Annotated in this window: 106 protein-coding genes and 2 tRNA genes (1 of these 108 cut by a window edge); 81 read left to right on the top strand and 27 right to left on the bottom strand. The window is 73.2% G+C overall.

All coding sequences use genetic code 11. The features are described from left to right. Positions 1–91 carry the final stretch of an LCP family protein gene (locus H7344_RS10585; RefSeq protein ID WP_186346001.1) on the top strand. It extends 830 nt beyond the left edge of the window, so 91 of the gene's 921 nt are visible here — the last part of the coding sequence; the start codon falls outside the window, past its left edge; the stop codon is at positions 89–91. A gap of 423 nt (positions 92–514) precedes the next feature. Here H7344_RS10585 and H7344_RS10580 read toward each other — a convergent pair whose 3' ends face one another. Both H7344_RS10580 and H7344_RS10575 read right to left on the bottom strand, forming a co-directional pair. Beyond that, positions 515–1,957 (bottom strand): hypothetical protein, encoded by a 1,443-nt coding sequence (locus H7344_RS10580; protein WP_186346000.1) that lies wholly within the window; start codon positions 1,955–1,957, stop codon positions 515–517. A 302-nt stretch (positions 1,958–2,259) separates the two neighbouring features. Then, positions 2,260–2,332: transfer RNA gene (locus H7344_RS10575), tRNA-Arg, on the bottom strand. A 92-nt stretch (positions 2,333–2,424) separates the two neighbouring features. Between H7344_RS10575 and argS the strand changes: the two genes are divergently transcribed. The 26 genes from argS to H7344_RS10445 all read left to right on the top strand — a co-directional run bounded on the left by argS (position 2,425) and on the right by H7344_RS10445 (position 27,626). Continuing rightward, positions 2,425–4,080: an arginine--tRNA ligase gene (argS, locus tag H7344_RS10570; protein ID WP_186345999.1), complete on the top strand. Its 1,656-nt coding sequence runs from the start codon at positions 2,425–2,427 to the stop codon at positions 4,078–4,080. Between the two features lie 10 nt (positions 4,081–4,090). Next, the gene (lysA, locus tag H7344_RS10565) at positions 4,091–5,491 is read left to right on the top strand and encodes a diaminopimelate decarboxylase (RefSeq protein ID WP_186345998.1); all 1,401 of its coding nucleotides are present in this window, start codon (positions 4,091–4,093) and stop codon (positions 5,489–5,491) included. Further along, on the top strand, positions 5,491–6,810 hold the full coding sequence (locus tag H7344_RS10560; RefSeq protein ID WP_186345997.1) for a homoserine dehydrogenase: 1,320 nt from the start codon (positions 5,491–5,493) through the stop codon (positions 6,808–6,810). Before lysA ends, H7344_RS10560 begins: the two co-directional genes overlap by 1 nt. Further along, the gene (gene thrC, locus H7344_RS10555) at positions 6,807–7,898 is read left to right on the top strand and encodes a threonine synthase (protein ID WP_186345996.1); all 1,092 of its coding nucleotides are present in this window, start codon (positions 6,807–6,809) and stop codon (positions 7,896–7,898) included. Before H7344_RS10560 ends, thrC begins: the two co-directional genes overlap by 4 nt. Further along, a complete protein-coding gene (gene thrB / locus H7344_RS10550; protein WP_186345995.1) occupies positions 7,895–8,800 on the top strand; it encodes a homoserine kinase in 906 nt (301 codons plus the stop codon). Before thrC ends, thrB begins: the two co-directional genes overlap by 4 nt. A 479-nt stretch (positions 8,801–9,279) precedes the next feature. Continuing rightward, complete coding sequence (gene rho, locus H7344_RS10545; RefSeq protein WP_222130550.1) at positions 9,280–11,313, top strand: transcription termination factor Rho; 2,034 nt, start codon at positions 9,280–9,282, stop codon at positions 11,311–11,313. 147 nt (positions 11,314–11,460) lie between these two features. Next, positions 11,461–11,832, top strand: coding sequence for a response regulator transcription factor (locus H7344_RS10540; protein ID WP_166191166.1), 372 nt, complete (start codon positions 11,461–11,463; stop codon positions 11,830–11,832). Positions 11,833–11,851: 19 nt separating this feature from the next. After that, positions 11,852–13,510, top strand: a complete 1,659-nt coding sequence (locus H7344_RS10535; RefSeq protein WP_186345993.1) for a sensor histidine kinase — start codon at positions 11,852–11,854, stop codon at positions 13,508–13,510. 116 nt (positions 13,511–13,626) lie between these two features. Continuing rightward, positions 13,627–13,842, top strand: coding sequence for a 50S ribosomal protein L31 (rpmE, locus tag H7344_RS10530; RefSeq protein ID WP_166191162.1), 216 nt, complete (start codon positions 13,627–13,629; stop codon positions 13,840–13,842). A gap of 114 nt (positions 13,843–13,956) precedes the next feature. After that, positions 13,957–15,030: a peptide chain release factor 1 gene (gene prfA, locus H7344_RS10525; protein WP_186345992.1), complete on the top strand. Its 1,074-nt coding sequence runs from the start codon at positions 13,957–13,959 to the stop codon at positions 15,028–15,030. Beyond that, entirely contained in the window at positions 15,027–15,881 is an 855-nt protein-coding gene (gene prmC, locus H7344_RS10520) for a peptide chain release factor N(5)-glutamine methyltransferase (RefSeq protein ID WP_186345991.1), read from the top strand. Before prfA ends, prmC begins: the two co-directional genes overlap by 4 nt. A gap of 4 nt (positions 15,882–15,885) precedes the next feature. Then, positions 15,886–16,557 carry an L-threonylcarbamoyladenylate synthase gene (locus tag H7344_RS10515; RefSeq protein ID WP_186345990.1) on the top strand — a complete coding sequence of 224 codons (672 nt, stop codon included), beginning with the start codon at positions 15,886–15,888 and terminating at the stop codon, positions 16,555–16,557. After that, the gene (locus tag H7344_RS10510) at positions 16,557–17,714 is read left to right on the top strand and encodes an MraY family glycosyltransferase (RefSeq protein WP_186345989.1); all 1,158 of its coding nucleotides are present in this window, start codon (positions 16,557–16,559) and stop codon (positions 17,712–17,714) included. The genes H7344_RS10515 and H7344_RS10510 overlap by 1 nt, the downstream gene beginning before the upstream one ends. Before the next feature lie 67 nt (positions 17,715–17,781). Next, positions 17,782–18,255, top strand: a complete 474-nt coding sequence (locus H7344_RS10505; protein WP_186345988.1) for a hypothetical protein — start codon at positions 17,782–17,784, stop codon at positions 18,253–18,255. A 29-nt stretch (positions 18,256–18,284) separates the two neighbouring features. Continuing rightward, positions 18,285–18,521: an AtpZ/AtpI family protein gene (locus H7344_RS10500; protein WP_222130581.1), complete on the top strand. Its 237-nt coding sequence runs from the start codon at positions 18,285–18,287 to the stop codon at positions 18,519–18,521. Positions 18,522–18,543: 22 nt separating this feature from the next. After that, on the top strand, positions 18,544–19,350 hold the full coding sequence (gene atpB, locus H7344_RS10495; RefSeq protein ID WP_229707137.1) for a F0F1 ATP synthase subunit A: 807 nt from the start codon (positions 18,544–18,546) through the stop codon (positions 19,348–19,350). Between the two features lie 84 nt (positions 19,351–19,434). Next, complete coding sequence (locus H7344_RS10490; RefSeq protein ID WP_153324497.1) at positions 19,435–19,653, top strand: ATP synthase F0 subunit C; 219 nt, start codon at positions 19,435–19,437, stop codon at positions 19,651–19,653. 27 nt (positions 19,654–19,680) lie between these two features. After that, entirely contained in the window at positions 19,681–20,220 is a 540-nt protein-coding gene (locus tag H7344_RS10485) for a F0F1 ATP synthase subunit B (protein ID WP_166191148.1), read from the top strand. A 13-nt stretch (positions 20,221–20,233) separates the two neighbouring features. Then, positions 20,234–21,052, top strand: a complete 819-nt coding sequence (locus tag H7344_RS10480; RefSeq protein ID WP_186345987.1) for a F0F1 ATP synthase subunit delta — start codon at positions 20,234–20,236, stop codon at positions 21,050–21,052. 48 nt (positions 21,053–21,100) lie between these two features. After that, positions 21,101–22,738, top strand: a complete 1,638-nt coding sequence (gene atpA / locus H7344_RS10475) for a F0F1 ATP synthase subunit alpha (RefSeq protein ID WP_166191144.1) — start codon at positions 21,101–21,103, stop codon at positions 22,736–22,738. A gap of 3 nt (positions 22,739–22,741) precedes the next feature. Next, positions 22,742–23,671, top strand: a complete 930-nt coding sequence (locus H7344_RS10470) for a F0F1 ATP synthase subunit gamma (RefSeq protein WP_186345986.1) — start codon at positions 22,742–22,744, stop codon at positions 23,669–23,671. A gap of 17 nt (positions 23,672–23,688) precedes the next feature. Next, entirely contained in the window at positions 23,689–25,146 is a 1,458-nt protein-coding gene (atpD, locus tag H7344_RS10465; RefSeq protein ID WP_186345985.1) for a F0F1 ATP synthase subunit beta, read from the top strand. Positions 25,147–25,156: 10 nt separating this feature from the next. After that, the gene (locus H7344_RS10460; protein WP_186345984.1) at positions 25,157–25,549 is read left to right on the top strand and encodes a F0F1 ATP synthase subunit epsilon; all 393 of its coding nucleotides are present in this window, start codon (positions 25,157–25,159) and stop codon (positions 25,547–25,549) included. 142 nt (positions 25,550–25,691) lie between these two features. After that, positions 25,692–26,135: a DUF2550 domain-containing protein gene (locus tag H7344_RS10455; protein WP_186345983.1), complete on the top strand. Its 444-nt coding sequence runs from the start codon at positions 25,692–25,694 to the stop codon at positions 26,133–26,135. After that, complete coding sequence (locus H7344_RS10450) at positions 26,128–27,330, top strand: MFS transporter (RefSeq protein ID WP_186345982.1); 1,203 nt, start codon at positions 26,128–26,130, stop codon at positions 27,328–27,330. Before H7344_RS10455 ends, H7344_RS10450 begins: the two co-directional genes overlap by 8 nt. Then, entirely contained in the window at positions 27,327–27,626 is a 300-nt protein-coding gene (locus H7344_RS10445) for a SelT/SelW/SelH family protein (protein ID WP_186345981.1), read from the top strand. Before H7344_RS10450 ends, H7344_RS10445 begins: the two co-directional genes overlap by 4 nt. Here the strand turns inward: H7344_RS10445 and H7344_RS10440 are convergent. Further along, a complete protein-coding gene (locus tag H7344_RS10440) occupies positions 27,623–28,207 on the bottom strand; it encodes a cob(I)yrinic acid a,c-diamide adenosyltransferase (RefSeq protein WP_186345980.1) in 585 nt (194 codons plus the stop codon). The genes H7344_RS10445 and H7344_RS10440 overlap by 4 nt on opposite strands. A 43-nt stretch (positions 28,208–28,250) precedes the next feature. Here H7344_RS10440 and H7344_RS10435 point away from each other — a divergent pair, with 43 nt between their 5' ends. The 3 genes from H7344_RS10435 (at position 28,251) to H7344_RS10425 (ending at position 31,417) form a co-directional block, all read left to right on the top strand. Next, a complete protein-coding gene (locus H7344_RS10435; RefSeq protein WP_186345979.1) occupies positions 28,251–28,856 on the top strand; it encodes a hypothetical protein in 606 nt (201 codons plus the stop codon). Between the two features lie 142 nt (positions 28,857–28,998). Beyond that, positions 28,999–29,304 (top strand): STAS domain-containing protein, encoded by a 306-nt coding sequence (locus H7344_RS10430; protein ID WP_186345978.1) that lies wholly within the window; start codon positions 28,999–29,001, stop codon positions 29,302–29,304. A gap of 94 nt (positions 29,305–29,398) precedes the next feature. Continuing rightward, on the top strand, positions 29,399–31,417 hold the full coding sequence (locus H7344_RS10425; protein WP_186345977.1) for a protein meaA: 2,019 nt from the start codon (positions 29,399–29,401) through the stop codon (positions 31,415–31,417). A gap of 109 nt (positions 31,418–31,526) precedes the next feature. Here H7344_RS10425 and H7344_RS10420 read toward each other — a convergent pair whose 3' ends face one another. Continuing rightward, positions 31,527–32,417, bottom strand: a complete 891-nt coding sequence (locus H7344_RS10420; RefSeq protein WP_229707136.1) for a DUF72 domain-containing protein — start codon at positions 32,415–32,417, stop codon at positions 31,527–31,529. A 25-nt stretch (positions 32,418–32,442) separates the two neighbouring features. On the opposite strand from H7344_RS10420, the gene H7344_RS10415 reads away from it, so the two are divergent. From H7344_RS10415 to H7344_RS10400, 4 genes are all read left to right on the top strand, one after another. Beyond that, positions 32,443–32,706, top strand: coding sequence for a hypothetical protein (locus tag H7344_RS10415; protein ID WP_222130580.1), 264 nt, complete (start codon positions 32,443–32,445; stop codon positions 32,704–32,706). Next, positions 32,706–33,230, top strand: a complete 525-nt coding sequence (locus H7344_RS10410) for a ferritin (protein WP_186345976.1) — start codon at positions 32,706–32,708, stop codon at positions 33,228–33,230. Before H7344_RS10415 ends, H7344_RS10410 begins: the two co-directional genes overlap by 1 nt. Before the next feature lie 68 nt (positions 33,231–33,298). Beyond that, positions 33,299–34,264, top strand: a complete 966-nt coding sequence (locus H7344_RS10405) for an FAD-dependent oxidoreductase (RefSeq protein ID WP_186345975.1) — start codon at positions 33,299–33,301, stop codon at positions 34,262–34,264. A 10-nt stretch (positions 34,265–34,274) separates the two neighbouring features. Beyond that, positions 34,275–35,741 (top strand): PAS domain-containing sensor histidine kinase, encoded by a 1,467-nt coding sequence (locus H7344_RS10400; protein ID WP_186345974.1) that lies wholly within the window; start codon positions 34,275–34,277, stop codon positions 35,739–35,741. Here H7344_RS10400 and H7344_RS10395 read toward each other — a convergent pair. Beyond that, positions 35,716–36,282: a DUF952 domain-containing protein gene (locus H7344_RS10395; protein ID WP_186345973.1), complete on the bottom strand. Its 567-nt coding sequence runs from the start codon at positions 36,280–36,282 to the stop codon at positions 35,716–35,718. The genes H7344_RS10400 and H7344_RS10395 overlap by 26 nt on opposite strands. A 17-nt stretch (positions 36,283–36,299) precedes the next feature. Beyond that, complete coding sequence (gene nucS / locus H7344_RS10390; protein ID WP_186345972.1) at positions 36,300–36,977, bottom strand: endonuclease NucS; 678 nt, start codon at positions 36,975–36,977, stop codon at positions 36,300–36,302. Positions 36,978–37,044: 67 nt separating this feature from the next. On the opposite strand from nucS, the gene H7344_RS10385 reads away from it, so the two are divergent. From H7344_RS10385 to H7344_RS10370, 4 genes are all read left to right on the top strand, one after another. After that, positions 37,045–38,592, top strand: coding sequence for an alanine/glycine:cation symporter family protein (locus H7344_RS10385; RefSeq protein WP_186345971.1), 1,548 nt, complete (start codon positions 37,045–37,047; stop codon positions 38,590–38,592). A gap of 110 nt (positions 38,593–38,702) precedes the next feature. After that, entirely contained in the window at positions 38,703–39,875 is a 1,173-nt protein-coding gene (locus tag H7344_RS10380; protein WP_186345970.1) for a 3-hydroxyacyl-CoA dehydrogenase NAD-binding domain-containing protein, read from the top strand. 279 nt (positions 39,876–40,154) lie between these two features. Next, positions 40,155–40,913, top strand: coding sequence for a hypothetical protein (locus tag H7344_RS10375; RefSeq protein WP_186345969.1), 759 nt, complete (start codon positions 40,155–40,157; stop codon positions 40,911–40,913). A gap of 5 nt (positions 40,914–40,918) precedes the next feature. After that, positions 40,919–41,692 carry an endo alpha-1,4 polygalactosaminidase gene (locus H7344_RS10370; RefSeq protein WP_222130514.1) on the top strand — a complete coding sequence of 258 codons (774 nt, stop codon included), beginning with the start codon at positions 40,919–40,921 and terminating at the stop codon, positions 41,690–41,692. Positions 41,693–41,696: 4 nt separating this feature from the next. Here H7344_RS10370 and H7344_RS10365 read toward each other — a convergent pair whose 3' ends face one another. Further along, positions 41,697–42,236 carry a CGNR zinc finger domain-containing protein gene (locus H7344_RS10365; protein WP_186345968.1) on the bottom strand — a complete coding sequence of 180 codons (540 nt, stop codon included), beginning with the start codon at positions 42,234–42,236 and terminating at the stop codon, positions 41,697–41,699. A 38-nt stretch (positions 42,237–42,274) separates the two neighbouring features. Between H7344_RS10365 and H7344_RS10360 the strand changes: the two genes are divergently transcribed. Then, the gene (locus tag H7344_RS10360; RefSeq protein ID WP_186345967.1) at positions 42,275–43,243 is read left to right on the top strand and encodes an EamA family transporter; all 969 of its coding nucleotides are present in this window, start codon (positions 42,275–42,277) and stop codon (positions 43,241–43,243) included. 1 nt (position 43,244) lies between these two features. Here the strand turns inward: H7344_RS10360 and H7344_RS10355 are convergent, their stop codons facing one another. From H7344_RS10355 to mce, 4 genes are all read right to left on the bottom strand, one after another. After that, positions 43,245–44,354 carry a DNA glycosylase AlkZ-like family protein gene (locus H7344_RS10355; RefSeq protein WP_229707135.1) on the bottom strand — a complete coding sequence of 370 codons (1,110 nt, stop codon included), beginning with the start codon at positions 44,352–44,354 and terminating at the stop codon, positions 43,245–43,247. A gap of 36 nt (positions 44,355–44,390) precedes the next feature. Continuing rightward, positions 44,391–45,629, bottom strand: coding sequence for a coiled-coil domain-containing protein (locus H7344_RS10350; RefSeq protein WP_186345966.1), 1,239 nt, complete (start codon positions 45,627–45,629; stop codon positions 44,391–44,393). Between the two features lie 202 nt (positions 45,630–45,831). Continuing rightward, on the bottom strand, positions 45,832–47,172 hold the full coding sequence (gene ccrA, locus H7344_RS10345; RefSeq protein WP_186345965.1) for a crotonyl-CoA carboxylase/reductase: 1,341 nt from the start codon (positions 47,170–47,172) through the stop codon (positions 45,832–45,834). 111 nt (positions 47,173–47,283) lie between these two features. Continuing rightward, complete coding sequence (gene mce, locus H7344_RS10340) at positions 47,284–47,757, bottom strand: methylmalonyl-CoA epimerase (RefSeq protein WP_222130513.1); 474 nt, start codon at positions 47,755–47,757, stop codon at positions 47,284–47,286. 168 nt (positions 47,758–47,925) lie between these two features. On the opposite strand from mce, the gene H7344_RS10335 reads away from it, so the two are divergent. From H7344_RS10335 to H7344_RS10305, 7 genes are all read left to right on the top strand, one after another. After that, positions 47,926–49,116: an acetyl-CoA C-acetyltransferase gene (locus H7344_RS10335; RefSeq protein ID WP_186345963.1), complete on the top strand. Its 1,191-nt coding sequence runs from the start codon at positions 47,926–47,928 to the stop codon at positions 49,114–49,116. After that, the gene (gene meaB / locus H7344_RS10330; RefSeq protein WP_186345962.1) at positions 49,116–50,099 is read left to right on the top strand and encodes a methylmalonyl Co-A mutase-associated GTPase MeaB; all 984 of its coding nucleotides are present in this window, start codon (positions 49,116–49,118) and stop codon (positions 50,097–50,099) included. The genes H7344_RS10335 and meaB overlap by 1 nt, the downstream gene beginning before the upstream one ends. A gap of 136 nt (positions 50,100–50,235) precedes the next feature. Further along, positions 50,236–50,397 carry a hypothetical protein gene (locus tag H7344_RS10325; protein ID WP_186345961.1) on the top strand — a complete coding sequence of 54 codons (162 nt, stop codon included), beginning with the start codon at positions 50,236–50,238 and terminating at the stop codon, positions 50,395–50,397. Positions 50,398–50,401: 4 nt separating this feature from the next. After that, positions 50,402–50,923: a PH domain-containing protein gene (locus H7344_RS10320; RefSeq protein ID WP_186345960.1), complete on the top strand. Its 522-nt coding sequence runs from the start codon at positions 50,402–50,404 to the stop codon at positions 50,921–50,923. A gap of 24 nt (positions 50,924–50,947) precedes the next feature. Continuing rightward, the gene (locus tag H7344_RS10315; protein ID WP_186345959.1) at positions 50,948–52,165 is read left to right on the top strand and encodes an acetyl-CoA hydrolase/transferase family protein; all 1,218 of its coding nucleotides are present in this window, start codon (positions 50,948–50,950) and stop codon (positions 52,163–52,165) included. 10 nt (positions 52,166–52,175) lie between these two features. Further along, complete coding sequence (locus H7344_RS10310; protein WP_186345958.1) at positions 52,176–53,162, top strand: co-chaperone YbbN; 987 nt, start codon at positions 52,176–52,178, stop codon at positions 53,160–53,162. Positions 53,163–53,298: 136 nt separating this feature from the next. Continuing rightward, positions 53,299–54,204 carry a glycerophosphodiester phosphodiesterase gene (locus H7344_RS10305; protein WP_186345957.1) on the top strand — a complete coding sequence of 302 codons (906 nt, stop codon included), beginning with the start codon at positions 53,299–53,301 and terminating at the stop codon, positions 54,202–54,204. A 39-nt stretch (positions 54,205–54,243) separates the two neighbouring features. Here the strand turns inward: H7344_RS10305 and H7344_RS10300 are convergent, their stop codons facing one another. Genes H7344_RS10300 through H7344_RS10280 form a run of 5 tightly spaced genes read right to left on the bottom strand, consistent with a single transcriptional unit; the run spans position 54,244 to position 62,602 of the window. Further along, positions 54,244–55,002, bottom strand: a complete 759-nt coding sequence (locus tag H7344_RS10300) for an NUDIX hydrolase (RefSeq protein ID WP_186345956.1) — start codon at positions 55,000–55,002, stop codon at positions 54,244–54,246. Positions 55,003–55,054: 52 nt separating this feature from the next. Further along, positions 55,055–57,367 (bottom strand): 1,4-alpha-glucan branching protein GlgB, encoded by a 2,313-nt coding sequence (gene glgB / locus H7344_RS10295; protein ID WP_186345955.1) that lies wholly within the window; start codon positions 57,365–57,367, stop codon positions 55,055–55,057. Continuing rightward, the gene (locus H7344_RS10290) at positions 57,364–58,809 is read right to left on the bottom strand and encodes a maltokinase N-terminal cap-like domain-containing protein (RefSeq protein ID WP_229707134.1); all 1,446 of its coding nucleotides are present in this window, start codon (positions 58,807–58,809) and stop codon (positions 57,364–57,366) included. Before H7344_RS10290 ends, glgB begins: the two co-directional genes overlap by 4 nt. Continuing rightward, the gene (gene treS / locus H7344_RS10285) at positions 58,806–60,617 is read right to left on the bottom strand and encodes a maltose alpha-D-glucosyltransferase (RefSeq protein WP_444544114.1); all 1,812 of its coding nucleotides are present in this window, start codon (positions 60,615–60,617) and stop codon (positions 58,806–58,808) included. Before treS ends, H7344_RS10290 begins: the two co-directional genes overlap by 4 nt. After that, positions 60,614–62,602 (bottom strand): alpha-1,4-glucan--maltose-1-phosphate maltosyltransferase, encoded by a 1,989-nt coding sequence (locus tag H7344_RS10280; protein ID WP_186345954.1) that lies wholly within the window; start codon positions 62,600–62,602, stop codon positions 60,614–60,616. Before H7344_RS10280 ends, treS begins: the two co-directional genes overlap by 4 nt. 170 nt (positions 62,603–62,772) lie before the next feature. Between H7344_RS10280 and glgP the strand changes: the two genes are divergently transcribed. Then, on the top strand, positions 62,773–65,349 hold the full coding sequence (gene glgP, locus H7344_RS10275; protein ID WP_186345953.1) for an alpha-glucan family phosphorylase: 2,577 nt from the start codon (positions 62,773–62,775) through the stop codon (positions 65,347–65,349). An 18-nt stretch (positions 65,350–65,367) separates the two neighbouring features. Here the strand turns inward: glgP and glgX are convergent, their stop codons facing one another. Then, the gene (gene glgX / locus H7344_RS10270; protein ID WP_186345952.1) at positions 65,368–67,521 is read right to left on the bottom strand and encodes a glycogen debranching protein GlgX; all 2,154 of its coding nucleotides are present in this window, start codon (positions 67,519–67,521) and stop codon (positions 65,368–65,370) included. A gap of 92 nt (positions 67,522–67,613) precedes the next feature. Here glgX and H7344_RS10265 point away from each other — a divergent pair, with 92 nt between their 5' ends. From H7344_RS10265 to H7344_RS10255, 3 genes are all read left to right on the top strand, one after another. Continuing rightward, positions 67,614–67,940 (top strand): hypothetical protein, encoded by a 327-nt coding sequence (locus tag H7344_RS10265; RefSeq protein WP_186345951.1) that lies wholly within the window; start codon positions 67,614–67,616, stop codon positions 67,938–67,940. A 145-nt stretch (positions 67,941–68,085) separates the two neighbouring features. Then, a complete protein-coding gene (locus H7344_RS10260) occupies positions 68,086–68,862 on the top strand; it encodes an electron transfer flavoprotein subunit beta/FixA family protein (RefSeq protein WP_229707133.1) in 777 nt (258 codons plus the stop codon). A gap of 19 nt (positions 68,863–68,881) precedes the next feature. After that, on the top strand, positions 68,882–69,835 hold the full coding sequence (locus H7344_RS10255; RefSeq protein ID WP_186345949.1) for an electron transfer flavoprotein subunit alpha/FixB family protein: 954 nt from the start codon (positions 68,882–68,884) through the stop codon (positions 69,833–69,835). Between the two features lie 8 nt (positions 69,836–69,843). Here H7344_RS10255 and H7344_RS10250 read toward each other — a convergent pair whose 3' ends face one another. After that, entirely contained in the window at positions 69,844–70,716 is an 873-nt protein-coding gene (locus tag H7344_RS10250) for a hypothetical protein (RefSeq protein WP_186345948.1), read from the bottom strand. 172 nt (positions 70,717–70,888) lie between these two features. On the opposite strand from H7344_RS10250, the gene H7344_RS10245 reads away from it, so the two are divergent. From H7344_RS10245 to H7344_RS10175, 15 genes are all read left to right on the top strand, one after another. Then, positions 70,889–71,392, top strand: a complete 504-nt coding sequence (locus tag H7344_RS10245; RefSeq protein WP_186345947.1) for a hypothetical protein — start codon at positions 70,889–70,891, stop codon at positions 71,390–71,392. A gap of 60 nt (positions 71,393–71,452) precedes the next feature. Beyond that, positions 71,453–72,973: a flotillin family protein gene (locus tag H7344_RS10240; RefSeq protein WP_186345946.1), complete on the top strand. Its 1,521-nt coding sequence runs from the start codon at positions 71,453–71,455 to the stop codon at positions 72,971–72,973. 111 nt (positions 72,974–73,084) lie between these two features. Further along, positions 73,085–74,362 carry a glutamate-5-semialdehyde dehydrogenase gene (locus tag H7344_RS10235; protein ID WP_260989457.1) on the top strand — a complete coding sequence of 426 codons (1,278 nt, stop codon included), beginning with the start codon at positions 73,085–73,087 and terminating at the stop codon, positions 74,360–74,362. 30 nt (positions 74,363–74,392) lie between these two features. Continuing rightward, positions 74,393–74,548: a hypothetical protein gene (locus H7344_RS10230; protein WP_166191958.1), complete on the top strand. Its 156-nt coding sequence runs from the start codon at positions 74,393–74,395 to the stop codon at positions 74,546–74,548. A 5-nt stretch (positions 74,549–74,553) separates the two neighbouring features. Continuing rightward, the gene (gene nadD, locus H7344_RS10225) at positions 74,554–75,201 is read left to right on the top strand and encodes a nicotinate-nucleotide adenylyltransferase (RefSeq protein WP_186345944.1); all 648 of its coding nucleotides are present in this window, start codon (positions 74,554–74,556) and stop codon (positions 75,199–75,201) included. Continuing rightward, positions 75,198–75,575 carry a ribosome silencing factor gene (rsfS, locus tag H7344_RS10220; protein ID WP_186345943.1) on the top strand — a complete coding sequence of 126 codons (378 nt, stop codon included), beginning with the start codon at positions 75,198–75,200 and terminating at the stop codon, positions 75,573–75,575. The genes nadD and rsfS overlap by 4 nt, the downstream gene beginning before the upstream one ends. After that, positions 75,565–76,200 (top strand): histidine phosphatase family protein, encoded by a 636-nt coding sequence (locus H7344_RS10215; protein ID WP_186345942.1) that lies wholly within the window; start codon positions 75,565–75,567, stop codon positions 76,198–76,200. The genes rsfS and H7344_RS10215 overlap by 11 nt, the downstream gene beginning before the upstream one ends. Positions 76,201–76,249: 49 nt before the next feature. Beyond that, positions 76,250–76,325, top strand: a tRNA-Ala gene (locus tag H7344_RS10210). Between the two features lie 556 nt (positions 76,326–76,881). Continuing rightward, positions 76,882–77,235, top strand: coding sequence for a hypothetical protein (locus H7344_RS10205; RefSeq protein WP_186345941.1), 354 nt, complete (start codon positions 76,882–76,884; stop codon positions 77,233–77,235). After that, the gene (locus H7344_RS10200) at positions 77,232–78,176 is read left to right on the top strand and encodes a hypothetical protein (protein ID WP_186345940.1); all 945 of its coding nucleotides are present in this window, start codon (positions 77,232–77,234) and stop codon (positions 78,174–78,176) included. Before H7344_RS10205 ends, H7344_RS10200 begins: the two co-directional genes overlap by 4 nt. Beyond that, a complete protein-coding gene (locus H7344_RS10195; protein WP_186345939.1) occupies positions 78,169–78,723 on the top strand; it encodes a YbaB/EbfC family nucleoid-associated protein in 555 nt (184 codons plus the stop codon). The genes H7344_RS10200 and H7344_RS10195 overlap by 8 nt, the downstream gene beginning before the upstream one ends. Next, positions 78,720–79,691 (top strand): hypothetical protein, encoded by a 972-nt coding sequence (locus H7344_RS10190; protein ID WP_186345938.1) that lies wholly within the window; start codon positions 78,720–78,722, stop codon positions 79,689–79,691. The genes H7344_RS10195 and H7344_RS10190 overlap by 4 nt, the downstream gene beginning before the upstream one ends. Before the next feature lie 27 nt (positions 79,692–79,718). Continuing rightward, entirely contained in the window at positions 79,719–81,083 is a 1,365-nt protein-coding gene (locus H7344_RS10185) for a hypothetical protein (protein WP_186345937.1), read from the top strand. Continuing rightward, positions 81,073–82,407, top strand: a complete 1,335-nt coding sequence (gene murD / locus H7344_RS10180; RefSeq protein WP_186345936.1) for a UDP-N-acetylmuramoyl-L-alanine--D-glutamate ligase — start codon at positions 81,073–81,075, stop codon at positions 82,405–82,407. Before H7344_RS10185 ends, murD begins: the two co-directional genes overlap by 11 nt. Positions 82,408–82,416: 9 nt before the next feature. Next, the gene (locus tag H7344_RS10175) at positions 82,417–84,066 is read left to right on the top strand and encodes a dolichyl-phosphate-mannose--protein mannosyltransferase (RefSeq protein ID WP_186345935.1); all 1,650 of its coding nucleotides are present in this window, start codon (positions 82,417–82,419) and stop codon (positions 84,064–84,066) included. Between the two features lie 129 nt (positions 84,067–84,195). Here H7344_RS10175 and H7344_RS10170 read toward each other — a convergent pair whose 3' ends face one another. Next, the gene (locus tag H7344_RS10170; RefSeq protein WP_186345934.1) at positions 84,196–84,651 is read right to left on the bottom strand and encodes a hypothetical protein; all 456 of its coding nucleotides are present in this window, start codon (positions 84,649–84,651) and stop codon (positions 84,196–84,198) included. 144 nt (positions 84,652–84,795) lie between these two features. Here H7344_RS10170 and H7344_RS10165 point away from each other — a divergent pair, with 144 nt between their 5' ends. Next, positions 84,796–86,466 (top strand): acyl-CoA synthetase, encoded by a 1,671-nt coding sequence (locus H7344_RS10165; RefSeq protein WP_186345933.1) that lies wholly within the window; start codon positions 84,796–84,798, stop codon positions 86,464–86,466. A gap of 74 nt (positions 86,467–86,540) precedes the next feature. Further along, on the top strand, positions 86,541–87,068 hold the full coding sequence (locus H7344_RS10160; protein WP_166191920.1) for a Dps family protein: 528 nt from the start codon (positions 86,541–86,543) through the stop codon (positions 87,066–87,068). Between the two features lie 28 nt (positions 87,069–87,096). Here the strand turns inward: H7344_RS10160 and H7344_RS10155 are convergent, their stop codons facing one another. Then, positions 87,097–88,569: a flavin-containing monooxygenase gene (locus H7344_RS10155; RefSeq protein ID WP_186345932.1), complete on the bottom strand. Its 1,473-nt coding sequence runs from the start codon at positions 88,567–88,569 to the stop codon at positions 87,097–87,099. A gap of 70 nt (positions 88,570–88,639) precedes the next feature. Between H7344_RS10155 and H7344_RS10150 the strand changes: the two genes are divergently transcribed. Next, positions 88,640–89,623, top strand: a complete 984-nt coding sequence (locus tag H7344_RS10150; protein WP_186345931.1) for an AraC family transcriptional regulator — start codon at positions 88,640–88,642, stop codon at positions 89,621–89,623. Here the strand turns inward: H7344_RS10150 and H7344_RS10145 are convergent. Both H7344_RS10145 and H7344_RS10140 read right to left on the bottom strand, forming a co-directional pair. Then, positions 89,616–90,377, bottom strand: coding sequence for an SDR family NAD(P)-dependent oxidoreductase (locus tag H7344_RS10145; protein WP_186345930.1), 762 nt, complete (start codon positions 90,375–90,377; stop codon positions 89,616–89,618). The genes H7344_RS10150 and H7344_RS10145 overlap by 8 nt on opposite strands. A gap of 10 nt (positions 90,378–90,387) precedes the next feature. Then, the gene (locus H7344_RS10140; protein ID WP_186345929.1) at positions 90,388–91,422 is read right to left on the bottom strand and encodes an NAD-dependent epimerase/dehydratase family protein; all 1,035 of its coding nucleotides are present in this window, start codon (positions 91,420–91,422) and stop codon (positions 90,388–90,390) included. 221 nt (positions 91,423–91,643) lie between these two features. Here H7344_RS10140 and leuS point away from each other — a divergent pair, with 221 nt between their 5' ends. The 5 genes from leuS (at position 91,644) to holA (ending at position 99,678) form a co-directional block, all read left to right on the top strand. Beyond that, on the top strand, positions 91,644–94,139 hold the full coding sequence (leuS, locus tag H7344_RS10135; protein WP_186345928.1) for a leucine--tRNA ligase: 2,496 nt from the start codon (positions 91,644–91,646) through the stop codon (positions 94,137–94,139). Positions 94,140–94,143: 4 nt separating this feature from the next. Beyond that, positions 94,144–95,016: a DegV family protein gene (locus H7344_RS10130; RefSeq protein WP_186345927.1), complete on the top strand. Its 873-nt coding sequence runs from the start codon at positions 94,144–94,146 to the stop codon at positions 95,014–95,016. A gap of 307 nt (positions 95,017–95,323) precedes the next feature. Beyond that, the gene (locus tag H7344_RS10125; protein WP_186345926.1) at positions 95,324–96,346 is read left to right on the top strand and encodes a helix-hairpin-helix domain-containing protein; all 1,023 of its coding nucleotides are present in this window, start codon (positions 95,324–95,326) and stop codon (positions 96,344–96,346) included. After that, on the top strand, positions 96,339–98,636 hold the full coding sequence (locus H7344_RS10120) for a ComEC/Rec2 family competence protein (protein WP_268238559.1): 2,298 nt from the start codon (positions 96,339–96,341) through the stop codon (positions 98,634–98,636). Before H7344_RS10125 ends, H7344_RS10120 begins: the two co-directional genes overlap by 8 nt. 103 nt (positions 98,637–98,739) lie before the next feature. Then, a complete protein-coding gene (holA, locus tag H7344_RS10115; RefSeq protein WP_229707201.1) occupies positions 98,740–99,678 on the top strand; it encodes a DNA polymerase III subunit delta in 939 nt (312 codons plus the stop codon). A gap of 107 nt (positions 99,679–99,785) precedes the next feature. On the opposite strand, the gene rpsT is transcribed toward holA, so the two are convergent. From rpsT to H7344_RS10100, 3 genes are all read right to left on the bottom strand, one after another. After that, positions 99,786–100,046: a 30S ribosomal protein S20 gene (gene rpsT / locus H7344_RS10110; protein ID WP_186345924.1), complete on the bottom strand. Its 261-nt coding sequence runs from the start codon at positions 100,044–100,046 to the stop codon at positions 99,786–99,788. Between the two features lie 176 nt (positions 100,047–100,222). Continuing rightward, the gene (locus H7344_RS10105) at positions 100,223–101,188 is read right to left on the bottom strand and encodes a phosphotransferase family protein (protein ID WP_186345923.1); all 966 of its coding nucleotides are present in this window, start codon (positions 101,186–101,188) and stop codon (positions 100,223–100,225) included. Between the two features lie 39 nt (positions 101,189–101,227). Then, positions 101,228–102,175 (bottom strand): sterol desaturase family protein, encoded by a 948-nt coding sequence (locus H7344_RS10100; protein WP_229707202.1) that lies wholly within the window; start codon positions 102,173–102,175, stop codon positions 101,228–101,230. A 98-nt stretch (positions 102,176–102,273) separates the two neighbouring features. Between H7344_RS10100 and lepA the strand changes: the two genes are divergently transcribed. Both lepA and H7344_RS10090 read left to right on the top strand, forming a co-directional pair. Next, positions 102,274–104,148 (top strand): translation elongation factor 4, encoded by a 1,875-nt coding sequence (gene lepA / locus H7344_RS10095; protein WP_186345921.1) that lies wholly within the window; start codon positions 102,274–102,276, stop codon positions 104,146–104,148. A gap of 80 nt (positions 104,149–104,228) precedes the next feature. Then, positions 104,229–105,071 carry a JmjC domain-containing protein gene (locus H7344_RS10090; RefSeq protein ID WP_186345920.1) on the top strand — a complete coding sequence of 281 codons (843 nt, stop codon included), beginning with the start codon at positions 104,229–104,231 and terminating at the stop codon, positions 105,069–105,071. Here the strand turns inward: H7344_RS10090 and H7344_RS21175 are convergent. Continuing rightward, positions 105,049–106,059 (bottom strand): GNAT family N-acetyltransferase, encoded by a 1,011-nt coding sequence (locus tag H7344_RS21175; protein ID WP_186345919.1) that lies wholly within the window; start codon positions 106,057–106,059, stop codon positions 105,049–105,051. The genes H7344_RS10090 and H7344_RS21175 overlap by 23 nt on opposite strands. 108 nt (positions 106,060–106,167) lie before the next feature. Between H7344_RS21175 and H7344_RS10080 the strand changes: the two genes are divergently transcribed. Then, positions 106,168–107,190: an ATP synthase F0 subunit B gene (locus tag H7344_RS10080; RefSeq protein WP_186345918.1), complete on the top strand. Its 1,023-nt coding sequence runs from the start codon at positions 106,168–106,170 to the stop codon at positions 107,188–107,190. Here H7344_RS10080 and H7344_RS10075 read toward each other — a convergent pair. After that, a complete protein-coding gene (locus H7344_RS10075; RefSeq protein ID WP_186345917.1) occupies positions 107,187–107,936 on the bottom strand; it encodes a hypothetical protein in 750 nt (249 codons plus the stop codon). The genes H7344_RS10080 and H7344_RS10075 overlap by 4 nt on opposite strands. A gap of 21 nt (positions 107,937–107,957) precedes the next feature. Between H7344_RS10075 and H7344_RS10070 the strand changes: the two genes are divergently transcribed. From H7344_RS10070 to H7344_RS10050, 5 genes are all read left to right on the top strand, one after another. Next, on the top strand, positions 107,958–110,789 hold the full coding sequence (locus tag H7344_RS10070; protein WP_186345916.1) for an oligosaccharide flippase family protein: 2,832 nt from the start codon (positions 107,958–107,960) through the stop codon (positions 110,787–110,789). Next, positions 110,786–111,625: a polysaccharide deacetylase family protein gene (locus tag H7344_RS10065; RefSeq protein ID WP_186345915.1), complete on the top strand. Its 840-nt coding sequence runs from the start codon at positions 110,786–110,788 to the stop codon at positions 111,623–111,625. The genes H7344_RS10070 and H7344_RS10065 overlap by 4 nt, the downstream gene beginning before the upstream one ends. Next, positions 111,622–112,980, top strand: coding sequence for an O-antigen ligase family protein (locus H7344_RS21170; protein WP_186345914.1), 1,359 nt, complete (start codon positions 111,622–111,624; stop codon positions 112,978–112,980). The genes H7344_RS10065 and H7344_RS21170 overlap by 4 nt, the downstream gene beginning before the upstream one ends. Then, positions 112,977–114,089, top strand: coding sequence for a glycosyltransferase family 4 protein (locus tag H7344_RS10055; protein WP_186345913.1), 1,113 nt, complete (start codon positions 112,977–112,979; stop codon positions 114,087–114,089). Before H7344_RS21170 ends, H7344_RS10055 begins: the two co-directional genes overlap by 4 nt. Further along, the coding region (locus H7344_RS10050) for a hypothetical protein (protein WP_222130511.1) at positions 114,086–114,316 on the top strand (231 nt) is incomplete at its 3' end. The genes H7344_RS10055 and H7344_RS10050, both read left to right, overlap by 4 nt.

The raw sequence follows: 114,316 nt of genomic DNA, 5'->3' as shown, positions 1-114,316 counted from the left end.
CCGCGGCGCCTCCATCGTCCGCCCGAACGTTGCCCAGGCCCGCCGCTACGGCGCCGCCGCCCGCTCCGACGCCTTCCTCCGCCGCTGCTGACCAACGCCCGCCCACCGGCTGGTTGAGCAGCGAAGGCCGCCAAGGCCTGAGCGTGTCGAGACCCCGTGAGCCCACCGGGGCCTGTGCCACGGCTGCGGGTCGGGGATGCGCCGTGTGGGGGTCGGGGCCTGCGGCGTCCGCCTGCGGTCCGGGGCCGCCCGGCTCACTTGCTCCCGAGGGGGCCTTCCCCCGGCTTCGCTCCTCCAGGCCGTCGGGGTCGCCTTGACGTTCGCCGGGGCGCCCCCTCCCTCCGGCGGCCGCCTCCGGCCCCGACCCGCGCGGCGTACCGGGTCCGCGGCCGTCCTCCGGCGCGGCGGCGGCCGGGGGACTCGAGCGAAACGGCCACCGGGCCAGCCCCTCGAGGGAGGGACCGGCCCGGTGTGCCGTGGATCGGTGGAGCGTGGAGCAGGTGGTGCGGTGACGTCAGCGGGGGAAGATGCGGCCCGAGGACGACGCCAGGTCGAGCAGGCCGATGCCCGCGAGGTTCAGCTGCAGGCCGTGGACGCCGGTGCCGTGGAAGGTCCGGTCGAACAGCTTCCGGAAGTTCAGGAAGTTGTCGTCGCCCAGGTCGTACTGTTCGCCGGCCTTGAGCGTGACCGGCTTGCCGTTGTGCACGATGTCCAGGTACTTCGTGGTGACGGTCGGCTTGACCTTGGCGGACTTCGCCGATCGCTTGAGGTTCACCAGCGAGGACAGACCCTTCACCTCGAGGTTGAGGGTCGGGACGGTGATGGTGCCGAGGTCGGTGCCGATGAGCGCGCGGGCGGCCTTGCCCTTGCCGTACTTGCCCATGGTCTTGTAGGTCACGCCGGTGACGTTGACCAGGCCGCCGAGCAGGCTGTAGTCCGCGGCCTTGGTGGTCTGCACCTTGCCGTTGGTGCCACCGCACGGGATGGAGCGCTGGCCGAGGTTGCCGACGTTGAGCAGCGGGATGTCGCCGAGGATGTTCGCTCCGGTGGCGGTGCCGCGGAAGACGCCCGCGGGGCCGGCCTTGGAGATCGCGGTGCGGGCCCGACCGAGCTGCAGCATGGTGTTGTTGCCGGTGGCGTTGATGAGGACCTTGAGGGCGTACGCCTCGGAGATGCCCTGCTTGCCGTTCGCCTTGCCGGACGAGGAGCCGAGGCCGATGCCGCCGAGGCCAGGGATCTCGATCATGCCGCCGGGGCCGAGGCTCCGCAGCAGGCCGATGACCTGGTTGACGATCTGGGAGACCGGCGCGGTGACCTGGTTGAGGATGTCGAGCAGCATCGCCAGCGGGGTGCCCTCGACGACCGAGCCCTCGTAGTCCAGCGAGATGCCCTTGAAGCCGAAGGACTCCTCGTGACCGAACTTGCCGTTGGCGTGGAACGCGTCGGCGACCGACTGGAGGCCCTCGATCTTCAGCTTGGGCAGCTTGCCGAGGCCCGGCAGCTCGAGGCCGCCGATGGTCACGTCGCCGACGGTGCTGACGCCGCGGACGCCGGTGCGGTTGCCCTGCTTGTAGGTCTCGGAGGTCTGCTTGGTGACCGAGAGGTCGATGAGGCCCTCGGGCAGGAGGCCGTCGGTGATCTCGTCGAGCGGCGCGAGGATGGAGCGCTTCTCGGCGACGCGACCGGCCATCGTGGTGCAGCGCTGCTGGGCGTAGCCGCCCTTGAGCGCACGGAGCTCGACGCCCTCGAGCAGCAGCTTGGTGCCGAAGACGTCGGCCTTGTAGCCGAAGCCGGTCTTCTCGAGGCGGCCGGAGTCGGTGAGCTTGCCGGCGGGGGCGGAGACGGCGGCTCGGGAGCCGGTCTCGGCGGTGGCCGTGGGGGTCACGGCGAGGGTGCCGGCGAGGCCGGCCGCGCTGACCGCGGTGACCGCGATCGCCCTGCTCAGGGTCTTGTTCACGTTTCCTGCTTTCGTAGCTCGCGCCGCTCGACCCTCCCCGGCCGGGCGACGTCGGATCCTGGTGGCGGGACCGCAGGGGTCCGTGGCCGGGGGACCAGCCGGGGCCTGCCCTCCGAGAGACGGCCCGGGGAAGCCGCCTCACGCCTGCAACGGGGAGCGTGCGCCTTTGTTACGTCGGTCATGCCTGTGACGTCGATGTGTCTAGACAGCGAGGTCCGAGGTGGCCGGGAACGGCGGTCGGAGACGACGAAACGGCCCCTCGGACGATGCCGGGAGGCCGTTCCTGTGCTAGGTCGTGCGGGCGCCTCCGGCAGGATTCGAACCTGCGACACCTGGTACCGGAAACCAGTGCTCTATCCCCTGAGCTACGGAGGCATCGCGCCACCGGCGTCGCCGGCGTGCGCGGTGGAACCGTACCCGCCCCCGGCCGTGCGGGAGAAACCGGTGCCCGCCGATAGGCTTGGACGGTGACTCCGGCGCAGCTCTCCACGACCATCGTCGACGGCCTGACGGCCCTCGTCGAGCAGGGCGACCTCGCCCTGCCCGACGGCGTACCCAGCGAGGTCACCGTCGAGCGGCCGCGCCAGAAGGGCCACGGCGACTACGCCACCAACGTCGCGCTGCAGCTGGCGAAGAAGGCCGGCACCAACCCGCGCGCCCTGGGCGAGCTGCTCGCCGAGCGGCTGCGCGCCTCCGACGGCATCGGCGGCGTGGAGGTCGCGGGCCCGGGCTTCCTCAACATCACCGTCGAGGCCGGTGCCCAGGGCCAGGTGGCGGCCGAGATCGTCGCGGCGGGGGAGCGGTACGGCGCCTCCGACGCGTTCCGCGGGGAGCGGATCAACCTCGAGTTCGTCTCGGCCAACCCCACCGGTCCGATTCACATCGGCGGCGTGCGGTGGGCTGCGGTCGGTGACGCGCTCGGGCGGATCTTCACGATGACCGGCGCGCAGGTCACCCGGGAGTACTACTTCAACGACCACGGCAGCCAGATCGACCGGTTCAGCGGCTCGCTGCTCGCGGCGGCCAAGGGCGAGCCGACGCCGGAGGACGGCTACGGCGGGCAGTACATCCACGACATCGCGCGCGCCATCGTCGAGCAGCGCCCCGACGTCCTCGGGCTGGGCGACGAGGAGGCGCAGGAGGTCTTCCGCGCGGTCGGCGTCGACATGATGTTCGAGGAGATCAAGAAGAGCCTCCACGAGTTCGGCGTGGACTTCGACGTCTTCTTCCACGAGGACGAGCTGCACCGCAGTGGCGCGGTCGACCGGGCGGTCGCGCGGCTGCGCGAGCTCGGCAACGTCTACGAGCAGGACGGCGCCGTGTGGCTGGCCACCGAGAAGTTCGGTGACGACAAGGACCGGGTGATCATCAAGTCCGACGGCCAGGGCGCCTACCTGTCCGGCGACCTCGCCTACTACCTCGACAAGCGCGAGCGCGGCTTCGACCGCTGCCTGATCATGCTCGGCGCGGACCACCACGGCTACGTCGGCCGGATGAACGCGATGTGCGCCGCCTTCGGTGACCAGCCGGGCACGAACCTCGAGATCCTCATCGGCCAGATGGTCAACCTGCTCCGCGACGGCCAGCCGATGCGGATGTCGAAGCGGGCCGGCACGGTCGTGACCATCGACGACCTGGTCGAGGCGATCGGGGTGGACGCCGCGCGCTACGCGCTGGCCCGCTACAGCTCGGACTCCAACATCGACCTCGACCTGGACCTGTGGGCCAAGGCGACCAACGACAACCCGGTGTTCACGGTGCAGTACGCCCACGCCCGGGTCTCGAGCCTGCTGCGCAACGCCGCCGACCTCGGCGTCGAGGCGGCCTCGCACCCCGAGCTGCTGACCCACGAGAAGGAGGGCGTGCTGCTGCGCGCCCTCGCGGAGTTCCCGCGGGTGGTGACCGCGGCCGCCGAGCTGCGCGGACCGCACCGCGTCGCCCGCTACCTCGAGGAGCTGGCCGGCACCTACCACCGCTTCTACGACAGCTGCCGCGTCCTGCCGATGGGCGACGAGGAGACCACCGACCTGCACCGGGCGCGCCTGCTGCTGGTCCAGGCGACGCGCACGGTCCTGGCCAACGGCCTGGGCCTGCTCGGCGTGTCCGCCCCCGAGCGCATGTGAGGACGACCCGATGACGCACGAAGCAGGGTGGGCGCACGCGCCCGGAGCCTTCCGCGGCCCTTCGTGGCTGCGCACGCCCGCCGACCCCAACGACCTGGTGCCCCAGCTGTGGTCGACCACCGCGCACAAGGACGACGCGGGGGTCCTGACCGTCGGCGGAGTGCCGCTGACCGAGCTGGTCGCCGAGCACGGTTCGCCGGCGTACGTCCTGGACGAGGACGACTTCCGGACCCGGGCCCGCGCCTTCCGCGACGCGTTCGCGGCGTACGACGTCTACTACGCCGGCAAGGCGTTCCTCTCCGTCGCCGTCGCGCGCTGGATCGCGGAGGAGGGGCTCTCCCTCGACGTCTGCAGCGGTGGCGAGCTGACGGTCGCCGAGCGCGCGGGGTTCCCGATGGACCGCGTCGAGTTCCACGGCAACAACAAGTCCGAGGGCGAGCTGCGCCGCGCCGTGCGCAACGGCGTCGGCCGGGTCGTCGTCGACTCCTTCACCGAGATCGAGCGGCTGGCGCGGATCGCGGCGGAGGAGGGCGCGCGCGTGCCGGTGATGGTTCGGGTGACGGCCGGCGTCGAGGCGCACACCCACGAGTACATCGCCACCGCCCACGAGGACCAGAAGTTCGGGTTCTCGATCACCGCCGGCCACGGTCTCGAGGCGGTACGCCGCGTGGCGGCCGCGGAGGCGCTCGAGCTGCGGGGCCTGCACTCCCACATCGGCAGCCAGATCTTCGACTCGTCGGGCTTCGAGGTGGCCGCGCGTCGCGTGCTGGCGCTCCACGCGCGGGTGTCGGAGGAGCTCGGCGTGGAGATGCCGGAGATGGACCTCGGCGGCGGCTTCGGCATCGCCTACACGACCCAGGACGACCCGGCGGACCCCGCGCAGCTGGCGACCGAGATGACCAAGATCGTCGAGCACGAGTGCCGGGCACTCGGCATCGCGCAGCCCGCACTGTCGATCGAGCCGGGCCGGGCGATCGTCGGACCGTCGATGTGCACGGTCTACGAGGTCGGCACGGTCAAGGACGTCAGCCTCGACGGCGGCGCCTCGCGCACCTACGTCTCGGTCGACGGCGGCATGAGCGACAACATCCGCACCGCGCTCTACGACGCCGACTACTCCTGCACGCTCGCCTCGCGCCGCTCCGACGCCGAGCCGGTGCTCGGCCGGGTGGTGGGCAAGCACTGCGAGGCCGGCGACATCGTGGTCAAGGACGAGTTCGTGCCGGGCGACCTCGCCCCGGGCGACCTCGTCGCGGTGCCCGGCACGGGCGCCTACTGCCGCTCGATGGCCTCCAACTACAACCACCTCCTGCGCCCGCCGGTGATCGCGGTGCGGGACGGGGCGTCGCGCGTCCTCGTCCGGCGGGAGACTGAGGACGACCTGTTGGCGACTGACGTGGGTGATCTGTGATGGAGGGCGACAAGCGACCCGACAAGCTCCGGGTGGCGGTGCTCGGCTGCGGCTCGGTCGGCTCCCAGGTGGTGCGGCTGCTGCAGGAGCAGTCCGGCGACCTGGCGGCCCGGGTGGGCGTGCCGGTCGAGCTGGCGGGCGTCGCGGTGCGGCGGCTGGACGCGCCGCGCGAGGTGGAGGTCCCCGCGGACCTGCTGACGACCGACGCGACGGGGCTGGTGACCCGCGACGACGTCGACCTGGTCGTCGAGGTCATCGGCGGGATCGAGCCGGCGCGCTCGCTGATCCTGGCCGCGCTGGAGAACGGCGCCAGCGTCGTCTCCGCCAACAAGGCGCTGCTCGCCGAGGACGGCCCGACGCTCTTCGAGGCCGCCGAGAAGGCCGGGCGCGACCTCTACTACGAGGCCGCCGTCGCCGGGGCCATCCCGATCCTGCGCCCGCTGCGCGAGTCGCTCGCCGGCGACCGGGTCACCCGGGTGCTCGGCATCGTCAACGGCACCACGAACTTCATCCTCGACAAGATGGACACCTCCGGCGCCGGCTTCGCCGAGGCGCTCGAGGAGGCCCAGGAGCTGGGGTACGCCGAGGCCGACCCGACTGCCGACGTCGAGGGCTTCGACGCGGCCGCGAAGGCCGCGATCCTCGCCTCGCTTGCGTTCCACTCCCGGGTCACCGCCTCCGACGTGCACCGCGAGGGCATCTCCGAGGTGACGGCGGCCGACGTGCAGTCGGCCCGCGACATGGGCGCGGTCGTCAAGCTCCTGGCGATCTGCGAGCTGCGCGCGGACGACCGCGGCGAGGAGGCCGTGGCCGTCCGTGTCCACCCCGCGATGATCCCGCGCTCGCACCCGCTGGCGTCGGTCCGCGAGGCCTACAACGCGGTCTTCGTCGAGTCCGAGGCCGCCGGCCAGCTGATGTTCTACGGTCCCGGCGCGGGCGGCTCGCCCACCGCGTCCGCGGTCCTCGGCGACCTCGTGACCGTCGCCCGCAACCGCCTCGCGCGGACCCGCGGCGCCGGGGAGTCGGCGTACGCCGACCGCGCCGTGCTGCCGATGGGGGAGACCCGGACGCGCTACCACGTGGCGATCGACGTCGACGACCGCGCCGGCGTGCTGGCGACGGTCGCCGCGGCGTTCGCCGAGCACGGCGTCTCGATCCAGACGGTCCGCCAGGAGGGCCGCGACGACGACGCCCAGCTCGTGGTGGTCTCGCATGAGGCGACCGACGCGCAGCTGAGCGCGACCGTGGAGCACCTGAGGGGCATGGACATCGTCCGCGAGGTCACGTCGACCATGCGGGTGGAAGGGGAGCAGGAGTGAGCACGCGCACGGCCACCCACCAGTGGCGGGGGGTCATCGAGGAGTACCGCGACCTGCTGGAGATCCCCGAGGGCACGCCCGCGGTCACGCTCCGCGAGGGCGGCACCCCGCTGGTCCACTCGGCGTGGCTCTCCGGCCTCACCGGGGCCGAGGTCTGGCTCAAGGTCGAGGGCAGCAACCCCACCGGCTCCTTCAAGGACCGCGGCATGACCGCCGCGATCTCGGTCGCCAAGGCCGACGGCGCCGAGGCGGTCGTCTGCGCCTCGACCGGCAACACGTCGGCGTCGATGGCGGCGTACGCCGCCAAGGCCGGCCTCAAGCCGCTCGTGCTCGTGCCCGAGGGCAAGATCGCCGCCGGCAAGATGGCGCAGGCGATCATGCACGGCGGGCAGGTCGTCATGGTGCGCGGCAACTTCGACGACTGCCTCGCGCTGGCCCGCCAGCTCGCCTGGGACTACCCGGTCGCCCTGGTCAACTCGGTCAACCCGGTCCGCCTCGAGGGGCAGAAGACCGCGGCGTTCGAGATCGTCGACTTCCTCGGCGACGCGCCCGACTACCACCTACTGCCGGTCGGCAACGCCGGCAACGTCTCGGCGTACTGGCTCGGCTACAACCAGTACGCCGACCTCGGCATGGCCACCAAACGGCCGGTCATGCGCGGCTTCCAGGCCGAGGGCGCGGCGCCGCTGGTGACCGGCGAGCCGTTCCCCGATCCCGAGACCAAGGCCACCGCGATCCGGATCGGCAACCCCGCCTCGTGGAAGCTCGCCGAGGCGGCGCGCGACGAGTCCGGTGGCCGCTTCGCCGCGGTCAGCGACGACGCGATCCTCGCCGCCCAGCGCGAGCTCGCCGCGCGCGACGGCGTCTTCGTCGAGCCCGCCTCGGCGGCCGGCATCGCCGGGCTGCTGCAGGAGCTCGCGGGCGGGGAGTCGTACGCCGGCAGCACGGTCGCCATCACCGTCACCGGCCACGGGCTCAAGGACACCGCCACCGCGCTCGAGGGGTACGCCGCCAGCGGGCAGAGCGTCGTCGACACCGTCATCGACGCGGACGTGACCGCGGCGGCCGAGGCCGCCGGACTGCGGTGACCTCGTTCGTCGCGGGGCCGGTCCGGGTGACCGTGCCGGCCACGTCGGCGAACCTCGGTCCCGGCTACGACAGCCTCGGGCTCGCACTCGAGCTGCGCGACGAGCTCGAGGGCGAGGTCGCCGGCGACGGGCTGGTCGTCGAGGTGGTCGGTGCGGGGGAGGGCTCGGTCCCGCTCGACGAGTCGCACCTCGTCGTCTCCGCGATGCGGGCCGCGTTCGACGCGCTCGGTGGGCAGCCGCCGGGCCTGCGGCTGCGGTGCACGAACGTCGTCCCGCACGCCCGCGGCCTCGGCTCGTCCTCCGCGGCGATCGTCGGCGGCCTGGTGCTCGCCCGCGCGCTCGTCGCCGGTGGCTCGCTGGTCCTCGACGACGCCGCGCTCTTCGAGCTGGCCGCCCGGATGGAGGGCCACCCCGACAACGTCTCCCCGGCGCTGCACGGCGGCTTCACCATCTCCGGGCACGACGACGACGGCTTCTGGACGACCGGCTCGCCGGTCGACCCGCGGGTCGCCGTGGTCGTCTTCGTGCCGCCCGACGGGGTCTCCACGGAGGTCGCCCGCGGGCTGCTGCCCAGCCAGGTCCCGCACGCGGACGCGGCCGCGGACGCCGCTCGCACGGCGCTGCTCGTCGCCGCCCTCGCCGGCCGGCCCGAGCACCTGCTGCGCGCCACCCGCGACTACCTCCACCAGGAGCAGCGCCGGCCCGCCATGCCGGCCTCGCTCGCCCTGGTCGACGCCCTGCGCGCCGACGACGTGCCCGCCGTCGTCTCCGGCGCCGGGCCGACCGTGCTCGCCTTCGTCGACGGCCCGGCCGGCGGCGAGCGGCTCCTCGCCCGCTGCCCCGACGGCTGGGCCGCCCACGTCCTTGCCGTCAGCACCACCGGCGCGCGCGTCCTCGACTGAGGGCATCGAGTCCGGCGGCTGGCGGAGGCGTTCGCCCTGGCCGTGAGGTTCATCGGGGCGCCGATGAACCTCACGGTCAACGTACGAAGTTTCACCGGGGGACCGTGAGGTTCACCGGGTGCCCGATAAAGCTCCCGTCCGCCGCGCCGATCGGACGGGCCGCCGACGAGCCGTTCACGCCGGTGATACATTGACCGCGCGCCGTACCACCAGGCGTGCACCCGATCGTGACCCCCGGGCCAGTCCGGACCCGCCGGGTGCCTCACTCCCTCTCGTTCGTCGCGGAGATCCTCCGCGTACCGATCCGTCCTCACCTGCCGGTGACGCCGGGTCGGGAGCCGGGAGCCCTGACGAGCAGCCGGTCGACCGCGGGAAGCGGCCCCGGCACGACGACGTGGGAAGGACCCCCTCACGTGACCGAGACGATCGAACCGACCTCCGGCGGAGCGGCACGCAAGCGAGGCGGTGGTCTCAGCTCGATGCTCATCGCCGACCTGCGCACGATGGCCAGCGGGATGGGCATCGCCGAGGCCGGCATGATGAAGAAGGTCCAGCTCGTCGAGGCCATCAAGGCCGCGCAGGGCGCCGGCCGTCCGGCGTCGGGCGGTACGACGCCCGCGACCGCGCCCGCCGAGCAGACCGGCTCGCAGGCCACCGACCGGACCGCCGAGCCCGCCGAGCAGCCCGCCGAGCAGCCCGCCGAGCGCCCCATCCGGTCGCGCCGCCGGCGTGCCGCCGCGGCCGAGCAGCAGCCCCAGCAGGCCACTGAGCAGACCGCCGAGCAGAGCACCGAGCAGAGCACCGAGCAGAGCACCGAGCAGAGCACCGAGCAGAGCACCGAGCGCTCGGCCGAGACTCAGCCCGAGCCGACCGGCGACCAGGACGACCGGTCCGCCGGCCAGGACGGCGAGCGTCGCCGCGAGCGCAACCAGGACCGGCAGGACCGGCAGGACCGGCAGGACCGCCAGCAGCGCCAGGGCCGCAACCGGCAGCAGGACGGCCCCACCGACAAGCAGGACAAGCAGCAGGACAAGCAGGACAAGCAGCAGGACGGCGGCCAGTCCAAGCAGGACCGCAACCGCGACCAGCAGCGCGACCAGCAGCAGCGGGACCAGCAGCGCGAGCGGGACCGCGAGGCCCAGCGCGAGCGCGACCGCGCCCAGCAGCGGGAGCGCGACCGCGAGCAGCAGCGCGACCGCGACCAGAACCGCGACCAGAACCCGAACCGAGACCGGGACCGCGACCGGGACCAGTACCGCGACGAGCAGGACGACGACCAGGACGGCACCGGGCGCAACCGGCGTCGTCGCGGCCGCGACCGCGACCGCACGCGCGGCCAGCGGGGTGAGCCGGACACCACGATCCTCGAGGACGACGTGCTCGTGCCGGCGGCCGGCATCCTCGACGTGCTCGACAACTACGCCTTCGTGCGGACCAGCGGCTACCTGCCGGGCCCGGACGACGTCTACCTGTCGCTGTCGATGGTCCGGAAGTTCGGCCTGCGGCGTGGCGACGCGATCGTCGGCCAGGTGCGCCAGCCCCGCGAGGGCGAGCGGCGCGAGAAGTTCAACCCGATGGTGCGCGTCGACAGCGTCAACGGCGCGGACCCGGAGGCGGGCAAGCACCGCGTCGAGTTCGCGAAGCTGACCCCGCTCTACCCCGACGAGCGGCTGCGCCTGGAGACCGGCCCGGACAACCTCGTCGGCCGGCTCATCGACATCGCCGCGCCGATCGGCAAGGGGCAGCGCGGCCTGATCGTCTCGCCCGCGAAGGCCGGCAAGACGATGGTGCTCCAGTCGATCGCGAACTCGATCACCACCAACAACCCCGAGTGCCACCTGATGGTCGTGCTGGTCGACGAGCGGCCCGAGGAGGTCACCGACTTCGAGCGCTCGGTCAAGGGCGAGGTCATCTCCTCGACGTTCGACCGGCCGCCGGCCGACCACACGACGGTCGCGGAGCTGGCCATCGAGCGGGCCAAGCGCCTCGTCGAGCTCGGCCACGACGTCGTCGTGCTGCTCGACGGCATCACCCGCCTCGGCCGCGCCTACAACCTGTCGGCACCCGCGAGCGGGCGGATCCTCTCCGGCGGGGTCGACTCGGCCGCGCTCTACCCGCCGAAGCGGTTCTTCGGCGCCGCCCGCAACATCGAGAACGGCGGCTCGCTGACGATCCTCGCGACCGCGCTGGTCGAGAGCGGCTCGAAGATGGACGAGGTCATCTTCGAGGAGTTCAAGGGCACCGGGAACATGGAGATCCGGCTGCGCCGCGAGTTCGCGGAGAAGCGGCTGTTCCCCGCCATCGACGCCGTCGCGTCGGGCACCCGTCGCGAGGAGCTGCTGCTGTCGAAGGAGGAGCTCGCGATCGTCTGGAAGCTCCGCCGCGTGATGGCGAACCTCGAGAGCCAGCAGGCGCTCGAGCTGCTGCTCGAGCGGCTGCGGAAGTCGCAGACCAACATCGAGTTCCTCATGCAGGTCCAGAAGACGACGCCGACGGCCGGCGGCGACGACTGACCGCCTGCTCAGCAGGGCCGGCGCGGCTCCCGGGAACGATCTCGGGAAGCCGCGCCGGAGCGGGCGCCGGACCCCGTAGGCTGACCCGGCACGGCGCGGGGACGACCCGGTCCGGCACCGAACGACGTACTCCGGGGAGGGACGAACGTGGCACGCATCCTGGTCGCTGACGACGACGTCGACATCCGGGAGCTGGTCGAGTTCAAGCTCTCGACGCTCGGCCACGACATCGTCGCGGTGTCCGACGGAGCGGCCGCGGTGGAGGCCTGCCAGGCGCAGCGCCCCGACCTCGCCGTCCTCGACGTGATGATGCCGGGCTTCTCCGGGCTCGACGCGATCCGCGTGATCCGGGCCGACCCGGCCCTGGCCGACCTCCCGGTCATCCTGCTCACAGCGCGGGCCCAGGAGTCGGACGTCGAGACCGGCTTCGACTCCGGTGCCGACGACTACATCACCAAGCCGTTCAGCCCCCGCGAGCTCGCTTCCCGGGTCGAGGCCCTGCTCGCCCGGTCACTCTGAGCCGGGAGCACCCACGCAGATGAGGACCCCGGCGGCCCGTTCGGGCACCCGTCCGGTCGGCGGCACGCCGCCACCCGGCGGCGGACAGCCGGTCTCGCGCCTGGTCGCGCCGGTGCTCGCCCGGATGGGCCTGCTGCTCGCCCTGATGGCGGCGATCTGCGTGGGCGGGGTGCTCGCCTCGACGCAGGCGCTCGACCACCTCACCGGCCGGTTGCTGCCAGCGGCGACGGCGAACGAGGACGTCCTCCAGGACCTCACCGACATGGACGCCGCGGTCGGCGCCTACGCCCGCAGCGGCGAGCAGGAGGCGATCGACGACTACGAGCAGGCGATGCAGCGGCTGCCGGGCCACGAGCGCCCGGTGCGCGAGTTCGCCCGCGGCGACGCCGAGCTCGAGCTGCTCGTGACGCGTCAGCAGGACGCGGCCGACGCCTGGGTGGAGCGGTACGCCGAGCCCCGCGTCGACGCGCCGGGCGGGCCGGGGACCTTCCAGCAGCAGCGCTACGACCGCGGTCAGCGGCTCTTCGACGAGCTGCAGGAGGCGCACCTCGCCACCCACGAGGAGTTCGACCGGCGTCAGCGGGAGGCCAGCTCCGACGCGCAGTGGCGGTTCCGGGCGACGATCCTCGCGGTCGTCGTGCTCGGCCTGGTCGGCTGGTTCCTGGTCGGGCGGTCGCGCCGTCGCCTGGACCGTGAGCTGTCGGCCCCGCTGCTGGCGATCGAGGCGACCGTGCAGCGGGTCGCGCGCGCCGAGGCCGACGTCCGCGCCGAGGTGGCCGGGCCGCGCGAGGTGCGCGCGGTCGCCGCCGCCCTCAACGAGCTGGTCGAGCAGCAGTCCCGCGCGCGCGCCGTCGAGACCCGGATCCAGTCCGAGCTGCGGGCGCTCGACACCGCCCGCGACGACTTCGTCTCGAACGTCTCCCACGAGCTGCGCACGCCGCTGACCACCATCAGCGGCTACCTCGAGTTGATCGCCGAGGAGTTCGAGGACGGCATGGCCCCGCGCCACGAGCGGATGCTCGAGGCCACGCGTCGCAACGTCAGCCGGCTCAAGACGCTGATCGACGACCTGCTGACGCTGTCCAAGGCGGAGAACCGCGGCACCGACCTCGAGCAGGTCGACCTCGACCAGGTGGTCCGCGACGCCGCGACCGACGTACGCATCACCGCTGCTCGCCGCGGCATCGTCGTGACCGTGACCGCTCCCGGCCACCCGCTGCCCGTCCTGGCCGACCGCGCCATGCTCAACCGCGCGTTCCTCAACGTGCTCAGCAACGCGGTGAAGTTCAGCAGGGACGGCGACCCGGTCGAGGTCGAGGTGACCGAGTCGATGGGACAGGTGCAGGTGGCCGTCCGCGACCACGGGATCGGCATCCCCGCCGGCGAGCTCGAGCGGCTCGGCACCCGGTTCTTCCGCGCCTCGAACGCGGTCCACAACGAGATCGCGGGCACCGGCCTCGGCGTCCGGATCGTCCAGACGATCATCGACAAGCACGACGGCCGGGTGCTCTTCGAGTCCGAGGAGGGCGCGGGCACCACGGTGACCATCTCGCTGCGCCTCCAGGGCGACCGGGTGCCACCCGCACCGGCCCCGGCCGAGCTCGCCGACCCGACCCCGGACCCGACCCCGGACCAGACCCCGGAGCAGGACCTGCAGCAGGACCGCCAAGACGCCTGAGCGCGGGAACAACCACGATTGGGCCGGCGTTCTGACCGGTGGCACAATTCCGTGCTGGTTCCGGTTCACGTGTTGCCGCAGGGCGCGGCGGACGACCCGGCGACTGAGAGGACACCATGAAGAAGGACATCCACCCCGAGTACGTCGAGACCACGGTGACCTGCACCTGCGGGGCCGAGTTCACGACCCGCAGCACTGTCACGTCGGGCCAGATCCGCTCCGACGTCTGCTCGCAGTGCCACCCGTTCTACACCGGCAAGCAGAAGATCCTCGACACCGGCGGCCGCGTCGCCCGCTTCGAGGCCCGCTACGCCAAGGCAGCCAAGAAGTAGCTGTCCCCGAGCGCCGGCCCCCGCCACCACGGCAGGGGCCGGCGCTCGTCGTTTGTCCACCTCCGGACAGATCCCCACCCCCAGCAGCAACCACCCAGACCCCAGGAGCCACCGGTGTTCGAGGCCGTCGAGGGCATGCTCGCCGAGCACGCCGCGCTCGAGCAGCAGCTCGGCGCGCCGGAGACCCACGCCGACGCGCGGCTGGCCAAGCGGCTCAACCAGCGCTACGCCCAGCTCTCCTCGGTCATCGGCGCGTGGCGCGACTGGCAGCGGCTGGGCGAGGACCTCGAGGCCGCGCGCGAGCTCGCCGCCGAGGACCCGTCCTTCGCGGAGGAGGCCGAGTCGCTGGTCCCGCGGCTCGGCGAGGCCGAGGAGCGGCTGCGACGGCTGCTGGTCCCGCGCGACCCGGCCGACGACAAGGACGCCATCCTCGAGGTGAAGTCCGGCGAGGGTGGCGAGGAGTCGGCGCTGTTCGCCGGCGACCTGCTGCGCATGTACACCCGGTACGCCGAGGGGCGGGGCTGGAAGGTCGAGGTGCTGGACGCCACCGAGTCCGACCTCGGCGGCTACAAGTCGGTCACCGTCGCGGTCAAGGCCAAGGGCGCGTCGGAGCCCGGTGAGGCGCCGTACGGCCTGCTGAAGTTCGAGGGCGGCGTCCACCGCGTGCAGCGGGTGCCGGTCACCGAGTCGCAGGGCCGGGTGCACACCAGCGCCGCCGGCGTGCTCGTGCTGCCCGAGGCCGAGCAGGTCGACGTCACCATCGACGAGAACGACCTGCGCATCGACGTCTTCCGCTCCAGCGGCCCCGGTGGCCAGAGCGTCAACACGACCGACTCGGCCGTGCGGATCACCCACGTCCCGACGGGCATCGTCGTCTCCTGCCAGAACGAGAAGAGCCAGCTGCAGAACAAGGAGCAGGCGATGCGCATCCTGCGCGCCCGGCTCCTCGCCGCCGCCCAGGAGGCCGCGGACGCCGAGGCCAGCGACGCCCGGCGCAGCCAGGTCCGCACCGTCGACCGCTCGGAGCGGATCCGCACCTACAACTACCCGGAGAACCGGATCTCCGACCACCGCACCGGCTACAAGGCCTACAACCTCGACCAGGTCCTCGACGGCGACCTCCAGCCGGTGCTCGCCTCGTGCGTCGACGCCGACCTCGCCGACCGGCTCGAGGCGCTGGAGCAGTGACCGCACGCCGCACCGTGCTGGCCGAGGCCACCGCCCGGCTGCGGGAGGCGGGCGTCGCCAGCCCCGAGCACGACGCCGCCGAGCTGCTCGCCCACGTCCTCGGCACGACCCGTGGCCGGCTGGTCCTCGTCGACGAGGTCGACCCGCCCGCGCTGGAGGAGTACGCCGTGCTCGTCGCGCGCCGCGCGGGTCGCGAGCCGCTCCAGCACCTGACCGGGTCGGCGTGGTTCCGCCACGTCGAGCTGGCCGTCGGCCCCGGGGTGTTCGTGCCGCGGCCGGAGACCGAGCTGCTCGCCGGGTGGGCCGTCGAGCGGGCCACCGAGCTGGTGGACGCGGGCGGCGCGCCGGTGGTCGTCGACCTGTGCACCGGGTCCGGCGCGATCGCGAAGGCGGTCGCCGACGAGGTGCCGCAGGCGGTGGTGCACGCCGTCGAGCTGGACGAGGCCGCGCACCGCTGGGCGGTCCGCAACCTCGCCGGCACCGGGGTCGACCTGCGCCAGGGCGACCTGGCCACGGCGTTCGACGACCTGGCCGGGTCCGTCGACGTGGTCACCTGCAACCCGCCGTACATCCCGCTCGACGCCTGGGAGTCGGTCGCCCCCGAGGCGCGCGACCACGACCCCCACCTCGCGCTCTTCTCCGGCGACGACGGGCTGGACGCGATGCGCGTGCTGGAGCGGCGGGCCGCGCTGCTGCTGCGGCCCGGGGGAGTGGTGGGCGCCGAGCACGCCGACGTTCAGGGCGAGTCCGCGCCGGCCGTCTTCGCGGCGACCGGTCGGTGGACCGAGGTGCGCGACCATCCCGACCTGGCAGGTCGGGCGCGCTTCGTGACGGCCCGGCTGGCACGATGACCCGGTGAGCGAGCGCTACCCGACCGACACCGAGGACGCCCGCGAGGCGGCCGTCGAGGCCGCGGCCCTGGCCGTCCAACGCGGCGAGCTGGTCGTGCTGCCGACCGACACGGTCTACGGCATCGCCGCCGACGCCTTCGACCCCGCCGCCGTCCGCGACCTGCTCGACGCCAAGGGCCGCGGCCGCGACATGCCGCCGCCGGTGCTCGTCAGCTCGCCGAGCACGCTCGACGCGCTGGCCGTCCGGGTGCCGGGCTACGCCCGCGCGCTGGTCGAGCGGTTCTGGCCCGGTCCGCTGACCGTGGTCTGCCACCAGCAGACCTCCCTGCAGTGGGACCTCGGTGACACCCGCGGCACCGTCGCGGTGCGGATGCCCGACCACCCCGTCGCGCTCGAGGTGCTCGAGCGCACCGGCCCGCTCGCGGTCTCCTCTGCGAACCTCTCGGGCATGCCGGCCGCCACCGACGCCGAGCAGGCCGAGGAGATGCTGGGCGACGAGGTCGCGGTGCTCGTCGACGCCGGGGCCTCCCCGGGCGGCGAGGCGTCGACGATCGTCGACTGCACCGGTGACCAGGGCCGGATCCTGCGCCGCGGTGCGCTCTCCCTGGAGCAGCTCAACGAGGTGCTCGAGCCGCTCGGGGCGACGCTGACCGACGAGGGCCAGGCGAGCGCCTAGTGCGGGAGTACCTCCTCGTCTTCCTCGTGGCCGCGACGGTCACCTACCTGCTCACCGTCGTGGCCCGGGAGATCGCGATCCGCACCGGTGCGGTGGCGGCGGTTCGGGACCGGGACGTGCACGACGAGCCGATCCCGTACCTCGGCGGGCTGGCGATGCTCGGCGGGCTGGTCGCGGCGTACCTCGTGGCCCGGGAGCTGCCGTTCCTCTCCCTCAGCGGGCCCTTCGTCTTCCGCGACGCCGGCATCGTGCTCATCGCGGGCGCGCTGATCTGCGCGGTGGGGGTGCTCGACGACATCCTCGAGCTCGACGCGCTCACCAAGCTCGGCGGCCAGGTGCTCGCCGCCGGCTTCCTCGTCGCCTTCGGCATCCAGTACGTCTACTTCCCGCTCACCAACGGCGAGCAGTTCGCCATGGACGACGCCCAGGCGGCGCTGCTGACCGGTTTCGTGGTGATCGCGACCGTCAACGCGGTGAACTTCGTCGACGGCCTCGACGGCCTGGCCGCCGGGGTGGTCGGCATCGGCGCCATCGCGTTCTTCGTCTTCTGCTACCAGCTCACCCGCATCAACGACGCCCCGCGCGCGACCACGGCGGCGCTGCTCAGCGTCGCGCTGGCCGGGGTCTGCGTCGGCTTCCTGGTCCACAACTTCCACCCGGCCCGGCTGTTCATGGGCGACTCGGGCTCGATGCTCATCGGGCTGGTGCTGTCCGCGAGCGCGGTCACGCTGACCGGGCAGTTCTCCGGCACCGAGATCGCCCGGGGCGGCTCCGGCGGCCAGGCCAGCCTGCTGCCCACATTGCTGCCGGTGCTCCTCCCGGTATCCATCCTCGTGGTGCCCCTGCTCGACCTGGTGATGGCGGTGGTGCGCCGCACCCGAGCGGGGCGCTCGCCGTTCGCGCCCGACAAGCAGCACCTGCACCACCGCCTGCTCGAGATCGGGCACTCCCAGCGGCGGGCGGTGCTCATCATGTGGTTGTGGGCCGGGCTGATCGCCTTCGCGACCGTGTGCGCGAGCCTCTACACCGGCCTGTGGGTCTGGCTGTCGGTGGGCGTGCTCGCCGGGGTGACCGTGGTGCTCACGTTCGTGCTGCCGGTGCTGCACAAGCCGAAGGTCCTGGAGGTGCTCGATGAGCCCTCTCCGGAGACCTTGTGATAGTTTTCACGAGCGGCCCACAGGGCCGCTGACGACCGCGACAGACCCACTCCAGGACGGCCGCCGCATGACGACCGAGACGCCCCGCGACACCGTGAGGACCCGCCGCGACGGCGGGTCGGCGGTCCTGGCGGGGGCGGCTCTCGGGACGGTCGCCGCAGGCGTGCTCGCGGCGCTGGTCGGCGCCCTCGTCGACGGCGCCCCGGCGGCGTACGGCGCCCTCGTCGGGACCGTGCTGGCCGCCGGCGTGATGGCGTTCGGCCTGGTCACCGTGAACATCGTGGCGGGCCTGGTGCCCGGGGCGTCGCTGATGTTCGCGCTGCTGACCTACGCGCTCCAGCTGTTGCTGGTCCTGGTGGCGCTCGCCGCCCTCGACGGCGTCGCCGGCCCGGGGGAGGCCCTCTCGCGCGGGTGGCTCGCCGGTGCCCTCATCGGGACCGTCCTGGTCTGGCTCGTGGTGCAGGTCGTGCTGGCCGCGCGGGCCCGGATCCCGGTCTACGACGAGCCCCGCGAGACCGTCCGGACCGGTGGTGGGTCGTGACCGCGCCGAATGCTAGGGTCCGGACCGCAATGAGTCAGCAGGAGCCGCCAGCTGCTCCCGAGGACACCCCTCACGGCGACCCCTGGCAGGCATTCAGCCAGATCGTCGCGGGCGTGCTCCTCTACGGCGGCGCCGGTTGGCTGGCGGACCGCTGGCTGGGAACGTCGTACCTCGTGGCCATCGGGATCGTGATCGGTGCGGGCCTGAGCCTCTACGCGGTCGTGAAGCAGTTCGGCCACGTGCCGTCGTCAAGCCCGGAGAAGTGACGTACATGAAGGAGACACGGCGTTGATCGCTGGCAACCTCGCAGCCGCGCTCGTCCCGTTGGCCAGCAGCGGTGGGGGCTTCACCCCGCCCGGCCCCGCGGACTTCGACCTGCCGCCGATCGTCGGCGGCATCACCAAGCCCATGGTGATGATCGTCCTCTCCGCCGTCCTCATCTTCGCGGTGACCTACGCGATGTCGCGCAAGGCCGCGCTCGTCCCGGGCCGCCTGCAGTACGCCGGCGAGTGGGCCTACGGGGGCGTCCGCAACGGCATCGCCCGCGAGATCATCGGCACCGAGCACTACCTGCGGTTCGTGCCCTACCTCTTCACGTTGTTCGCCTTCGTGCTGGTGAACAACTACTTCGGGATGGTCCCGCTCATCCAGTTCCCGACGTTCTCGCACTCGGGATACGCCTACGGCCTCGCCGCACTGAGCTGGCTGCTCTACAACGGCGTCGGCATCCAAAAGCACGGCTTCCTCGGCTACCTCAAGCACACCTGTGTCCCCGGCGGCGTCCGCGGCCCCGTGCTGCTGCTGATCGCGCCGCTGGAGTTCCTCTCCAACATCCTGGTCCGACCGGTCACGCTGGCCCTGCGTCTGTTCGCGAACATGTTCGCGGGCCACCTGCTGCTGATCCTGTTCGCGCTCGGTGGTGAGTACCTCCTGCTAGAGGCGTTCTCCCCGATCAACGCAGTGGGCGGCGTGCTCGCCTGGGTGATGTTCTTCGGCGTCTCGCTGCTCGAGCTGCTGGTGATGTTCCTCCAGGCCTACGTCTTCACCCTGCTGACCGCCATGTACGTCTCAGGTGCTGTCGCCGACGAGCACTGAGCAGCACACCGTGCCCGTCGGGCACCGTGAGCACCCGAGAAGAGAAACTGAAGCAGTACCAACCCGAAAGGAACCCTCACCGTCATGAATGGTGACATCAACGGCTCGCTCAACATGCTCGGCTACGGCATCGCCACGATCGGCCCCGCCCTCGCCGTGGGCCTGATCTTCGCTGCCTACATCAACGGTGTTGCTCGCCAGCCGGAGGCCCAGTCGCGCCTGCAGTCCATCGCGATCCTCGGCTTCGCGCTCGCTGAGGCGCTCGCGATCATCGGCATCGCGCTCGCCTTCGTCCTTTCCTGACGCGCGACCCCCAGACCGGAGTGACCCATGCGTGAATCGATCCAGGCGGCGGAGGAGCTGAACCCGCTCATCCCGCACGTCTCGGAGATCATCCTGGGAGCGGCAGTCTTCCTGGTGCTGCTCCTGGCCATCCGGAAGTTCGTCGTCCCCAACTTCGAGCGCGCGTTCGCCGAGCGCACGAAGGCGATCGAGGGCGGCATCTCCGCGGCCGAGACCAAGCAGGCCGAGGCCGACGCCCGCCTCGCTGAGCTGGAGAAGCAGCTCGGCGACGCCCGGCACGAGGCCGCGCGCATCCGTGAGGAGGCGCGCGAGCAGGGGGCGCGGATCATCGCCGAGATGCGGGAGCAGGCGCAGGCCGAGGCCACCCGCATCGTCGACCACGGCAAGGCCCAGATCGAGGCCGAGCGCCAGCAGGCGGTCACCTCGCTCCGTGCCGAGGTGGGCACCCTGGCGACGTCCCTCGCCGGCCGGATCGTGGGGGAGTCCCTGGAGGACGAGGCGCGCCAGCGTCGCGTCGTCGACCGGTTCCTCACCGACCTCGAGGCCGGCACGCCGGGCCGGAACTGATGGAGGCGCGCTGATGACCTCGTCGTTCCGCGGCGCCTCCGCCGAGTCCGTGGCCGTCCTCGTCGACGACCTCCGGGTCGCGGTGTCGGGCTCGCCCGAGACCGCGGCCGCCGTCGCCGGTGAGCTGTTCTCGGTCGCGCAGACCCTGCGTGCCGAAGGCTCGATGCGGCGCTTCGTCTCCGACGTGTCCGTGCCGGACGCGGCCAAGACCGGCCTCGTCGGGCAGGTCTTCGGCGGCAAGGTGGCCGAGGCGACCCTCACGGTGGTCCGCTCCGCGGTCTCCCGCCGGTGGGTCTCGGCCGGCGACCTGCCGAACGCGCTGGAGCACCTCGGCGTCGTCGCGGCCGTCGCGTCGGCCGGCGACCAGGCCGGGCGGCTCTCCGACGAGCTGTTCGCCTTCGCCCAGGCGGTCAAGGACGCTCCCGAGCTCCGCGACGCGCTCTCGGACCCGGCTCGTACGCTCGAGGACAAGGCTCGGCTCGTGCGCTCCCTGCTCGACGGCAAGGCGCTGCCGGCGACGACCACCCTCGCGGTGCAGTCGCTGGCCGGCACCCACCGGACAGTGGCGGTCGCGCTGGCCGAGTACCAGAAGGTCGCGGCCGACGTGCAGAACCGGGGCGTGGCCACCGTGCGGGTGGCGCGTGACCTGTCCGGCGCCGAGCGGGACCGGCTGGCCGACGTGCTGTCGCGGCAGTACGGACGACCGGTGCACCTCAACCTGCTCGTGGACCCGACGGTCCTCGGCGGGATCCGCGTCGAGATCGGTGACGACGTCATCGACGGCACCGTGTCCAGCCGCCTCGACGACGCCCGGCGTCGTCTCGCCGGCTGACCCACCCCCTCACTTCACAGCTGTAGAGACAAGAGAGAAGGAACCGAGATGACGGAGCTCTCCATCCGTCCGGAGGAGATCCGCGACGCGCTGCAGAAGTACGTCGCCGACTACCAGCCCGAGGCCGCCAGCCGCGAAGAGGTCGGCGTCGTGGCGGAGGCCGGTGACGGCATCGCCCGCGTGTCGGGCCTGCCGTCGGCCATGGCCAACGAGCTGCTCGAGTTCGAGGACGGCACCCTGGGCCTGGCCCTGAACCTCGACACCCGCGAGATCGGCGTCGTCATCCTCGGTGACTTCGACAAGATCGAGGAGGGCCAGAAGGTCCGCCGCACCGGCGAGGTCCTCTCGGTCCCCGTCGGCGAGGGCTACCTCGGCCGCGTCGTGGACCCGCTGGGCAAGCCGATCGACGGCCTCGGCGACATCGAGACCTCGGGCCGCCGCGCCCTGGAGCTCCAGGCGCCGTCGGTGATGCAGCGCAAGTCGGTGCACGAGCCCCTCGCCACCGGCATCAAGGCGATCGACGCCCTGACGCCCATTGGCCGCGGCCAGCGCCAGCTGATCATCGGCGACCGCGCCACCGGCAAGACCACGGTCGCGATCGACACGATCATCAACCAGAAGCAGTACTGGGAGACCGGCGACCCGAGCAAGCAGGTCCGCTGCATCTACGTCGCCGTCGGCCAGAAGGGCTCGACCATCGCCTCCGTGCGTGGCGCCCTCGAGGAGGCCGGCGCGCTGGAGTACACCACCATCGTCGCCGCGCCGGCGTCGGACTCCGCGGGCTTCAAGTACCTCGCGCCGTACACCGGCTCGGCCATTGGCCAGCACTGGATGTACGACGGCAAGCACGTCCTCATCGTCTTCGACGACCTGACCAAGCAGGCCGAGGCCTACCGCGCCGTGTCGCTGCTGCTGCGCCGCCCGCCGGGCCGCGAGGCCTACCCGGGTGACGTGTTCTACCTGCACAGCCGCCTGCTCGAGCGCTGCGCGAAGCTCTCCGACGACCTCGGTGCGGGCTCGATGACCGGTCTGCCGATGGTCGAGACCAAGGCCAACGACGTCTCGGCGTTCATCCCGACCAACGTCATCTCGATCACCGACGGCCAGATCTTCCTGCAGTCGGACCTGTTCGCTGCGAACCAGCGCCCGGCGATCGACGTCGGCGTCTCGGTCTCCCGCGTCGGTGGCGCGGCGATGACCAAGGCGCTCAAGGCCGTCACCGGCTCGCTCAAGGTCGACCTGGCGCAGTTCCGCGCGATGGAGGCGTTCGCGATGTTCGCCTCTGACCTCGACGCGGCCTCGCGCCAGCAGCTCGACCGCGGCCAGCGCCTGATGGCGCTGCTCAAGCAGCCGGCCTACTCGCCCTACCCGGTCGAGGAGATGACGGTCTCGCTGTGGCTCGGCACCACCGGTCGCCTCGACCGCGTGCCGGTCGAGGACGTCCTGCGCTTCGAGCGCGAGTTCCTCGACTACCTGCGTCGCTCGCACGAGGGCATCCTCAATGCGATCCGTGAGTCCCTGAAGTTCGAGGACGACACGGCCACCGCGGTCGAGGACGCCTACACCTCCTTCCTCGACCAGTTCGAGACCTCCGAGGGCGGGTCGATCAAGGTCGGCCACGAGGCTCCGGCCGAGGCGCTCGAGGACGAGGACCAGGAGCAGATCGTCAAGCAGAAGCGGGGCTGACGCATGGCCGTATCGCTGCGTGAGTACCGCGCGCGGATCAAGTCGACGGAGTCGATGAAGAAGATCACGCGCGCCATGGAGCTCATCGCTGCGTCCCGGATCATCAAGGCGCAGCAGCGGGCGCAGGCGGCAGCGCCGTACGCCCGTGAGCTGACCCGCGCGGTGTCGGCGGTGGCGACGTTCTCGAACGTCGACCACCCGCTGACCCGCGAGGAGGAGAACCCCAAGCGGGCAGCCGTGCTGATCGTGACCAGCGACCGAGGGCTCGCCGGCGCGTACTCCTCGAGCGTGCTCAAGGAGGCGGAGCGGCTCGCCGAGAAGCTCCGCTCCGAGGGCAAGGAGATCGACACCTACATCGCCGGGCGCAAGGGTGAGGCGTACTACAAGTTCCGCCAGCGCCCGATCGTGCAGGCGTGGACCGGTTTCTCCGACCAGCCGTCCTACGACGTGGCCGCGGAGATCGGTGCGGCGCTGATCGAGTCCTTCCTCAAGGAGCAGGGCGAGGAGGGCGACGTGGACGAGGTCCACCTCGTCTACACCCGCTTCCGCTCGATGCTCACGCAGGAGCCGACCGCGGTCCGGCTGCTGCCGCTCGAGGTCGTCGAGGCGGAGGAGGGGGGCACTGCCGAGCGGCCCGACCCCTCCGACGTGCTCCCGCTCTACGAGTTCGAGCCGTCGGCCGAGGAGGTGCTGGACGGGCTGCTGCCGCAGTACGTCCAGAGCCGGGTCTTCTTCGCGCTGCTCCAGGCCGCCGCGTCCGAGCTGGCCGCGCGCCAGAAGGCGATGAAGTCGGCCACGGACAACGCCGACGAGCTGATCAAGAAGTACACGCGCATCGCCAACCAGGCCCGCCAGGCCGGTATCACCCAAGAAATCAGCGAGATCGTCGGTGGCGTCAACGCACTCGCCGACGCGAACGCTTCCCAGGAATGACGGAGTTGAGTGAAGACATGACTGCGACCTTCGAAGAGACCCAGCAGGGCTCGGCGGCCGGCAATACCGGCCGCGTCGCCCGGGTGACCGGCCCCGTCGTCGACGTCGAGTTCCCGGCGGACGCGATGCCGGAGATGTACAACAAGCTCGAGGTCGACATCGAGCTCGAGGGCGAGACCAGGACGCTGATCCTCGAGGTCGCGCTGCACATCGGTGACGGCGTCGTGCGCGCCATCTCGATGAAGTCGACCGACGGCCTGGTCCGCGGCACGACGGTGCGCGACACCGGCGGCCCGATCACCGTGCCGGTCGGCAACGACACCCTCGGCAAGGTCTTCAACGCCACCGGCGACGTGCTCAACCTCGAGGAGGGCGAGCGCTTCGAGGTCAACGAGCGGTGGGGCATCCACCGCAAGGCGCCGGCGTTCGACCAGCTGGAGTCGAAGACCCAGATGTTCGAGACCGGCATCAAGGTCATCGACCTGCTGACCCCCTACGTCCAGGGCGGCAAGATCGGCCTCTTCGGTGGTGCGGGCGTCGGCAAGACCGTCCTCATCCAGGAGATGATCGCCCGCGTCGCCAAGGACCACGGCGGTGTGTCGGTGTTCGCCGGTGTCGGTGAGCGCACCCGTGAGGGCAACGACCTCATCGTTGAGATGGAGGAGGCCGGCGTCCTCGGGCAGACCGCCCTCGTCTTCGGCCAGATGGACGAGCCGCCGGGCACCCGCCTGCGGGTCGCGCTGTCCGCGCTGACGATGGCGGAGTACTTCCGCGACGTGCAGAACCAGGACGTGCTGCTCTTCATCGACAACATCTTCCGGTTCACCCAGGCGGGCTCGGAGGTCTCCACCCTCCTCGGCCGCATGCCGTCCGCGGTGGGCTACCAGCCCAACCTCGCCGACGAGATGGGCCAGCTGCAGGAGCGGATCACCTCGACCCGCGGTCACTCGATCACCTCGATGCAGGCGATCTACGTGCCCGCGGACGACTACACCGACCCCGCGCCGGCGACGACGTTCGCCCACCTGGACGCCACGACCGAGCTGTCCCGCGAGATCGCGTCGCTGGGCATCTACCCGGCCGTGGACCCGCTGACCTCCACCTCGCGGATCCTCGACGCCCAGTACATCGGGCAGGCGCACTACGACTGCGCGATCCGGATCAAGCAGATCCTCCAGCGCAACAAGGAGCTGCAGGACATCATCGCGATCCTCGGTGTCGACGAGCTCTCCGAGGAGGACAAGATCATCGTCTCCCGGGCCCGTCGCATCCAGCGGTTCCTGTCGCAGAACACCTACGTGGCCAAGCAGTTCACCGGCATCGAGGGCTCGACGGTCCCCGTGGCCGACACGATCGAGGCGTTCAACAAGATCGCCGACGGTGAGTACGACCACGTGGCCGAGCAGGCGTTCTTCATGTGCGGCGGTCTCGACGACGTCGAGGCCAAGTGGGCCGACATCCAGAAGAACCTCTGAGGAACTGACGATGGCTGAGAACCTCACGGTGTCCCTCGTCGCGGCCGACCGCACGGTCTGGTCCGGCGAGGCCACCATGGTCATCGCCCGCACGGTGGAGGGGGACGTCGGCGTGCTGCGCGGTCACGCGCCGATGCTCTCCCTGCTCACCGACGCGGTCGTCGAGATCGCGGAGGCCGACGGCGACGTCGTCATCGCCGTGGTCGACGGTGGGTTCCTCTCGGTCGCCGGCGACCGGGTCTCGATCCTCTCCGAGCGGGCCGTGCTCGCCTCGGAGGTCGACGTCGACCAGGCTCGCGCCGAGCTCGAGGAGGCCCGCGGGCTCCTCGGCTCCGGGGGCGAGGCCGAGCACCGCGTGCGCCGCGCCGAGGCTCGGATCCGCGCCGTCGAGCGCGCGCGCTGACCCGGCGTACCGCTCCCGCACGACCCCGTTCCACCGCTGCTCCACCCCCGCACCACACCTGCGGGATCGCTGCACGACCCGGCACCGGGCACCCCGTCGCCGCCCGCTAGGGTGACGACACTTCCGAGGGAGAGGGGACCCGATGCCGGTGTGGCAGTGGCTGCTCGACGCAGCCGGTCTGCTGCTCCTGCTCGTCCTGCTCTACGGGGCCGCGCTCATCGTGCGCCGCCGGGTGCTGTCCCGTCACGGGGGCACCTTCGAGCTCAGCCACCGCGTCCGGTCCGAGAGGGCCGGACGCGGTTGGGTTCTCGGCCTCGGTCGCTACTCCGGCGAGACGCTGGAGTGGTTCCGGATCTTCTCGCTCTCCCCGCGCCCGAAGCGGACCTGGGAGCGCGAGCGGCTCGCCTACGACGGCCGCCGCGAGCCCGAGGCCCCCGAGCAGATGTCGCTCTACCCCGAGCACCTCGTCATCTCCTGCCAGACCCGTGAGGGCGAGGTCGAGCTGGCGATGAGCCCCGCCTCGCTGACCGGCTTCCAGGCCTGGCTCGAGGCCCGCCCCCCTGGCACCGACTGGACCCGTGGCTGACACCTCCGCCCCTCCTGCCCCCGCGCTGCTGCGCACCCGCAACGCCGTGGGCCTCACCTTCGGCCTCAACGGTCTCCTCTTCGCCAGCCTGGTCTCGCGGCTGCCGGACATCCGCGCCCGCCTCGACCTCGACAACGGCGCCCTCGGCCTGCTGCTGCTGGCGATCTCGATCGGCTCGATCCTCGCGCTGCCGGCCACCGGTCGACTGATCGGGCGGTACGGCGCGGCGCGGGTCGTGCGCGCCGGCGTCGTCGCTTGCGCGGTCGGCCTCTCGGGAGCCGGCGTCGCCGCCGGTGTGCTCGGGTCGGTGCCGGCCACGGCAGGGGCGTTCTTCGTCTACGGCATCGGCATCGGCGTGTGGGACGTCGCGATGAACGTCGAGGGCGCCGAGGTCGAGCGGCGCCTGGCCCGCACGGTGATGCCGCGCTTCCACGCCGGCTGGTCCCTCGGCTCGATCGCCGGCGCCGGCATCGGGATCCCGCTGACCGCCGTGTCGCTCCCGATGCCCGTCCACCTCGCCGCGGGCTGCGTCGTCGCGCTGCTGGTCGTCTGGTGGGCCGCGGCGACGTTCCTGCCGCCCGAGCCCGCGGTCGAGCACTCCGAGCGGCCACGGTCGGCCTGGACCGAGCCGCGGCTGCTGGCGATCGGCCTGATGGTGCTGGCGTTCGCCGTCGCCGAGGGCGCCGCGAACGACTGGCTCACGCTCGCGCTCATCGACGGGTACGCCGTCGAGCACTGGGTCGGCGTCGCCGGGTTCGCGCTGTTCGTCACGGCGATGACCGGCGGGCGGCTGCTCGGCCCGGTCGTGCTCGACCGGTTCGGCCGCGCACCGACGCTGTGGGCCAGCTGTGCCGCGGCCTGCGCCGGCATCCTGCTGACCGTCCTCGGCGGTCACGTCGTGCTGGTCGCCCTCGGGATCCTGGTGTGGGGCCTCGGCTCCTCGCTGGGCTTCCCGGTCGGCATGAGCGCCGCGGCCGACGACCCGGGGCGCGCGGCGGCTCGGGTGAGCGTGGTCTCGACCATCGGGTACGGCGCGTTCCTCGCCGGTCCGCCGCTGCTGGGCCTGCTGGGCGACCACGTCGGCACGCTCGACGCCCTGCTGGTCGTCGCCGCGCTCATGGTGCCGGCCGCCGCCGCCGTCCTGGCGGCGCGACCGCGGGTGCCGGGCGCCCCGTCCGTGCGGGAACCGGCGTGACGACCCGGCACCGCGTGGTCATCACCTACTGCACGCAGTGCCGCTGGCTGCTGCGGGCGCAGTGGTACCAGGGGGAGCTGCTCACCACGTTCGCCGACGAGCTCGCCGAGGTCGCCCTCGCGCCGGCCACCGGCGGGGTCTTCCGCATCGACGTCGACGGCGAGCCGGTCTGGAACCGCAAGCGCGACGGCGGCTTCCCCGAGGTCACCGAGCTCAAGCGGCGCGTGCGCGACCTGGTCGCTCCCGGCCGGTCGCTGGGGCACGCCGACCGGCCGGCCGGCCCCGACGGCGACTAGTCAGCGCGGCCCCGATCCCCGCCCGGCACCCACAGCACGTCGCCCTGGTGGCGGTTCGCGTGGCGGGCGAGGATGAAGAGCAGGTCGGAGAGGCGGTTGAGGTAGGTGATCGCCAGCTTGTTCATCGACTCGGCGTGCTGCTCGAAGGCGGACCACGCCGACCGCTCGGCACGGCGCACGACGGTGCGCGCGACGTGCAGGTGGGCGGCGCCCTCGGTGCCGCCGTTGAGGATGAAGGAGCGCAGGGCCGGCAGCTCCTCGTTGTAGTGGTCGCACCAGCCCTCGAGCCGGTCGACGTAGTCCTGCTCGATGCGCAGCGGCGGGTACTCCGGGTCCGGCACGACCGGCGTGCAGAAGTCGGCGCCCACGTCGAAGAGGTCGTTCTGGACGTGGGTGAGCACCGCGACGACGTCCTCGTCCAGCCCACCGCGGACGACGGCCAGCCCGAGGTGGGCGTTGGCCTCGTCGACGTCGGCATAGGCGTGCAGCCGCAGGTCGTTCTTCGTCGTGAGGCTCATGTCGCCGAGACGGGTCTCGCCGCCGTCGCCGGTCCGGGTGTAGATCCGCGTCAGGTTGACCATGACCGCGAGGCTAGCGATCGGGTCCGCGGCTACCGTCGGGCGCATGGACCGACGGGCGTACGCCGCCGTGCTGGCGCTGCCGGGGCTCGCGCTCGGCGTGGTCGGCCTCTTCCACCCGCACTCGCTGTCCTACGCGACCGCGGACCGGTGGTTCACGCTGCACCTGCCCGGGCTGCTGGTCTTCCCGCTGGTCGGGGTGGCGCTGGCCGCCGTCGTGGGGCGTCGGACCGACCCGGTCGCGTGGGTGGTGCGGCTGGCGGCGTACACCTATGCGACCTGCTACACCGCGCTCGACGTGGTGAGCGGCATCGCCGCCGGGTGGGTGACGCGGGAGCTCGGGCCGGGGGTGCCGCGCCCCGACGAGGTCCGGCTGCTGTTCCGCCTCGGCACCCCGCTCGGCGAGGTCGGCTCGTGGGCGCTGCTGGCGACCGTGGTCGTGCTGCTCGCCGACCAGCTGCGGCGCCAGGGCGTCCGGGCGGCCGGGGGAGTGCTGCTCCTGCCCGGCGCCTGGCTGGTGCACACCGACCACATCTTCGCCCCGGGCGGCGTCGCGGGGACCGTGCTTCTCGGGCTCGGGACCGCCGCGCTGGTGCTCGCCCGCCCCCCGAGGCACGTCCCCGAGCAGCCCGCTCCCGCCCTGACTGGTTGAAGAAGCCACGACCGACACGCGGATTCCACCCCTAGGGAGGCAACCGGAACGGCCGTCCCGGCGTCACTATGGGTAGAAGAGTGACGCAGCGCACGCTTCCCGGGCGTTCTCAGGCGGTCCGGGGGTCGGGAGAAGAGGCGGAATGGACATCGTGGCCGACGGGCCCACGCTCGTGCTGAGCGGTGACTTCGACGTGCGCAGCACGCCGGAGGCGCGCGACGCGATCTATGACCACCTCGCGGGGCACGACGAGGTGGTGCTCGACCTCACCGAGGTCGGCGCCGTCGACCTCACCGCGCTGAAGCTGCTCGCGGTGGCCACGCTGGTCGCGACCCGCGACGGCCACCACCTCATGCTCCGCGGGTGCGGGCCGTCCGTGCGGCGGATGCTCCACCTGTCCCGGCTGCGCGCCGTGGTGGAGCTCGAGCGCGAGGTCGTCGGAGCCTGAGGCCAGTGCCCCGACGGCGCGGCGTCCGGCGTGTCGGCCATCCCACACGTCCGGCCGGTTACCAACCGGTATCGCGCGGCCTACCCTTCGGTCCATGACCGAGAAGGATCGCCCCTGGGTGATGCGGACGTACGCCGGCCACTCGACCGCCGAGGCGTCCAACGCGCTCTACCGCTCGAACCTCGCGAAGGGGCAGACCGGGCTCTCGGTCGCCTTCGACCTGCCGACGCAGACCGGCTACGACCCCGACTCCGTGATGGCCCGCGGCGAGGTCGGCAAGGTCGGCGTGCCGGTGCCGCACCTGGGCGAGATGCGGAAGCTGTTCGACTCCATCCCGCTGACGGAGATGAACACCTCGATGACCATCAACGCCACGGCCATGTGGCTGCTGGCGATGTACCAGGTCGTCGCCGAGGAGCAGGCGGGCGTGCCCGAGGGGAGGGCGACGCCGGAGGAGGTCGCCGCGCTGCTGGCCGGCACCACCCAGAACGACATCATCAAGGAGTACCTCTCGCGCGGGACCTACGTGTTCCCGCCCGAGCACTCCCTGCGGCTGATCGCCGACATGATCGCCTACACGGTCCACCAGATCCCGAAGTGGAACCCGATCAACATCTGCAGCTACCACCTGCAGGAGGCCGGCGCGACGCCGACGCAGGAGCTGGCGTACGCGCTGTGCACCGCGATCGCGGTGCTCGACCAGGTCAAGGCCTCGGGCCAGGTCTCCGAGGACGACTTCGAGAAGGTCGTCGGCCGGATCTCGTTCTTCGTCAACGCCGGCGTGCGGTTCGTCGAGGAGATGTGCAAGATGCGCGCCTTCGTCGAGCTGTGGGACGAGATCACCCGTGAGCGCTACGGCGTCCAGGACCCGAAGATGCGCCGGTTCCGCTACGGCGTGCAGGTCAACTCGCTCGGTCTCACCGAGGCGCAGCCGGAGAACAACGTCCAGCGGATCGTGCTCGAGATGCTCGGCGTCACCCTGTCCAAGGACGCCCGCGCCCGCGCGATCCAGCTGCCGGCGTGGAACGAGGCGCTCGGCCTGCCCCGCCCGTGGGACCAGCAGTGGTCGCTCCGGCTCCAGCAGGTGCTGGCCTTCGAGTCCGACCTGCTGGAGTACGACGACATCTTCGCCGGCTCGACGGTGGTCGAGGCCAAGGTCGCCGAGCTGGTCGCGGGCGCCAAGGCCGAGATCGACCGGGTCCAGGCCATGGGCGGCGCGATCGCCGCGGTGGAGTCGGGCTACATGAAGCAGGAGCTGGTCTCCGCCCACGCCGCCCGCCGCGCCCGCATCGAGGCCGGCGACGAGATCATCGTCGGGGTCAACAAGTTCGAGACCACCGAGCCGTCCCCGCTGACCGCCGACCTCGACGGCGCGATCATGACCGCCGACCCGCAGGCCGAGGCCTCCGCCGTCGCCTCGGTCGAGGCGTGGAAGGCCGAGCGCGACGAGGACGAGGTCGCCCGCGCGCTGGCCGCCCTCGCCGAGGCCGCCAAGACCGACCAGAACCTCATGCTGCCCACGCTGGCCGCCGCCCGCGCCGGCGCGACGACCGGCGAGTGGGCCGGCACGCTGCGCGAGGTGTTCGGCGAGTTCCGTGCGCCCACCGGCGTCTCCGGTGCGGTCGTCGCGGCCTCCGCCGGGCAGGCCGGTGCCGAGCTCTCCGCCGTGCGCGAGCGCGTCCGGGCGACGGGCGAGGAGCTCGGCGGCCGGCTGCGTCTGCTCGTCGGCAAGCCCGGCCTCGACGGCCACAGCAACGGCGCCGAGCAGGTCGCCGTGCGGGCCCGCGACGCCGGCTTCGAGGTGATCTACCAGGGCATCCGCCTCACGCCCCAGCAGATCGTGTCGGCCGCCGTCGCCGAGGACGTCCACTGCGTGGGCCTCTCGATCCTGTCCGGCTCGCACATGGAGCTCGTCCCCGCGGTGCTCGACGGGCTCCGCGAGGCCGGCATGTCCGACGTCCCGGTCATCGTCGGCGGCATCATCCCCGAGTCCGACGGCCGCCGGCTCGTCGAGGCCGGCGTCGCCGCCGTCTACACCCCCAAGGACTTCGGCCTCACCGAGATCATGGGCGGCATCGTCGACGTCATCCGCAAGGCCAACGGGCTCGACTGAGCCGAGGAGCGGGGGTAGTAACGGTCGAGAACGTCCGTCACGGTGTCCTCGACGGACGTTTCTGACCGTTACTACCCCGACCGGGGCGGGCTGGGCACGCCTTGGTGGCTCAACCAGCGGGGGTGAGGCGGTCGAGGAGGGACAGGGCGTCGTGGGGGGCGTAGCCCTTGGCGTCGTTGTCGAAGTAGACGAAGACGTCGCCGTGCTCGGCCCAGGCCCGGCACTTCGCGGCCCAGCGGTCGAGGGCGGCGGGGGAGTAGCCGCTGGCGTACAGCTCGGTGTCGCCGTGCAGCCGGACGTAGACGTGGTCGGCCGTGACCTGCTCGGGCATGGGGAAGCGGCGGGCGGTGTCGGCGACGACGCAGGCGACGCCGTGCCGGCGCATCAGGTCGAAGGCCTCGTCGGTGCACCACGTCTCGCTGCGGAACTCCAGCGCGTGCCGCAGTGGCCGGTCGGCGTCGGTCACGGTGAGCGCGCGGTCCTCGGGCACCTTCTCGTCGTGCCCGGCCGCCAGCGCCGCGGCCTCGGTCGTCGTGCGCGGCAGGCGGGAGAAGAAGTCGTCGACGAGCCCCGCGTCGAAGGTGAGCCGCTCGGGCAGCTGCCAGAGGAAAGGGCCGAGCTTCGGGCCCAGCGCGAGGACGCCGGAGGCGAAGAAGTTGGCCAGCGCGGCGTCCACGTCGCGCAGCCGCTTGAGGTGCGTGATGTAGCGGCCGCCCTTGACCGCGAAGACGAAGTCGTCCGGGGTCTGGTCCCGCCACGCGGCGTACGACGTGGGGCGCTGGAGGGAGTAGAAGGAGCCGTTGACCTCGATCGAGGTCATCCGCTCGGCGGCGTACGCGAGCTCGCGGCGCTGCACCAGCCCGGTCGGGTAGAAGTCGCCGCGCCAGCCGCGGTAGGTCCACCCCGAGATGCCGACCCGGATCCGTCCCATGCGGGAGCGGTGCCCGCGGTGGCCGGTGACCACACCGCGGGACGTGACCGGGAAAAAGGGAAGGCTCACCTAAGTCGCTGCTACAGTCCCTGACGTGGGCAAGTCCGAGGGCAAGAAGGACAAGGCGAAGGTCAAGGCCAAGAAGGCCGGGACCGGCGCCGACGCCGCCGCGATCCGCGAGAAGCCGCGCAAGCTCCCCAAGCGCGAGTGCTGCGAGTCCAAGACCAAGTGCGGCCGCTGCCCGCTGCGCATGCTCAAGGAGGGCACGCTGCCCGAGGGCTACACCGTCAAGAAGCGCAAGCTGGTCCGGGTCGACGGGGGCAAGGTCACCAAGAAGGACCTGAGTAGGGTCGCCTGATGGTCGCCCCCCGCTTCGTCGAGCAGCTCAACGCCCAGATCGGCCACGAGCTGGCCGCCCACAACCAGTACCTCGCGATCGCGGTGCACTACGACGCGCTGACGATGCCGCAGATGGCCGCGTTCTTCTACGCCCAGGCGCTCGAGGAGCGCGACCACGCGATGATGATGGTGCAGTACCTCCTCGACACCGACGCCGACGCGGTCGTCCCCGGGGTCGACGCGCCGGTCTCCGGCTTCGACGGCGTGGTGGCTCCCGTCGCGTTGGCGCTGGAGCAGGAGAAGCGGGTCACCGAGCAGATCGGGTCGCTGCTGCGCACGGCGCGCGAGGAGCACGACTTCGCCTCCGAGCAGTTCCTCCAGTGGTTCATCAAGGAGCAGGTGGAGGAGGTCGCCACGATGAGCGACCTGCTCGCCGTGGTGAAGCGCAACGCCGACGACATCGACGACATCGAGGACTACGTCGCCCGCGAGCAGGGCGGCGGCGAGACCGACCCGACCGCCCCGCGCATCGCCGGCGCCTGATCCGCGCAGCGTGATCGTGGGAGCCTGATCGCCGGCGGTCCGGTCGGCGCCCTGCCACACTGTGCCCCGTGGCACGGGTCATCGTGGTCGGGGCGGGCGTCAGCGGGCTGAGCTGCGCGGTCCGCCTGCTCGAGGCGGGCCACCGGGTCGACGTGGTCGCGCGCGACCTGCCGCTGGAGACGACCTCGGCGGTCGCGGCCGCGATCTGGTACCCCTACCGGGCCCTGCCGCAGGACCGCGTGACCGCCTGGTCGCGCACGACGTACGACGCCCTCGCCCGGCTCGCCGAGCAGGACGGGACCGGGGTGCGGATGCTGCCCGGCACCGAGGTGCACGCAACCGCCCAGCCCGACCCCTGGTGGCTGCCCGCCGTGCCCGGCCTGGAGCGGACCGACCAGGTCCCGGCCGGCTGGGCCACCGGCTGGACCTTCACGACGCCGGTGGTCGAGATGCCGACGTACCTGCGGTGGCTGACCACCCGGGTGGAGTCGCTCGGCGGCACGCTCACCCGGCTGAACCTGCGCGACATGCCGCCCGGTGGCGACGTCGTCGTCGACTGCGCGGGCATCGGCGCCCGGCTGCTGGCGGCCGACCTGTCGGTGGTGCCGGTGCGCGGGCAGGTGCTCCACCTCGAGCAGGTCGGCCTGGACCGGTGGTGGCTGGACGGCGGAGGCAGTGGAGACAGCGGGGACGGCGGAGCCCGCCCGCCGACGTACGTCGTCCCGCGCACCGCCGACATCGTCGTCGGCGGCACCGACGAGGAGGGCGACTGGAGCCGGACCCCGTCCCCGGCAGCGGCGGCCGACATCCTCGAGCGCGCGACGCGGCTGGTGCCGGCGCTGACCGGCGCCCGGGTGCTGCGGCACCGGGTCGGCCTGCGTCCGGCCCGGCCCGCGGTGCGGGTCGAGCGCGTCGACAGGGTCGTGCACTGCTACGGCCACGGCGGAGCGGGCGTGACGTTGAGCTGGGGCTGCGCGGACGAGGTGGTGCGTCTTGTCGGTACTTCGTCCGCCGGTGGGGCCGCGAAGCCCTAGAGTTCCGGGCATGGGACCGGGGGAGGCGGGTGCTGCCGGCGACCCCCGGCTCTTCGCGGGCGTCTTCGAGGCCTCCCCGGACGCCATCGTCGTCACCGACGACCGCGGCACCGTCGTGGCCGCGAACTCGCGCTGCGAGGCCGTGTTCGGGCTCGCGCCCGACGACCTGGTCGGCAGCCCGGTGGAGACCCTGGTCCCCAAGGCCGCGCGGGCGGGCCACCCCGACCGGCGCGACCGGTTCGCCCGCGCGCACGGCCAACGGCCGATGGGGCTGCTCCAGCTCGCCGCGGTCCGGGCGGACGGCTCGGAGTTCCCGGCCGAGATCTCGCTGGCGCGCATCGACGTCGACGGCACGGCGTACGTCTGTGCCACCGTCCGGGACGTCACCGAGCGCCGCCGGCAGGAGCGGCAGTTCCGCGAGCTGATCGAGGCCGCGCCGGACCCGACCGTCATCGTCGACGCCGACGGTGTCGTGGTGATGAGCAACCGGCAGGTCGACCGGGTCTTCGGCTACGAGCCCGGTGAGCTGGTCGGCTGCCCGGTCGAGCGGCTGGTGCCCGAGCGGTTCCGGCACGGGCACGTCGCCCAGCGCGCGGGGTACGTCGCCGCGCCGGTGGTGCGTGGGATGGGCCAGGGCCGCGAGCTGTACGCCGTGCACCGTGACGGCACCGAGTTCCCCGTCGAGATCTCGCTGTCGCCGATCGAGACCGACGACGGCACGCTCGTCGCGGCGGCCGTCCGCGACGTGAGCGAGCGGCGGCGGATCCAGGAGACGGCCGACCGGATCCGCGAGGAGTTCCTCGCGACCGTCTCCCACGAGCTGCGGACCCCGCTCACCTCGATCGTCGGCTACGCCGAGCTGCTGGGCGACCTCGCCGAGGAGGAGCTCGGCCCGCAGGCCCGGCGGATGCTGGCGGTGATCGACCGCAACGCCCGGCGCGAGCTCCGGCTGGTCAACGACCTGCTGACGCTCGCGCAGATGCAGGTGGAGGAGATCGAGGTCGTCCGCGCGCCGGTCGACCTCGCGGAGGTCGTGCGTGCCGCGGTCGAGGACGCCCGGCTCGCCGCCCGCAGCCGTGGCGTGCGCGTGGTCGTCGAGGCGCGGCCGGACGAGGAGCTCGTCGTGCTCGGCGACGCCGGCCGTCTGGGGCAGGTCGTCGGCAACCTGCTGGGCAACGCGGTGAAGTTCACGCCGCCCGGTGGGAGCGTGGTGCTGACCGTCCAGCGGGCCGGCGCCGGGGAGGCCGAGCTGCGCGTCGACGACACCGGGGCCGGCATGAGCGCCGAGGAGGTCGAGCAGGTCTTCGACCGGCTCTACCGCGCGCCGTCGGCCGTCCGCGACCAGGTCCCCGGCGCCGGCCTGGGGCTGCCGATCGCCCGCGCCGTCGTCGAGGCGCACGGCGGCACCATCGAGGTCCGCTCGGAGCCCGGCGTGGGGACGACCGTGGTCGTCAGGATGGCGGCAGCAGCCCGCTGAGGGCCCGCTCCCGGCGGCGGGCGACCGCCACCGCGATGGGGGTGCCGACGAGCAGGCCGACCGCCGTGCCGAGGACCACGCCCCAGCCGTCGAGGGGCACCACCGCATCGCCGACCACGGCGAGCACCGCGACCGCGACGAGCACGATCGACGCGAGCACCACCCGGTGGACCAGCTCGCCGAGGAACAGCCGGCTGAACGACGCGTCCACGGCCCGTGCGCCGGGTCCGTCCAGCGGCAGGACCTGCACGACCGCGGAGGTCTCGATCGCCCCGTAGACGTGCGGGAAGGTCTCGGTCGTCCCCGGCGCGGGTTCCTCGACGACCGGCGCCGAGAGCCGGTCGGTGTCGACGACCAGGAGCACCAGCGGCTCCGACGCGCCGGCGTACCACCGCTCGCGGACGGCCTGCCACTGGTCGGCCCGGCTGGCGTGGATGAACCCCTCCTCGGCCAGCGTGACGCCGTACGTCGAGGTGGTGTAGCGGCCGGTGCGGGTCGCCTCCTGCCAGTCCGCGAGCGTCGCGATGTGGAAGATGCGCATCCGCGGGCCCGGGGGGCTCAGAAGAGCCGGTGGCTGGGGTCGTCGAGCCCGCGCAGGGCGTCGTAGTCGACCACCGCGCAGGCGATGCCGCGGTCGGTGGCGAGCACGCGGGCCTGCGGCTTGATCTCCTGCGCGGCGAAGATGCCGCGGACGGGGGAGAGCAGCGGGTCGCGGTTGAGCAGCTCGAGGTAGCGGGTGAGCTGCTCGACGCCGTCGATCTCGCCGCGCCGCTTGATCTCCACCGCGACGCTGGCGCCCTCGGCGTCGCGGCACATCAGGTCGACCGGGCCGATCGCGGTCGGGAACTCCCGCCGGACGAGCGTCAGACCGGGCTGGAGCGTCGCCGGGTGCTCGGCGAGCAGCTCCTGGAGGTGCTTCTCGACGCCGTCCTTCTGCAGGCCCGGGTCGACGCCGAGCTCGTGGACGGACTCGTGGAGCACCTCGTCGATGAGGATCCGCAGGGTGTCGTCGGACTTGGGGTTGGTGACCGTCCACTCGATGCGGCCGTCCTCGGCGGTGCCCTCGCGCAGGGCGCACGGCGGGGACATCCAGTTCAGCGGCTTGTAGGAGCCGCCGTCGGAGTGCACGAGCACCGAGCCGTCGGCCTTGATCATCAGCACCCGGGTGGCCATCGGGAGGTGGGCCGTGAGCCGTCCCGCGTAGTCGACCTGGCAGCGCGCAACGACGAGTCTCACGGGCGGGCAATCTACCCGTCGCCGAGACCCTTGCGGCGCGCCCGTCCCTGGGGTTGAGTGCTGGGGCATGACGACCGCGCCGCTGCCGATGGCCGAGACGACCCACGGAGGCTGGCTGGGTGAGGTCGAGGAGTCGATCAACGCCGCCTTCGACCCGGTCGCGAGCGCGGTCACCAGCGTCGTCTTCTGGGAGGTGCCGCTAGGGGAGTACTCCTTCCCGCTGATCGTGCTGTGGCTCGTCGCGGCGGCGGCGGTGTTCACCGTCTACTTCCGCGGCATCCAGTTCCGCGGGGTCGGCACCTCGATCGCCCTGGTCCGCGGGAAGTACTCCCGCGCCAGCGACCCGGGCGAGGTCACGCACTTCCAGGCGCTCACCTCGGCGGTCTCCGGCACGGTGGGGCTCGGCAACATCGCCGGCGTCGGCGCGGCGGTGACGATCGGCGGACCCGGCGCGACGTTCTGGATGATCCTGGCCGGCCTGCTCGGCATGTGCACCAAGTTCGTCGAGTGCACGCTCGGCGTGAAGTACCGCGAGGTGCACGAGGACGGCACCATCACCGGCGGGCCGTTCCGCTACCTTCCGGTCGCCTTCGAGCGCTTCGGCGCGGGCGTCTCGCGGGCCCTCACCCTGGTCTTCGCCGTCGCGCTGTTCTTCTTCGGTGCGGTCGGCGGCAACATGTTCCAGGCCAACCAGACCTTCGCGCAGGCGCAGGAGGTGACCGGCGGCGAGGACGGCTTCCTCGGCTCGGCCGGGTCGGCGCTGGTCTTCGGGATCGTGCTCGCGCTGCTGGTCGGTGCGGTGATCCTCGGCGGCATCACCAGCATCGGCGTGGTCACCTCCCGGCTGGTGCCGATGATGGCCCTCATCTACGTCGGCGCCTGCCTGCTCGTCATCGGCAGCAACGCCGACCGCATCGGCGCGGCGGTCGGCGAGATCGTCTCCGGCGCGTTCGCGCCGGAGGGGGTCGCGGGCGGGGCGATCGGCGTGCTGATCGTCGGCTTCCAGCGCGCCGCCTTCTCCAACGAGGCGGGTGTCGGCTCGGCGCCGATCGCGCACTCCGCGGTCAAGACCCGCCACCCGGTCAGCGAGGGCTTCGTCGCCCTCCTGGAGCCGTTCATCGACACGGTCGTGATCTGCACGATGACCGCGCTGACGATCGTCATCGCCGACACCGCCTACTACTCCGAGCAGCGCGAGGTGGTCGCGGGCGGCGGCGCCGTGCCCGACGGCGTGCTCGTCACCTCCGACGCGTTCGAGACGTTCCTGCCGTCGTTCCCGGTCATCCTCGCGATCGCGGTCGCGCTGTTCGCCTTCTCGACGCTGATCACGTGGAGCTACTACTCGATGAAGGCGTGGACGACGCTGTTCGGTCGCACGCCGACCAGCGAGCTGATCTTCAAGGCGCTCTTCTGCGTCTTCACCGTCATCGGCACGGTGATCTCCTTCGGCTCGGTCGTCGACTTCGCCGACGCGATGCTCTTCGTCTGCGCGGTCGTCAACCTGCTCGCCTGCTACCTGCTGCTGCCGCGGGTGCGCGAGGAGCTGCGCGACTTCCGCGCGGGGCTCCGGTCCGGCGCCATCACCGAGGTGCCGGCCGACGAGCGGGCGCACTGACGGGGGCCGGGGTGGCGGGCGGCCGTCGCTCGCGGGCAGTGTGACGAGCGCCTCGTCCGGCCTCCGTTCGAGGGGTTACCAGCCGGTAGCACTCATGCCATAGTCCCGGCATGACGACGAACGAGCAGATCGCCCGGACGCTGGTCCTCCCGTACCTCAACCACGCGGTCCGGATGTTCGAGTCCGGTTACGCCTCGGCCGCCGACATCGACGCCGGCATGCGCTTCGGCTGCGGCTACCCGCAGGGTCCGCTGGCGACCGTCGACGAGCTGGGCGCCGCCACGGTGCGCGACCAGCTCGCCGCGCGGTACGCCGAGACCAGCGACCCGCTGCACCAGCCCGCCGACCTCCTCGAGAAGCTCGCCGCGGACGGCACGACCCTCGCCGAGGCGGCCCAGGGCGGCGAGCAGGCCGAGCCGCAGCTGCGCCACGAGATCGCCACGGTCGGCGTCGTCGGCACCGGCACCATGGCCTCCGGCATCGCCCAGGTCTTCGCGTCGAAGGGGTACGACGTCGTCTACGTCGGCCGCTCGGAGGAGAAGGTCGCCGGTGTGCGGGCCGTCATCGCGACGTCGCTGGACCGCCTGGTCAGCAAGGGCAAGCTCGAGGAGTCAGAGAAGGACGCCGTCCTCGCCCGCCTGACCGGGGCCACCTCGCGCGAGTCGCTGGCCACGGCCGACCTCGTCGTCGAGGCGATCGCCGAGGAGCTGGAGCTCAAGAAGGAGCTCTTCGCCGACCTCGACCGGATCTGCATGCCGGGCGCGATCCTCGCGACCACCACCTCCAGCCTGCCGATCGCCGCCTGCGCCGCAGCCACGTCGCGCCCCGAGTCGGTCATCGGCATGCACTTCTTCAACCCCGCGCCGGTCATGAAGCTCGTCGAGGTCGTCACCACCGAGCAGACCGGCGCCGACGTCGACGAGGCCGTCCGGGCGCTCTGCGCCGAGGTCGGCAAGGTCGCGGTCTCCTGCGGCGACCGCGCCGGCTTCATCGTCAACTGCCTGCTCTTCCCCTACCTCAATGACGCGGTCAAGCTGCACGAGTCGGGCGCCGCCTCGCTCGAGGAGATCGACACCGCGATCAAGGAGGAGGCGGGCTTCCCCATGGGGCCCTTCCAGCTCCTCGACGTCGTCGGCAACGACGTGTCGCTGGCGATCGAGCAGGAGCTGCACGCGGAGTTCGGCCACGACGGCTTCGCTCCCGCGGCGATGCTGGAGAAGGTCGTCGCCAACGGTCACCTCGGTCGCAAGACCGGGCGGGGCTTCCACGACTACGCGCGCTGAGGTGGGGTGGGCGTACCACCAATAGGTGGTACGCACCACCTTCTGGGCCGATGCATCGCCCCAGAAGGTGGTGCGGAGGCGCAGAACCTCCCGGCTCCGGGGTTACCCGGGGTGGGTATCAGCGTCCCAAGTTCACTTGGGATGTGCGCACTACTCGGCCATCGCGATGGCCGAGAAGCGGCAGGAATGGCCGAGGAGTGGCGCGGCGGAGGGCCGAGCGGCGGCGGCGAGCCGTGCGGCTGGAGCGCCGGCACTCGCACGGGTCCGTAGGCTGGACCCATGGGAGAGCTGCTGGTCATCCTCGCACTCATCGCGCTGGTGCTCGTCGCCGTCGGGGTGTCGAGCCGGCGCAAGCAGGCGCGTGAGCTCGAGCGGCAGCAGGCCGAGCTCGAGCCGGTCAAGAAGCTGGCGTTCGAGGACATCACCGCCCTCGGCGTCGAGCTGCAGGCCCTCGACGCCGACCTGGCGGGCCAGCCGCTGGACGCGGGCGCGAATGCCGACTACCAGCGCGCGCTCGACTCCTACGAGGCCGCCAAGACCGCAGGCGACCGGCTGACGAAGCCCGAGGAGATCAAGCACGTCACCGAGATCCTCGAGGACGGGCGGTACGCCATGGCGTGCGTGCGCGCGCGGGTGGCCGGCGAGCCGCCCCCGGCGCGCCGCCCGCTGTGCTTCTTCGACCCGCGGCACGGCCTGTCGGTCGAGGACGTGCCCTACACCCCGCCCGGCGGCACCCGGCGCGACGTACCGGCCTGCGAGCTCGACGCCGAGCGGGTCAAGGTCGGCGCGGCCCCCGACATCCGCCAGGTGATGGTCGGCTCGCAGCGCGTGCCCTACTGGCAGGGCGGTCGCGCCTACCAGCCGTACGCCGCGGGCTACTTCGGCAGCTATGCCGCCATGGACTTCATGTTCATGGGCCTGATGTTCGGCGCGTTCGGCGGCTTCGACGCCTTCGGGGAGATCGGCGAGGGCCTGGGTGAGGGCCTCGGGTCGATCGGCGACGGCATCGGCGACATGTTCGACGGCTTCGACTTCTGACGCCGGTGGTGCGACTGCCGGCGCTCGTCGTCGCCCTGCTCTCCATCGTCCTGCTGGCTGGACCGGCCGCGAGCGACGGGCCTCTGGAGATCGAGCCGCTGCCGGTCGGCACGCACGCGGACTACCAGCTCGGCGGCGTGCGCCCGGTGCCGGCGAGCGTCGGGATCGTCGTGCGCGACCGTCGAGCGGAGCCGGCGGGCCGCTACGACGTCTGCTACGTCAACGCCTTCCAGACCCAGCCCGGCGAGCGGCGCTTCTGGCGCGAGCGGAGGCACCTGGTGCTCCGCGAGGGCGGCAGGCCGGTCACCGACGAGGCCTGGGGTGAGTGGCTGCTCGACCTGCGGACCCCCGCCAAGCGCCGGGCGCTCGCGCGGGTCGTGGGCCGCTGGGTCGACCGCTGCGCGAAGGACGGCTACGAGGCGGTGGAGTACGACAACCTCGACTCGTTCACCCGCAGCCGCGGCCTGCTCCGGCGACGCCAGGCGCTCGCCTACGCACGGCTCGTCGTGGCCGAGGCGCACGAGGCCGGGCTCGCCGCCGCCCAGAAGAACCTCGCGGGCTACGACGGCACGAAGGTCGGCTTCGACTTCGCGGTGGCCGAGGAGTGCGGGCGCTACCGCGAGTGCGGCGCGTACGCCGCGGCGTACGGCCGTCGGGTCGTCGCGGTGGAGTACCGCAAGCAGGACTTCCGCCGCGCCTGCCGGCACTGGGGCGTGCGGCTGCCGGTCGTGCTGCGCGACCTCGCGGTGAGCCCGACGGGCGTGCGCCGCTTCTGCTGAGGCCTCAGGCGCCGGCGGCCTGGCGGGCCCGGTAGGCCGCGACGGCGTTGCGGTTGCCGCAGGCGGTCGAGCAGAACCGACGCGAGCGGTTGCGCGACAGGTCGAGCACGACCGCCTCGCAGTCGTCGTCGGCGCAGACGCCCAGCCGGGAGAGCTCGTCGGCGCGGATGACGTCGATCATCGCCATCGCGGCCTCGACGGAGATGCGGGTGGGCAGCGGCGCGTCGGAGACGACGGCGTGCAGGTGCCAGTCGAAGCGGTCGTGGCGCACCAGCTGGGGGAGCGCACGCGCCTCGGCGAGCATCGTGTTGACCAGGTCGGCGGCGGTGTCGCGGTCGGCGGTGAGCAGACGGCGTAGCACCGGCCGCAGTGCCCGGACCTCGTCGAGCTCCGCGCGGGTCCGGTCGCGCCGGCCGGTGAACTCGAACCGCTCGTAGAACGCGTCGAGGTCCGCCACCGTCTGCAGGGTGTCCGGCGGCTCGGCGGTGTTGGCCAGCGTCACGGCGGCCAGCAGCGACTGCTCGGTGTCATGGGCGAAGACCACGTTGACAGATTACCAGCCGGCTCGTACTGTCATGACCCATGAGCACGATGGCTGATGACGCCCGGGTGGTCGTCGCGGGTCCGCGGACGGCGAGCGGGCTGGCGTTCGCGTTGGCGTCGGCGCTCAGCTTCGGCCTCTCCGGCGCGCTGGCGAGCGGCCTGCTCGACGCGGGCTGGTCGGCCGGCGCGACCGTGCTCGTGCGGGTCGGCCTGGCCGCGGTCGTCGTGCTGCCGCTGGGCCTGTGGGCGCTCGACGGGCGGTGGGACGTGCTGCGGCGCAACGCCGGCATGGTCATCCTCTACGGCCTGCTCGCCGTCGCCGGCGCGCAGTTCTGCTACTTCTCCGCGGTCCAGCACATGCAGGTCGGCCCGGCGCTGCTGATCGAGTACACCGCGCCGGCCGCCGTGGTCGTGTGGCTCTGGCTCCGGCACGGGCAGCGGCCCGGGCCGATCACGCTGGCGGGCGCCGGGCTCGCGGCCCTCGGCCTGGTGCTCGTCCTCGACCTGCTCTCGGGCGCCGACCTGAGCCCGGTGGGCGTCGCGTGGGCGCTGGCCGCGATGGTCGGCGCGGCGTCGTACTTCCTCATCTCGGCCGACACCTCGACCGGCCTGCCGCCGCTGGCGCTGGCCGCGGGCGGGCTCGTCGTCGGCTCGACGGCGCTGGGCGTGCTCGGGCTGGTCGGTGTGCTGCCGATGCGGGCCAGCACGGCCGTGGTGTCGTACGCCGACCTCGAGGTCAGCTGGTGGGTGCCGCTCGTCGTGCTCGGCCTGGTCACCGCGGCGATCGCCTACTGCACGGGGATCGCGGCCGGACGGCGCCTCGGCTCCCGGCTGGCGTCGTTCGTGGCGCTGCTCGAGGTGGTCGCGGGTGTCGTCTTCGCCTGGCTGCTGCTCGACGAGCTGCCGCGGACGATCCAGCTGGTCGGCGGGCTGCTCGTGCTGGCCGGCGTCGTCGGTGTGAAGCTGGGCGAGCGGCAGACGGCCCGGGGCGAGCCGACACCCGCCTGAGTCAGCCCTCCAGCCGCAGCCCGAGCCACCCGGCGAGCGACGCGAGCTCGGCATCGACCGCGGCCGCGGTCGCGCCGTCGTACGGCTCGTCCTCGTGGACCGCGTGGACGACCAGCTCACCGGCCCCGGGGTCGGCCGTGGCGTCGACCTTGCCGACCAGCCGGTCGCCGACGAGCACGGGCAGCGCCCAGTAACCCCAGCGGCGTTGAGCGGCCGGCTTGTACATCTCCAGCTGGTAGTCGAACTCGAACAGCTCCGCCATCCGCTTGCGGTCGAACACCAGGCGGTCCAGTGGGCTGAGCAGCGCGGCGCGGCCGGCGAACGGGTCGTCGAGGCGGTCGAGCTGGGCGGCATCGACCTGCCACGTGCCGCGCACGCCCTCGACGCGCGCGGGTGTGCCGGCCGGCCCCACGTCGTTCGGCTCACCGGGCGCGGTCGCCGCCCTCGCGCGGGCGATGCCGAGCGCGGCCAGCCGGCGCTCGCCGCGCAGCCGACGGGCCTCGTCCACCGGGACCGGCGGGTCGTCCGGGTAGACCCGTGCGGCGAGGTCCCACAGCCGCTCGCGACCCTCCCGCCCGGCGACCGCGACCTCGCCCCGCCGGACCAGGAGCACCAGGAGCCGCTCGACGTTCTTGCCGTTGTTCCACCCGCTGGAGCGCCACGGACGGACGCAGGTGTCCGGCAGCTCGCGCGCCGGCAGCGGCCCGTCGGTGCGCAGCAGCTCGAGCACGTCGCGTCGGCAGCCGTCGTTGTCGGCCAGCCACTGCACCCGGTCGACCTCCCACGCCTGCGGGTCCGGGCCGGGCCAGGACGCCATCTCGGCGCGGTGGAGCGCCAGGTCCTCGGCCGGCCGCAGCATGCCGTCCAGCTCGACCAGCGCCTGGCCGTCCAGGGCGTCCTGCAGGTCGGCGACGTCGTACGACGCGCCGATCCTGCTCCACAGCACCAGGTCCGCGCTCGGGGCGACCGCGCGGGTCTGGTCGTGCTGGAGGAGGCCGAGGTGGCGGACCACCTCGAGCACGTGGGTCGGACGAGGTACATCGAGCAGCTGGGCCCGCACCGCGACCCGTCGGGCCTGCCCCCGGGTCAGCAGCACCTCCGACCTGGCCACGACGTACCCCCTCGTGCCGCCGCTAGCGGGACGAGGTCAGGCCTGGTCCTCGGCGAACCCGGCGACCACGTCGCGCAGCGAGGCCAGCTGGGCGACGATCGCGTCGCGGCGCTTGGTGAGCCGGTCGAGCTCGGCACGCACCGCGGCGGCCTCGCGCTCGGCCTCGGCCTGGCCGGTCGAGGTGATCGACTCGGCCTGGGTGCGCGCCGAGGCCACGATCTGCTCGGCCTCCCGCCGGACCCGGGCGAGGAGTGCCTCGGACTCCGACTGCGCGGTCGCGCGGTGCTCGGCGGCCTGCTTCGTGGCGGCGCGGGCCCGCTCCTCGGCGGCCGCAGCCCGCGACTCCGCCTCCTCGACCAGGCGGCGCGTCTCCGCGGTGGCGCTGTTGTGATGATCGGTCGCCTCGCGGGCGAGCCGCTCCTTCTCCACCGCCAGCGCGCGGCGGGCCTCCTGGACCTCGCGGTCGGCGGCGGCGCGGGCCTGCTCGACCTCGCGCTGGGCCGAGGTGCGCATCTCGGTGGTCTCCTGCTGCGCGGCGAGCCGGAGCTGGTCGGCCTCGCGGCGCGCGGAGGCGAGCAGGTCCTCGGCCTCGCCCCGGGCCAGCGAGCGCTCCTGCTCGGCGTCGGCGACCGAGCGGCTGCGCATCTCGTCGAGCTCCTTGAGCTGCACCATCCGCATGTCCTCGGCCTCGCGCGCGGCGTCGGCCCGGATCGCCTTGGCGTCGCGGCTCGCCTGCTCGAGGATCTCGGCGGCGTCGCGGCTCGCGATCGCGCGGATCTCGTCGGCCTCCTCCTCGGCCAGCCGCAGCATCGCCGACGCGCGGCCGCCCAGGCCGGCGTACGACGGCTGCTCGTACTCGCGCAGCTCCTCGCGGGCCGCGGCCAGCTGCTGCTCGAGGTCGGTCGTGCGCCGCTCCGCCTCCGCCACGCGCGAGGTCAGCGTGGCGTGGTCGGCGAGCAGGCCGCGGAAGCGCTGGTCGACCGCGTCGCGGTCGTAGCCGCCGCGGCGGACCACGGGGAAGTCGGGTGCGGCGGCAGCCGGCGGCGGCGTCACGGGCCGGCCGGCCGCGGGGCGGGCCACGGCCGGGCGCTGCTGCGTGCGCTGGGTCGCCGACTCGGCCTGCTGGGCCGCGGGCCGGGCGGGCGACGGGGCGGGCGGCTGGACCGCCGGAGGCACCGTCGGCATGACCTGGGTCGCCTCGTCGTCGGTCGGCTCGACGTCTGCGGGCTCGCGCTCCGGGTCGTTGTTGAAGATGGACAGACCCTGGTCGCTCATCAGCTACATCCTTCACGTCGATCGCGGCGGTGACCCGAGTGCCCATCTTCCACGATCGACCTGAGAGTTCCCACCTGGGTCGGAGGCGCGTCGCCGAGCGACTTCTCCGTGTCCTGCGGCGGATTCGGCGGGGGGTGGGGAGATGCACGACGCCCCGCCGACCGGGTGGTCGGCGGGGCGTCGTACGGGTGGAGCGTGAGGATCAGACGCCGCGGAAGCGGTTGATCGCGGTCTCGTGCTTCGCGCGCTTCTCGGTGTCGCGGACGCCGAGGCCCTCCTCGGGGGCGAGGCAGAGCACGCCGACCTTGCCCTGGTGCTTGTTGTGGTGCACGTCGAGGGCTGCCTGCCCGACCTCGTCGAGGGTGTAGGTCTTGGACAGGGTGGGGTGGATCTTGCCCTGGGCGATGAGGCGGTTGGCCTCGTAAGCCTCGCGGTAGTTGGCGAAGTGGCTGGACACGATGCGCTTGAGGTTCATCCACAGGTAGCGGTTGTCGTACTCGTGCAGGTAGCCGGTGGTCGAGGCGCAGGTGGTGATGGTGCCGCCCTTGCGGGTGACGTAGACGCTGGCGCCGAAGGTCTCGCGGCCGGGGTGCTCGAAGACGATGTCGATGTCCTCGCCGCCGGTGAGCTCGCGGATCCGCTTGCCCAGGCGCTGCCACTCCTTGGGATTCTGCTGGGTGCCCTCGTCGTTCCAGAACTTCCAGTTCTCCTCGGAGCGGTTGATGACCATCTCGGCGCCCATGGAGCGCACGATCTTCGCCTTCTCCTCGTTGGAGACCACGCAGATCGGATTGGCGCCGCCATTGAGGGCGTACTGGGTCGCGAAGCCGCCCAGGCCGCCGGAGGCGCCCCAGATCAGCACGTTGTCGCCCTGCTTCATCTGCCCGGCGTTCTTGGAGACCAGCTGGCGGTAGGCGGTGGCGTTGACCAGGCCGGGGGAGGCGGCCTCCTCCCAGGTGAGGTGGTCGGGCTTGTCCAGCAGCTGGTTGGACTTGACCAGCGCGATGTGGGCCAGGCCGCCGAAGTTGGTCTCGAAGCCCCAGATGCGCTGCTGTGGGTCCATCATCGTGTCGTCGTGGCCGGCGGGGTCCTCGAGCTCGACCGAGAGGCAGTGGGCCACCACCTCGGCGCCGGGCTTCCACTTGGTCACGCCCGGGCCGGTCTTGAGCACGACGCCGGCCAGGTCGGATCCGACCACGTGGTAGGGCAGGTCGTGGCGCTTGGTGAGCTCGGAGAGGCGGCCGTAGCGCTCGAGGAAGCCGAAGGTGGAGACCGGCTCGAAGATCGAGGTCCACACGGTGTTGTAGTTGATGGCCGAGGCCATCACGGCGACGAGCGCCTCGCCGGGGCCGAGCTCGGGGAGGGCGACCTCCTCGACGTGCAGCGACTTTCGCGGGTCCTTGTCGCGCGAGGCCAGGCCCTCGAACATGTCCACCTCGTCCTTGCGGACGGTGGCGGCGCGGTAGGACTCGGGCAGCGGCAGGTTCGCGAAGTCCTCGCTGGCGGTGTCGCCGGCGAGGATGGCGTCCAAGATGTTCTGCACGGGTGCGGTCTCCTCAGGGAAGGCGGGCGGTGCGGACGGGTGGTGGGAAGATACCCACGGGTAACCTCGCTGGAACAGGGGTTGGTGAGCGAGGTCTCAACCACCGGCCGGTCAGTGGGCGGCGTCGGCGGCCGGCTCGACCAGCTCGACGAGCACCCCGCCGGCGTCCTTGGGGTGGATGAAGTTGATCCGCGAGTCCGAGGTGCCGCGCCGCGGGGCGTCGTACAGCAGGCGCACGCCGCGCTCGCGCAGGACCGCGCTGACCGCCTCGACGTCGGTGACGCGGTACGCCATCTGCTGGACGCCCGGGCCGGAGCGCTCGAGGAACTTCGCGATCGTCGAGCTGTCGTCGAGCGGGGCAAGCAGCTGGATGTGGGAGCCGGAGTCGCCGACGGCCATCATCGCCTCGCGGACCCCCTGCTCCTCGTTGGTCTCCTGGTGGGCCAGGCGCATGCCGAAGGTCGTCTCGTAGAAGGCGATGGCCTGGTCGAGGTCGCGGACGGCGATGCCGACGTGGTCGATGGCGGTGAACAGGTGCCCGGGGATCTCGAGCGGGGCGCCGGTCGAGGTGCTGGAGTCGGTCATGCCCGTCATGGTCGCCGAGGCCCGCGGGGGCCGCGACCCCTTGTGACGAGTGCCTCACGCGGCCCCGTCCGAGACGGTCTTCCGGGCGCTCCTACGCGTGGGTAAGGTCCGCCGAAACGGGCGCCGCGCCACGTGGTTGCCCGCCGTTCCCACCGCTGGAGGAGCACCATGTCCGGAACCGTCATCGTCGCGGGAGCGCGCACCCCGATCGGCCGTCTGTCCGGGGGCCTCAAGGACCTCTCGGCCTCCGACCTCGGTGGTCACGCCATCAAGGGCGCGCTGGAGAAGGCCGGTGTCTCCGGCGAGCAGGTCGACTACGTCGTCATGGGCCAGGTCATCCTGGCCGGCGCGGGCCAGAACCCCGCCCGCCTCGCGGCGGTCAAGGGCGGCATCCCGATGAACGTCCCCTCGATCACCATCAACAAGGTCTGCCTCTCCGGCCTCAACGCCATCGCGCTCGCCGACCAGATGATCCGCGCCGGCGAAGCCGACGTGATCGTGGCCGGCGGCATGGAGTCGATGACCAACGCGCCGCACTTCCTGCCGAAGTCCCGCGAGGGCATCAAGTTCGGCGACGTGAAGCTGGTCGACTCGATGGCCTACGACGCGCTCTTCGACCAGTTCACCTCCCAGGCGATGGGCCTGCTCACCGAGGAGTGCAACGCGGCGAGCGCCAACCTGACCCGTGAGGAGCAGGACGAGTACGCCGCGCAGTCGCACCAGAAGGCGGCCACCGCGTGGAAGAACGGCGTCTTCGACGCCGAGGTCGTCCCGGTCTCCATCCCGCAGCGCAAGGGCGACCCGGTCGTCATCAGCATCGACGAGGGCGTCCGCGGCGAGACCACCGCCGAGTCGCTGGGCAAGCTGCGCGCGGCGTTCTCCAAGACCGGCACCATCACCGCCGGCTCGTCCTCGCAGATCTCCGACGGCGCCGCCGCGGTGGTCGTGATGAGCAAGGCCAAGGCCGAGGAGCTCGGCCTGGAGTGGCTGGCCGAGGTCGGCGCGCACGGCCAGGTGGCCGGCCCCGACTCGACGCTGCAGCTGCAGCCGGCCGCCGCGACCGCGAAGGCCTGCCAGAAGGAGGGCATCGACCCGACCGAGCTCGACCTCGTGGAGTTCAACGAGGCGTTCGCCGCGGTCGGCATCTCCTCGGCACGCGAGCTGGGCCTCGACAACGCCAAGGTCAACGTCAACGGCGGCGCGATCGCGCTCGGCCACCCGGTCGGCATGTCCGGCACCCGCGTCGTGCTCCACCTCGCGCTGGAGCTCCAGCGCCGCGGCGGCGGCGTCGGCGCGGCCGCGTTGTGCGGCGGCGGCGGCCAGGGCGACGCCCTGATCGTGCGGGTCCCGAAGAAGTAGTGCCTCCCCGCCACCAGGCGGACGTCCCGGGCCTCGTCGAGCGCGCACGCGCCGGCGAGGCCCGCGCCGTCGCCCGGCTGATCTCGCTGGTCGAGGACGAGTCGCCGCTGCTGCGCCAGGTCACCGCGGCCCTCGCCCCGCACACCGGGCGCGCCCAGGTCCTCGGCCTGACCGGCGCCCCCGGCGTCGGCAAGTCGACGACCACCAACGCGCTCGTCCGCGAGCTGCGCGCCGCCGGCAAGCGGGTCGGCGTGCTCGCGGTCGACCCCTCGTCGCCGTTCTCCGGCGGCGCCCTGCTCGGTGACCGCATCCGGATGCAGGACCACGCCGGCGACCCGGACGTCTACATCCGCTCGATGGCCTCCCGGGGCCACCTCGGCGGGCTCGCCTGGTCGACCCCGCAGGCGGTCCGCGTGCTCGACGCCGCCGGCTGCGACGTCGTCGTCGTCGAGACCGTCGGCGTCGGGCAGAGCGAGGTCGAGGTCGCCGGGCTGGCCGACACCACACTGGTGCTCCTCGCGCCCGGCATGGGCGACGGCATCCAGGCCGCCAAGGCCGGGATCCTCGAGGTCGGGGACGTGTACGTCGTCAACAAGGCCGACCGCGACGGGGCCGACCAGGTGCGGCGCGACCTCCGCTCGATGATCGCGCTGGCCGACCGCCCCGACGACGGCTGGAAGCCGCCGATCGTCAAGACCGTCGCCCAGGCCGGCGAGGGCCTCGCGGAGCTGGTCGTCGAGGTCGACCGGCACCACGCCTGGCTGAAGCAGACCGGCGAGCTCCGGGCGCGGCGTACGCGTCGGGCGCGGGCGGAGGTCGAGGCCATCGCGCTCGCGTCGCTGCGCCGCAGCTGGGGCGACTGGAGCGACGGAGGCGACCGGTCCGGGCACGGCGGCCTCGACGAGCTCGCCGCCGCGGTGGCCGCCGGCGAGACCGACCCCTGGGCTGCGGCGGACCGGCTGCTGGAGCAGGTGCGGGCCTAGTCGCCGTGGGTCCACCCCCGGTCCACCCTCAGCCGTGACGGGCAGGTCTGGACCGGCGCGCCTCCGCTCGCGTGCGCCGCGGCTCCGGGAAGATCTCGTCGAGCCGTGTCCTGATCCCGGTCGTCGAGGTGGGTAGATGCAGAAGCTGGTCCTGGTCCTGGTCGTGGTGTTCCTCGGCTTCTGGATGTTCACCGATCCCAGCGGGCTCGCCGACGCCGGCGGTTCGGTGGGCAGCACGCTGGTCAGCTGGACCGGGAACCTCTTCGACGCGGTGATCGACTTCGTCGGCGAGCTCTGAGCCGGTGCAGCAGCCGCGCCCGCTCGGCGGGCCCGACATCGGCCGCCACCTCCTGCGGGAGGAGGGCGAGGTCATCGTCGACGAGGTGCGGCACCACTGGGCGGCGTACACGGTTCCGGTCCTCGAGGGGCTGCTCGCCGTGGCCGTGCTGGCCTGGGTGCCGGTGATCCATATCGACCTGGCCGGCTTCGCGCTGGTGCTGGCGATCGGGCTGGCGCTCCACGCCGGCTGGGGCGCGCTGCGCGAGCACCGCGACCGGTTCGTCATCACCAACATGCGCGTCTTCCGCGTGCACGGGGTGCTGACGACCAAGATGGCCACGATGCCGCTGCACCGCATCCTCGACATCACCGTCGTCCGGCCGCTGCACGGGCGGATCTTCGGCTTCGGGCACTTCTGCTTCGAGTCCGCGGCGCAGGAGCAGGGCCTGCGCGACATCCGGTACGTCGGCCGGCCGGTGCAGCGCGACCTCGCCATCCAGCGGGTGGTCCAGCGATCCGGGCTGCGCGGCCCGCGCGTGGGCTGACCGGCCCTCTGCTGGGATGGGGGCGTGGACCTCACCACCGCCCTCCGTCGCCTGCCCGAGAACCCCCGCGTGGTCGTCAGCGGCAACCACGCCACCCCGTGGCACACGCTGCGCCTGCTCGACGCCGTGCTGCCGTCGTACCGCCTGTGGGCGCTCAACGGGCAACCGGGCCTGCCCGACCGCGACGGCGTCACCCTCGAGACGTCGTTCGTGGGGCCGGGGCAGCGGCGCAGCCCACGGTTGTCCTACGTGCCCTCACGGCTCTCGCTGGTGCCGACCCTGTTCGGCGGCGTGATGCCCGTCGACGCGGTCGTGCTGCACACGACGCCTCCGCGCGGGGGCAAGGTGTCGCTCGGCACCGAGGTGAACGTCCTGCCCGCGGCGATCGAGTCGGCGCGCGCCCGCGGCGGGCTGGTCGTCGCACAGGTCAACCGGCACCTGCCGTGGACCTCCGGCGACGCCGAGCTCGACGTGTCGGCGGTCGACGTCATGGTGGAGGCCGACGAGCCGCTCGCGCACGCGCCGGTGCTGCCGATCGACGAGGACTCCGCGCGGATCGGCGCGCTCGTCGCGGGCCGGGTCGGCGACGGCGCCACCCTCCAGGCCGGCATCGGCGCGGTGCCCGACGCGACCATGCGCGGCCTGGCCGGCCGGCGCGGGCTGCGGATCTGGACCGAGATGTTCTCCGACTCCGTCCTCGCGCTCGAGCGGGCCGGCGCGCTGGACACGAGCGTGCCGATCACCTCGTCGTTCCTCTTCGGCTCCGAGGAGCTCATCGACTGGGTCGACGGCAACGAGCGGGTCGTCATGGCCCGCACCGAGACCACCAACGACCCCGGCGTGATCGCCCGGAACCCAGCGATGACCAGCGTCAACACCGCGCTCCAGGTCGACCTCTTCGGTCAGGCCAACGCCTCGCGGATCAAGGCGCGGATCCACTCCGGCTTCGGCGGGCAGACCGACTTCATCGTCGGCGCGCTGCACAGCCCCGGTGGGCAGGCGGTGATCGCGCTGCGGTCGTGGCACCCGAGGGCCGACGTCTCGACGATCGTGCCGCTCGTCGACGAGCCGGTGACCTCCTTCCAGATGAGCGCGGTGGTCACCGAGCAGGGCGTCGCCGAGGTGCTCGGTCACGACCAGCGCGAGCAGGCTCGGCGGCTGATCGAGCACGCCGCGCACCCGAGCGTGCGCGAGGAGCTCCGCGAGGAGGCGGCCGAGCTCGGGCTGGCGGCGCCTCTCTAGAATCGCGGCCATGACGCAGCAGCCGTTCTCGCGCCCCGGTGCCATCGACCTCTCGGCGCTGAAGCGACCCGCCCCGTCCGCCCCGCCGCCGGCCCGCCCGGGTGCGGCCGGCCCCGGCGGTGCCCCCGCCGGCGGCGCGCCCGCCGGCGCCCCTGCCGGAGCGGCCGGCGGGTCGTCGTACGCCGTGGACGTGACGGAGCAGAACTTCCAGACCGTCATCGAGGCCTCGATGACCGCGCCGGTGCTGCTGGTGTTCTACAGCCGCACCCGGATGCCGGAGAGCGGCCAGCTGGCCGACGACCTGGCAACCGTGTCCGCGGAGTACGAGGGCCGCTTCCTCGCCGGCCTCGTCGACATCGACGCCGCCCCGCAGATCGCCCAGGCGATGCAGATCCCGTCGATCCCGCTCGTCGTGGCCGTGCTCGACGGCCGGCCCGCGCCGCTGCTGCAGGACGCGCTGCCGATCGACGAGCTGCGCACCGCGCTCAACCAGGTCATGCAGCAGCTGACCGCGCAGGGGATGACCGGTCGGCACCAGCCGCTGCAGGCCACCGCCCCGGCCGGTGAGGGCGACGAGCCGCAGGTCGACCCGCGGTACGCCGCCGCCCAGGACGCGCTCGGCGAGGGCGACATCGACCGCGCGGTCGCGGAGTACCAGAAGCTCGTCGACGCCAACCCCGCCGACGCCGAGGCCGCCGCCGGGCTCGCCATGGCCAAGGTGCTGCAGCGGACCCAGGGCGTCGACCTCAACGAGGCCCGCGCCGCCGGCGCCGCCAACCCCGACGACGTCGAGGCGCAGACGATGGTCGCCGACCTCGACCTGCTCGGCGGCCACGTCGAGGACGCCTTCGCCCGCCTCGTCGAGCTGGTCCGCCGTTCCTCCGGCGACGAGCGGAACGCCGCCCGCGAGCACCTCCTCGGCCTCTTCGCCGCCGTCGGCAACGACGACCCCCGCGTCATCCGGGGCCGGCAGGCGCTCGCCTCCGCGCTGTTCTGAGGGCCCGGGGGATCGCAGCGGGGAGATGCGTTCCGCCCGGCGTCCCCTCCCGGTCACCCCGATGTCGTCGCCACGTCGACCCGGGCCGACAGCGTCCGTCTCGACCTGTTCGACACGTCCTTTCTCGGGAGACCCCATGCGCATCCCCACCCACCTGTCCGCCCTCCTCGCGAGCGCCGTCGTCGGCGCCGGAGCGGTAGCCCTCGTCCCAGCGCCGGCATCGGCGGCGGCGTCGGCCGCGGGCCAGCCCGAGCACGTGGCGGTGGTCAACACCGCCCACCGCGGCGCGATGGGCCACGCGCCGGAGAACACCCTGGCCGCCTTCCGGCTGGGAATCCAGCAGCACTCCGACCTGATCGAGGCCGACGTCCAGCGCACGCGGGACGGCGTCCTGGTGCTCGTCCACGACACCACGCTGCGGCGCACCACCGACGTCGAGGAGGTCTTCCCCGACCGGGCGCCCTGGCGCGTCGGTGACTTCACCTACGCCGAGATCCGTCAGCTCGACGCCGGCTCGTGGTTCTCCGAGGAGTTCGCGGGGGAGCCGGTGCCCACCCTGGCGCAGATGGTCGAGCTCGTGCGTCCCAGCCGCGCGGGCATCCTGATGGAGCTCAAGGCGCCGGCGCTCTACCCGGGGATCGAGCAGCAGGTGGCCGATGCCTTCGCCTCCTACCCGGGGTACGTCCGGTCCGCGGTCCGTGCCGAGCGCCTGGTCGTGCAGAGCTTCGACTGGCAGTCGATGGCGCGCTACCACGAGGCCCAGCCCTCGGTGCCGGTCGGTCTGCTCGGCCGGCCCGACGAGTCCCGCCTCGCGGAGCTCTCGGCGTGGGCGGACCAGATCAACCCGAGCTTCCGCACCTTCGACGCGGCCTACGTCGACCGCGTGCAGGAGCTCGGCATGGAGGTGCACACCTACACCGTGAACGCGCCCGCCGACATGCATGCCGTCCTCGACCGTGGCGTCGACGGCGTCATCACCAACTACCCGGACGTGCTGGAGGACGTGCTCGCCGAGCGGCGAGGAGCGGCCGCCGCAGCCTGAGCGTGAGAAACCGACCGCGGGGTCCCTGGGGCCCCGCGGTCAGCCGCGGCCGGACTCGGTGTACGCCGGCCCGCCGGCGAGGTTGGCGACCGCGGCGCGCAGGCGGCGGGCGGTGAAGTCCGCGCAGAGCCGGTCGGCCTCGTCGAGGGTGTGGAACTCCGCGGAGCGGATCTCGCGGGCCTGCTTGACGATCCGGTCGGTGATCGAGGCGTCGTGGACGCCGCCGTCGAAGACCAGGCACAGCGCGTCGTCCCAGCCCGACCACGGCGGTAGCCAGTCGGTCAGCAGCAGCCGGCCGGGCTCGATGCTCAGCCCGAGCTCCTCCTCGACCTCGCGGCCGACGGCCACGCGCGGCGACTCGTTCACCTCGACGACGCCGCCGGGGAGGTCCCAGTCCTGCTTGTAGGTGAGCTGGCAGAGCAGCACGCGGTCGTCGTGGTCGCGCAGCAGCATCTGACCGATCGCCCGCTTGCGGGGGAGGAAGGAGTTCAGCAGCGCGCGGAACCCCTCCGGCTCGGAGGTGGGCACGTCGGTGGCGAGCCGGGCGTAGACGATCCGGTCGACCGGCGCGCCGGCGACGGTCACCCCGCGCATGATCCCCTCGCGGCGCATCCCGGACCAGGTCGCGGTGCGCTGGCCGACCTCGTCGGAGGGGTCGACCAGCGCCTCGACGCGAGCGTGGGTGGTGAGGGCCTCGGCCACCTCGCGGCGTACGACGTCGACGGGCTCGCCGGCGCACCAGGAGATCCGCGCGACACCCTCGGCGACGGTGGTCACGCTGGGCGGCTGGTCGGTCACGGGATCACCCTAGGGGGCCGCCGGTGACCGGCTGCGCGGGTCCTTGCCGCGGTCACGCCTTCCGGCGGAACCAGACGGTGGCGAGAGGCGGCACCACGATGTCGGCGTGCGCGGGCAGTCCCTGGTGCTCGCCGGCCACCGCGGTGATCGCGCCGAGGTTGCCGACGCCGGAGCCGGTGTAGGTCTCGGCGTCGGTGTTGAGCACCTCCTCCCACACCCCCTCGGCGGGCAGCGCGAGCCGGTAGCCCTCGTGCGGCACGGCGGAGAAGTTCGCCACGCACACCAGCTCCGACACGTCGGTGCTCCCGGAGCCCGCGACACCGGCGGCACCGGCCGCGCCGGCGACCTCGGGGGCGTCGGGCACCCGGCGCACGAACGAGAAGGTGTTGCGACCGGCGTCGTTGGCGTCGATCCACTGGAAGCCGGCCGGGTCGTGGTCGGCCGCCCACAGCGCGGGGGAGCCGGTGTAGACGCGGTTGAGGTCGCGGACCAGCGAGTGCACGCCGCGGTGCTCGGGGTGGTCGAGCAGCCACCAGTCGAGCTCGCGGGACTCCGCCCACTCCGACTCCTGGCCGAGCTCGGCACCCATGAACAGCAGCTGCTTGCCCGGGTGGGCCCACATGAAGCCGAGGTAGGCGCGCAGGTTCGCCAGCTGCTGCCAGCGGTCGCCGGGCATCTTGCGCAGCAGCGAGCCCTTGCCGTGCACGACCTCGTCGTGGCTGATCGGCAGCACGTAGTTCTCCGACCACGCGTAGACGAGGGAGAAGGTCATCTCGCCGTGGTGGTAGGCGCGGTGGACCGGCTCGTGCGCGACGTACCCCAGCGAGTCGTGCATCCAGCCCATGTTCCACTTGAAGCCGAAGCCGAGGCCGTCGGCGGAGGTCGGCCGGGTGACGCCGGGCCAGGAGGTGGACTCCTCGGCGATGGTGACGATGCCGGGGACGCGCTTGTAGACGGTCGCGTTCATCTCCTGGAGGAACTGCACCGCCTCGAGGTTCTCTCGGCCGCCGTGCTTGTTCGGCGTCCACTCGCCCTCCTCGCGGGAGTAGTCGAGGTAGAGCATCGAGGCGACGCCGTCGACGCGCAGGCCGTCGGCGTGGAACTCCTCGAGCCAGTAGACCGCGTTGGCGTAGAGGAAGTTGCGCACCTCGTGGCGGCCGAAGTTGAAGATGTGGGAGCCCCACTCCTTGTGCCAGCCGCGCTGGGGGTTGGGGTCCTCGTAGAGCGGCGTGCCGTCGAAGCGCGCCAGCGCCCACTCGTCGGTCGCGAAGTGGCCGGGCACCCAGTCCAGGATCACGCCGATGCCGGCCTGGTGCAGCTTGTCGACGAGCAGCTTGAAGCCGTCGGGGTCACCGAAGCGCGAGTCCGGCGCGAAGTACGACGTGACGTGGTAGCCCCACGAGCCGCCGAACGGGTGCTGCATGACCGGCATCAGCTCGACGTGGGTGAAGCCGAGGTCGGCGAGGTACGCCGGCAGCTCCTCGGCCAGCTCGGCCCACGACCAGAAGCGGCCGTCGGGGTGCTTCTTCCACGACGCGAGGTGCATCTCGTAGACCGACATCGCCTCGGCGACCGGCTGCTTTGAGGGCCGCTCGGCCATCCAGGCGTCGTCGCCCCACTCGTGGGTCGACTCGTAGACCAGCGAGGAGGTCGCCGGCGGCTGCTCGGCCCACGCGGCCAGCGGGTCGGCCTTCTCGCGCCACTCGCCGTCCTGGCCGAGGATCGCGTACTTGTACGCCGTGCCGGTGCCGAGGCCGGGCACGAACAGCTCCCAGACGCCCGAGCTGCCGAGCTGGCGCATGGGGTGCTCCCGGCCGTCCCAGGAGTTGAAGGAGCCCTTGAGCCGCACGCCGCGGGCGGACGGCGCCCAGACCGCGAAGGAGGTCCCGGAGATCTCGCCGGCGTAGTGGTGGACGTGCGCGCCGAGCACGGTCCACAGCTGCTCGTGGCGGCCCTCGTTGATGAGGTGGAGGTCGACCTCGCCGAGGGTCGGCAGGAAGCGGTACGGGTCGTCGACGTCGACCGGGTCGCCGTCGTACGTCACGCGGACGCGGTAGTCGGGCACCTCGGAGACCGGCAGCACGCCGGCCCAGAAGCCTTCGTACTCGTGCTCGAGGCGGGTCTCGCCCCACGCGCCCACGACGGTGACGCTCGAGGCCAGCGGCTTGAGCACGCGGACGGTCACGCCGCCCTTGTGCGGGTGGGCGCCGAGCACGCTGTGCGGGTCGCCGTGCCCGCCCGCGAGTAGCAGGTCGAGCTCCTCGCGGTCGACCGGCTTCACGGTCGCGGGGGAGGGCGTGCCGGCAGGGGTGCTGCCGGCAGGGGTGCTGCTGGGAGTGCTGCCGGGAGTGCTGGGCGTGGTCATGCGGCTCCGATCCGTGCGACGGCCTCGAGCGGGATGGACACCCAGCCCGGCCGGTTGCGGGTCTCGTAGACGGTCTCGTAGACGGCCTTGTCGGCGACGTACGCCGCCAGGAGGACCTTCGCGTCCTCCGACGGCTCGCCCCCGGCGTAGGCCGCCAGGAAGTGGTTGCGGTTGCGGTGGGCCCACTCGTCGGCCCGGTAGGCGAGCTGCGCGGCGGCCTCGGCGTCGTCGTCGGCGAGGTCGACGCTCTGCTTCTCGACCACGCGCGGGGCGTAGTCGAAGGAGCGCAGCATGCCGGCGACGTCGCGCCAGGGGCTGTCCGGCTCGAGCCGCTCGACCAGCGGCTTGGCCGGCTCGCCCTCGAAGTCGACGATCTTCCAGCCCTTGGCGGTGCGCAGGGTCTGCCCGAGGTGCAGGTCGCCGTGTACCTGCTGGACGTCGACGCCGTCGAGCGCCGCGAGCCGGTCGTACGTCGCCCGCAGCGCGTCGGCGTGCTGGGCCAGCTCGGGCACGACCTCGAGCGCTGCGTCCAGCCGGGCGCGCATGCCGGCGGCCAGCGCCCGGGCGGCCTCCGGGCCGCGCCGCTCGGTGGGGAAGTGCTCGCGCAGCAGCGCGTGCACCTCGCGCAGCGTCAGCCCGAGGCGCTCGGACTCCCCGGCGAAGTCGCCGCCCACCTCGTGGGCGTGCAGGTCGCCCTCGGCGTACAGGTCGCGGACGCTGGTCAGCGCGAGGTCCCAGCCGTCGGTGGCGGTGCGCAGGAACTGCTGGAGCATCGCGAGGTGGTACTCCTCGCCGCCCTCGTCGGTCCACGACATCCAGCCGTAGAGCGCGGCGACGTCGGTGGAGCCGGCGGCGGTCAGCGCCCGGTGCACGGTCACGTCCGGGTTCGCGCCCGGCGTGACCTTGCGGAAGAGCTTCATGATCGAGTCCTCGCCGAACTTGACCGAGGAGTTCGACTGCTCGCCGGAGAACAGCGAGGCGGTGACGTCGGGGTCCAGGTCGTGCCCGGGCAGCCGGTGGAAGGTCAGCCCGGTCGGTCCGGAGACGGGGTCGTCCGCGGCCGCCACGAACGAGCGCAGCCAGCAGGCCATCGCCTCGCGGTCGTGCAGCGCGTCGTAGGCGTGCACCCAGCCGATCCCCGGCTCCTCCCACCAGCCGACGAAGGCGTGGTCGAGCCGGCCCTCCGCCTCGGCGTAGAACGCCAGCGGCACCTGGTACGCCTCGGTGCCGCCCTCCGCGTCGCCGTAGGTCAGCTCGACGAGGTGGTCGACCACCGCGGGCCCGGCGTCGACGCAGCCGGGCACCTGGCCGATCCGGCGCACGCCGGTGACCTCGAAGGGGCGCCCCTTGCCACCGAACCAGCGGGTCTTCTCGAGGTACTCGACGAAGACCTGCCGATCGAGGTGGTCGGTGGAGAGCCGGTCCAGCGGGTTCTCGCTCACAGCAGCTGTCCCTCCTCGGCGTGGTCCGGCCTGGTCAGGCGGAACCAGTAGAAGCCGTAGCCGCTCATCGTCAGCAGGTACGGAAGCTCGCCGATCGCCGGGAACGGCACCCCGCCGAGCAGCTCGACCGGCACCATCCCCTCGAACCGGCGAAGGTCCAGCTCGACCGGCTGCGGGAAGCGGGAGAGGTTGTTGACGCACAGGATGATGTCGTCCTCGCCGTCCTGCGCGTGCTCGCGGACGTAGGACAGCACCGAGGGGTTCGACCCGCCCAGGTCGGTGAAGGAGCCCAGGCCGAACGCCGGGTGGTGGCGGCGGGCGTGGATCATCCGGCGGGTCCAGTGCAGCAGCGAGGAGGTGTTCTCCATCTGCGCCTCGACGTTGACCGCCTGGTAGCCGTAGACCGGGTCCTGGATCGCCGGCAGGTGCAGCTTGCCGGGGGTCGCCGAGGAGAAGCCCGCGTTGCGGTCCGGGGTCCACTGCATCGGCGTGCGCACGCCGTCGCGGTCACCGAGCCAGATGTTGTCGCCCATGCCGATCTCGTCGCCGTAGTAGAGGACCGGCGAGCCGGGGAGCGAGAGGAGCAGCGCGGTGAACAGCTCGATCTGGTTGATGTCGTTGTCGAGCAGCGGCGCCAGGCGGCGACGGATGCCGATGTTGGCCTTCATCCGCGGGTCCTTGGCGTACTCGTTCCACATGTAGTCGCGGTCCTCGTCCGTGACCATCTCGAGCGTGAGCTCGTCGTGGTTGCGCAGGAAGATGCCCCACTGGCAGCCGTGGGGGATCGGCGGCGTCTGCTCGAGGATCTCCGAGATCGGGAAGCGCGACTCGCGGCGGACCGCCATGAAGATGCGCGGCATCACCGGGAAGTGGAAGCACATGTGGCACTCGTCGCCACCGGACTCGAAGTCGCCGAAGTAGTCGACGACGTCCGCGGGCCACTGGTTGGCCTCCGCGAGCAGCACCTTCCCGGGGAAGTGCTCGTCGACGTACCGCCGCACCTTCTTGAGGAAGTCGTGGGTCTCGGGGAGGTTCTCCCCGTTGGTGCCGGGCCGCTCGTAGAGGTACGGCACGGCGTCGAGGCGGAAGCCGTCGAGGCCCATCTCGAACCAGAAGGCGATCGCCTCGAGGATCGCGTCGTGGACCTTCGGGTTGTCGAAGTTGAGGTCCGGCTGGTGGGAGAAGAACCGGTGCCAGTAGTACTGCTGGCGCACCGGGTCCCACGTCCAGTTCGACGGCTCGGTGTCGACGAAGATGATCCTCGCCTCCTGGTAGAGCTCGTCGGAGTCGGACCAGACGTAGAAGTCGCCGTACGGGCCGTCGGGGTCCTCCCGGCTGGCCTGGAACCACGGGTGCTGGTCGCTGGTGTGGTTCATGACGAAGTCGATGATCACGCGGATGCCGCGCTTGTGCGCCTCGTCGAGGAACTCGTGGAAGTCCTCCACGGTCCCGATCTCCGGGAGGATGTTGGTGTAGTCCGCGACGTCGTAGCCGCCGTCGCGCAGCGGCGAGGTGAAGAACGGCGGGATCCACAGGCAGTCGACGCCGAGCCACTCGAGGTAGTCGAGCTTCTCGATCAGGCCCCGGAAGTCGCCGGTGCCGTCCCCGTTGGAGTCGCGGAAGGAGCGGACCAGCACCTCGTAGAACACCGCGGTCTTGAACCAGTCGGGCTGGCGCGCGGTGTCGTCGGGGAACGGGTCGCCCTCCGGCGCTTGGCCCATCGGGCTCAGGTGCTGCCCGGGCTCGGGGCCGGGCTCGGGCTGGGACGGGTCGTGCTGCTCCGGCGGGCTCGTCGGGGCCTGGGTCACCGGGTCCTCCTCACGGTCAGGACGTGCGCGGGCTCGTGGTAGGGGTCGAGCCGGACGTAGTTGTGCTGCGACCAGCTCCAGTCGGCACCGGTGATCTCGTCGTGGACGCCGAACGACTCGCCCTGCTCCATCCCCATCGCGGGCAGGTCGAGGTGGACCATCGTCTCGCGGGTGGCGTGGGGGTCGAGGTTGACCACCACGACCACGTCGTCGTGCGTGCCGTCCGCATGGATGTGGTGCTTGCTGAAGACGAGCACGTTCTCGTCGTCGCTGGAGTGGATGACCACGTTGCGCAGCAGCTGGAGGGCCTTGTGCTGCCGGCGGACCTCGTTGAGCCGGGTGAGGTACGGCGCCAGCGTCCGGCCCTCGCGCTCGGCGCCGTCCCAGTCGCGGATCCGGACCTGGTACTTCTCGGAGTCGAGGTACTCCTCGCTCCCGGGCTTGACCGCCACGTGCTCGTAGAGCTCGTAGCCGGCGTACACGCCCCAGCTCGGCGACCCGGTCGCGGCGAGCGCGGCGCGGATCTTGAACGCCGCCGGTCCGCCGTACTGCAGGTAGGCGTGGAGGATGTCGGGGGTGTTGACGAAGAAGTTCGGCCGCATGACGTGGTCGGACTCGGTCGCCAGCTCCCGGAGGTACTCCTCGATCTCCCACTTGGCGGTGCGCCAGGTGAAGTAGGTGTAGCTCTGGTGGAAGCCGACCGCGCCGAGGCCGCGCATCATCGCCGGGCGGGTGAACGCCTCGGAGAGGAACAGCACGTCGGGGTCGGTGCGCCGGATCTCCTTCAGCAGCCACTCCCAGAAGGCCACCGGCTTGGTGTGGGGGTTGTCGACGCGGAAGATCCGTACCCCGTGCGCCATCCAGTGCTTGACGACGCGGAGCACCTCGCGGCAGATGCCGGTCGGGTCGTTGTCGAAGTTGATGGGGTAGATGTCCTGGTACTTCTTCGGCGGGTTCTCCGCGAACGCGATCGAGCCGTCGGCGCGGGTGGTGAAGAACTCCGGGTGCTCGGTGACCCACGGGTGGTCCGGCGCGGCCTGCAGCGCCAGGTCGAGCGCGACCTCGAGGCCGAGCTCGCGGGCGCGGGCCACGAACGCGTCGAAGTCCTCGATCGTGCCGAGGTCGGGGTGGACCGCGTCGTGGCCGCCGTGGCGCGAGCCGATCGCCCACGGCGAGCCGGGGTCGTCCGGGCCGGGGGTGAGGGTGTTGTTCGGGCCCTTGCGGTTGACCTCGCCGATCGGGTGGATCGGGGGAAGGTAGATGACGTCGAAGCCCATCGCGGCCACGGCGTCGAGCCGCTGGGCCGCGGTGCGGAACGTGCCGCTCGTGACCGTGCCGGTGGCCGGGTCCTGCGTCGCCCCCTCGGAGCGCGGGAAGAACTCGTACCAGCTGCCGTAGAGCGCCCGCTCGCGGTCGGCCCAGAGCGGGTAGGGGCCCTCGACCGTCACGAGCTCGCGCAGCGGGTGCGCGAGCAGGATCGCCTCGAGCTCGGGGGACTGGAGCACCGCCAGCCGGGCGGCCGCGGGCCGCTCGGTGTCGGAGCACGCCTCGATCGCGCCGTCCACCACCGACCGGGCGGCGGTGTCGGAGCCGTCCAGGTCGCCGCGGACGCGCTCGAGCAGCAGCCGGCCCTCGAGGAACATCAGGTCGACGTCGACGCCGGCGGGGATCTTCAGCCCCGCGGCGTGCTGCCAGGTCGCGACCGGGTCGGACCAGGCCTGGATCTCGAAGGTCCACGAGCCGCCGACGTCGGGCGTGACCCACGCGTCGTACCGGTCGGGGACCTCGGCGTGCTTGGTCATCCGCACCGGCGGCCGGCGGGCGCCGGACGGGTCCGTGAGCACGACCTCGGCGCCGAGCCGGTCGTGCCCCTCCCGGAAGACCGTGGCGCGGACCGGCAGCGGCTCGGCGACGGTCGCCTTCGCCGGCTGCCGACCGAGGTCGACCACGGGCATGACGTTCATGACGGGGATGCGTCCGACCATCTCTCCAACCTAGTGGCGGGCCGCGACGGGCACGCAAGTCGTGCCGACGCGGGGTGCGGGCGGTGCCGCGCGGGGTTCTGGCTAGGGGGCAAGTACCCACGACGGCGCGGCCCGAACGGATCGGGACGAAACGGTTGGAACGTTCAAAGAATCTCGCTAGCGTCGGTCACGTGCGCGCCATCCGTCGATTCACCGTCCGTCCCGTCCTCCCCGCCGAGCTGACCGCCCTGGGCGAGCTCGCCGGCAACCTGCGCTGGTCCTGGCACCCGGAGACGCAGGACGTCTTCGAGCGCGTCGACCCGGTGCTGTGGCAGACCACCGGACGGGACCCGGTCAAGCTGCTGGGCTCCGTGGGCCGGGCCCGCCTCGACGAGCTCGCCCGCGACGAGGACTTCCTCGCCGCGCTGGCCGCGGCCCGCGCCGACCTGCAGGCCTACCTGACCGAGGACCGCTGGTACCAGCAGCGCGGCCCCGCCGACGGCCCGTCCTCGATCGCCTACTTCTCGCCCGAGTTCGGCATCACCGCGGTGCTGCCGCAGTACTCCGGCGGCCTGGGCATCCTCGCCGGCGACCACCTCAAGGCGGCCAGCGACCTCGGCGTTCCGATCGTCGGCGTCGGCCTGCTCTACAAGCACGGCTACTTCAAGCAGTCGCTCTCCCGCGAGGGCTGGCAGCAGGAGAAGTACCCCGTGCTCGACCCCGACGAGCTGCCGATCTCGCTGCTGCGCGAGGCCGACGGGTCGCGCGCCGCCATCGCGATCTCGATGCCGGACGGCCCGGACCTCATCGCCCGGATCTGGGTCGCCAGCGTCGGTCGCGTGCCGCTGCTGATGCTCGACACCGACGTCGAGGAGAACCCCGAGCACCACGTCGGCGTCACCGACCGGTTGTACGGCGGCAACTCCGAGCACCGGCTGCGCCAGGAGCTGCTCCTCGGCATCGGCGGCGTCCGCGCGCTGCGGGCCTACTCCCGGATCACCGGCCACCCGAGCCCCGACGTCTTCCACACCAACGAGGGCCACGCCGGCTTCCTCGGCCTGGAGCGGATCCGCGAGCTGACCGTCGACGAGGCCGGCCCGCGCCTCGACTTCGACACCGCGCTCGAGGTCGGCCGGGCCTCCACGGTCTTCACGACCCACACCCCGGTGCCCGCCGGCATCGACCGCTTCCCGCGCACGCTCGTCGAGCAGTACCTCTCCGACGCCGGCGCGGTCCCCGGCGTCCCCGTCGACCGGGTCCTCGCGCTCGGTGCCGAGGACTACGAGGGCGGCGACGGCTCGGTCTTCAACATGGCCGTCATGGGCTTCCGCCTGGCCCAGCGCGCCAACGGCGTCTCGCAGCTGCACGGCCACGTCAGCCGCGAGATGTTCAACGGGCTGTGGCCGGCCTTCGACGAGTCCGAGGTGCCGATCGGGTCGATCACCAACGGCGTGCACGCGCCGACGTGGGTCGCCCGCGAGGTCTTCGAGCTCGCCGGTGAGGTCGGCGCCGACCCCGATGACCTCGACAGCTTCTGGGCCGCCGCCGACAAGATCCCCGGTCGCCGGATCTGGGACGTCAAGCGCCGGCTGCGCGAGCGGCTCGTCGCCGACGCCCGCCGCCGGATGGAGCGCTCCTACCTCAAGCGCGGCCACGCCCGCGCCGAGCTCGGCTGGATCGACGGTGCGCTCGACCCCGACGTCCTCACGATCGGCTTCGCGCGCCGCGCCGCGTCGTACAAGCGCCTCACGCTGCTGCTGCGCGACCCCGCCCGGCTCAAGCGGCTGCTGACCGACCCCGACCGGCCCGTCCAGCTGGTGATGGCCGGCAAGGCGCACCCGGCCGACGACGGCGGCAAGAAGCTGATCCAGGCGATCGTCCAGCTCGCCGACGACCCCGAGGTGCGCCACCGCATCGCCTACCTGCCCAACTACGACATCGCGATGGCGCAGCCGCTCTACCCCGGCTGCGACGTGTGGCTCAACAACCCGCTGCGCCCCTACGAGGCGTGCGGCACCTCGGGCATGAAGGCCGCGCTCAACGGCGGCCTGAACCTCTCGATCCTCGACGGCTGGTGGGACGAGTGGTACGACGGCGAGAACGGCTGGGCGATCCCGTCCGCCGACGGCGTCGAGGACACCGACAAGCGCGACGACCTCGAGGCAGCCGCGCTCTACGACCTGATCGAGAACGAGGTCGCGCCGCGCTTCTACGACGTCGACGAGGAGGGCGTGCCGACCCGGTGGCTGGAGATGCTGCGGCACACGCTGAAGTCGCTCGGCCCGAAGGTGCTCGCCACCCGGATGGTCCGCGACTACACCAAGCAGCTCTACGTCCCCGCCGCGGTCAACGCCCGGCGGCTGAACGACGACTACGCCGGCGCCGCCGAGCTGGCCGGTTGGAAGCGGCGGGTCCGCGGCGGCTGGCCGGGCGTGCGCGTCGAGCACGTTGAGAGCACCGGCGTCGGCGACGTCCCGGAGGTCGGCGCCGTGATGTCGGTGCGTGCGTTCGTCGCGCTCGGCGAGCTGTCCGCTGACGACGTCGCGGTGCAGCTGGTCCACGGCCGCACCACCAGCGAGGACGAGCTGCGCGACACCTCGATCACCGAGCTGTCGGTCGTCGAGAGCTACGAGGGCGGCCGCCACCGCTTCGACGGCGACGTCACCCTCGACCAGTCCGGCGCCTTCGGCTACACCGTCCGCGTCGTCCCGCGCCACCCCGCGCTGGTCTCGCCCGCCGAGCTCGGCGTGGTCGCCCTCCCGAGCTGAGCCCGCCGGGCGGGCGGCTCAGGACTGGCGGAAGACGACCACGGTGCGGCGGCCGAGGTCGAGGCGGTCGCCGGCCTTGACCTCGGTGCCGACGGGGAGCTTGGCGTCGGTGGAGAGGACGACGACGCCCTCGTGCACCCAGTCGTTCTCCGGCAGCTCGATGGGCTGGGGCACCCAGGTCGCGTTGAACCAGAGCATGAAGGACTTGTCGACCTGCTGCTCCCCGCGCGGGCCGGGGGAGCGCAGCGGGGCGCCGGAGACGAACATCCCGATGGTGCGCAGGTCGGGGTCGTGCCAGTCGTCGGGCTCCATCTCGCGGCCCGACGGGTGCAGCCAGGCCAGGTCCTTCGGGCCGCCGAGGATCGTCGGGCGCCCCTCGAACCAGTGGCGCTGCCGCAGCGCGGGGTGCTCCCGGCGGAGCCGCAGCGCCATCTTCGTGACCTCGTAGACGTCGAGCCACGCGTCGTCGGGGCGCCAGTCGATCCAGGAGGTCTCGTTGTCCTGGCAGTAGGCGTTGTTGTTGCCCCGCTGGGTGCGCCCCCGCTCGTCGCCGGCGGTGATCATCGGGACGCCGTTGGAGAGGCAGAGCGTCGCCATCATGTTGGCGGCCTGCCGGCGGCGTACCGCGATCAGTGCCGGGTCGTCGGTCTCGCCCTCGACGCCGTGGTTCCAGGAGCGGTTGTTGTCGGTGCCGTCGCGGTTCTGCTCGCCGTTGGCCTCGTTGTGCTTGTGCTCGTAGGTCACCAGGTCGCGCAGCGTGAAGCCGTCGTGGGCGGTGATGAAGTTGATCGAGTTGTACGGCGACCGGCCGTCGTCGGCGTACAGGTCGCTGGAGCCGGCGAGGCGGGTGGCGACCTGCCGGATACCAGGGGAGTGGTTGCGCCAGAAGTCGCGGATCTCGTCGCGGTACTGGTCGTTCCACTCCACCCACGGCGGCGGGAACTCCCCGACGCGGTAGCCGTCCATCGATGCGTCCCACGGCTCGGCGATGAGCTTGACGTGCCGCAGGACCGGGTCCTGGCCGATGGCGGTGAGCAGGTGCGAGCCCATGTCGACGCGTCGGTCGACCCGGGTCAGCGCGGACATCAGGTCGAAGCGGAAGCCGTCGACGTGCATCTCGGTGACCCAGTAGCGCAGCGAGTCGAGGATCATCCGCAGCGCGAACGGCTGCGCGGCGTCGACGGTGTTGCCGCAGCCGGTGACGTCCCAGTAGGTGTCGGGCGCGGGCTCGCCGGGCACGTCGCTGCCGGCGACGCGGTAGTAGATCGAGTCGTCGAAGCCGCGGAAGGACAGCGTCGGTCCGAGCGCGCCGGCCTCGGCGGTGTGGTTGTAGACGACGTCGAGGATGACCTCGAGCCCGGCCTCGTGGAAGGCCTTGACCATCGCCTTGAACTCGGTGACCTGCTGGCCGCGGTCGCCGGAGGCGGCGTAGGCGTTGTGCGGGGCGAAGTAGTTGAGGGTGTTGTAGCCCCAGTAGTTCGTCAGCCCGCGCTCGGCCAGCGACGGCTCGGGGACGAACTGGTGCACCGGCAGCAGCTCGACCGCGGTCACGCCGAGGTCCTTGAGGTAGTCGACGACCGCGGGCGTCGCGAGGCCGGCGTACGTCCCGCGCAGGTGCTCGGGGACGCGGTCGTGCAGGGCGGTCATGCCCTTGACGTGGAGCTCGTAGATCACGGTGTCGCGCCAGCGCCGGCGCATCGGCTGGTCGCCGCCCCAGTCGAACTCGTCGTGGACGACCACGCCGGTCGGGACGTACGCCGCGGAGTCGCTCTGGCTCATCTCCGTCGGGTCGCCGAAGGCGTAGCCGAAGATCGCCGGGTCGACCGTCAGCGAGCCGGAGACCGCCCGGGCGAAGGGGTCCAGCAGCAGCTTGTTCGGGTTGAACCGGAGGCCGGCGCCCGGGTCCCAGGGCCCCTCGATGCGGTAGCCGTAGCGGGTGCCGGGAACGACGCCGGGGATGGCGCCGTGCCAGATGCCGAGGGTCTGCTCGGTCAGCCGGTGCCGCGTCTCGCCGCCCTCGTCGTCGAGCAGGCACAACCAGGCCGCGGACGCGCGCGGCGCGTGCACGGCGAAGTTCGTGGACTCCTCCGACCAGGTCGCGCCCAACGGCCACGAACGGCCCGGCCAGACGGCGGCACGCTCGCCTTCGCTCCTCCAGATCCTCGGGCTCACCGGCTCATTGTCCCTGACCCCCTTCGGCGCCGGGGCACAATGCCCCCCGGAAGCGGCATCGGCCGGCGACCGACACCTCAGGAGCGAGCGGCATGGCACGGATGAAGGGCCTCACCGGCGGGGCGCGAGCACGGGCACAGGTGGCGACGGTGCTGTGGACGCTGTTCGCGCTGGCCGCGATCTTCCTCGCGGTCGGTGCGCTGTGCATCGCGCTGGACGCCAACCGCGACAACGGGCTGGTGACGTTCGTCCTGGACGTCGCCGACGCCGTCGACCTCGGCATCTTCTCGCGCGACAACGGCATCAAGCAGTTCGAGGGCGGCAACGCCGACACGAAGAACGCGCTGTTCAACTGGGGCCTCGGCGCGGTGGCGTGGCTCGTGGTGGGCCGGGTCGTCGAGCGCGTCGTACGCCCCTGAGGGCCTGCGCACCAGGGCTGGGGCCTGTGAGGTAGTCCACCGCCGGCCTCTGTTTCCTGCTTGTTGACCCGGCGGTAGCCTCACGAGCACATCCGAGTGCACAGGAGGGGCCGTCCCGGCCGACACCATGAACATTGTTGTCTGTGTGAAGTACGTGCCCGACTCCACTGCCGACCGGCAGTTCGAGTCGGACAACACCGTGGACCGAGTCGGCGTCGACGGGCTCCTGTCGGAGCTCGACGAGTACGCCGTTGAGCAGGCCTTGCAGCTGAAGGAGAAGAACGAGGGCACGACCGTGACCGCGCTGTGCGTGGGTCCGGAGAAGGCTGTCGACGCTGTCCGGAAGGCGCTGCAGATGGGCGCCGACCAGGGCATCCTCGTCACCGACGAGGCGATCGCGGGCTCCGACTACGTCGCGACGTCGCTGGTGCTGGCCAAGGCGATCGAGAAGGCTGGTTCCGAGAACAAGGTCGACCTGGTCATGTGCGGCATGGCCTCGACCGACGCCTCGGGCTCGGTCGTGCCGGCGATGCTCGCCGAGCGCCTCGACCTGCCCCAGGTGACCTTCGCCTCGGTGGTGGAGACCCAGGGCGACCAGGTGCGGATCAAGCGTGACTCCGACACCGCGACCGAGGTCATCGGCGCGACGATGCCGTTGGTCATGTCGGTCACCGACCAGACCGGCGAGGCTCGCTACCCGTCGTTCAAGGGGATCATGGCGGCGAAGAAGAAGCCGCTGGAGACCTGGTCGCTGTCCGACATCGGCGTCGACGCGGGCGAGGTCGGCCTGTCCGTGGCGTGGACCGAGGTCACCGAGACCACGGCCCGCCCGCCGCGCACCGCCGGCGAGATCGTCAAGGACGAGGACGGCTCGGGCGCCACGGCGCTGACCGAGTTCCTCGTGTCGAAGAAGTTCATCTGAGGACCGAGGAGTAGTAGAGATGTCTGAAGTCCTGGTCGTCGTCGACCACGTCGACGGCGCGATCCGCAAGCCGACCTTCGAGCTGCTCACCCTGGCCCGCCGCCTGGGCGAGGCCTCCGCGGTCTTCTTCGGCTCCTCCGACAAGGGCGCCGAGGCCGCGACCAAGCTCGGCCAGCTCGGCGCCGAGAAGGTGTACGTCGTGGACGACACCGAGATCAAGGGCTACCTGGTCGCCCCCAAGGCCGAGGCGCTGGCCCAGCTGGTGGAGAAGACCTCCCCGGCCGCGGTGCTGTTCGTCTCCGGCTACGAGGGCAAGGAGGTCGCGGCCCGTCTCGCGATCAAGACCGGCTCGGGGATCATCACCGACGCCGTCGACGTCGAGGAGGGTGGCGTCGTCACCCAGGCCGCGTTCGCCGGCAACTACACCGTCAAGGGCAAGGTCACCAAGGGTGTCCCGCTCATCACGGTCAAGCCCAACTCCGCCCCGGTCGAGGAGGTCGGCGCCGCCGGCACCGTCGAGGAGTTCGCCGCGACGATCTCCGACGCGGCCAAGAAGGCGCAGATCGTGGCCCAGCAGCCGCGCAAGGCGTCGGGTCGCCCCGAGCTCACCGAGGCCGCGATCGTGGTCTCCGGTGGTCGTGGCACCGGCGGCAACTTCGAGCCCGTCGAGGGCCTCGCCGACGCACTCGGCGCGGCGGTCGGTGCCTCGCGTGCCGCGGTCGACTCCGGCTGGATGCCGCACACCTTCCAGGTCGGCCAGACCGGCAAGGTCGTCTCCCCGCAGCTCTACGTCGCCAACGGCATCTCCGGTGCGATCCAGCACCGCGCCGGCATGCAGACCTCGAAGACGATCGTGGCGGTCAACAAGGACGAGGAGGCGCCGATCTTCGAGCTCGTCGACTTCGGCGTCGTGGGCGACCTGCACTCGGTCCTCCCGGCCGCGACCGAGGAGATCAACAAGCGCAAGGGCTGAGCTCCGGCTCACGCCACCGACTGGGGAGGTCCTCCCGCACCACGTGCGGAAGGACCTCCCCAGTCGTCTGCCCGGCAAGCGTCGCCATACGGAACAGGCGCGCCGTCCCAGCCCCGCGTGGCCAGGACGCCAGCGACGGAGAACGCCGTGGAGCAGGGGTCGAGCACGTGCCGCCACCCCAGCCGGACGGTCACCTGGCCGGCCGCGAGCGCGGCGGCGTCGCGCGACAGGTCGCTCCACCGCGCCGAGCTCCGGTCGTGCACGAAGCGCCCGTCGAGCTCCACGAGCGTGTCGTACGTCGGGTAGGCGACATCGCGGGACACCCACCCGGCTGCGGTCTCCGCGCGCTGCTGGCGACGTCCGCGCGGCAGCCCGTGGGCCCGCTCGACGTCGACCAGATAGCGACGCTCGAGCGCGGACCACGCACCCGCGTCGACATCGGCCAGCACCTCGAGGAGCAGCCGGCGGCCCGCCAGCCGCGGTCGTCCCCCGAGCGCCTGACGGAGCCGTGCCGGCGTCGACCGCCCGGTCTGGCAGGCGTCCGCAAGCACAGCGACCGCGTGGTCAGCGGCCGGTGCTCCGGCCGCGACCTCCACCGGTGCGTGGCCAGGTGCCGCGCCCGTGCGTACGCCGTACGCCCGTAGCGCCGTCGCGCCGGCCAGGACGGCCGGGGCGTGCAGGAGCACCGCACCCCACGCGCGTTGCTCGAACGACGGCGGGCCGGTGTGGTCGACGTACACGCCGTCGTGGAGGCGGGCCCAGTGCCGTCCCCGGAGCAGCCGCCCGAGCAGCGCGTCGTCGCCGCCGCCGCCGAGGACCTGCCGGCGGGCGACGACGCCGGACTGCCGACGCAGCAGCGGCAGCACGACGGGTGGCAGCACGGGAGGAGGCACGCGCTCGGTCTGCCCGCACGAGGTGCACGGCACGCCCAGCGGGGCGGGCCCTGTGGACAGCACCGGTCGCCGGTCCAGCGGGGTGGTTGGAACGGCGACGAGTGGGGAGGCTGCGGGCGAGCCCGGTTCCACGGGCGTCTCGTCCAGCAGGAGTCCTCGCGTGACCGCTTACCTCGTCATCGGTGTCGTCGGGGTCCTCGTGCTCCTGCTGTCGTTGGTGCTCGGCGACGTCCTCGACGGCGCCCTCGACGCGCTGGCCGGCGACGCGTTCTCGACCGCCGTGGTCGGGGCGTTCGTCGCCGCGACCGGCTTCGGCGGTGCGGCCGCCCAGGCCCTCGGTGCGCCCGGCGCGCTGTCCCTGCCGGTCGGCCTCGCGGCCGGTGCGCTCTTCGCGTGGCTCGCGGCGTCGCTCACCCGGCTCGTCCGCGGCGGCGGCACCGACGCGACGCCGAACGCCGACGACGCCCTGGGCCGCGACGGCCGGGTCGTCACGGGCATCCCCGACGAGGGGTTCGGCGTCGTCGACATCCTCGTCGGCGGCCACGTGCTGCGGTTCAACGCCCGCGCCGACCGGCCGATCGACCAGGGCGCGCAGGTCCACGTCACCAGCGTGCTGTCCCCGACCGCGGTGACCGTCGCCCCGGTCTGGGACGAGCTCGCGTGACGCCGGCACGTCCCCACCCGACCCACCGCCCCACCACCACCTGAAACCCGGAGGAACCGGATGGACCTGTTGCTGCCCGTCGGAGGGCTCGTCGTCCTGCTCGTGCTGCTGCTGTTGCTCGTCACCAGCCGCTACAAGGTCGCGGGCCCCAACCAGGCGTTCATCGTCACCGGCCGCAAGGGCAAGGCGGTGCTCAACCCCGAGACCGGCGCGCTGACCACCGACCTGTCGGGCCAGAAGGTCATCCTCGGCGGAGGCACCTTCGTCATCCCGTTCGTCCAGAAGCTCGGCGTGCTCGACCTGTCGTCGCGGCGCATCTCCGTGCAGATCCGTGGCGCCGTCTCCGGCCAGGGCATCAAGCTCAACGTGGAGGGCGTGGCGATCGTCAAGGTCGGCGGCAACGCCGACCAGATCCGGCTCGCCGCCCAGCGCTTCCTCAGCCAGCAGGCGGACGTCGAGGCCTTCACCCAGGAGGTGCTCGCGGGTGCACTGCGCTCGATCGTCGGCGGGCTGACCGTCGAGCAGATCATCCGCGACCGCGCGGCGTTCGCCCAGCGCGTCGCCGACGAGTCGGAGAACTCGCTCACCGGCCAGGGCCTGATCCTCGACACCTTCCAGATCCAGGACGTCACCGACGACGGCACCTACCTCGCCGACCTCGGTCGCCCGGAGGCCGCGCGGATCCAGCAGGCCGCTTCCATCGCCGAGGCCAACGCGCGCCAGGCCGCCGAGCAGGCGCGGATCATCGCCGAGCAGGAGATCGCCATCTCCCAGCGGGCGCTGGCGCTCAAGCAGGCCGAGATCAAGGCCGAGACCGACGCGGCCGCCGCCAATGCCGCCGCGTCGGGCCCGCTCGCGCAGGCCGACCGGGACCAGGCGATCCTCACCGAGCAGGAGAAGGTCGCGGTGCGCCAGGCCGCGCTGACCGAGCGCCAGCTCGAGACCCAGGTGCGCAAGCCGGCGGACGCGGAGCGCTACAAGGTCGAGCAGGAGGCCGAGGCCAAGCGCACCGCCGAGATCGCCGGCGCCGAGGCCCGCAAGGCCTCGACCATCGCCGCCGCGCAGGCCAAGGCCGAGGAGGCCCGCCTGACCGGTGAGGCCGAGAAGTCCCGCCGCTCCGCGCTCGCCGAGGCCGAGGCCATCGAGGGCGAGCGTCGCGGTGAGGCCGAGCGCGCCCGCCGTGTCGCCGAGGCCGAGGCCACCCGGGCCGAGGGTGAGGCGCAGGCGGCCGCGACGCTGGCCGTCGGGCAGGCCGAGGCGGAGGCCATGGACAAGCGGGCCGAGGCGTTCGCGCACTACAACGACGCCGCGGTGCTCCAGATGCTCATCGAGGTGCTGCCGCAGATCGCCCGCGAGGTCGCCGCGCCGATCAGCGCCATCGACCAGCTCACCGTCATCTCGCCCGACGGCGCCGGTGCGCTGCCGCGCCAGGTCAACGACAACGTCGTGCAGACGCTGAGCATGCTCAAGACCTCCACGGGTCTCGACCTGGAGGCCCTGGTCAAGGGCTCGATCGGCAAGGCCGTCGGCGGCGCGAGCGACGAGCCGGCCCCGGCGGCGAGCGGTACGACGACGGGCTGACCGGTCCCGGTACGTCGAGGGGTCGTGTGCCTCCGGGCGCGGTGACGCGCGTCGTCGGGCACACGACCCCTCCAGCCGGTCGCCGCCCGAGGCTCGGCGCGTCCCGCCGCACTGACTACCCTCGGACCCATGACCAGCGGCACCACCGACCAGGACGTCGTCGACCTCGCGGTCCGCGCCCGCGAGGCGGCCCGCGTCCTCGCGATCGCTACCCGCGCGCAGAAGGACGCCGCGCTCGAGGCGATGGCCGACGCGCTGCTCGCCGGGGCGCCGGCGCTGCTGGGGGCCAACGCCGACGACGTGGCCCGCGCCGAGCAGGGCGGCACGCCGCCGAACGTCGTGGACCGGCTCCGCCTCACCGACGACCGGCTCGCCGGCATGGCGCAGGGGCTGCGCGACGTGGCCGGCCTGCCGGACCCCGTCGGCGAGGTCGTCCGCGGCGGCACGCTGGCGAACGGGCTCGAGCTGCGGCAGGTCCGCGTGCCGTTCGGCGTCGTCGGGATGATCTACGAGGCCCGGCCCAACGTCACGGCCGACGCCGCCGGGATCTGCCTGAAGTCCGGGAACGCTGTGTTGCTGCGCGGCAGCTCGAGCGCCGCGGCCAGCAACGCCGCGATCGTCGAGGTGCTGCGCGAGGCGGCCGCCACGACCGGGCTGCCCGCCGACGTCGTCCAGCTGGTGCCCAGCGACTCCCGCGACACCGTCAAGGCGCTGATGCGGGCGCGCGGGCACGTCGACGTGCTCATCCCGCGCGGCGGCGCCGGCCTCATCCGGTCGGTCGTCGCGGAGTCGACGGTGCCGGTCATCGAGACCGGGGTCGGCAACTGCCACGTCTACGTCGACCGCGGCGCCGACCTCGACCGCGCGCTGGACATCGTGCTCAACTCCAAGACCCACCGCACCAGCGTGTGCAACTCCGCGGAGTCGCTGCTCGTGCACGCCGACGTCGCCGAGGTGTTCCTGCCCCGCGTCGTCGCGGCGCTGCAGGAGGCCGGCGTGACGATCCACGGCGACGCTGCGTTCACGGCGTACAACGGCGTGGTCGCCGCGACCGACGAGGACTTCGCCACGGAGTACCTCTCCCTCGACGTCTCCGCGGCCGTCGTCCCCGACCTCGACGCCGCCCTCGCGCACGTGCGCCGCTTCTCCAGCGGCCACTCCGACGCGATCGTCACCGAGGACCAGCGCGCCGCACGCCGGTTCGTGGCCGAGGTCGACTCCGCGGCGGTGCTGGTCAACGCCTCGACGCGGTTCACCGACGGCGGCGAGTTCGGCTTCGGCGCCGAGATCGGCATCAGCACCCAGAAGCTGCACGCCCGCGGACCGATGGGGCTGCCGGAGATGACGTCGACCAAGTACGTCGTCACCGGCGACGGCCACGTGCGCTGACCCGGCTGCGCGGCCGGTAGGCTGCGAACCATGCTGAACGCGCTCGTCGTCCTCGCCGCTGCCGAGGAGTCCCACCACGAGATCGACCACGCCCTGAGCTGGGGCATCGGTGTCGGCGTCCTGGTCCTCCTCCTCGCGATGCTCCTGGCCCTCGTGGCCTTCGGCGGCGGGCGCGAGCACAGCTGAGCACCATGACCGAGCGCCGGCGCCGCGTCGGCGTGATGGGCGGGACGTTCGACCCCATCCACCACGGCCACCTGGTGGCCGCGGCGGAGGTGCAGTCCTGGTTCGACCTCGACGAGGTCGTCTTCGTCCCGGCCGGGGACCCCTGGCAGAAGTCCGACCGGGGTGTCTCGCCGGCCGAGCACCGCTACCTGATGACCGTCGTGGCGACGGCGTCCAACCCGCGGTTCACGGTCTCCCGCGTCGACATCGACCGGCAGGGCCCGACGTACACGATCGACACGCTGCGCGACCTGCGCTCGGCGACGCCGGACGCGGACCTGTACTTCATCACCGGCGCCGACGCGCTGGCCGACATCTTCACCTGGCGCGACGCGGAGGAGCTCTTCGCGCTGGCCCAGTTCGTCGGCTGCACGCGCCCCGGCTACACCATGGACGAGGCGACGTTGGCCTCGATCCCCGCGGACCGGGTCACCATGGTGGAGATCCCGGCCCTAGCGATCAGCTCGACCGACTGCCGCGCACGCACCCGCCGCGGCGAGCCCGTCTGGTACCTCGTGCCCGACGGCGTCGTGCAGTACATCGCCAAGCACGACCTCTACCCACCCGACGCCCCGGCGGCCAGCCCGCCGGACCCCACCCTCGGAGACTCATGACCGCCACCGACCACGCCCTCGAGCTCGTCCACGCCGCCGCCCGCGCGGCCAGCGACAAGCTCGCGAAGGAGATCATCGCCTTCGACGTCAGCGAGCAGCTGGCGATCACCGACGCCTTCGTGCTCGCCTCGGCCACCAACGACCGGCAGGTCAAGGCCATCGTCGACGAGGTCGAGGACAAGCTGCGCGAGATCGGCGCCAAGCCGATCCGCCGCGAGGGCGAGCGCGACGGCCGCTGGGTCCTCATCGACTACGGCGACGTCGTCGTGCACGTCCAGCACGAGGAGGAGCGCGCCTTCTACGCCCTCGAGCGGCTGTGGCGCGACTGCCCGACCATCACGCTCCCCGCGGACGTCACCACGCATGAGCGCTGACCCCGGCCTGCGGCGGCTGGTGCTGCTGCGGCACGGGCAGACGGCGTACAACGCCGAGCAGCGGATCCAGGGCCAGCACGACGTCGACCTGGACGAGACCGGCCACGAGCAGGCGGCCGCGGCGGCGCCATGCGTCGCGGCGTACCGCCCGACCCGCCTGGTCACCTCGGACCTCGCCCGAGCGCAGCAGACCGCGGCGTACGTCGCCAAGGAGACCGGCCTCGAGCCCGTCCTGGACCCGCGGCTGCGCGAGGCGCACCTCGGCGAGCGGCAGACGCTGACCCACGAGGAGTACGCCGCGCTGGCGCCGGCGGAGTTCGCCGCGTTCGTCCGGGGCGACTGGGACGTCGTGCCCGGCGGCGAGGGGCTGGCCGCCCTGCGGGCCCGCATGGTCGAGGCGCTGGCGGACCTGCTCGCGGCGACCCCGGCGGGGGAGACGACGGTCGCCGTCTCGCACGGCGGCGCGATCAAGGTCGGCGTGGCGGCGCTGCTCGGCTGGCCCGCCGAGGTGGCGCTCGGGCTGCGCGCGCCGGGCAACTGCTCCTGGCTGGTGCTCGAGCAGCGCGACCGGGTGGTGCTCGCCGGCTACGGCCTGACCCCGATTTCGTCCTCCGAAGCTCTATGAGTAACATTCTGCGAGCCGCCTGACGGGGAGACCCGGACGGCAGCGACCTGGGGCTGTGGCGCAGCTGGTAGCGCATCTGCATGGCATGCAGAGGGTCAGGGGTTCGAGTCCCCTCAGCTCCACCAATTCTTGTCAGAGAGGCCCGGCGCGGAAGCGCCGGGCCTCTCTGCGTTCTTGCGGTCGTGGGCCGGGCGCAGCTGGTAGCGGCTCTGCCGATCCTGGGCGATGGCATGCAGAGGGTCAGGGGTTCGAGTCCCCTCAGCTCCACCAATACTTGTCAGAGGGGCCCGGCGCGGAAGCGCCGGGCCTCTCTGCGTTCTTGCGGTCGTGGGCCGGGCGCAGCTGGTAGCGGCTCTGCCGATCCTGGGCGATGGCATGCAGAGGGTCAGGGGTTCGAGTCCCCTCAGCTCCACCAATACTTGTCAGAGGGGCCCGGCGCGGAAGCGCCGGGCCTCTCTGCGTTCTTGCGGTCGTGGGCCGGGCGCAGCTGGTAGCGGCTCTGCCGATCCTGGGCGATGGCATGCAGAGGGTCAGGGGTTCGAGTCCCCTCAGCTCCACCAATACTTGTCAGAGAGGCCCGGCGCGGAAGCGCCGGGCCTCTCTGCGTTCCCGGCCCGCCGCAGGGTTGGCCGAGGGGCCACCCGGGTAGGACCGCTGCGACTCGAGACGTGAGGAGCATCGATGACGGGGAAACGCGGCGACGAGCTGGGCGTGGAGCTCGGCCGGCTGTGGTACGCGGGCACGCACGACCTGCCGGCGGTGGCCGAGGACTACTGGGACGCCAGCACGAACGTGCCGTCCCTGGTGTCCGCCCAGTGCGCACGCGGCGGGGGCCTGGGGGCGGACCCCGGGGCGAGCATCGACGACTACTCGTCGCGGATCTACCAGATGCTGCTCGGCACCCGGACGTCCGTCGCGCTGGTGGGTGAGGCGCTCGTGTGGATCGCCGACGAGTACGCGAAGACCGACGCGTCGTGCCGCGCGAGCTTTGAGAGCACCAAGACCGAGATGGAAGCCGTGGGGGACGGGTCATGACGTTCGACGTCGGACAGCTGCCTGCGCGGGCCGCGGACCTCAAGGAGGCCGGCGTCCGCGCGGCGTACCGCGAGCTGACCCGGTTCGGCGCCGGCGGTGGTGGCGGCGCCGCCCAGATGATGCAGATCGCCGAGGACTCCATGGCCGGGGTCGAGAACGTCTACGACCGCTTCCTCGACGTGCCCGATCCGGCGGACTTCGCGCCGAAGGTCGAGTGGCTCGGCAACGCGATGGCGAAGCTGGCCACCGAGGGGCACACCAGCGACCCGGTCACCGGGTCCACCGCGGTCTCCGGGCACAACCCGAACCTCACGTTGGTCGGCGGCAGCGGCGACTACCTGTCGGACTGGACCGGCGTCGCGGCGGACAGCTACAAGCGCGGCTACGGCGACCGGTTCGCGCCGACGGCGTCCTCGCAGTACGCCGCGGTGTCGGTGCTCCGCAACGCGATCAACGCCGAGGCAGCCGTCTGGCAGGGCGTGCGCGAGGACCTCGACAAGCTCTCCCAGGAGGCCATCGAGCTGATGGAGGGAGCCGGCAGCAAGGGCGGGGCCGAGTGGGCGGCCGTGCTGTCCATCACCGCCACCGTCATCACCGTCCCGCTCACCGGCGGCGCGTCGGCGATCGCGCTCCCAGCCGTGGCGGCGGGCCTGAGCGTGGCCTCCACCGGCATCGGCCTCGCCACCGGTGGCGGCGGCGAGCCGACCGAGCTCGGCCTGGACGCGGGGTCCTCCGACAAGGTCATCTCCAGCCTGCAGACGGCCCTGACCAAGCTGGCCGAGGAGATCGGCGCCCAGGAGCTGAAGATCTCCGAGGCGCTCAACCAGTCCTCCGGGGTCCTCGACTCCCAGTGGGACGTCTTCTGCCTGCCGCAGCCGGCGCTCGTCGACGCTCCGAACCACCCGGTCAACGACCCCTCCTACAGTGGCCACAGTGCCTGAGCCGCGGGCGGGGCAGACCCCGCTGGAGCGCGCGTGGTCCGACACGACGGTCGAGACCGAGTCGCCGAACGGCCGTGTCCGGGTCACGATGGTCGGCGACCACGAGCTGCGGCTGTGGGTGGACCCGACCTGGTACGCCACGGCCCCGGTCCGGACCCTCCAGGACGAGCTGGTCCGGGCGGCCCGGCTGGTCTACGTCAACCGCACCCGCGCCTACTACGACACCTGGAGCCGGCTGGCGGGCCGGCTGGTGCGCCCCGCGCGGACCGCCGAGAGCCCGGAGACCGAGGAGTACCAGCGCCGGCTCGACGAGGTCGTCGCGCGCGGCGAGGCCTACGACGGCCGCATCGCGCTCGTGCTGTCGGGCACGTCGCGGTTCACGGTCAGCATCGACCCCTCGGTCGTGCGCGACCTCGACGCGGCGGCCTTCTGCGCCCGCGCGCGGGAGGCCGCGCTGGCGTGCCTGCACGAGCACGAGGAGGGGTGGCAGCGCGCCCACTTCGACGTCTACACGCGGCCGCGGCTCGAGCGGGCCGGCGTCCTGTGAGGCGCACCCGACGGTCCGGTGCCGGCGCGAGCGGGGTGGCCGGCCTGGCGGTCGTCGGTACCCTGCTGGTCGGCTGCGGCACCGACGAGGCGGCCGCCGACGCGGTCCTCGAGGGTCGGGGCGACCGGGTGGACGGGCCGACGACGACGTTCGTCGTCCCGACCGGCACGCTCGCGGTCACGATCGGCGACCCGGTCGACCGGGTGGGCTCTGACGACACCGCGGACCGCGAGGAACGCGCCGCCCCCGACGGGTCCGCGCTGCTGCCCGTGCTGGTCGACTTCACCGACCGCGAGGGCGCGCCGTGGGGCGGCCGGCTCGCGGCCGAGCCGCAGGAGGCCGACGTCGCGCTCGAGGTCGACGGGGAGGAGCGGCGGCTCGGCTCGCCGTACACCACCACCGGCCGGGGCCTCAGCGGCGCGGCGACCGCGACGTACTGGGTCGTGGTCCCCGGCGAGCCCGCCGCGGACGACGTGACCGTGACGGTGACCTACGACGGCGCCGAGCAGGCGGCCGTCGCGGGGGCGGAGCCGTCCGGCCCGGGGGCCGCGCTGGCCGCGCTGCCGCAGGAGGCACCCGCGGCGGCGGACTGCCCGGAGCGGTGGCGGACCGACGGGGCGCCGCTGCGCCTGGAGTGCGAGCTGCCGCTGGTCGGCCGCACGCCGTACTGGCCCGGCGCCGGCTGGGCGGCCGACGGATCGTCCTGGGTCGTGGTCGAGGCCCGGCGGGTCCAGGCGTACGCCGCCCGCGGCTCCGCCGACGAGGTCCGCTCGGTCGAGGGCGTGGGCGCCGCGGAGCAGCTCGACCACGGGGAGTGGGGTCCGACCGGCCTCGCGGGCGTGGTCGTCGCCGGCGAGGACGACCTGGTCGACGAGGCACTGCCGCTCGAGCTCGACGTCGAGGTCGACGCGCCGGGCGCGGAGACCGGTCCGGTGCGCGCGTCCCACGCCGTGCCCGTGCCGCGGTGAGGCGGGCGCGGCCGTAGGATCGCCGCCGTGGTGGACGAGGTCGAGGCGCTGGTCTGCGAGGCGCCGGTCCTCGAGGGCCGCACCATCTCGCTGCGGTACGCCGCGGTCGCGGGCGACGAGGTGCGCCACGCGTTCACCGAGGTCGTCGAGCTCCCCGCGCCGCTCGACCACGTCGCCGAGGCGGTCCGCGAGCCGGTGCTGCGGCTGCTGTCGCTCGCGGCGTCGCTGAGCTACGCCAAGGCGTTCGCGCCGGCGCCGATCAGCGTGCCGGGCGGGCTGACCGTTCGGGAGCGGACGTTCCTGACCGAGGTCGCGCGCAACGGACTGGGCGAGCTCGCCTACGTCAACGACCTGCCCGCCGTGCTCGACCTCGAGGTGCTCGGGCCGGAGCTGCCCGATCCGGAGCTGCCCGATCCGGAGCTGGCCGGACCGGACCCGGTGGACGCGAGCGCGCCCGCACCGGCGGCCGAGCCGCAGCGACTCTTGGTCGCCGTCGGCGGCGGCAAGGACTCCATCGTCTCGATCGAGGCGCTCCGAGGCGCCGGCCACGAGATCGGGCTGTTCTCGGTCGGCAGCTACGCGCCGATCGAGGCCACCGCCGAGGTCGCCGGCGTGCCGCTGTCGACGGTGCGCCGCCGGCTCGACCCGCACCTGTTCGAGCTGAACGCGGCCGGCGCGCCCAACGGCCACGTGCCGGTGACGGCGGTGAACTCGCTGCTGGCGCTGCTGACCGCGCTGGCGCTCGGCCACGACACGGTCGTCTTCAGCAACGAAGCCAGCTCGTCGTTCGGCAACGTCGCCTGGCACGGGCGGACGATCAACCATCAGTGGTCGAAGGGCCTGGACTTCGAGCGGCTGCTGCGCGAGAGCCTGCCGGCCGGCGCGCCGACGTACGTCTCGCTGCTGCGGCCGCTCACCGAGCTCCGCATCGCGCGCCGCTTCGCCGACCACACGGCGTACCACCGCGTCTTCACCAGCTGCAACCGCGCCTTCAAGCTCGCCGAGGGCGACCGGACGTCGTGGTGCGGGGACTGCCCGAAGTGCCGGTTCGTGTTCCTCTGCCTCGCGCCGTTCTTGTCCCGCGCGGCGCTGCTGGACGTCTTCGGCGGGCGCGACGTGCTGGCCGACGAGGCGCAGCTGACCGGCTTCCTCGAGCTGCTGGGGGTCGACGGCCTGCTCAAGCCGTTCGAGTGCGTCGGCGAGCCCGACGAGTGCCGCGTCGCGCTGGCGCTGCTGCGCGAGCACACGGACTGGCGCGACCACCCGTTCCTCGCGCACCCCGAGGTCGCCGCGATCACCGCGACGCCGGCCGAGCGGGAGGCGGTCTTCGCCTTCCGCGAGGGCGAGCACCTGCTGCCGCCCGCCCTGGAACCGGTCGCCCGTGCGGTTTGAGGACCTGGTCGGCCGGTCCGTCGTGGTGTGGGGCGCCGGTCGCGAGGGCCGTGCCGCGCTCGTCGAGCTGAGTGGCCGCGGCCTGACGCCGACGGTCGCGGTCACCGGCGGCGGAGCCGTGCCCGACGACCTGGCGCACCTGGCCGTGACCGGGGAGGCGGCACTGGCGCGGCTCGCGGCCGCCGACGTCGTCGTGAAGTCGCCGGGCGTCCCGCACACCGCCCCGGAGTACCTCCGCCTCCGCGAGCTCGGCGTCCCGGTCACCTCGCTCACCGACCTGTGGCTGCACGACAACGCGCACCGCACGGTCGCCGTCACCGGCACCAAGGGCAAGAGCACCACCGCGAGCCTCGTGCGGCACCTGCTCGGCGGCCTCGGCGCCGACGCCGCGCTCGTCGGCAACGGGGGCGTGCCCGTCACCGCCGGGGACCGGCCGGAGGCGGCGTACGCCGTCGCGGAGGTCTCCAGCTACCAGGCCGCCGACCTGACCTGCTCGCCCCGCGTCGCCGTGGTCACCTCGCTCTACCCCGAGCACCTGCCGTGGCACGGCGGCTACGAGCAGTACGTCGCCGACAAGCTCACCCTCGTCGCGCACGGCCCGGAGGCGGTCGTCGTGCCGGACGTCGCCGGTGAGGTGGCGCGGCTCGTGGCCGCCCGCCTCGGCCCGGCCACGCGGCTGCTCGACCCGGCCGCGCTCGGCCTCGTCGTCACCGACGACGGGCTGGCCTGGCACGGGGTCGGCGGGCTGCCCGCCGACGAGGTCGCGCTGCGCGGCCGGCACAACCTGGCCAACCTGGCGCTGGCGCTGGCCGCGGTCGACGTCCTGCTCGGGGGCGACGCCGACCGGGGTGCGCTGCTGGCGGCCGCCCGGACCTTCGCGCCGCTCGCCCACCGGCTGGAGCAGGTGCCCTCCGGCGACGGCCGCGCCTGGGTCGACGACAGCCTCGCGACCGCGCCGGAGTCGGTGGTGGCCGCGCTGGAGACCTACGCCGACCGTCGGGTCGTGCTGCTCGCGGGCGGGGCCGACCGGGGGCTGTCCTTCGCGCCGCTGGTCGACTACCTCGCCCGGCGCGACCCCGCCGCGGGCGTGTCCACGATCGCCGTCGGCCCGGCCGGCGCCCGGCTGGCGCGCGAGCTCGACGACGTACGCCTCGCGCCGGACTTCGCGACCGCGCTGACCTGGGCGTCCGCCCCCTCAGACGCCGAGGTGGTCCTGCTGTCGCCGGGCGCCCCGAGCTTCGACGAGTTCGCCAGCTTCGAGGAGCGCTCGGCCGCGTTCCGGGCCGCCGCGGGTCGGTCCGCGACCACTCCGGACGCTCGGTAGCCTCGGCGCGTGCGCACCCCTCCGGCCGGCCCGGCCAGCCTCCGGCGGCTCGAGGACCCGGTGGTCGGGTGGACCGCCGCGATCGGCGTCGCGCTGCTCGCGCTGGTGCTGCGGCTGTGGAACCTCGGGGAGCCCAAGCAGTTCCAGTTCGACGAGACCTACTACGCCAAGGACGCCTGGTCGCTGGCCAACCACGGCTACGTCCGGGAGTACGTCGAGGACGCCGACGACTCGGTCCTCGCCGGCACCACCGACGGGCTGTGGGAGTCCGAGCCGTCGATGATCGTCCACCCCGAGGTCGGCAAGTGGCTGATCGCGCTGGGGGAGCGGCTGTTCGGGATGGACCCGTTCGGCTGGCGGGTCGCGTCCGCGGTCGTCGGCGCGCTGATGGTGCTGGTCATGGTCCGCCTCGTGCGGCGAATGACCCGCTCGACGCTGCTCGGCGTGGTCGGTGGCCTGCTGCTGATGTTCGACGGGCTGCACTTCGTGCTGTCGCGGCTGGCGCTGCTCGACATCTTCCTGGCGTTCTTCACCCTCTGCGCGGTCGCGTGCATCGTGGCCGACCGCGACTGGTATCGCGCCCGGCTCGCCGCGCTCGCCCCCGACCCGGTCACCTCCGGGTGGGGCCCCGTGCGCGGGCTGCTGTGGCGGCCGTGGCTGCTCGCGGCCGGGGTCTGCTTCGGGCTCGCGCTCGGCACCAAGTGGACGGCGGCGTACCCCCTCGCGGCGTTCGGCCTGCTCGTCTGGGCCTGGAGCGCCGGCGCCCGCAAGGCGCGCGGCGTGCGCCGTCCGGTGCTGCGCTCGGCGGTGGTCGACGGCCTCCCGGCGTTCGGCTGGCTCGTCGTCGTCGCGCTCGTCGTCTACGTCGCGTCGTGGAGCGGGTGGCTGGTGCACGCCGCGGAGTACGAGAAGAGCCTGTCCTCGACGCAGTACACCCAGTTCGAGGCCGAGCGCCCCTGCGACGCCGACGGCAACGAGGCCAACGACGACGACTCGGGCGCCCGCTGGCCGACCGCCACCCAGCCCGACGCGTCCGGCCCGGGCGAGGTCGTGCAGTCGCTGCGGTCGCTGTGGAGCTATCACCAGGACCTGCTCACCTTCCACACCCACTACCTCAACTGCAGCGAGCACACCTACGCCTCGCAGCCGTCGGGCTGGCTGCTGATGAACCGGCCGGTCGGCGTCGCCGCCGACACCGACATCGAGCCCGGCACGCGCGGCTGCGACGCCCCCGCGGGCAGCGACTGCCTGCGCCAGGTGCTGCTCATCGGCACGCCGGTGCTGTGGTGGGGCGGGATCGTCGCGCTGGCGCTCGCGCTGGTGACCTGGGTCGGCGCCCGCGACTGGCGCGCCGGCGTCGCCGTCGTGGGCGCGGCCTCGACCTGGTTGCCGTGGCTGCAGTACGACGACCGCCCGATCTTCCTCTTCTACGTCTCGCTCACGCTGCCGTTCGTCGTCATCGCGATCGTGCTCGCGATGGGGAGGCTGATCGGGCCCTCCCGCGTGCCGAGCCGGCGGCGGACCGTCGGCGTGGTGCTGTCCGGGTCGTTCCTCGTGCTCGTGCTGCTCAACTTCGCGTGGTTCTGGCCGATCTTCACCAACGGCCTGCTCACCCACGCCGAGTGGCTCGACCGGATCTGGTTCGAGCGCTGGATCTAGCCGCGGGGGATCGTCGGGCCGGTCGACAGTCGTTCAATTGCGCGGTTGTCACGCTTCTACCCGCGGGTAACCCGACATTTCCGCGCAATTGAACGATCGTGGTCGCGCCCCAGACCGCCCGACGGGGGGTCAGCGGCGCTGGGGGAGGTCCAGCGAGCGGACGACGAGGTCGTCGCGCTGGACGAACTTCGCCAGCAGGCGGGCGAAGGACTCCTTCTCGTCGAGCGTGAAGTCCTCGAGGCTGTCGAGGATCCGGCCACGGCGCTCGTCGGCGGCGTCGGCGAGGAACTCGCGGGCCGGACCGGTCAACCGGACCACGGCCAGCGAGCCGGAGCCGGTGCGGGCGGCCAGGCCGCGGGCGACGAGGTCGTCGACGTGGCGGCGCGTCTCGGCGGCCGGGAGCCGCAGCTGCGCGGTGAGGTCGCACTCGCGCAGCGAGCCGAACCGGTCCACCCGCATCAGGATCGCCAGCGGACCGCGGCCCATCCCCGGCGACAGCCGCCCCGCGACCCGCGCGAGGTAGGCGTCCCCCTGCACGGCGTACTCCGAGAGCGCCTCGTGCAGCAGGTCCTCGACCCGGTCCATGACCACGCTCCTCCCGGGCGGCTCGTCTCCTCGTCCCTCAACGAGAGCGTGCCGTCTCCGTCCCTGGGACATGAAGGTAACGCGCGTCACATCGGCGCGCCGGTGCTCTAGGTTTTCTGCAACCTGTTCCACCCAGGAGGCGCGATGAGCCAGCAGTTCAACCTCTCGACGGTGTTCCGGACCGTGGCGACCACGGTCCCCGACCAGGAGGTGCTGGTCTGGCGCGACCGCCGGTTCACCTACCGCGAGCTCGACCGCCGCGTCGACGGCCTCGCGCACTTCCTCGCCGAGCGGGGCCTCGGCTGCCACCGGGAGCGCACGGAGCTCGCGGGCCACGAGTCCGGGCAGGACCACCTGGCGCTCTACCTGCGCAACGGCAACGAGTACCTCGAGGGGATGCTCGGCGCCTACCGCGCCCGGGCCACCGCGATCAACGTGAACTACCGGTACGTCGAGGAGGAGCTCGCCTACCTGCTCACCGACTGCCAGGCGACCGCGCTGGTCTTCCACGCGGAGTTCGCCCCGCGGGTGGCCGCCATCCGCGACCGGCTGCCGCAGCTGCGCGTGCTGGTCCAGGTCGCCGACGACTCGGGCAACGCGCTGCTGCCCGGCGCGGTCGACTACGAGTCCGTGCTCGGCACGCCCGCGCCCGCCGCCGGCCTGCCCGAGCCGTCGCCGGACGACCTGTTCGTGCTCTACACCGGCGGGACTACCGGGATGCCCAAGGGCGTGCTGTGGCGGCAGGACGACATCTACGTCACGTCGATGGGAGGCACGCCGTTCGGCACCACCGAGCCGCACACGTCGTACGACTCCATCGCCGAGGCGGCCCGCGCCGCCGGCGGCGGGATGACCTTGCTGATGGCGCTGCCGTTCATGCACGGTGCCGCGCAGTGGTCGACGTTCCACACCCTCACGAACGGCGGCAAGATCGTGCTGCCGCACCACGTCGACCACCTCGACGCGGCCGACGTGCTCAGCACGGCGATCCGCGAGAAGGCGGTCAGCATCCCCGTGGTCGGCGACGCCGTCGTGCGGCCGCTCATCGACGAGATCGAGCGCGGCGACTACGACCTCTCCGGCCTCGCCGCGATCAACAACGGCAGCGCGCCGCTGACGCCGGCGGTCCGTGACCGGTTCCTCGAGCTGGCGCCGCACATGGTCGTGATGGACGCGGCCGGCTCGTCGGAGACCGGGCTGCAGATGAGCTCGATGTCGCTCAAGGGGATGGAGGCCGACGCGGCGACGTTCGCGCCGGTGCCGGCGACGACCGTGGTCGACGACCTGTTCACCCGGGTGCTCGAGCCCGGTGAGGGCGGCGGCTGGCTGGCGCAGCGCGGTCGTGTGCCGCTCGGCTACCTCGGTGACGCCGCGAAGACCGCGCGGACGTTCCCCGTCATCGGCGGCGAGCGCTTCTCCATCCCCGGTGACCGTGCCGACCTGCTCGAGGACGGCCGCATCCGCCTGCTCGGGCGCGACGGGGTCACCATCAACTCCGGCGGCGAGAAGATCTTCGTCGAGGAGGTCGAGCGGGCGCTCGCCCACCACCCGGCCGTGCGGGACGTGGTCGTCGTCGGCCGGCCCTCCGAGCGCTGGGGGAGCGAGCCGGTCGCGGTCGTGCAGCTGGCCGACGGCGCGAGCGCGACCGACGAGGAGCTGCTCGCCGAGTGCGCGAAGCACGTCGCGCGCTACAAGGTCCCGCGCGCCGTCGTGCGCGTCGGGCTGGTCGAGCGCTCGCCCTCGGGCAAGGCCGACTACCGCTGGGCAAAGGGCCAGGTGACGACGCCCGGGGAGGCGCAGCCGGCGCCGGTCTGAGGGCTCGGGGCACGACGGCTTAGGGGAGCCTTTCCTTTCTGGAACCAGTCCAGAAAAGCCGCTACGTTGTCGTCATGACCGATCTCCTGCACCCCGACCAGACCCACGTCGCCAAGCCGGCCTTCACCGCCTCCGAGCAGCTCGCGACGCACCTGCAGCAGCTCAGCGTCGACCTGATCGAGCTGCACCTGCAGGGCAAGCAGGCCCACTGGAACGTCGTCGGCCTGAACTTCCGCGACCTCCACCTGCAGCTCGACGAGGTCGTCGACGCCGCGCGTGAGTACTCCGACCAGGTCGCCGAGCGGATGCGCGCGCTGTACGTCGTACCCGACGGCCGTTCCGCCGCCGTCGCCGAGCAGACCTCGCTGCCGCCGTTCCCGGCCGGCGAGGTCAACACCGCCGAGTGCGTCGACCTCATCACCACCGCGATCTACGGCGTCACCGCCACCGCGCGCCGCATCCACGACGACGTCGACGCCGAGGACCCCACCACCGCGGACATCCTCCACGTCATCATCGAGCGCCTCGAGCAGCTCGCCTGGATGATCGACGCCGAGAACCGCGTCGCCAACCGCAGCCTCCCGCGGTCCATCCACCGCTGAGCGGTCCCGGTCGCGCCCCGCGCGCCGGTCAGGCGAGGACGAGCTCGTCCCAGTCGACCTCGGCGGTGCGGGCCTGGTACTCGGCGACCAGGCCGGGCCAGTTGGTGGTGATGCGGGGGCCGTCGACGTACCAGCTGTTGCAGCCTGCCCAGGCGCTGGTGGCGAGGCGGGTCTGCATCTCGCGGTCGTAGGCGGAGGCGGCGGCCGGGGTCGGCTCGGCGGTGCGCAGGCCGCGGTCGGCGAGGCGGCGGACGACCTGGGCGATCCAGCCGGCCTGGCCCTCCATCATGTTGATGATGGAGCTGCCGCCGAGGTTGGTGTTCGGGCCGTAGATGCAGAACAGGTTCGGGAAGCCGGGGACCGCGATGCCGAGGTGGGCGCGGGCGCCGTCGGCCCAGTGCTGGTGCAGGTCCAACCCGTCACGGCCGGTGACCTTCATCGGCGCGAGGAACTCGGTCGCCGCGAAGCCGGTGCCCCAGATGAGCACGTCGGCCTCGTGCAGGCGGCCGTCGGCGGTACGGACGCCGTTCGCCTCCAGGCCGGTGACCTCCTCGGGGACGACCTCGACGTGGTCGCGGGCGAGGGCTGGGTACCACTGGTTGCTGAAGAGCACCCGCTTGCAGCCGAGCGGGTAGTCCGGGACGAGCTTGCGCCGCAGCGCCGGGTCCTCGACCCGCGCCCGCAGGTGCGCCTTCCAGGTCGCCCCGATCGCGGCCATCAGCGGCTTGGTGATCGGGGAGTCGCCGGCGAGGGCGCCGTTGAACCGCTCGGTCAGCCAGAACACCGCGCGCCGCTCGGCGTGCAGCGCCGCCGGGAACCGCTCGAAGAGGCGGTGGTGGTGCGCCTTGTACTCCTGGTCCGGCTTCGGGAGCACGTAGGGCGCCGAGCGCTGGAAGACCGTCATCGAGCCGACCCGGTCGACGATGCCGGGCACGAACTGCACGGCGCTGGCGCCGGTGCCGACGACCGCGACCCGCTTGCCGTCGAGGTCGACGCCGTGGTCCCACTGCGCGGAGTGGAACGCCGGGCCGTCGAAGTGGCCGGGCACCTTCGGCAGCGCCGGGTTGGAGAGCTGGCCGACGGCGGAGACCAGCACCTCGGCCTCGTACGTCTCGCCCGCGGCCGTCTCCACGCGCCACGTCGTGGTGGCCTCGTCGTACATCGCCGCGGTGACCTCCTGGTTCAGCTGCACCAGGTCGAGCAGCCCCTCGTCGCGAGCGGCTGAGCGGAGGTACTCCAGGATCTCCGGCTGGGTGCCGTAGCGGCGGCTCCAGCGCGGGTTCTGCGCCCACGACCAGGAGTAGAGCGGTGAGGGGACGTCGCAGGCCGCGCCGGGGTAGGTGTTGTCGCGCCACACCCCGCCGACGTCGTCGGCCCGCTCGAGCACGGTGATGTCGGTGATGCCCTGCTGCCGCAGCGCCCGGGCCGTGCCCAGCCCGCCGAAGCCGGCGCCGATGATCACCACACGTGGACTGGTGCGAGGTCCCTGCTGCTGTGCCATGGCCTCATCCTTTGCCAGCCGCGATCCCCGCCGGGAGCGCTTCGACGGCGGATGCTTGATAATTCCGGCCATGACCCGCGTCGAGGTCGTCGAGCCGGCCGCCCGGGACTGGGAGTTCCCGCGGGCGGCCGCCGGCACCGCCCACCTGGTGGCGTACGCCGTGGCGCGCGGGGTGGCGCCGCAGGTCGTCCTGGCCGGCACCGGCCTGCGGGAGGCCGACCTCGCTGAGCCCGGCCGGGAGGTGACCGCGGCGCAGGAGCTGCTGGTGGTGCGGACGCTGCAGCGGCTCCTGCCGGGGTCGGGGGAGCGGGTCGGCGCGACGTACCGCGCGTCGTCGTTCGGCGTGCTCGGCTACGCGCTGCTGGCGAGCCGGACGGTCCGCGAGGCGATGGAGGTGACGCTGCGCTTCATCGACCTGTCGTACGCGTTCGCGCTGCCGCGGGCGGAGCTGTCGGGGGAGCGGGCACGGCTGGTGGTCGACGGGCGGGGGCTGCCGGCCGACGTGCGCGCGTTCCTCGTCGCCCGGGACACCGCTGCGATCCACGTCGTCGCGGACTCGCTGGTGCCCGGCGGGCTCGGGGCGACCCGGACGGTCGGGCCGGAGGTCGGCGTGCTCGACCTCGCCGCGGCCGAGCTCGACCGCCCGCTGCCGCGCGACCCGTCGACGGCCGGCGAGCAGCTGGCCGAGGACATGTGCCGCGACGTGGTGGCCCGCCGGCGCGAGCGGACCGGCATCGCCCGCGACGTGCAGGTGCTCGTCACCCAGCGGCTGCCGGAGGGCGCGCCGATGGCGGCGGTGGCCGCCGGGCTCGGCCTCAGCGAGCGGAGCCTGCGCCGGCGGCTCGCCGAGGCCGGGGTCGGCTACCGGGCGCTCGTGGAGGAGGTCCGCGAGTCGCTGGCGCGCTCGCTGCTGGAGTCGCGCGCGACGCTGCCGGTCGCCGACGTCGCGCGGCGGCTCGGGTACGCCGACGCCGCGGCCTTCACCCATGCGTTCACCCGGTGGACGGGCGTGCCGCCGGCGGCGTACGCCCGGGGCGAGCGGAGGATCAGGTGATCGTCATCCCGCCGTCGACGACGAGCGTCTGCCCGGTGACGTACCCGGACGCCGGCGAGGCCAGGAAGACCGCGGCGGCGGCGAGCTCGACGGGGTCGCCCTTGCGGCCGACCGGGATGCGGTCCTGGCGGGACTCGAGGTAGCCCGGCGGGTACTGCTCGGTCATCTCGGTCTCGAAGAACCCCGGCGCGATCGCGTTGACGCGGATGCCCTTGCGGCCGGTCCACTGCTGGGCCAGGTCGCGGGTGAGGCCGAGCAGGCCGGCCTTGGTGGCGGCGTACGCCGCCTGCGGGAGGCCGGCGGTGGTCAGGCCGAGCACCGAGGAGATGTTGATGATGCTCGATCCGGGCTTCATGACCCGACCGCACGCCTGCGCCATCCAGTAGCAGCCGTTGAGGTTGACGTCGACGACGCCGCGGAACTGCTCCGGGGTCTCGCGGGTCGCGGGGACCGCCGTGCCGATGCCGGCGTTGTTGACGAGCACGTCGACGTGGCCGAATTCCTCCATCGCGAGCGCGATGATGTTGGTGCAGGAGTCGGGGTCGGCGACGTCGGTCTGCACGGGCAGCGCCTTGCGGCCGGCGGCCTCGACCAGGCGTGCGGTCTCGGTGAGGCGGTCGGCGCGGCGGGCGCCCAGCACGACGTCGGCGCCGGCCTCGGCGAAGGCCTGCGCGATGTGCACCCCGAGGCCGCTGGAGGCGCCGGTGACGACGGCGACGCGGCCGTCGAGGCGGAACATGTCGGTGACGGTCATGCGCGGAACTCTAGGCGCGCAGGCCCAGCGTCTCGCGCAGGGCGTCGGCCGCGCTGACCTGCGGCGCCCAGCCGAGCTCGACCTTGGCCCGGGTGGTGTCCATGATCGCCGGGTGGGCCAGCGCCTCGACCCACTGCACCGGCTGCGGCAGGCCCGGGACGCCGGCCGCCGCCCGGGCCAGCGCGTGCGCCGGGGCGGCCGGCAGCGGGAACGGCACCGCACCCAGGATGCGGACGACGTCGGCCGCGGTGAGGGTGTCGTCGGCGGCGATGTTGTAGGCGCCGGGCGGGCCGGCGGCGACCACGCACTGCAGGAGCGCGCTGCCCACGTCGGCCTCGTGCACGAGCTGCAGCGGCAGATCCGGCACCGGCACGGGCACCGGCGGCAGTCGCTTCGGCACCGCCTGGAGGATCGTGCCGAGCCAGCCCGCCCACGACGGCAGCCGGACCTTCCCGCCGACGGCGTTCGGGCCGACCACGATCGGCGGGCGCAGCAGGTAGAGGTCCACCTGGCGACCGGCCGCGGCCTGCGCGCCGGCCTCCTCGCGCAGCAGCCCCTCCAGCTCCGCCTTCTCCCGCGCGTAGAACAGGTGGTCGGCGGGCCGGGTCGGCCAGTCCTCGCCGATCCCCACCGGGTTGTCGGGGTGGAAGCCGTACGCCGCCACCGAGCTGGCGTAGACGAAGCGGCGCGCCCCCGCCTCGGCGGCCGCGCGGAACGCGTTGAGCGTGCCGTCGACGTTGATCGCGCGGGTCTGCTCGGCCTCTCCGCCGACGATCGCGAAGGCCAGGTGCACCACGACGTCGGCGCCCGCGAACGCCTCGGTCAGCGCGGCCCGGTCGCGCACGTCGCCCTGCCGGTAGTCGGTCTTCACCCAGCCGCGCTCGGCGGGATCGACGCGGCTGCGCGCGACGCCGACCACGCGGCGTACGCGCTCGTCGGCCTCGAGCAGCGGGACGAGCCCGGCCCCGAAGGTCCCGGTCGGCCCGGTGACGGCCACGGTCAGGTCGGTCTCGTCGGGCGCGGGTGTGCTTGCGGGGTCGCTCATGGCGCCCCGATACCTGCCCGCGCGGCGCGGTACCATGAGCCCATGCGCAGGACCCTGCTCCTTACCTAGCCGCGTCGACGAGCACGACCCGACGCGGCTGCCCCTCGCGAGCGAGGGGCCTTTTTTATGGGCGCAGCCATGCCCAGCACCGAGCCCGGCCGCACCCCGGCGCGAGGCCGGAGCAGACCACCACCGCACGCAGCAGACGGGAAGAGACGCAGATGAGCGAGCAGCCGGGCCGGTCCGACGAGGCCGCGACCTACGACATGACCGCGGCGCAGGAGCGCTGGCGGAAGGTCTGGGAGGACCTCGACCCGTTCCGCGTCGGCAGCGCCGGCCCGGGGGCGGAGAAGCGCTACGCGCTGACGATGTTCCCCTACCCGTCCGGCGACCTGCACATGGGCCACGCCGAGGTGATGGCGCTGCACGACGTCATCGCGCGCTACTGGTGGCAGAAGGGGTACGACGTCCTCAACCCGATCGGGTGGGACTCCTTCGGCCTGCCCGCCGAGAACGCCGCGATCCGCAACGACGAGCACCCGGCGACCTACACCTACGCCAACATCGAGACCCAGGCGGAGTCGTTCCGCCGCTACGGCATCTCCTTCGACTGGTCGCGCCGGCTGCACACCTCCGACCCGGAGTACTACCGCTGGACGCAGTGGCTGTTCCTGAAGTTCCGCGAGCGGGGCCTGGCCTACCGCAAGAACAGCCCCGTCAACTGGTGCCCCAACGACCAGACCGTGCTGGCCAACGAGCAGGTCGTCCAAGGCATGTGCGAGCGCTGCGGCGCCGAGGTGACCAAGCGCGAGCTCAACCAGTGGTACTTCAAGGTCACCGAGTACGCCCAGCGGCTGCTCGACGACATGGAGCCGCTGGCCGGCACCTGGCCCGACCGCGTGCTGGCGATGCAGCGCAACTGGATCGGCCGCTCCGAGGGCGCGCACGTCGACTTCGACATCGAGCTGGCCGACGGGTCGACGCGGACGGTCACGGTCTTCACGACCCGCCCCGACACGCTCTACGGCGCGACGTTCATGGTCGTGGCCGCCGACGCGAAGCTGGCCGCCGAGGTCGTCGCGCCCGCGCAGGAGGCCGCGCTGGCGGCGTACGTCGAGGACGTGCGGAAGGCCTCCGACATCGACCGGCTCGCCACCGACCGGCCGAAGTCCGGCGTCGACCTGGGCGTCACCGCGCTCAACCCGGTCACCGGCGAGCGGATGCCGGTGTGGGCCTCGGACTACGTGCTGGCCGACTACGGCACCGGCGCGATCATGGCCGTGCCCGCGCACGACCAGCGCGACCTGGACTTCGCGAAGGTCTTCGACCTTCCGGTGCGCCGCGTCGTCGACACGGGGGAGGACAACCCCGAGGAGACGTACGTCGCCACGACCGGCGACGGCACCTACGTCAACAGCGGGCTGCTCGACGGGCTGGCCGACAAGGCCGCCGGCATCAGCCGGATCATCGAGCAGCTCGAGGCCGACGGGCGGGGGACCGGCACGGTCAACTTCCGCCTGCGCGACTGGCTGCTGAGCCGCCAGCGGTTCTGGGGCGCGCCGATCCCGGTCGTGCACTGCCCGGACTGCGGCGAGGTGCCCGTGCCGGAGGACCAGCTGCCCGTGCGGCTGCCCGACGACCTGAAGGGCGCCGACCTCAAGCCCAAGGGTGTCTCGCCGCTGGCGGCCGCCGAGGCGTGGGTCAACACCGAGTGCCCCTCCTGCGGCGGCCCGGCCAAGCGCGACAGCGACACGATGGACACCTTCGTCGACTCGTCCTGGTACTACCTGCGCTACCTCGACCCGCACTACGAGGACGGACCGTTCGACCCGGCGCAGGCGCGCGAGTGGATGCCGGTCGCGCAGTACGTCGGCGGCGTCGAGCACGCGATCCTGCACCTGCTCTACTCCCGCTTCTTCACCAAGGTGCTGCACGACATGGGGATGGTCGACTTCGTCGAGCCGTTCTCCGCGCTGCTGAACCAGGGCCAGGTCATCAACCAGGGCAAGGCCATGTCGAAGTCGCTCGGCAACGGCGTCAACCTCGGCGAGATGATCGACCGGTACGGCGTCGACGCGGTGCGGCTGACGATGGTCTTCGCCGGCCCGCCGGAGGACGACATCGACTGGGCCGACATGTCGCCCGGCGGTGCCGTGAAGTTCCTCCAGCGCGCCTGGCGGCTGGCCGGCGACGTCACCGCGCCCGTCGGCACGCCGGCCGTGGGCGGCGACGTCGCGCTGCGGCGGGCCACCCACAAGACGCTGCACGAGGTCGAGCAGCTGATCGAGGGCCACCGGTTCAACGTGGTCGTCGCGCGGACGATGGAGCTGGTCAACGTCACCCGGAAGGCCATCGACTCGGGTTGCGGCCCGGCCGACCCGGCCGTGCGGGAGGCCGTCGAGGCGGTCGCGATCCTGCTGTCCCTCGTGGCGCCGTACACCGCCGAGGAGATGTGGGAGCGCCTGGGCCACCAGCCCACCGTCGCCCGCGCCGGCTGGCCGACCGTCGACCCCGCGCTGCTGGTCGAGGACACCGTGACCGCGGTCGTCCAGATCCAGGGCAAGGTCAAGGCCCGGCTCGAGGTCGCCCCGGACATCAGCGAGGCCGACCTGGAGCGGCTGGCGATGGCCGACCCCGCCGTGGTCCGCGCGATCGACGGACGCCCGGTCCGCAAGGTGGTCGTCCGGGCGCCGAAGCTGGTCAACGTGGTGGTCTGAGCCCATGCCCACCGGCACCGGCCGCACCGTCGTCGTCACCGACTCGACCGCGAGCCTCCCTGCGGAGGTCGTGGCCGAGCGCGGCATCGTCGTGGTGCCCCTGCAGGTCGTCATCGGTGCCGAGGTGCACGACGAGGGCGAGGGCGGCGCGACGCCGGAGATGGTCGCGGCCGCGCTGAAGTCGTTCACGCCGGTCAGCACCTCCCGGCCCTCGCCCGGCGTGATGGCCGAGGTCTACGAGCGAGCGGCGGCCGAGGGCGCCACCGAGATCGTCTCGGTGCACATCTCCGGCGACATGAGCGGCACCTTCGAGTCCGCCCAGCTCGCCGCGCGCTCGGCCCCCGTCCCGGTCGTGACCGTGGACTCCCGGCAGGTGGGCGTCGCGACCGGGTACGCCGCGCTGGCGGCCGCCGACGTCGCCGACGCCGGCGGATCGGCGTCCGACGCCGCCGACGCCGCCCGGGCCCGCGCCGAGGCCTCCTCGTCGCTCTTCTACGTCGACACCCTCGAGTACCTCCGTCGCGGCGGCCGGATCGGCGCCGCCGCCGCCCTGCTCGGCGGCGCGCTGGCGGTCAAGCCGCTGCTCACCATCGCCGACGGCCGCGTCGAGTCGCTCGAGCGGGTCCGCACGTCCTCCCGCGCGATCTCGCGGCTCGAGGAGCTCGCCGTCGAGGCCGCCGGCGAGCGGCCCGTCGACGTCTGCGTCGCCCACCTCGCCAGCGCCGACCGCGCCGCCGCCCTCACCGGCCGCCTCGCCGAGCGCCTCGCCGACCGGCTCGAGGGCCGCGACGTCTGGTGCGGCGAGCTCGGCGCCGTCCTCGGCGCCCACGTCGGCCCCGGCATGCTCGCCGTCTGCGTGGCGCCGCGGCCGTCCTAGCCGTCCGTCCGGCCGGGCGCGCCTCGGGGGTGCTGGTGTGCAGGGGTGTAGGGGTCACCGGTTAACCGGTGACTCCTGCACATATCGGGGGAGATCTGCCCCGATATGTGCAGGACTGCCCCGATATGTCCGGCGCGAGTGGCCGGTGTGCGGTCGGTGCGGCACGTGACATGCCCCGGAGTGCGGGGTCCGGCGCGCGACCGCCGCGGGCCGGCTGGTGTCCACAGCCCGGCGCCGGGGCGGGGTCGTCCACAGGCGCCTTGTCGGGCCGGGCGGGCGGACGGTCGGCGTACCTAGCGTCGCCCGCATGCGATCCCGCCGCGCCGCCACCGAGCACCAGGAAGCCGTGTCCCGTCGGCTGGCCCTGCTGAGCGCCGAGCTCGCTGCGCAACGGCCCGCACCGTCGTCACCGGAGCCCGTCGAGCCCGCCTGGGCGGTCGAGCCGGACCCGTGGTGGACCGGGCCCACGGAAGGGTCCGCGCAGGAGCCGGAACCGGACTGGACGAGCGACCACACGCGGGTGCGGCCGCGGGCGGCGGTCCGCGCGCAACCCGATCCGTCCCCGGCGCAGCGAGCGGAGCCGCCGCCGGTCCCCGAGCCGGGCCGGCACGCCGCCCGGCGACCGCTGCGGCTGGCGCCGGCCGACCTGGTGCCCGAGACGCTCCGCGGCCGGGCGGCGCTGGGGTCGGCGCAGCTGACGGTGGTGGCCGTGGTGGTCGCGCTCGGGCTGGCCGTGACGTGCTGGTGGGTGGTGCGGTCGGACGCCGGTGCCCCGGCCGCGCCGGCGCCGGTGGACACCTCGCCGGTCGCGGACCTCATCGAGGTGCCGACCGTCCCGGCCTCGGCGGCAGCGGCGGCGTCCCCCTCGGGCGCGCCGGCCGAGGTGGTCGAGGTGGTCGTCGACGTCGCCGGCAAGGTACGACGCCCCGGCATCGTCGTGCTGGACGCCGGGTCGCGCGTGGTGGACGCCCTGGACGCGGCCGGCGGCGCCCGACCTGGGGTCGACCTATCGTCGCTGAACCTCGCCCGGCTGCTCGTCGACGGAGAGCAGGTGCTCGTCGGGCGGAGCGGGCTGCCGCCGCCGGTGGCCGGTGCCGCCGGCACGACGGGCACGACCGGCGCCCCGGTCGCGCTGGTGGACCTCAACCGCGCCACGACGGTCGAGCTCGAGGCGCTGCCCGAGGTCGGGCCGGTGACCGCGGCCGCGATCCTCGCCTGGCGCGACGAGCACGGCGGGTTCAGCGCGGTCGACGAGCTGCTGGAGGTCGACGGGATCGGTGAGGCGACGCTCGGCCAGCTCCGCCCGTTCGTGACGGTCGGGGGTGGGTGAGCGCGAGGCCGACCGTGTCGACGTACGGATGCCGTTGCTCGCGGCCGCCGCCTGGCTCGCCGGGCTGGCCGCGCAGCTGCTGTCGCCACGGCCGCTGACCGGCGTGACGGTGGCTGTCCTCGTGACGGCGGTGCTGGTCGTCCGGCGGCACGGTCACGGCACCACGGTGGCGGCCGTCGTGCTCGTCGCCGTCGCGGTGGGCGGCGGGGCTGCGGTCCGGGCGGAGCAGACCCGGACCAACGCGGTCGCCGACCTGGCCGGCGAGCGCGCCGTGGTGACCGTGACCGGCACGCTGGTCGCCGACCCGCGGCCGGTGGAGGGCCGGTTCGCCGACCGTGTCCTCACGCGTCTCGAGGTCCGCGAGGTCACCGGCCGCGGCGCCACGACCCGGTTGCGCACGCGGGTGCTCGTGCTGGGCGACCAGCCGTGGGCTGAGGTGCGGCTCGGTGACACGGTCCGGGCGAGCGGCCGGCTGGACACGGCCGACGGGCACGACCTGGCCGCGGTGCTGGTCGCCGGTGACCCGGAGGTCGTGGCGGGCGCAGGACCGTGGTGGCGTGGCGCCGATGCGGTCCGCCGCTCCATCCGCGAGGCGGTCGACCACCGCCCGCCCGCCCAGGCCGCCCTGGTGCCGGCGCTCGTCACCGGGGACGACCAGCTGCTCGACACCGAGGTGGAGGAGGACTTCCGGACGACCGGGTTGACCCACCTGCTGGCGGTCTCGGGGACGAACCTCACCCTCGTCGTCGGCTTCCTCCTCCTGCTCGCGCGCTGGTGCGGCGTCCGTGGCCGGGGCACGTACGTCGTCGGCGCGCTCGGCATCGTCGGGCTCGTGCTTCTCGCCCGCACCGAGCCGAGCGTGCTCCGGGCCGCGGTGATGGGGTCGGTCGCGCTGCTGGCGCTCGGGGTGCACGCCCTGCAACGCGGCTTCCGGGCTCTCGGCGTCGCCGTGGTCGTGCTGCTGCTCGTCCAGCCCGGCCTGGCCACCTCGCCGGGGTTCGCGCTGTCGGTGCTCGCGACCGCCGGGATCCTCGTGCTCGCACCCGTGTGGCGCGACGCGATGGCCCGGTGGCTGCCGCGCTGGGTGGCCGAGGCGGTGGCCGTGCCGCTCGCGGCCCAGCTCGCGTGCACGCCCGTCGTGGCGGCGCTCTCGGGCGAGGTCAGCCTGGTGGCGGTCGCCGCGAACCTCGTCGTGGCGCCGGCGGTCGGTCCCGCCACCGTGCTGGGCCTCGGCGGCGGGCTGGTCGGCCTCGTCTCCGAGCCCGCCGGCGCCGTGCTCGGCACCGGAGCCGGCTGGTGCGTCGGGTGGATCGTCGCCGTGGCCGACCGGGGCGCGGACCTCCCGACCGCAGCCGTGGACTGGGGCACCGGCCCGGTGGCGCTCGTGGTGCTCAGCGCCGGCTGCGTGCTGCTGGCGCTCCTGCTGCGCCGGGTGCTCGTGGGACCTACCACCGCGGTGCCGCTCGCCCTGCTGCTCGCCGTGGCCGTCCTGGTGCGACCGCCCACCCCGGGCTGGCCGGCGGACGACTGGGTCCTCGCCATGTGCGACGTCGGTCAGGGCGACGCTCTGGCCCTGCGGTCGGGTCCCGGCGAGGCGGTCGTCGTCGACGCGGGACCGGACCCCGGACCGGTCGACCGCTGCCTGGACGACCTCGGCGTCGACCGGGTCCCGCTGGTGGTGCTCACGCACTTCCACGCCGACCACGTCGACGGCCTCGCCGGCGTGCTCGACGGGCGGGCGGTCGGTGCGGTCGAGGCGACCACGGTGCTCGACCCGGCCGGCGGGGTCGCGGACGCGGCGGCCGCGGCCGCGGGCGCGGGGCTGACCGTCGGCGCGGCGTCGTACGGCGGGACGAGGCGGGTGGGGGACGTGACGCTGCAGGTCCTGTGGCCGCGGCCGGGCACCGCCGCGACGGGGGAGGAGGGGGAGTCGGCCAACGACGCGAGCGTGGTGCTGCTCGCCGAGGTCGGCGGCGTGCGCGTGCTGCTGACCGGCGACCTGGAGCCGCCCGGCCAGGCGGCGCTGGCCCGGGCACTGCCCGGCCTGCAGGTGGACGTGCTGAAGCTGCCGCACCACGGCAGCCGCTACCAGGACCTGCCGTTCCTGACGTCGCTCGGGGCGCAGGTCGTGCTCGTCTCGGCAGGGGAGGACAACGACTACGGCCATCCGGCCGAGGAGGTCCTCGACCCGCTGTCCGACGCCGGGGCGAGCATCCTGCGCACCGACGAGGACGGTGACGTGCTGGTGCGGGTCACCGACGACGGACTGGCGACCCGCACCCGGGAGTGAGGCCCGGCCGAGCGCCGGGGACGTCGGTGCGCTGTGGGAGGCTGGAGCCACCATGGCAGCAGCGGGTCCGAGAGCAGCAGACGTCCTCGGTCGGGTCACCCTGGTGACCGGCAAGGAGGAGTTCCTCAACGAGCGCACGGTCGCGGCCGTCCGCGAGGCCGTCCGCTCCCACGACGCGGAGGCCGAGCTGTCGGAGACCGGCGCCGCCGAGCTGACGCTCGCCACGCTGGGGGAGCTGTCGGCACCGTCGCTGTTCTCCAGCACGCGGTGCGTCGTGGTCCGCGCGCTCGAGAACCTCCCCGAGGAGTCGGTCGCCGGCCTGCTGTCGTACGCCGACGCGCCGGTCGAGGACGTCGCCCTCGTGCTGGTGCACGGTGGCGGCCCGAAGGGCAGCGGCGTGCTCACCAAGCTGCGCAAGGCCAGGGGCGTCACCGAGTCGAAGTCCGGCGAGCTCAAGGCCTCGGAGTTCCCGGGGTTCGTGGCCGCCGAGGTCCGCCGGCACGGCTCGACCATCGACCAGGAGGCGGCCTCGTTCCTCGTCTCCGCGGTGGGGCAGGACCTGCGCTCGCTGTCGGCCGCGGCGCACCAGCTGACCCACGACTTCCCGGGCGAGCCGCTCGACGTCGGCAAGGTCAAGCGGTACTTCGGCGGCCGGGCCGAGGCGAAGTCCTTCGCGGTCGCCGACGCGGCGTTCTCGGGCAGGCGCCACGTCGCGCTCGAGGAGCTGCGCTGGGCGCTCGACGGCGGGACGGCTCCGGTGCTGGTCACCTCGGCGTTCGCCGGCGGCGCGCGCGGGTTGGCGCGCTACCACGGCGCCCCGCGCGGGATGCGCGAGGCGGACCTGGCCCGCGAGGTCGGCGTGCCGCCGTGGAAGCTGCGCTCGATCCGCGACCAGTCCCGCGGCTGGTCCGAGCACGGCCTCGCGCAGGCGATCCGGGCGGTCGCCCAGGCCGACGCCGACATCAAGGGCGCGGCCAGCGACGCGTCGTACACGCTCGAGCGGCTGGTGCTCACCATCACCGCGCTGCGCGACGCGCGCTGACGCGGCGCCACCACAGCAGCCGTCGACCATCACCCGCGCTCCAACGCGGCTGGGCACATGCAAAAAGGGCGCCGACCCGATGGGTCGGCGCCTTCTCGCGAGGGGCCTCAGAGAGAGGCGGCCTTCTTGGCGATCGCGGACTTGCGGTTCGCGGCCTGGTTCTTGTGGATGACGCCCTTGGAGGCGGCCTTGTCCAGCATGCGCGAGGCGTCGCGGGCCGCGGTGACCGCGACGTCCTTGTCGCCCGCCTCGGCGGCCTTGCGGAACTTGTTCACGGCGGTCTTCAGGCCGGTCTTGACGGCCTTGTTGCGCTCGTGACGCTTCTCGTTCTGCTTGTTCCGCTTGATCTGGGACTTGATGTTCGCCACTACTGCGCCTTCGTCGTAGGTGTGGGGTGCTGTGCTGGTGCTGCTGAAGATTTCGTGTGCTGTGCGCGCCTCGGCCCGCGGGGCGGACGCGCGACATGCGACGTACGAGGTTAGCAGCGGGCGATCCGGCCGCCCAAATCGCTCAGGGGCCGTGACGCGGCCGTCGAGGAGCGCCCTCAGCGCCAGCCGCGACGCTCCGCGAGCCAGCCCCAGGCTACCTCCGCGTTGTGCCGCTGCGCGGTCCGGAGGAACGGGGAGGTCGGTGGGACCCGCTGCGCCTGCATGAGCAGGAAGTAGCCCGTGTGCAGCGCGATGACCGCGTCGATGTGCTCCGCCGTCACGTCGCGGGTCAGCGGGGCGCGGGCCAGGACCGGGTCGACGTCGAGCCCGTCGCCCCACGGCCCGATCATCAGCGCGACCGTGTCGAACCACGCGGCCCCGCGCACGGGCCAGTTCCAGTCGCACAGCAGCACCCGGCCGTCCGCCGCAAGGAGCACGTTGTCGTCGCGGACGTCCATGTGGACGAGCGTGTCGCCGGAGGCCGCCGCCGGTGCGGTCCGGGCCAGCGCGGCGGCCTCGTCCAGGTGCTCGGCGAACCCGGGGAGGTACAGCCCGCGGCCGAGGTCCTGGAGCCGCACGCGGTCCCAGTACGACGGCCAGTCGGCCACCTCCTCGGCGAGCGGCACGAGGGCCGGCTCGTCGGGCGCCGGCGTGAGCGCGGTCGCGGCGACCTCCAGCGCGGCGACGACGCGGTCGAGGTCGTCGGCGAGCCAGGGACGCGGCGGGGTCACGTGCTCGACGTGCTCGATCCCGAGCACCACCCAGTCGTCGTCGACGTGCGACCACTGCAGCCGCGGCGCCGGCACCCCGGCGGGCAGGGCGCCGAGCCGCAGCGCCTCCTCCCGGTAGGACTCGGCGAAGGTGCGCTGCGCGACGACCGAGGCGGCCTTGACGAAGTGCCGCGACCCGTCCGCGCAGGTGAGCACCGAGGCGAAGCCCGGCGTGAAGCCGCTGGTCATCGACTCCGCCGCGACCACGGGGGACCCGCACCGGGCCGCGACCTGGTCGCGGACGTGCGGCGGCAGGAAGGGCCACTCCAGTCGGCGAGCGGTCCGTCCGTGCGGGATGGCGAGCGCGTTCACCCGCCCATCCTCGCGCCCGCGACTGGTCCCAGCGACCGGTCAGCGCTCGACGGGCACCTCGGCCGGTGCCGGAGCGGCCGCGCCGGCAGCCGCTCCGGAGACCGCGGCGGCGGGCCGCCACCCCGGGGGACCGAGGACGTAGCCGAGCTTCTCGCGCAGCGTCGGCGCCTGCCGCACGTCGCGCGCGATGGCGGCGTACTCGTGGGTCTGCAGGTGCAACAGGTTGTAGGTGCCGACGGGCTTGGTCAGCCCGTACGTCGGGCGGTGCAGCTCGGGCTGGAAGGTGCCGAAGAGGCGGTCCCAGACGATGAGGATGCCGCCGTAGTTGCGGTCGAGATACTCCGGGTCGCTGCCGTGGTGCACGCGGTGGTGCGACGGGGTGTTGAAGACCAGCTCGATCGGTCGCCACAGCGTCCGGACCCGCTCGGTGTGGACGAAGAACTGGTAGACGAGGCTGACGGAGAAGCCGAGGAACACCAGCGCCGGCGGCACGCCGAGCAGCGGCAGGGGAGCCCAGGCGACCAGCTCGTGGGAGTTGTTCCACTTCTGGCGCAGGGCAGTGGCGAAGTTGAAGTGCTCGCTGGAGTGGTGGGCCTGGTGGGTCGCCCAGACCAGGCGGACCCGGTGCGCGACGCGGTGGGCCCAGTAGAAGGAGAAGTCGACGCCGAGCAGCGCGAGCGCCACGGTCCACCAGGCGTCCGCGGGCAGGTGCCACGGCGCGACGTACGCGTAGAGCACGGCGTACGCCGCCAGCCCCAGGCCCTTCCACAGCGCCATCGTCCCCACCGACACCGCGCCCAGCGAGACGCTCGTGAACGCGTCGCGACGGTCGTAGCGCGGGCTGCCGTCCGGCCGCTCGTCCTCGAGGTGGTACGCCGCGAACGCCTCGACGAGCACGAAGAGCACGAAGAACGGCATCGCGAGCACGACCGGCTCGCGGAGGGCCTCGGGGATCGCGCCCCAGGCCGAGGAGAGGGCGTCGGTCACGCCGGGATCCTGCCGCACTCGCCGAGTCGGGGCCACCGGTTCGCGCATGGGAGGATGGCCGGGTCCGTCCCGACCACCACGTCCGTCGAGAAGAGCCTGTGCCCCAGACGCCTGCGCCGAAGCCCGGCCACACCGATCCCGCGATCATCCGGAACTTCTGCATCATCGCGCACATCGACCACGGCAAGTCGACCCTCGCCGACCGGATGCTCCAGCTGACCGGTGTCGTCGACGAGCGCGCGGCGCGTGCGCAGTACCTCGACCGGATGGACATCGAGCGCGAGCGCGGCATCACGATCAAGAGCCAGGCCGTGCGGATGCCGTGGACGGTGTCGGTGGACAACGAGCAGGGCGCCGAGCCCGGCACCTACGTGCTGAACATGATCGACACCCCGGGCCACGTGGACTTCACCTACGAGGTGTCCCGCTCGCTCGAGGCGTGCGAGGCCGCGATCCTGTTGGTCGACGCCGCGCAGGGCATCGAGGCGCAGACGCTCGCGAACCTCTACCTCGCGATGGGCGCGGACCTCCACATCATCCCGGTGCTCAACAAGATCGACCTGCCCAGCGCCAACCCGGAGAAGTACGCCGCGGAGCTCGCCGGCCTGGTCGGGTGCGAGCCGGAGGACGTGCTCCGGGTCAGCGCCAAGACCGGCATGGGCGTCGAGGCGCTGCTCAACCACATCGTGCGCGAGACGCCGCCGCCGGTGGGTCGGGCGGACCAGCCGGCGCGCGCGCTGATCTTCGACTCCGTCTACGACACCTACCGCGGCGTGATCACCTACGTCCGCGTCATCGACGGCGAGCTCACGCACCGCGACCGGATCAAGATGATGTCGACCGGCGCGACCCACGAGATGCTCGAGCTCGGCGTGATCAGCCCCGAGCAGGTCAAGGCGAACAAGATCGGCGTCGGCGAGGTCGGCTACCTCATCACCGGCGTGAAGGACGTGCGCCAGTCGCGGGTCGGTGACACGGTCACCACCCAGCACCACGGCGCCTCCGAGGCGCTCGGCGGCTACAAGCACCCCAACCCGATGGTCTACGCCGGGCTCTACCCGATCGACGGCGACCAGTTCGGCGACCTGCGCGAGGCGCTGGAGAAGCTCCAGCTCAACGACGCCGCGCTGGCCTACGAGCCGGAGACCTCCGGCGCGCTGGGCTTCGGCTTCCGCTGCGGGTTCCTGGGGCTGCTGCACATGGAGATCACCCGGGACCGGCTGGAGCGCGAGTTCGGGCTGGACCTCATCTCCACCGCGCCGAACGTGGTCTACGAGGTCCTCATGGAGGACGGCACGCAGCTGACCGTCACCAACCCCAGCGAGTACCCCGAGGGCAAGATCGCCGAGGTGCACGAGCCGGTCGTCAACGCCACGATCCTCAGCCCCTCGGACTACATCGGCACGATCATGGAGCTGTGCCAGACCAAGCGCGGCACGCTGCAGGGGATGGACTACCTCTCCGAGGACCGCGTCGAGATGCGCTACACGCTGCCGATGGGTGAGATCGCGTTCGACTTCTTCGACCAGCTGAAGTCGAAGACCAAGGGCTACGCCTCGCTCAACTACGAGCGCTCCGGCGAGCAGGCCGCCGACCTGGTCAAGGTCGACATCCTGCTGCAGGGCGAGCCGGTGGACGCGTTCTCCGCGATCATCCACCGCGAAGCCGCCTACGCGTACGGCGTGATGATGGCGAGCAAGCTCAAGGAGCTCATCCCGCGCCAGCAGTTCGAGGTGCCGATCCAGGCCGCGATCGGCGCTCGCGTGATCGCGCGCGAGAACATCCGCGCGATCCGCAAGGACGTGCTCGCCAAGTGCTACGGCGGCGACATCACCCGCAAGCGCAAGCTGCTGGAGAAGCAGAAGGAGGGCAAGAAGCGGATGAAGATGGTCGGCCGCGTCGAGGTCCCCCAGGAGGCCTTCGTGGCCGCGCTCTCCACCTCGGCCCCGGCGGAGAAGTCCGGCAAGAAGTAGCGGTTCGCGTCCGGGAGGGTTGCGCGGCGGCGTACCTGGGGAGAGTGTCGGCACAACCGACAACGTCCTGGGGGGACAACATGACCGCGTTGTGGCCGTCGATCGACCCATCCTTCGCGCGCGACGTCGAGACGCGCACGCCGACACGCTTCCGGCACGGACTGGCGGGGCACCCGCTGCTCACGCTGGACGAGATCGCCCGGCTGGCCGAGGAGCTGCCGGCCGCGTCGCTCTCGGCCGAGCCGGCCGAGAAGCCCATCGCCGCCGGTGACGCCGCCGGCGTCGCCGCGCCGACCGACGACATCGGGCAGCGCATCCGCGACGTGGCGGTGAACCGCTCGTGGTTCACCCTGCTCCACGTCCACCAGGTGCCGCGCTACCGCGCCCTGGTCGACGAGGTGCTCGACGACCTCGCGGAGGCCTCGGGCATGGACCCCGCGGACCTGACCCGCCGGATGGGCTTCCTCTTCGCCAGCTCGCCGCGCGGGGTGACCGCCGCCCACTTCGACATCGAGCACAGCTTCTGCATGCAGCTGCAGGGCACGCGCACGCTCGGGTTCGGCCGGTTCGCCGACGAGGAGCAGAAGACGCGCGAGGTCGAGCGCTACTGGAACGGCTCCTTCGGCCGCTTCCACGAGCAGCCCGAGACCGTCGCCGAGCACGTCATCAGCCCGGGCACCGGCTGCTACATCCCGCCGTACACCCCGCACTGGATCATCAACGGCGACGAGACGTCGCTGTCGATGACCGTCACGTTCTTCAACCGCGACAACGAGACCGAGTCGCTGGTGCAGGCGTTCAACACGAAGGTCGCGAGGACCGGCCTGACGCCCCGTCCGTACGGCGAGTCGCCGGCCCGCGACCGGGCCAAGGTCGGCGCGATGAAGGCGTGGGCCGCGGTCAGGGGCGGCGCCACGCGTTGACCCGGCGTACGGCGTCCCACACGGCCAGCAGCAGCCGGCCGCGGACGCCGTGGGCCGCCCGCACGCGCGTGAGCACCCGCTGCTGCGAGGCGAACCCGCCCTTGTAGGACTCCTCGCCGCGCAGCATGTCCACCTCGGTGCACCCCTCGGCCGCCGCCTGCTCGACGACGCGCACCAGCAGCGCGGTGCCGGCCCCGTCGTGCTCGCGCTCGGTGGACCGGGCGAGCTGGTAGAGCGCGAGCCGGCCGGCGACCAGGAACGCCACCGTGACCGCGGCGGACCGCCCGCCGACCTCGAGCACGTCGACCCGGGCCTCGCCGCACGCGACCGCCTCGAGCAGAGCCGGCCGCAGGCGCGGCATGTCGGCGAGCAGCGCGGCCCGGTCGGGCCGGTCGCGGTGCAACGCCTCGAACGCGTCGAGCGCCGCGTCCGCCGTGGCAGCCGTGGCGCTCCACTGGCGTACGCCGAGACCCGCGAGCCGCTTCTCGGTGCGGCGCACGTTGCGGCGGAACGACGCCGAGCGGGTCTCCAGGAACGCCCCGGCGAGCGGCTCGTACGGCGCCACGTCCATCGGTGCCGCGGGGACCGCGAGCGACCGCGCGGCCAGGGACCGCTCGGGCGCGCCCGCCAGGTCGAGGACCCGCGACCCCGGGCGGGCGAACCAGTCGGCGAAGGCCGCCGCTACGACGTCCTCGTGGCCGGGCACCGCGACCAGGTCGACGTGGTCGGGGCAGGGCACCCCGTGGCCGGCCGGGCGCAGCAGGTCGACGCCCAGCACCCGCCGGCTGGTCAGCGCGGCACCGCCGACGGGCTCGTCGTCGAGCAGCACCACCAGGTGCACGGGGGTGCCCCTCGCCACGTGGCGCAGCCACCACGGCCGCAGGAACGGTGACGGATGGGGGAGGTCGTGCGAGATCCGCTCCCAAGCAGCGCTCGAGGCGTCGAGGTCGTCGAGGACGTGCACCGTCGGCGAGGCGGGTCCGTCCACGGCGTCACCGTAACGACAGGTCCGGGCGGACGCGGTGGTTTGGGCTCGCGGCGAGCCGGGCAGACGTGGGACTACATCTGTATACCGAGCACGTACTGGGGGACGTACATGGCTTCGCAGGGGGACGACGTAGCAGTGGGCGGCGGTCGGGCGGAAGGCCCGAGCCCGTCGCCGAGCACCACCGGAGAACAGGTCGAGGCGGCTCGAGCGGCCTTCGCCGCACGCCGCGAGGCGGAGAACGTGCTGGCCGACGCCAGCCGGATCCGCGCCTCGGCCGCCGCCGACGCGGACGCGTTGCTCGTCGACGCGCAGATCATGGCCGACCGGCTCCAGTCGGAGTCGCTGGCCGAGTACGAGCGCCTGGTCCGCGAGGCCACCGAGCGCTCCGACGGCATCCTGGCCCGTGCCCGGACCGAGGCCGACCGCCTGCGGGCCGAGGCGCAGACGCAGGCCGAGGCCATGCGGGTGCGGGCCGAGAGCGAGCTGGACCAGATCCGCGCCCAGGTGCGTGAGGAGCTCCGCGAGGAGCAGCTCGCGACGCTCGGTCACGCCCGGCACCGCTCCGACGGCCTGCTGCGCGACCTGGAGTCGGGCGTCCTCGGGCTCGGGACCACCTTCGAGCGGGCGCACGCCTCGGTCGCCGACGTCGTCGCGACGATCGGCCACCTCCGCACGGTCACCGAGAGCGCGCTCCCGGTCGCCACGGTCGGCGGCCCGGTCCGCTCGGCCGAGCCGGAGCCCCAGCCGGAGCCCGAGCCGGAGCCCGAGTCGGAGCCGGAGCCGGTCGACGAGGACACCGTCGTCGAGCCGCCCGAGGAGCCGTTCGACGAGGACACCATTGACAGCGGGGTGGACGACGCCGCGCCCACGGCGCAGGACGACGACGGCGACCGCGGCGGCCCGACGCCGCCGGCGAGCGGTGCGCCGATGATCGGCCGCGTCTCGACCGCGGACCCGACGCCGCCGGCGCCGGTCGCGGACGACAACGCCACGAGCTTCCTCGGCACGGACCCGCCGCGCCCGGTCACCGACTGGGCGACGGGACCGGAGGACACCGTCCGCGCCCCGGTCGTGACGACCGCGGGCGGCGACTCACGTCCGCTGGGCTGGCTCTTCCGCGCGACCTCCTAGCCGCGCTGGGTCGTGCACTCCTCGGCGGCGCCGCCGTCGGGGTGCACCGCGACCGACTCGACCATGGAGCCGACAGGCACCCGGCGGAACAGCTGCATGAAGATCCGCCGGGTGTCCCCGGCCTCGAAGCAGGTCCAGGTGCCCGAGACCACGGCGGCCAGGCTGCCGTCGGGCTCGGTGACCACGGCCTGCACGACCGCGCTCGACAGGTCGTCCTCGGTGGTGATGTCCGCCAGGACGACCGACCCGCGCGGTCCCTCCTCGATCCGCACCGCCAGCGCCTCGACCCGGGGCAGGGGCGTGGACGACCACGAGACGTCGCGGTAGGTCACCTCGACGTCGGCCACCTCGGACCCGGCGCCGGCCGTGCCGACGTACAACCCGTAGGTCCCACCGGGACGAAGGGAGCGAACCGTGCAGCACCCGCCGTCGCGCGAGCTCGTCGTCGTCGCCGTCCTCGGCGCCGGCGTCGACGCGAGCGCCGTGCCGCGTGAGTCGCGGAGCGTGATGACGGCCTCCGCGCGCCGCAGCACGCGGTCGGTCGGGTTGCGCACGACGACCGAGACCAGCCCGTCGAGCTCGCCCCAGGTCACGGTCTCCAGCAGCGAGTCTGCGCTTGCGGCCGAGGTCGTGACGGTCGGGTCGACCTCGCTCCCGGCGAGCTGGTCGGAGATGGTCGAGCAGCCGCCGAGCGCCGGCGCGAGCGCCAGCACCCCGACCGCGATGGCACGTCTGATGTCCCCCATGCCGGTCATGGTAGGCCCGTCGTGACCCGCCCGGTGGCGGTGACGACGCCGCACTGGACCGTCGGCGACCGGCTGGCGGCCTTCCGGGTGCTCCTGCCGGCCGACCCCGGCCCGGCCGTCGTCCTGGCCGTCGACGAGGTGCTGCTGCCGCACCTGCGGGCGGCGTTCCCGGGGGCGCTGGACGTCGCCGAGGCGGTCACGACCGGGGTCCGCGCGAGCCTGCTGGTGGTCTCCGGCCCTCCCGCGGAGGAGTACGCCGCCGGGCGGCCACCGGTGCCGCTCGCGCCGGGGGCGACCGTCGCGGTGCTCGGCGACGAGGGCGACCACGTCGTCTACCCGACCGCCCACGAGCCGGAGCTCCTGTGGCGCTCGGGCTGGCCGGTGACGGCCGGTGACCCCGTGGCCTGGGCCCGGCGCCGGGTCGGGCTGGGTGCCGCCCGCCGCCGCGGCGCCCCGCGCCTGCGGGTCGACGGCCCCGCTCGCGCCACCCTCGCCGACGAGGTCGTCGCCGCAGTGACCGACCGGCTGGCCACCACCGGCCGGCTGGTCGGCGTGACGACCGCGGGCCACACCGTGCTGCGGGTCCGCACGCCGGGCGGCGACCTGGCCGTCCGGCTGGACCTGCTGCCGCACGCCCCCGACCGGGTCGACCGGGTGCGGGAGGCCGTGCCCGCGGCCGCGGCGTTCCTGCCGCAGGTGCTCGCCACCGGCACGACCCGCGGGTGCGCGTGGGTGGCCGGCGCCTGGCTGCCGGCGCCGGGCGCGCTGCGCTGGCCGTGGCCGCGACCGGAGTGGCAGTGGGCGGTCGCCGCCGAGCTGGCCGACGTGCTCGCGGCCGGCCGCACCGGCACGACCGCGCCCGGGTGGGCCCGCTCGTGGTGCGAGCGCGCCGCCGTCGTACCCGCTCCTGTGCGCGAGCGCTGGGCCACCACCCTGGCGGTCCTCGACGACGGCGTCCCGACCGGCTGGTGCCACGGCGACCTGTGGCCCGGCAACGTGCTGCTCGACCGCGACACCGCGGTCGTCGTCGACTGGGACAACGCCTCGCCGGACGCGCCCGCCGGCATCGACCGGCTGCTGCTGCCCGCGCTGCGCGACGTCGCCGACCCGACGTGTTCGGTCGCCGAGCAGGTGATGGCGCTCGTCGACGACGACCGCCTCGGCCGGGTCGGCGCGCTGGAGGTCGCCGGCCGGCCGTGGCGCGCGTGGGACCGCGACCACCGGCTCGCGCTCGCCCTCGCGGCGGTCGTGCTGTTCCTGCGCAACCGCTCGCCGCACGACCTGCCGCCCGACGCGCTCGCCGCCCAGGTGGACGCCGTCGAGGCCGCGCTCGCCGCGCCCGCGCCGTCGCCGCGCAGCAGCGAGGACCCGACGCCCCCGACGGCGCCGACGCCCCCGACGGCGCCGACGGAGGAGGGCGAGGCCGGCCGCACCGCCCGCGGGGCACTGTGGCTGGCCACCAACGGAGTCGTCGTCAAGACCGCCCAGACCGTCGTGCTGCTCACCCTCGCCGCGGTGCTCGCACCCTCGGCGCTCGGCCTGGTCGCGCTCGGCACGCTCGTCGCCAACGTCGGCGTCCAGGTGGCGAGCCTCGGCACGGCGAGCGCGCTGGTCTACTGGCGCGGCGACGTCCAGCGCGCGGCCCGCACCGCCGTCGCGATCAGCCTCGGGCTCGCGGCCGTGCTGGCAGCCCTGATCTGGGTAGCGGCGCCCCGGCTGGCCGCCGTCCTCGGCGCGGCCGACGGAGGAGCGGCGGTGATCCGCGGGCTGACCGTCGTGCTGCCGTGCACCGCGATCGCCGCGGTGACCAACGAGCTGCTCCGCCGCGAGCTGCGGTTCCTGCGGCGGATCATCCCCGACACGGTCTCGTCCGTCGTCGGGGCGGTGGTCGCGATCGCGCTCGTCGTCCAGGGCACCGGCGTGATGGCGCTCGTGGCCGGCCAGGTCGTCCAGGCCGTGCTCACGCTGCTGCTCTCCTGGTGCGTCCACCCGCCGGTGCTGCCGGGGTGGGACGCCGAGGACGCCCGCGGGCTGCTCTCCTACGGCGGGCCCTACGCCGGCACCCACCTGCTCGAGCTGGTGCAGCTCAACATCGACTACCTGGTGGTCTCCGCGGTGCTCGGCACCGTGGCGCTGGGGCAGTACTCCCTGGCCTTCCGGCTCGCCTTCATGCCCTACCTGATGATCGTCGTCGTCATCACCGGCGCCGCCTTCCCGTACCTGTGCCGGCAGCGCGGCCGCGAGCTGGGCCGCGCGACCGTCGTGGTCACCACCGTGACGCTGACCCTCGTCCTGCCGCTGTGCCTCGGCGTCGCCCTCGTCGCCGACCACCTCGTGGTCCTGGGGGACAAGTGGTCGCCCGCGGTGCCCGCCGTCGCCTGGCTCGCGGCGTACGCCGCCGCCCTCAGCGTCGGGCAGCTGGTCGCCACGGCGGTCAACGCCGCGGGCCGGCCGGTCCTCGCGCTGGGGCTGCGCCTGGCCCACCTGCTCCTGCTGCTCGGCACGCTCGCGGTCGTCGTCGACCGCGGGGTGAGTGTCGTGGCCGCCGCCCAGGCCGCCGTCGCCGCGGTCGTCGCCGTGCTCGCGCTGGCGCTGGCCCGCACCTTCGTCTCCGGCTTCTCGCTGCGGGCGCTCGCGGTGGGCCTCCGGCCGGCCGTGCTCAGCGCGCTGGCGCTCGTGGCGGCGGTGCTCGCCGTGCGCGCGCTGGCCGGTGGCCTGCTGGACGACGGCCCGAGCGCCGCGACGCTCGCCCTGCTCGGCGCGGCCGGGCTCGCGGCGTACGTCGTGCCGTTGTGGTTGCTCGACCGCGACCGCCTGCGGGAGGCCGCCGCGCTGCTGAGGAGGCCCGCATGAGACCCGGGACCCGCGCCGTCGCGACCGTGGTCCGACCGGTCGCGCTCGCGCACCGCACGATCGCCGGCACGCTGGTCGGCAGCCACGGGCTCACGCTCGTCGGCTGGCACCGCGTCGACGGGCGGACGTCCGACGGGCTCTCGACGGGCGTGGACGACTTCCGGCGCCACCTCGACGTGCTGGAGCGGTGGGGCGCCCGGGTGCTCCCGCTGGAGGAGGCGGTCGCCCGGCTGTGGGCCGGAACGCTGCCTGACCGGGCGGTGGCGCTGACCTTCGACGACGGCTACGCGAGCGTCGTGGACACCGCGTGGCCGATCCTGCGCGACCGCGGCCTGCCGACGACGTTGTTCGTGGTGAGCGGCATCCTCGACGGCCTCCGGTTCGCGTGGGACGCCCACGAGTCCGCCGCATGCCGCAGCGGGCGGCTGCGCCCGGCCACGGCCGACGAGCTGGTCGCCGCCGCACATGAGGGCCTCGACGTGGGCTCCCACACCGTCAGCCACCCGTGGCTGCCGGCGCTGGACGACGCGGACCTGCGCCGCGAGCTCGTCGACTCCCGGATCGCGCTCGAGGACCTGCTCGGCCGTCCGGTGCGCTCGGTCGCCTACCCGACCGGCGGCTGGGACCCGCGGGTGCGGGCCGCTGCCGTGGCGGCCGGCTACACCGTCGGCATCACCGTCGACCGCGGGCTCAACACCGACGTCGTGCACCCGCTCTCCCTGCGCCGGGCCTTCGTGCCGTCCGACCCGGCCGACCTGCGGCACATCCTCGACGGCGCCTACACGTTCCTGCGGCCCCTGGACCGCTGGCGCAGCCGGGGAGGACCCTCGTGGTGACGTCGGACCTGACCCTCGCCCTCGGCCTGCGCCGGGAGGCGCCGGTGACGCGCCCGCGCGCCACCTCGGCCGTGATCGTGCCGCTGCTGCTCGCGGCGCTCGGCGGGCTCGCCCTCGGCTACGCGCCGGCACTCACCGTCCCCGGTCTCGCGGCGCTGGTGGTCGGCACCGCCCTCCTCGTCCGCCTGGAGTGGGCGGCGCTGGCGGTCGTGACGACCGCGGTCTTCGAGGACTACCTCGCGCTCGTCGACCCGCGCGCCACCAAGCTGCTCGCGGTCGTGCTGGTCGCGTCCTGGCTGGTGCGCCGCAGCCGCGGCCCGCTCCGCGGTCCCACTCACCCCTTGGCCGGCGCGCGGAGCCACGGACGCACCGCCGTCCTCGGCGCGACCCTCGTGCTGGTCGTGGTGCTCCTCGCCTCGACGGCGCTGCACGCGAACGGCAGCACCGGGGCGGCGGTGCTCGCCCGGTGGGCCGGCTTCGTGGTCGTGTTGCTGGTGCTGGTCGACGCGATGCGCGGCCCGCTCGCCCCGCGCACCGTCGCACGCTGCTACGTCCTGGCCTGCGCCGCGGCCGCCGTGTGCGGCCTGGTGACCTACCTGGTCGGCGCCGACCGTCGCGTCGGCGGCCCGATCGGCGACCCCAACGACCTCGCGTTCTTCCTCCTCGCCGCCGTGCCGCTCGGGGTCGCGCTGCGCGCCGGCGCCCGCCGCCCGTGGGTGTACGACGTCGCGGTCGTCGTCGTGCTCGCCGCCCTCCTCGGCACGCTCTCCCGGGGGGCGCTGCTCGGACTGGTCGTGGCCGTGCTCGTCGCCCTGGTGGTCGGCCTCGTGACCTGGCGGGCTGTGGTCGTCCTCGGCATGGTCGGGCTGACCACCGTGGCGCTCGCGCTGTCGGTCTTCCCGCAGCTGGTCGGGACGAGCATCGAGCAGAAGGGCAGCGTCGCGGACCAGAACGTCTCCGAGCGGCTCGACCTGTGGGAGTCCGCCGGGCGGATGACCCTGGACGCCCCGGTCCTCGGCCACGGTCCCGGGGCCTACTCGCTCGAGCACCGGGAGTACCTCGACCGCCTGCCCGACGACGTCGACCACGACCTCGACGTCGCGCACAACACCTACCTGGAGACCTCCGCCGAGCTCGGCCTGCTCGGGCTGGCGGCCTGGCTCGGGCTGCTCGTCGCCGGCTACCTGGCCGCCCGGTCGGGGTGGCGCGCACGCGGGGACCGGCTCGCCGGCGCGGTGGGCGTCGCGCTGGCCGGGACCGCGGTGGCCGCGGTCTTCGTGACCGAGCAGTACTTCCTGCCGCTGTGGCTGCTGTGCGCCCTCGGTGCGAGCCTGGCCCGGGAGCGCCTGCCATGACCCGGGACGGGACCCGGCAGATGACGCGGGTCGTCCAGGTGCTGACCCAGGCCTCCGGTGGGCCGGTCGACCACGCGGTGGACGTGGCCGCTGAGCTGGCGCGCCGCGGCGTGGACAGCCACGTGGTCGGCCCGCGGCCGGTGCACGCGCCGGGCGTCACCTGGCACGGCACGACCGTCGCCGGGAAGGCCGACGTCCGCGGCGCCAGGGACACGCTCGCCCTGCTGCGGTCGCTGCGTCCCGACGTCGTGCACGCGCACGACCGGCGCGCCGGCTGGCTGGCCCGCCTGGCCGCGCCGGTGCTGGGCGCCCCCGTCGTCTACACCCTGCACGGCGTCGCCGACGGTCTCTCCGACCTGGTCGCCGGCAACGTGCGGGCGGCCGAGCGGCGACGCCGCGACCGGCTCTACTACCTGACCGGCGAGCGGCTGGTGACCCGCTGGGCCCGGGCCCGGGTCGTCGTGCCGAGCGCCGCCGTGGCGACGTACGCCGTGGCGCGGGTGGGCCTGCCCGAGTCGGCCGTGTCGGTGGTGCACAACGGCGTCGACCCGGCCCGGTGGCGCCCGGCCGCCGCGCCGGACGGGCCGGTGACCGTGGTGTGGTCCGGCGTGCTCGGTGGCGTGAAGCGGGTCGGCCTGCTGCTCGACGCGCTCGCCGCGGTGCCGGCCGCCCGCGCGCTGGTCGTCGGCGACGGCCCCGAGCGGCCGCTGGCCGAGCGGCGCGCGGCCGAGCCCGCCCTGGCCGGCCGCGTTGAGCTCACCGGCTGGCTGTCGGACCCGGCGCCGGCGTACGCCCGGGGGCACCTGCTCGCGCTCACCTCCGCTGCGGAGAACCTGCCGCTGTCGGTCCTGCAGGCAATGTCCTGCGGGCTGCCGGTCGTCGCGACCGCCGTCGGCGGGGTGCCCGAGGTCGTCCGCGACGGCGTCGAGGGACTCCTGGTGCCGGCCGACGACCCGGCCGCGCTGACCGCGGCGCTCCGCAGGATGGTCGAGGACGACGGGCTGCGCGAGCGCGCAGGCAAGGCGGCCCGCGACCGGGTGGAGGAGTCGTTCTCGCTCGCCGGGTGCGTCGACGGGCTGCAGCGGGTCTACGACGAGGTGCGCTCGTGAGGACGCTCATGGTCATCGCCGAGATGGGGTCGGGCGGCGCGGAGGCGGTCGTCGCGGACCTGGCCGCCGACCGCCTCGAGCGCGGCGACCAGGTCGCCGTGGCCAGCGACCGTGGCTGGCGCACCGCCGACGTCGCCGGCCGCGGCGCCGACCTCGTGCCGGTGCCGCTGCGGAGGCCGGGCGCTCCCGCCCTGGCCCGCTCGGCCGCGCGGCTGGCCCGCTGCCTC

Source organism: Nocardioides deserti, assembly GCF_014266025.1.
Lineage (GTDB): Bacteria > Actinomycetota > Actinomycetes > Propionibacteriales > Nocardioidaceae > Nocardioides > Nocardioides deserti.
The sequence above is the reverse complement of the archived record's forward strand: the minus strand, read 5'-3'. Positions and strand labels throughout refer to the sequence as shown.

Excerpts from the sequence above, each read along its gene's own strand:
- H7344_RS10265 (WP_186345951.1), top strand. The coding sequence starts at position 67,614 with ATGGCACGGATGAAGGGCCTCACCGGCGGGGCGCGAGCACGGGCACAG.
- H7344_RS10505 (WP_186345988.1), top strand. The coding sequence starts at position 17,782 with ATGACGACCGAGACGCCCCGCGACACCGTGAGGACCCGCCGCGACGGC.
- H7344_RS10155 (WP_186345932.1), bottom strand. The coding sequence starts at position 88,569 with ATGGCACAGCAGCAGGGACCTCGCACCAGTCCACGTGTGGTGATCATC.
- H7344_RS10200 (WP_186345940.1), top strand. The coding sequence starts at position 77,232 with ATGACGTTCGACGTCGGACAGCTGCCTGCGCGGGCCGCGGACCTCAAG.
- H7344_RS10125 (WP_186345926.1), top strand. The coding sequence starts at position 95,324 with ATGCGATCCCGCCGCGCCGCCACCGAGCACCAGGAAGCCGTGTCCCGT.
- H7344_RS10335 (WP_186345963.1), top strand. The coding sequence starts at position 47,926 with ATGTCCGGAACCGTCATCGTCGCGGGAGCGCGCACCCCGATCGGCCGT.
- rpmE (WP_166191162.1), top strand. The coding sequence starts at position 13,627 with ATGAAGAAGGACATCCACCCCGAGTACGTCGAGACCACGGTGACCTGC.
- rsfS (WP_186345943.1), top strand. The coding sequence starts at position 75,198 with ATGACCGCCACCGACCACGCCCTCGAGCTCGTCCACGCCGCCGCCCGC.
- mce (WP_222130513.1), bottom strand. The coding sequence starts at position 47,757 with ATGACCGACTCCAGCACCTCGACCGGCGCCCCGCTCGAGATCCCCGGG.
- H7344_RS10205 (WP_186345941.1), top strand. The coding sequence starts at position 76,882 with ATGACGGGGAAACGCGGCGACGAGCTGGGCGTGGAGCTCGGCCGGCTG.
- H7344_RS10395 (WP_186345973.1), bottom strand. The coding sequence starts at position 36,282 with ATGCGCATCTTCCACATCGCGACGCTCGCGGACTGGCAGGAGGCGACC.
- nadD (WP_186345944.1), top strand. The coding sequence starts at position 74,554 with ATGACCGAGCGCCGGCGCCGCGTCGGCGTGATGGGCGGGACGTTCGAC.
- H7344_RS10440 (WP_186345980.1), bottom strand. The coding sequence starts at position 28,207 with ATGGTCAACCTGACGCGGATCTACACCCGGACCGGCGACGGCGGCGAG.
- H7344_RS10325 (WP_186345961.1), top strand. The coding sequence starts at position 50,236 with ATGCAGAAGCTGGTCCTGGTCCTGGTCGTGGTGTTCCTCGGCTTCTGG.
- H7344_RS10215 (WP_186345942.1), top strand. The coding sequence starts at position 75,565 with ATGAGCGCTGACCCCGGCCTGCGGCGGCTGGTGCTGCTGCGGCACGGG.
- H7344_RS10055 (WP_186345913.1), top strand. The coding sequence starts at position 112,977 with ATGACCCGGGACGGGACCCGGCAGATGACGCGGGTCGTCCAGGTGCTG.
- H7344_RS10140 (WP_186345929.1), bottom strand. The coding sequence starts at position 91,422 with ATGAGCGACCCCGCAAGCACACCCGCGCCCGACGAGACCGACCTGACC.
- H7344_RS10360 (WP_186345967.1), top strand. The coding sequence starts at position 42,275 with ATGAGCACGATGGCTGATGACGCCCGGGTGGTCGTCGCGGGTCCGCGG.
- H7344_RS10470 (WP_186345986.1), top strand. The coding sequence starts at position 22,742 with ATGGCCGTATCGCTGCGTGAGTACCGCGCGCGGATCAAGTCGACGGAG.
- H7344_RS10350 (WP_186345966.1), bottom strand. The coding sequence starts at position 45,629 with ATGAGCGACCAGGGTCTGTCCATCTTCAACAACGACCCGGAGCGCGAG.
- rho (WP_222130550.1), top strand. The coding sequence starts at position 9,280 with ATGCTCATCGCCGACCTGCGCACGATGGCCAGCGGGATGGGCATCGCC.
- H7344_RS10435 (WP_186345979.1), top strand. The coding sequence starts at position 28,251 with ATGGACCGACGGGCGTACGCCGCCGTGCTGGCGCTGCCGGGGCTCGCG.
- H7344_RS10090 (WP_186345920.1), top strand. The coding sequence starts at position 104,229 with ATGACCGCGTTGTGGCCGTCGATCGACCCATCCTTCGCGCGCGACGTC.
- H7344_RS10500 (WP_222130581.1), top strand. The coding sequence starts at position 18,285 with ATGAGTCAGCAGGAGCCGCCAGCTGCTCCCGAGGACACCCCTCACGGC.
- H7344_RS10480 (WP_186345987.1), top strand. The coding sequence starts at position 20,234 with ATGACCTCGTCGTTCCGCGGCGCCTCCGCCGAGTCCGTGGCCGTCCTC.
- H7344_RS10460 (WP_186345984.1), top strand. The coding sequence starts at position 25,157 with ATGGCTGAGAACCTCACGGTGTCCCTCGTCGCGGCCGACCGCACGGTC.
- H7344_RS10455 (WP_186345983.1), top strand. The coding sequence starts at position 25,692 with ATGCCGGTGTGGCAGTGGCTGCTCGACGCAGCCGGTCTGCTGCTCCTG.
- H7344_RS10160 (WP_166191920.1), top strand. The coding sequence starts at position 86,541 with ATGACCGATCTCCTGCACCCCGACCAGACCCACGTCGCCAAGCCGGCC.
- H7344_RS10485 (WP_166191148.1), top strand. The coding sequence starts at position 19,681 with ATGCGTGAATCGATCCAGGCGGCGGAGGAGCTGAACCCGCTCATCCCG.
- atpA (WP_166191144.1), top strand. The coding sequence starts at position 21,101 with ATGACGGAGCTCTCCATCCGTCCGGAGGAGATCCGCGACGCGCTGCAG.
- glgB (WP_186345955.1), bottom strand. The coding sequence starts at position 57,367 with ATGACCACGCCCAGCACTCCCGGCAGCACTCCCAGCAGCACCCCTGCC.
- H7344_RS10375 (WP_186345969.1), top strand. The coding sequence starts at position 40,155 with ATGGGAGAGCTGCTGGTCATCCTCGCACTCATCGCGCTGGTGCTCGTC.
- H7344_RS10425 (WP_186345977.1), top strand. The coding sequence starts at position 29,399 with ATGACCGAGAAGGATCGCCCCTGGGTGATGCGGACGTACGCCGGCCAC.
- H7344_RS10385 (WP_186345971.1), top strand. The coding sequence starts at position 37,045 with ATGACGACCGCGCCGCTGCCGATGGCCGAGACGACCCACGGAGGCTGG.
- H7344_RS10075 (WP_186345917.1), bottom strand. The coding sequence starts at position 107,936 with ATGGGGGACATCAGACGTGCCATCGCGGTCGGGGTGCTGGCGCTCGCG.
- leuS (WP_186345928.1), top strand. The coding sequence starts at position 91,644 with ATGAGCGAGCAGCCGGGCCGGTCCGACGAGGCCGCGACCTACGACATG.
- H7344_RS10130 (WP_186345927.1), top strand. The coding sequence starts at position 94,144 with ATGCCCACCGGCACCGGCCGCACCGTCGTCGTCACCGACTCGACCGCG.
- H7344_RS10170 (WP_186345934.1), bottom strand. The coding sequence starts at position 84,651 with ATGGACCGGGTCGAGGACCTGCTGCACGAGGCGCTCTCGGAGTACGCC.
- H7344_RS10255 (WP_186345949.1), top strand. The coding sequence starts at position 68,882 with ATGTCTGAAGTCCTGGTCGTCGTCGACCACGTCGACGGCGCGATCCGC.
- H7344_RS10400 (WP_186345974.1), top strand. The coding sequence starts at position 34,275 with ATGGGACCGGGGGAGGCGGGTGCTGCCGGCGACCCCCGGCTCTTCGCG.
- H7344_RS10230 (WP_166191958.1), top strand. The coding sequence starts at position 74,393 with ATGCTGAACGCGCTCGTCGTCCTCGCCGCTGCCGAGGAGTCCCACCAC.
- lysA (WP_186345998.1), top strand. The coding sequence starts at position 4,091 with ATGACGCACGAAGCAGGGTGGGCGCACGCGCCCGGAGCCTTCCGCGGC.
- H7344_RS10535 (WP_186345993.1), top strand. The coding sequence starts at position 11,852 with ATGAGGACCCCGGCGGCCCGTTCGGGCACCCGTCCGGTCGGCGGCACG.
- H7344_RS10145 (WP_186345930.1), bottom strand. The coding sequence starts at position 90,377 with ATGACCGTCACCGACATGTTCCGCCTCGACGGCCGCGTCGCCGTCGTC.
- atpD (WP_186345985.1), top strand. The coding sequence starts at position 23,689 with ATGACTGCGACCTTCGAAGAGACCCAGCAGGGCTCGGCGGCCGGCAAT.
- H7344_RS10065 (WP_186345915.1), top strand. The coding sequence starts at position 110,786 with ATGAGACCCGGGACCCGCGCCGTCGCGACCGTGGTCCGACCGGTCGCG.
- H7344_RS10165 (WP_186345933.1), top strand. The coding sequence starts at position 84,796 with ATGAGCCAGCAGTTCAACCTCTCGACGGTGTTCCGGACCGTGGCGACC.
- H7344_RS10310 (WP_186345958.1), top strand. The coding sequence starts at position 52,176 with ATGACGCAGCAGCCGTTCTCGCGCCCCGGTGCCATCGACCTCTCGGCG.
- H7344_RS10430 (WP_186345978.1), top strand. The coding sequence starts at position 28,999 with ATGGACATCGTGGCCGACGGGCCCACGCTCGTGCTGAGCGGTGACTTC.
- H7344_RS10240 (WP_186345946.1), top strand. The coding sequence starts at position 71,453 with ATGGACCTGTTGCTGCCCGTCGGAGGGCTCGTCGTCCTGCTCGTGCTG.
- H7344_RS10410 (WP_186345976.1), top strand. The coding sequence starts at position 32,706 with ATGGTCGCCCCCCGCTTCGTCGAGCAGCTCAACGCCCAGATCGGCCAC.
- H7344_RS10490 (WP_153324497.1), top strand. The coding sequence starts at position 19,435 with ATGAATGGTGACATCAACGGCTCGCTCAACATGCTCGGCTACGGCATC.
- H7344_RS10305 (WP_186345957.1), top strand. The coding sequence starts at position 53,299 with ATGCGCATCCCCACCCACCTGTCCGCCCTCCTCGCGAGCGCCGTCGTC.
- H7344_RS10560 (WP_186345997.1), top strand. The coding sequence starts at position 5,491 with ATGGAGGGCGACAAGCGACCCGACAAGCTCCGGGTGGCGGTGCTCGGC.
- H7344_RS10380 (WP_186345970.1), top strand. The coding sequence starts at position 38,703 with ATGACGACGAACGAGCAGATCGCCCGGACGCTGGTCCTCCCGTACCTC.
- H7344_RS10080 (WP_186345918.1), top strand. The coding sequence starts at position 106,168 with ATGGCTTCGCAGGGGGACGACGTAGCAGTGGGCGGCGGTCGGGCGGAA.
- H7344_RS10280 (WP_186345954.1), bottom strand. The coding sequence starts at position 62,602 with ATGGTCGGACGCATCCCCGTCATGAACGTCATGCCCGTGGTCGACCTC.
- H7344_RS10150 (WP_186345931.1), top strand. The coding sequence starts at position 88,640 with ATGACCCGCGTCGAGGTCGTCGAGCCGGCCGCCCGGGACTGGGAGTTC.